This is a genomic window from Curvibacter sp. GW821-FHT09D12, from assembly GCF_059416245.1.
In genome coordinates this window covers 113,707-226,110 of sequence record NZ_JBWKOU010000005.1, presented here as the reverse complement: position 1 = coordinate 226,110, position 112,404 = coordinate 113,707, and the positions used below count along the sequence as shown (strand labels likewise).

The 112,404-nt window shown below is 64.5% G+C and carries 107 protein-coding genes and 2 tRNA genes (2 of these 109 cut by a window edge); 26 read left to right on the top strand and 83 right to left on the bottom strand.

Features of this window, described 5'->3' with window-relative positions; translation table 11 throughout:
• A protein-coding gene (locus AC07PT_RS10495) for a proline--tRNA ligase (protein ID WP_492347253.1) crosses the window boundary here: on the bottom strand, positions 1–882 show its 5' portion. The gene continues 864 nt to the left of window position 1, outside the view; 882 of the gene's 1,746 nt are visible here — the first part of the coding sequence; it begins with the start codon at positions 880–882; its stop codon lies off the left edge, out of view.
• 92 nt (positions 883–974) lie between these two features.
• Here AC07PT_RS10495 and AC07PT_RS10490 point away from each other — a divergent pair, with 92 nt between their 5' ends.
• A complete protein-coding gene (locus AC07PT_RS10490) occupies positions 975–1,640 on the top strand; it encodes an RNA pyrophosphohydrolase (RefSeq protein ID WP_492347442.1) in 666 nt (221 codons plus the stop codon).
• A 57-nt stretch (positions 1,641–1,697) separates the two neighbouring features.
• Here the strand turns inward: AC07PT_RS10490 and proB are convergent, their stop codons facing one another.
• From proB to rplU, 4 genes are all read right to left on the bottom strand, one after another.
• Complete coding sequence (proB, locus tag AC07PT_RS10485; RefSeq protein ID WP_494656630.1) at positions 1,698–2,834, bottom strand: glutamate 5-kinase; 1,137 nt, start codon at positions 2,832–2,834, stop codon at positions 1,698–1,700.
• A gap of 43 nt (positions 2,835–2,877) precedes the next feature.
• Positions 2,878–3,948: an Obg family GTPase CgtA gene (gene cgtA / locus AC07PT_RS10480; RefSeq protein ID WP_492347255.1), complete on the bottom strand. Its 1,071-nt coding sequence runs from the start codon at positions 3,946–3,948 to the stop codon at positions 2,878–2,880.
• 92 nt (positions 3,949–4,040) lie between these two features.
• Complete coding sequence (gene rpmA, locus AC07PT_RS10475; protein ID WP_019576099.1) at positions 4,041–4,301, bottom strand: 50S ribosomal protein L27; 261 nt, start codon at positions 4,299–4,301, stop codon at positions 4,041–4,043.
• Between the two features lie 12 nt (positions 4,302–4,313).
• A complete protein-coding gene (gene rplU / locus AC07PT_RS10470) occupies positions 4,314–4,625 on the bottom strand; it encodes a 50S ribosomal protein L21 (RefSeq protein ID WP_084461703.1) in 312 nt (103 codons plus the stop codon).
• A 217-nt stretch (positions 4,626–4,842) separates the two neighbouring features.
• Here rplU and AC07PT_RS10465 point away from each other — a divergent pair, with 217 nt between their 5' ends.
• From AC07PT_RS10465 to AC07PT_RS10430, 8 genes are all read left to right on the top strand, one after another.
• Positions 4,843–5,772: a polyprenyl synthetase family protein gene (locus tag AC07PT_RS10465; RefSeq protein ID WP_494656715.1), complete on the top strand. Its 930-nt coding sequence runs from the start codon at positions 4,843–4,845 to the stop codon at positions 5,770–5,772.
• A 69-nt stretch (positions 5,773–5,841) separates the two neighbouring features.
• A tRNA-Pro gene (locus AC07PT_RS10460) sits at positions 5,842–5,918 on the top strand.
• 131 nt (positions 5,919–6,049) lie between these two features.
• Positions 6,050–7,780 (top strand): type IV-A pilus assembly ATPase PilB, encoded by a 1,731-nt coding sequence (pilB, locus tag AC07PT_RS10455; RefSeq protein WP_494656629.1) that lies wholly within the window; start codon positions 6,050–6,052, stop codon positions 7,778–7,780.
• 17 nt (positions 7,781–7,797) lie between these two features.
• Positions 7,798–9,012 carry a type II secretion system F family protein gene (locus AC07PT_RS10450; RefSeq protein WP_492347257.1) on the top strand — a complete coding sequence of 405 codons (1,215 nt, stop codon included), beginning with the start codon at positions 7,798–7,800 and terminating at the stop codon, positions 9,010–9,012.
• Positions 9,012–9,869 (top strand): prepilin peptidase, encoded by an 858-nt coding sequence (locus AC07PT_RS10445; protein ID WP_494656628.1) that lies wholly within the window; start codon positions 9,012–9,014, stop codon positions 9,867–9,869. Before AC07PT_RS10450 ends, AC07PT_RS10445 begins: the two co-directional genes overlap by 1 nt.
• Before the next feature lie 5 nt (positions 9,870–9,874).
• Entirely contained in the window at positions 9,875–10,495 is a 621-nt protein-coding gene (gene coaE, locus AC07PT_RS10440; protein ID WP_492347259.1) for a dephospho-CoA kinase, read from the top strand.
• 20 nt (positions 10,496–10,515) lie between these two features.
• Complete coding sequence (gene zapD / locus AC07PT_RS10435) at positions 10,516–11,271, top strand: cell division protein ZapD (protein WP_492347260.1); 756 nt, start codon at positions 10,516–10,518, stop codon at positions 11,269–11,271.
• A 43-nt stretch (positions 11,272–11,314) separates the two neighbouring features.
• A complete protein-coding gene (locus tag AC07PT_RS10430) occupies positions 11,315–11,536 on the top strand; it encodes a DNA gyrase inhibitor YacG (protein ID WP_494656627.1) in 222 nt (73 codons plus the stop codon).
• 19 nt (positions 11,537–11,555) lie between these two features.
• Here AC07PT_RS10430 and AC07PT_RS10425 read toward each other — a convergent pair whose 3' ends face one another.
• The 5 genes from AC07PT_RS10425 to AC07PT_RS10405 form a co-directional block, all read right to left on the bottom strand.
• Positions 11,556–11,993: an NUDIX domain-containing protein gene (locus tag AC07PT_RS10425; RefSeq protein ID WP_494656626.1), complete on the bottom strand. Its 438-nt coding sequence runs from the start codon at positions 11,991–11,993 to the stop codon at positions 11,556–11,558.
• Complete coding sequence (locus tag AC07PT_RS10420; RefSeq protein WP_492347263.1) at positions 11,986–12,861, bottom strand: ATP-binding protein; 876 nt, start codon at positions 12,859–12,861, stop codon at positions 11,986–11,988. The genes AC07PT_RS10425 and AC07PT_RS10420 overlap by 8 nt, the downstream gene beginning before the upstream one ends.
• An 18-nt stretch (positions 12,862–12,879) precedes the next feature.
• Positions 12,880–14,109 (bottom strand): bifunctional glutamate N-acetyltransferase/amino-acid acetyltransferase ArgJ, encoded by a 1,230-nt coding sequence (gene argJ, locus AC07PT_RS10415; RefSeq protein WP_492347264.1) that lies wholly within the window; start codon positions 14,107–14,109, stop codon positions 12,880–12,882.
• Between the two features lie 105 nt (positions 14,110–14,214).
• A complete protein-coding gene (gene secA, locus AC07PT_RS10410; protein ID WP_492347265.1) occupies positions 14,215–16,968 on the bottom strand; it encodes a preprotein translocase subunit SecA in 2,754 nt (917 codons plus the stop codon).
• 163 nt (positions 16,969–17,131) lie between these two features.
• Entirely contained in the window at positions 17,132–18,082 is a 951-nt protein-coding gene (locus AC07PT_RS10405) for a M23 family metallopeptidase (protein ID WP_492347266.1), read from the bottom strand.
• A 32-nt stretch (positions 18,083–18,114) separates the two neighbouring features.
• Between AC07PT_RS10405 and AC07PT_RS10400 the strand changes: the two genes are divergently transcribed.
• Positions 18,115–18,423: a hypothetical protein gene (locus tag AC07PT_RS10400; RefSeq protein WP_492347267.1), complete on the top strand. Its 309-nt coding sequence runs from the start codon at positions 18,115–18,117 to the stop codon at positions 18,421–18,423.
• A 25-nt stretch (positions 18,424–18,448) separates the two neighbouring features.
• On the opposite strand, the gene AC07PT_RS10395 is transcribed toward AC07PT_RS10400, so the two are convergent.
• The 6 genes from AC07PT_RS10395 to petA all read right to left on the bottom strand — a co-directional run bounded on the left by AC07PT_RS10395 (position 18,449) and on the right by petA (position 22,654).
• Positions 18,449–18,524, bottom strand: a tRNA-Thr gene (locus AC07PT_RS10395).
• A gap of 61 nt (positions 18,525–18,585) precedes the next feature.
• Positions 18,586–19,086: a ClpXP protease specificity-enhancing factor gene (locus tag AC07PT_RS10390; RefSeq protein WP_492347268.1), complete on the bottom strand. Its 501-nt coding sequence runs from the start codon at positions 19,084–19,086 to the stop codon at positions 18,586–18,588.
• Between the two features lie 24 nt (positions 19,087–19,110).
• Positions 19,111–19,722 (bottom strand): glutathione S-transferase N-terminal domain-containing protein, encoded by a 612-nt coding sequence (locus AC07PT_RS10385; protein ID WP_019576115.1) that lies wholly within the window; start codon positions 19,720–19,722, stop codon positions 19,111–19,113.
• Between the two features lie 94 nt (positions 19,723–19,816).
• Positions 19,817–20,599, bottom strand: coding sequence for a cytochrome c1 (locus AC07PT_RS10380; protein WP_492347269.1), 783 nt, complete (start codon positions 20,597–20,599; stop codon positions 19,817–19,819).
• Positions 20,600–20,618: 19 nt separating this feature from the next.
• Positions 20,619–22,028 carry a cytochrome b gene (locus AC07PT_RS10375; protein WP_492347270.1) on the bottom strand — a complete coding sequence of 470 codons (1,410 nt, stop codon included), beginning with the start codon at positions 22,026–22,028 and terminating at the stop codon, positions 20,619–20,621.
• An 11-nt stretch (positions 22,029–22,039) separates the two neighbouring features.
• Positions 22,040–22,654: a ubiquinol-cytochrome c reductase iron-sulfur subunit gene (gene petA, locus AC07PT_RS10370; protein ID WP_492347271.1), complete on the bottom strand. Its 615-nt coding sequence runs from the start codon at positions 22,652–22,654 to the stop codon at positions 22,040–22,042.
• Positions 22,655–22,890: 236 nt separating this feature from the next.
• Between petA and mscL the strand changes: the two genes are divergently transcribed.
• Positions 22,891–23,328 (top strand): large conductance mechanosensitive channel protein MscL, encoded by a 438-nt coding sequence (gene mscL / locus AC07PT_RS10365; protein WP_494656625.1) that lies wholly within the window; start codon positions 22,891–22,893, stop codon positions 23,326–23,328.
• Positions 23,329–23,396: 68 nt separating this feature from the next.
• Here mscL and pdxA read toward each other — a convergent pair whose 3' ends face one another.
• Complete coding sequence (gene pdxA, locus AC07PT_RS10360) at positions 23,397–24,470, bottom strand: 4-hydroxythreonine-4-phosphate dehydrogenase PdxA (protein WP_494656624.1); 1,074 nt, start codon at positions 24,468–24,470, stop codon at positions 23,397–23,399.
• 13 nt (positions 24,471–24,483) lie between these two features.
• Positions 24,484–25,236 carry a Nif3-like dinuclear metal center hexameric protein gene (locus AC07PT_RS10355; protein ID WP_494656623.1) on the bottom strand — a complete coding sequence of 251 codons (753 nt, stop codon included), beginning with the start codon at positions 25,234–25,236 and terminating at the stop codon, positions 24,484–24,486.
• A 372-nt stretch (positions 25,237–25,608) separates the two neighbouring features.
• Here AC07PT_RS10355 and AC07PT_RS10350 point away from each other — a divergent pair, with 372 nt between their 5' ends.
• Positions 25,609–26,760, top strand: a complete 1,152-nt coding sequence (locus AC07PT_RS10350) for a trypsin-like peptidase domain-containing protein (protein WP_492347275.1) — start codon at positions 25,609–25,611, stop codon at positions 26,758–26,760.
• A gap of 94 nt (positions 26,761–26,854) precedes the next feature.
• Here AC07PT_RS10350 and tatC read toward each other — a convergent pair whose 3' ends face one another.
• The 39 genes from tatC to AC07PT_RS10155 form a co-directional block, all read right to left on the bottom strand.
• Positions 26,855–27,655 (bottom strand): twin-arginine translocase subunit TatC, encoded by an 801-nt coding sequence (gene tatC / locus AC07PT_RS10345; protein ID WP_492347276.1) that lies wholly within the window; start codon positions 27,653–27,655, stop codon positions 26,855–26,857.
• A gap of 89 nt (positions 27,656–27,744) precedes the next feature.
• Positions 27,745–28,200 carry a Sec-independent protein translocase protein TatB gene (tatB, locus tag AC07PT_RS10340; RefSeq protein WP_492347277.1) on the bottom strand — a complete coding sequence of 152 codons (456 nt, stop codon included), beginning with the start codon at positions 28,198–28,200 and terminating at the stop codon, positions 27,745–27,747.
• Positions 28,201–28,303: 103 nt separating this feature from the next.
• Positions 28,304–28,549 (bottom strand): Sec-independent protein translocase subunit TatA, encoded by a 246-nt coding sequence (gene tatA / locus AC07PT_RS10335; RefSeq protein ID WP_492347278.1) that lies wholly within the window; start codon positions 28,547–28,549, stop codon positions 28,304–28,306.
• 70 nt (positions 28,550–28,619) lie between these two features.
• A complete protein-coding gene (locus AC07PT_RS10330) occupies positions 28,620–28,979 on the bottom strand; it encodes a histidine triad nucleotide-binding protein (protein ID WP_492347279.1) in 360 nt (119 codons plus the stop codon).
• Between the two features lie 158 nt (positions 28,980–29,137).
• Positions 29,138–29,506 (bottom strand): phosphoribosyl-ATP diphosphatase, encoded by a 369-nt coding sequence (locus tag AC07PT_RS10325; RefSeq protein WP_492347280.1) that lies wholly within the window; start codon positions 29,504–29,506, stop codon positions 29,138–29,140.
• An 11-nt stretch (positions 29,507–29,517) separates the two neighbouring features.
• A complete protein-coding gene (hisI, locus tag AC07PT_RS10320; RefSeq protein WP_492347281.1) occupies positions 29,518–29,922 on the bottom strand; it encodes a phosphoribosyl-AMP cyclohydrolase in 405 nt (134 codons plus the stop codon).
• A gap of 70 nt (positions 29,923–29,992) precedes the next feature.
• On the bottom strand, positions 29,993–30,772 hold the full coding sequence (gene hisF, locus AC07PT_RS10315) for an imidazole glycerol phosphate synthase subunit HisF (RefSeq protein ID WP_492347282.1): 780 nt from the start codon (positions 30,770–30,772) through the stop codon (positions 29,993–29,995).
• Positions 30,772–31,518, bottom strand: a complete 747-nt coding sequence (hisA, locus tag AC07PT_RS10310) for a 1-(5-phosphoribosyl)-5-[(5-phosphoribosylamino)methylideneamino]imidazole-4-carboxamide isomerase (protein ID WP_492347283.1) — start codon at positions 31,516–31,518, stop codon at positions 30,772–30,774. The genes hisF and hisA overlap by 1 nt, the downstream gene beginning before the upstream one ends.
• Positions 31,519–31,552: 34 nt before the next feature.
• On the bottom strand, positions 31,553–32,209 hold the full coding sequence (gene hisH, locus AC07PT_RS10305; RefSeq protein ID WP_494656622.1) for an imidazole glycerol phosphate synthase subunit HisH: 657 nt from the start codon (positions 32,207–32,209) through the stop codon (positions 31,553–31,555).
• A 62-nt stretch (positions 32,210–32,271) separates the two neighbouring features.
• Positions 32,272–32,895, bottom strand: a complete 624-nt coding sequence (gene hisB, locus AC07PT_RS10300; RefSeq protein WP_019576132.1) for an imidazoleglycerol-phosphate dehydratase HisB — start codon at positions 32,893–32,895, stop codon at positions 32,272–32,274.
• Positions 32,892–33,998: a histidinol-phosphate transaminase gene (gene hisC, locus AC07PT_RS10295; protein WP_492347285.1), complete on the bottom strand. Its 1,107-nt coding sequence runs from the start codon at positions 33,996–33,998 to the stop codon at positions 32,892–32,894. Before hisC ends, hisB begins: the two co-directional genes overlap by 4 nt.
• A gap of 4 nt (positions 33,999–34,002) precedes the next feature.
• Positions 34,003–35,331 (bottom strand): histidinol dehydrogenase, encoded by a 1,329-nt coding sequence (hisD, locus tag AC07PT_RS10290; RefSeq protein ID WP_494656621.1) that lies wholly within the window; start codon positions 35,329–35,331, stop codon positions 34,003–34,005.
• Between the two features lie 39 nt (positions 35,332–35,370).
• Positions 35,371–36,012, bottom strand: coding sequence for an ATP phosphoribosyltransferase (gene hisG / locus AC07PT_RS10285; protein WP_019576135.1), 642 nt, complete (start codon positions 36,010–36,012; stop codon positions 35,371–35,373).
• A gap of 21 nt (positions 36,013–36,033) precedes the next feature.
• On the bottom strand, positions 36,034–37,311 hold the full coding sequence (gene murA / locus AC07PT_RS10280; protein ID WP_494656620.1) for a UDP-N-acetylglucosamine 1-carboxyvinyltransferase: 1,278 nt from the start codon (positions 37,309–37,311) through the stop codon (positions 36,034–36,036).
• A 65-nt stretch (positions 37,312–37,376) separates the two neighbouring features.
• Positions 37,377–37,619: a BolA family protein gene (locus AC07PT_RS10275; protein ID WP_492347288.1), complete on the bottom strand. Its 243-nt coding sequence runs from the start codon at positions 37,617–37,619 to the stop codon at positions 37,377–37,379.
• Positions 37,620–37,687: 68 nt separating this feature from the next.
• Positions 37,688–38,443 (bottom strand): ABC transporter permease, encoded by a 756-nt coding sequence (locus AC07PT_RS10270; protein WP_494656619.1) that lies wholly within the window; start codon positions 38,441–38,443, stop codon positions 37,688–37,690.
• Positions 38,440–39,369, bottom strand: a complete 930-nt coding sequence (locus AC07PT_RS10265) for an ABC transporter ATP-binding protein (protein WP_492347290.1) — start codon at positions 39,367–39,369, stop codon at positions 38,440–38,442. Before AC07PT_RS10265 ends, AC07PT_RS10270 begins: the two co-directional genes overlap by 4 nt.
• Before the next feature lie 89 nt (positions 39,370–39,458).
• Positions 39,459–39,728 (bottom strand): STAS domain-containing protein, encoded by a 270-nt coding sequence (locus AC07PT_RS10260; RefSeq protein WP_492347444.1) that lies wholly within the window; start codon positions 39,726–39,728, stop codon positions 39,459–39,461.
• 2 nt (positions 39,729–39,730) lie between these two features.
• Positions 39,731–40,372 carry an MlaC/ttg2D family ABC transporter substrate-binding protein gene (locus tag AC07PT_RS10255; RefSeq protein ID WP_492347291.1) on the bottom strand — a complete coding sequence of 214 codons (642 nt, stop codon included), beginning with the start codon at positions 40,370–40,372 and terminating at the stop codon, positions 39,731–39,733.
• Between the two features lie 89 nt (positions 40,373–40,461).
• Complete coding sequence (locus AC07PT_RS10250; protein WP_494656618.1) at positions 40,462–41,208, bottom strand: MlaA family lipoprotein; 747 nt, start codon at positions 41,206–41,208, stop codon at positions 40,462–40,464.
• A 23-nt stretch (positions 41,209–41,231) separates the two neighbouring features.
• Entirely contained in the window at positions 41,232–41,720 is a 489-nt protein-coding gene (gene mlaD, locus AC07PT_RS10245; protein ID WP_492347445.1) for an outer membrane lipid asymmetry maintenance protein MlaD, read from the bottom strand.
• Between the two features lie 54 nt (positions 41,721–41,774).
• A complete protein-coding gene (gene mlaE / locus AC07PT_RS10240; protein ID WP_494656617.1) occupies positions 41,775–42,557 on the bottom strand; it encodes a lipid asymmetry maintenance ABC transporter permease subunit MlaE in 783 nt (260 codons plus the stop codon).
• The gene (locus tag AC07PT_RS10235; protein WP_492347294.1) at positions 42,554–43,378 is read right to left on the bottom strand and encodes an ABC transporter ATP-binding protein; all 825 of its coding nucleotides are present in this window, start codon (positions 43,376–43,378) and stop codon (positions 42,554–42,556) included. Before AC07PT_RS10235 ends, mlaE begins: the two co-directional genes overlap by 4 nt.
• Before the next feature lie 157 nt (positions 43,379–43,535).
• On the bottom strand, positions 43,536–45,002 hold the full coding sequence (locus AC07PT_RS10230) for a glutamate synthase subunit beta (RefSeq protein ID WP_492347295.1): 1,467 nt from the start codon (positions 45,000–45,002) through the stop codon (positions 43,536–43,538).
• 35 nt (positions 45,003–45,037) lie between these two features.
• Entirely contained in the window at positions 45,038–49,813 is a 4,776-nt protein-coding gene (locus AC07PT_RS10225) for a glutamate synthase-related protein (RefSeq protein ID WP_494656616.1), read from the bottom strand.
• A 190-nt stretch (positions 49,814–50,003) separates the two neighbouring features.
• Positions 50,004–50,717 carry a transposase gene (locus tag AC07PT_RS10220; protein WP_494656615.1) on the bottom strand — a complete coding sequence of 238 codons (714 nt, stop codon included), beginning with the start codon at positions 50,715–50,717 and terminating at the stop codon, positions 50,004–50,006.
• A gap of 19 nt (positions 50,718–50,736) precedes the next feature.
• On the bottom strand, positions 50,737–51,639 hold the full coding sequence (locus AC07PT_RS10215; RefSeq protein ID WP_494656614.1) for a class I SAM-dependent methyltransferase: 903 nt from the start codon (positions 51,637–51,639) through the stop codon (positions 50,737–50,739).
• Positions 51,636–52,208, bottom strand: a complete 573-nt coding sequence (locus AC07PT_RS10210) for a DUF1415 domain-containing protein (protein ID WP_494656613.1) — start codon at positions 52,206–52,208, stop codon at positions 51,636–51,638. Before AC07PT_RS10210 ends, AC07PT_RS10215 begins: the two co-directional genes overlap by 4 nt.
• The gene (locus AC07PT_RS10205) at positions 52,205–52,852 is read right to left on the bottom strand and encodes a hypothetical protein (protein WP_492347300.1); all 648 of its coding nucleotides are present in this window, start codon (positions 52,850–52,852) and stop codon (positions 52,205–52,207) included. The genes AC07PT_RS10210 and AC07PT_RS10205 overlap by 4 nt, the downstream gene beginning before the upstream one ends.
• A gap of 70 nt (positions 52,853–52,922) precedes the next feature.
• The gene (locus AC07PT_RS10200; protein WP_492347301.1) at positions 52,923–54,119 is read right to left on the bottom strand and encodes an MFS transporter; all 1,197 of its coding nucleotides are present in this window, start codon (positions 54,117–54,119) and stop codon (positions 52,923–52,925) included.
• A complete protein-coding gene (locus AC07PT_RS10195; RefSeq protein WP_494656612.1) occupies positions 54,116–55,315 on the bottom strand; it encodes a deoxyguanosinetriphosphate triphosphohydrolase in 1,200 nt (399 codons plus the stop codon). Before AC07PT_RS10195 ends, AC07PT_RS10200 begins: the two co-directional genes overlap by 4 nt.
• A 3-nt stretch (positions 55,316–55,318) precedes the next feature.
• Positions 55,319–56,437, bottom strand: coding sequence for a 3-dehydroquinate synthase (aroB, locus tag AC07PT_RS10190; protein WP_494656611.1), 1,119 nt, complete (start codon positions 56,435–56,437; stop codon positions 55,319–55,321).
• A 120-nt stretch (positions 56,438–56,557) separates the two neighbouring features.
• Positions 56,558–57,097: a shikimate kinase gene (locus tag AC07PT_RS10185; protein ID WP_492347304.1), complete on the bottom strand. Its 540-nt coding sequence runs from the start codon at positions 57,095–57,097 to the stop codon at positions 56,558–56,560.
• Positions 57,098–57,211: 114 nt separating this feature from the next.
• Positions 57,212–59,233: an Ig-like domain-containing protein gene (locus tag AC07PT_RS10180; protein ID WP_494656610.1), complete on the bottom strand. Its 2,022-nt coding sequence runs from the start codon at positions 59,231–59,233 to the stop codon at positions 57,212–57,214.
• Positions 59,234–59,248: 15 nt separating this feature from the next.
• Positions 59,249–61,408 carry a type IV pilus secretin PilQ gene (locus tag AC07PT_RS10175; protein WP_492347306.1) on the bottom strand — a complete coding sequence of 720 codons (2,160 nt, stop codon included), beginning with the start codon at positions 61,406–61,408 and terminating at the stop codon, positions 59,249–59,251.
• Positions 61,405–61,950 carry a pilus assembly protein PilP gene (locus tag AC07PT_RS10170; RefSeq protein ID WP_492347307.1) on the bottom strand — a complete coding sequence of 182 codons (546 nt, stop codon included), beginning with the start codon at positions 61,948–61,950 and terminating at the stop codon, positions 61,405–61,407. The genes AC07PT_RS10175 and AC07PT_RS10170 overlap by 4 nt, the downstream gene beginning before the upstream one ends.
• A complete protein-coding gene (locus AC07PT_RS10165) occupies positions 61,947–62,609 on the bottom strand; it encodes a type IV pilus inner membrane component PilO (RefSeq protein WP_492347308.1) in 663 nt (220 codons plus the stop codon). The genes AC07PT_RS10170 and AC07PT_RS10165 overlap by 4 nt, the downstream gene beginning before the upstream one ends.
• Positions 62,610–62,617: 8 nt before the next feature.
• Positions 62,618–63,217, bottom strand: coding sequence for a PilN domain-containing protein (locus AC07PT_RS10160; RefSeq protein WP_492347309.1), 600 nt, complete (start codon positions 63,215–63,217; stop codon positions 62,618–62,620).
• The gene (locus AC07PT_RS10155; protein ID WP_494656609.1) at positions 63,214–64,293 is read right to left on the bottom strand and encodes a pilus assembly protein PilM; all 1,080 of its coding nucleotides are present in this window, start codon (positions 64,291–64,293) and stop codon (positions 63,214–63,216) included. Before AC07PT_RS10155 ends, AC07PT_RS10160 begins: the two co-directional genes overlap by 4 nt.
• A 241-nt stretch (positions 64,294–64,534) precedes the next feature.
• Here AC07PT_RS10155 and AC07PT_RS10150 point away from each other — a divergent pair, with 241 nt between their 5' ends.
• The gene (locus AC07PT_RS10150) at positions 64,535–66,943 is read left to right on the top strand and encodes a penicillin-binding protein 1A (protein WP_494656608.1); all 2,409 of its coding nucleotides are present in this window, start codon (positions 64,535–64,537) and stop codon (positions 66,941–66,943) included.
• A 63-nt stretch (positions 66,944–67,006) separates the two neighbouring features.
• On the opposite strand, the gene cyaY is transcribed toward AC07PT_RS10150, so the two are convergent.
• Positions 67,007–67,339: an iron donor protein CyaY gene (gene cyaY / locus AC07PT_RS10145; RefSeq protein ID WP_492347312.1), complete on the bottom strand. Its 333-nt coding sequence runs from the start codon at positions 67,337–67,339 to the stop codon at positions 67,007–67,009.
• Between the two features lie 12 nt (positions 67,340–67,351).
• On the opposite strand from cyaY, the gene lptM reads away from it, so the two are divergent.
• The 3 genes from lptM (at position 67,352) to AC07PT_RS10130 (ending at position 69,794) form a co-directional block, all read left to right on the top strand.
• Positions 67,352–67,585: an LPS translocon maturation chaperone LptM gene (lptM, locus tag AC07PT_RS10140; RefSeq protein WP_492347313.1), complete on the top strand. Its 234-nt coding sequence runs from the start codon at positions 67,352–67,354 to the stop codon at positions 67,583–67,585.
• Positions 67,582–68,868: a diaminopimelate decarboxylase gene (lysA, locus tag AC07PT_RS10135; RefSeq protein WP_494656607.1), complete on the top strand. Its 1,287-nt coding sequence runs from the start codon at positions 67,582–67,584 to the stop codon at positions 68,866–68,868. Before lptM ends, lysA begins: the two co-directional genes overlap by 4 nt.
• Before the next feature lie 98 nt (positions 68,869–68,966).
• Positions 68,967–69,794 (top strand): oxygen-binding di-iron domain-containing protein, encoded by an 828-nt coding sequence (locus tag AC07PT_RS10130; RefSeq protein WP_027478407.1) that lies wholly within the window; start codon positions 68,967–68,969, stop codon positions 69,792–69,794.
• Here AC07PT_RS10130 and msrQ read toward each other — a convergent pair whose 3' ends face one another.
• The 5 genes from msrQ to AC07PT_RS10105 all read right to left on the bottom strand — a co-directional run bounded on the left by msrQ (position 69,795) and on the right by AC07PT_RS10105 (position 75,887).
• On the bottom strand, positions 69,795–70,421 hold the full coding sequence (gene msrQ, locus AC07PT_RS10125) for a protein-methionine-sulfoxide reductase heme-binding subunit MsrQ (RefSeq protein ID WP_492347446.1): 627 nt from the start codon (positions 70,419–70,421) through the stop codon (positions 69,795–69,797).
• A gap of 86 nt (positions 70,422–70,507) precedes the next feature.
• On the bottom strand, positions 70,508–71,512 hold the full coding sequence (gene msrP, locus AC07PT_RS10120) for a protein-methionine-sulfoxide reductase catalytic subunit MsrP (protein WP_494656606.1): 1,005 nt from the start codon (positions 71,510–71,512) through the stop codon (positions 70,508–70,510).
• Positions 71,513–71,588: 76 nt separating this feature from the next.
• Entirely contained in the window at positions 71,589–72,935 is a 1,347-nt protein-coding gene (gene ccsB, locus AC07PT_RS10115) for a c-type cytochrome biogenesis protein CcsB (protein ID WP_492347316.1), read from the bottom strand.
• Positions 72,936–72,952: 17 nt separating this feature from the next.
• Positions 72,953–75,151 (bottom strand): cytochrome c biogenesis protein ResB, encoded by a 2,199-nt coding sequence (locus AC07PT_RS10110; protein ID WP_494656605.1) that lies wholly within the window; start codon positions 75,149–75,151, stop codon positions 72,953–72,955.
• 106 nt (positions 75,152–75,257) lie between these two features.
• The gene (locus AC07PT_RS10105) at positions 75,258–75,887 is read right to left on the bottom strand and encodes a c-type cytochrome (protein ID WP_492347318.1); all 630 of its coding nucleotides are present in this window, start codon (positions 75,885–75,887) and stop codon (positions 75,258–75,260) included.
• Between the two features lie 74 nt (positions 75,888–75,961).
• Here AC07PT_RS10105 and yihA point away from each other — a divergent pair, with 74 nt between their 5' ends.
• Together yihA and AC07PT_RS10095 are read left to right on the top strand one after the other, a co-directional pair.
• The gene (gene yihA / locus AC07PT_RS10100) at positions 75,962–76,717 is read left to right on the top strand and encodes a ribosome biogenesis GTP-binding protein YihA/YsxC (RefSeq protein ID WP_492347319.1); all 756 of its coding nucleotides are present in this window, start codon (positions 75,962–75,964) and stop codon (positions 76,715–76,717) included.
• Between the two features lie 48 nt (positions 76,718–76,765).
• Positions 76,766–77,683 carry an alpha/beta fold hydrolase gene (locus AC07PT_RS10095; RefSeq protein WP_494656604.1) on the top strand — a complete coding sequence of 306 codons (918 nt, stop codon included), beginning with the start codon at positions 76,766–76,768 and terminating at the stop codon, positions 77,681–77,683.
• On the opposite strand, the gene AC07PT_RS10090 is transcribed toward AC07PT_RS10095, so the two are convergent.
• Together AC07PT_RS10090 and AC07PT_RS10085 are read right to left on the bottom strand one after the other, a co-directional pair.
• Positions 77,674–78,543 (bottom strand): LpxL/LpxP family acyltransferase, encoded by an 870-nt coding sequence (locus AC07PT_RS10090; protein ID WP_492347321.1) that lies wholly within the window; start codon positions 78,541–78,543, stop codon positions 77,674–77,676. The two genes, AC07PT_RS10095 and AC07PT_RS10090, sit on opposite strands and share 10 nt — an antisense overlap.
• 2 nt (positions 78,544–78,545) lie before the next feature.
• Positions 78,546–79,376 (bottom strand): lysophospholipid acyltransferase family protein, encoded by an 831-nt coding sequence (locus AC07PT_RS10085; RefSeq protein ID WP_492347322.1) that lies wholly within the window; start codon positions 79,374–79,376, stop codon positions 78,546–78,548.
• Positions 79,377–79,514: 138 nt separating this feature from the next.
• On the opposite strand from AC07PT_RS10085, the gene metK reads away from it, so the two are divergent.
• Both metK and AC07PT_RS10075 read left to right on the top strand, forming a co-directional pair.
• A complete protein-coding gene (gene metK / locus AC07PT_RS10080; RefSeq protein WP_019576176.1) occupies positions 79,515–80,696 on the top strand; it encodes a methionine adenosyltransferase in 1,182 nt (393 codons plus the stop codon).
• Positions 80,697–81,322: 626 nt separating this feature from the next.
• On the top strand, positions 81,323–82,954 hold the full coding sequence (locus AC07PT_RS10075) for a glycosyltransferase family 39 protein (protein WP_494656603.1): 1,632 nt from the start codon (positions 81,323–81,325) through the stop codon (positions 82,952–82,954).
• Here AC07PT_RS10075 and asd read toward each other — a convergent pair.
• On the bottom strand, positions 82,930–83,841 hold the full coding sequence (asd, locus tag AC07PT_RS10070) for an archaetidylserine decarboxylase (protein WP_494656602.1): 912 nt from the start codon (positions 83,839–83,841) through the stop codon (positions 82,930–82,932). The two genes, AC07PT_RS10075 and asd, sit on opposite strands and share 25 nt — an antisense overlap.
• Positions 83,842–83,913: 72 nt before the next feature.
• Between asd and AC07PT_RS10065 the strand changes: the two genes are divergently transcribed.
• Positions 83,914–85,566: an aminotransferase class III-fold pyridoxal phosphate-dependent enzyme gene (locus AC07PT_RS10065; RefSeq protein ID WP_494656601.1), complete on the top strand. Its 1,653-nt coding sequence runs from the start codon at positions 83,914–83,916 to the stop codon at positions 85,564–85,566.
• A 33-nt stretch (positions 85,567–85,599) separates the two neighbouring features.
• Here AC07PT_RS10065 and AC07PT_RS10060 read toward each other — a convergent pair whose 3' ends face one another.
• Complete coding sequence (locus AC07PT_RS10060; RefSeq protein ID WP_492347326.1) at positions 85,600–86,211, bottom strand: hypothetical protein; 612 nt, start codon at positions 86,209–86,211, stop codon at positions 85,600–85,602.
• Between the two features lie 173 nt (positions 86,212–86,384).
• Here AC07PT_RS10060 and AC07PT_RS10055 point away from each other — a divergent pair, with 173 nt between their 5' ends.
• Positions 86,385–87,638: a glycosyltransferase family 4 protein gene (locus tag AC07PT_RS10055; RefSeq protein WP_492347327.1), complete on the top strand. Its 1,254-nt coding sequence runs from the start codon at positions 86,385–86,387 to the stop codon at positions 87,636–87,638.
• A gap of 29 nt (positions 87,639–87,667) precedes the next feature.
• Here the strand turns inward: AC07PT_RS10055 and lplT are convergent, their stop codons facing one another.
• Positions 87,668–88,918 (bottom strand): lysophospholipid transporter LplT, encoded by a 1,251-nt coding sequence (lplT, locus tag AC07PT_RS10050; RefSeq protein WP_494656600.1) that lies wholly within the window; start codon positions 88,916–88,918, stop codon positions 87,668–87,670.
• 286 nt (positions 88,919–89,204) lie between these two features.
• On the opposite strand from lplT, the gene AC07PT_RS10045 reads away from it, so the two are divergent.
• Positions 89,205–91,517 carry a putative bifunctional diguanylate cyclase/phosphodiesterase gene (locus AC07PT_RS10045; RefSeq protein WP_492347329.1) on the top strand — a complete coding sequence of 771 codons (2,313 nt, stop codon included), beginning with the start codon at positions 89,205–89,207 and terminating at the stop codon, positions 91,515–91,517.
• Between the two features lie 6 nt (positions 91,518–91,523).
• Here the strand turns inward: AC07PT_RS10045 and recD are convergent, their stop codons facing one another.
• The 14 genes from recD to AC07PT_RS09975 all read right to left on the bottom strand — a co-directional run bounded on the left by recD (position 91,524) and on the right by AC07PT_RS09975 (position 109,736).
• Positions 91,524–93,362, bottom strand: coding sequence for an exodeoxyribonuclease V subunit alpha (recD, locus tag AC07PT_RS10040; RefSeq protein ID WP_494656599.1), 1,839 nt, complete (start codon positions 93,360–93,362; stop codon positions 91,524–91,526).
• Complete coding sequence (gene recB / locus AC07PT_RS10035; protein WP_494656598.1) at positions 93,359–96,985, bottom strand: exodeoxyribonuclease V subunit beta; 3,627 nt, start codon at positions 96,983–96,985, stop codon at positions 93,359–93,361. Before recB ends, recD begins: the two co-directional genes overlap by 4 nt.
• Positions 96,982–100,440 carry an exodeoxyribonuclease V subunit gamma gene (gene recC / locus AC07PT_RS10030; RefSeq protein WP_494656597.1) on the bottom strand — a complete coding sequence of 1,153 codons (3,459 nt, stop codon included), beginning with the start codon at positions 100,438–100,440 and terminating at the stop codon, positions 96,982–96,984. The genes recB and recC overlap by 4 nt, the downstream gene beginning before the upstream one ends.
• A gap of 105 nt (positions 100,441–100,545) precedes the next feature.
• The gene (locus AC07PT_RS10025) at positions 100,546–101,457 is read right to left on the bottom strand and encodes an ACP S-malonyltransferase (protein ID WP_494656596.1); all 912 of its coding nucleotides are present in this window, start codon (positions 101,455–101,457) and stop codon (positions 100,546–100,548) included.
• The gene (gene mdcB, locus AC07PT_RS10020) at positions 101,454–102,377 is read right to left on the bottom strand and encodes a triphosphoribosyl-dephospho-CoA synthase MdcB (RefSeq protein WP_494656595.1); all 924 of its coding nucleotides are present in this window, start codon (positions 102,375–102,377) and stop codon (positions 101,454–101,456) included. Before mdcB ends, AC07PT_RS10025 begins: the two co-directional genes overlap by 4 nt.
• A 4-nt stretch (positions 102,378–102,381) precedes the next feature.
• Positions 102,382–103,062 carry a malonate decarboxylase holo-[acyl-carrier-protein] synthase gene (gene mdcG, locus AC07PT_RS10015; protein WP_492347335.1) on the bottom strand — a complete coding sequence of 227 codons (681 nt, stop codon included), beginning with the start codon at positions 103,060–103,062 and terminating at the stop codon, positions 102,382–102,384.
• Between the two features lie 19 nt (positions 103,063–103,081).
• Positions 103,082–103,780: a biotin-independent malonate decarboxylase subunit gamma gene (gene mdcE, locus AC07PT_RS10010; protein WP_494656594.1), complete on the bottom strand. Its 699-nt coding sequence runs from the start codon at positions 103,778–103,780 to the stop codon at positions 103,082–103,084.
• Positions 103,777–104,685: a biotin-independent malonate decarboxylase subunit beta gene (locus tag AC07PT_RS10005; RefSeq protein ID WP_494656593.1), complete on the bottom strand. Its 909-nt coding sequence runs from the start codon at positions 104,683–104,685 to the stop codon at positions 103,777–103,779. The genes mdcE and AC07PT_RS10005 overlap by 4 nt, the downstream gene beginning before the upstream one ends.
• The gene (gene mdcC, locus AC07PT_RS10000) at positions 104,682–105,038 is read right to left on the bottom strand and encodes a malonate decarboxylase acyl carrier protein (RefSeq protein ID WP_494656592.1); all 357 of its coding nucleotides are present in this window, start codon (positions 105,036–105,038) and stop codon (positions 104,682–104,684) included. Before mdcC ends, AC07PT_RS10005 begins: the two co-directional genes overlap by 4 nt.
• Before the next feature lie 31 nt (positions 105,039–105,069).
• On the bottom strand, positions 105,070–106,740 hold the full coding sequence (mdcA, locus tag AC07PT_RS09995) for a malonate decarboxylase subunit alpha (RefSeq protein WP_492347339.1): 1,671 nt from the start codon (positions 106,738–106,740) through the stop codon (positions 105,070–105,072).
• Positions 106,741–106,749: 9 nt separating this feature from the next.
• The gene (madM, locus tag AC07PT_RS09990) at positions 106,750–107,514 is read right to left on the bottom strand and encodes a malonate transporter subunit MadM (protein WP_492347340.1); all 765 of its coding nucleotides are present in this window, start codon (positions 107,512–107,514) and stop codon (positions 106,750–106,752) included.
• A 4-nt stretch (positions 107,515–107,518) separates the two neighbouring features.
• Entirely contained in the window at positions 107,519–107,932 is a 414-nt protein-coding gene (gene madL, locus AC07PT_RS09985) for a malonate transporter subunit MadL (protein WP_494656591.1), read from the bottom strand.
• Between the two features lie 197 nt (positions 107,933–108,129).
• Positions 108,130–109,044 carry a LysR family transcriptional regulator gene (locus AC07PT_RS09980; protein WP_492347342.1) on the bottom strand — a complete coding sequence of 305 codons (915 nt, stop codon included), beginning with the start codon at positions 109,042–109,044 and terminating at the stop codon, positions 108,130–108,132.
• Positions 109,045–109,154: 110 nt separating this feature from the next.
• On the bottom strand, positions 109,155–109,736 hold the full coding sequence (locus AC07PT_RS09975) for a TetR/AcrR family transcriptional regulator (RefSeq protein ID WP_494656590.1): 582 nt from the start codon (positions 109,734–109,736) through the stop codon (positions 109,155–109,157).
• A gap of 75 nt (positions 109,737–109,811) precedes the next feature.
• Between AC07PT_RS09975 and AC07PT_RS09970 the strand changes: the two genes are divergently transcribed.
• Entirely contained in the window at positions 109,812–111,005 is a 1,194-nt protein-coding gene (locus tag AC07PT_RS09970) for an MFS transporter (protein ID WP_492347344.1), read from the top strand.
• A gap of 134 nt (positions 111,006–111,139) precedes the next feature.
• On the opposite strand, the gene AC07PT_RS09965 is transcribed toward AC07PT_RS09970, so the two are convergent.
• On the bottom strand, positions 111,140–111,355 hold the full coding sequence (locus AC07PT_RS09965; protein WP_494656589.1) for an antitoxin MazE family protein: 216 nt from the start codon (positions 111,353–111,355) through the stop codon (positions 111,140–111,142).
• A gap of 280 nt (positions 111,356–111,635) precedes the next feature.
• Here AC07PT_RS09965 and AC07PT_RS09960 point away from each other — a divergent pair, with 280 nt between their 5' ends.
• On the top strand, positions 111,636–111,926 hold the full coding sequence (locus AC07PT_RS09960) for a co-chaperone GroES (RefSeq protein WP_019576489.1): 291 nt from the start codon (positions 111,636–111,638) through the stop codon (positions 111,924–111,926).
• Between the two features lie 50 nt (positions 111,927–111,976).
• Positions 111,977–112,404 carry the 5' end (the start) of a chaperonin GroEL gene (gene groL / locus AC07PT_RS09955; RefSeq protein ID WP_492347346.1) on the top strand. The gene runs 1,213 nt beyond the window's last position, so only the first 428 of its 1,641 coding nucleotides appear in the window; its start codon is at positions 111,977–111,979; its stop codon lies beyond the right edge, outside the window.

Genomic DNA, 112,404 nt, shown 5'->3' with positions numbered 1-112,404 from the left:
GATCTCGCCGTGTTCGTTCAGTGTGTCGGTGGCGAGCACCAGCGATTTGACGGTGGTTGCCAAAGGAACGTTCAACAGCTCGGCCACGTCGGCACAGGTGCTCTTGCCTGGGGTGGCCGTCTTGGCGAGGGCGGCAGCGGCGGCGGGGCGTGGGCCAGCCGGAGACAGGGCCTCGGCCTTTTCGATGTTGGCAGCGTAGTCGCTGTCCGGGCAGTAGACGATGGCGTCTTCGCCCGTTGCGGCAATCACCTGAAACTCTTCACTCAGGTCACCCCCGATGGCACCACTGTCGGCCGCCACGGCACGGTAGGTGAGCCCGAAACGATCGAAGATCCGCCGATAGGCCTGGGCCATGATCTGGTAGCTGGCCTTGGCCGCCGCTTGGTCACGGTCAAAACTGTAGGCATCCTTCATGATGAACTCGCGACCGCGCATCAGGCCGAAGCGTGGGCGGCGCTCGTCACGGAACTTGGTCTGGATCTGATAGAAGTTCTTGGGCAGTTGCTTGTAACTGCGCAATTCCTGGCGAGCAATGTCGGTAACCACTTCTTCGGAAGTGGGCTGGATCACGAAATCGCGGTCATGACGGTCTTTGATGCGCAGCAGTTCGGGGCCCATTTTTTCAAAGCGGCCCGTCTCCTGCCAAAGCTCGGCGGGCTGAACCACCGGCATGGTCACCTCCACGGCGCCGGCCCGGTTCATCTCTTCGCGCACGATCGCCTCGACCTTTCGGATGACACGCAAGCCGATGGGCATGTAGTTGTACACACCGGCCCCCAGCTTCTTGATCATGCCGGCGCGGGTCATCAGTTTGTGGCTGACAACCTCCGCATCGGCAGGCGCTTCCTTGAGGGTGGAAATGAAGAATTGGGAGGCTTTCATCTGGAGGAATGCGGAAAGTTCAAGAGAAGTCCTCTTGTGACACGTGCGGTGCCGTGCATAATGGACTCAGTTTAAAAATTTGGGGTTTGATTATGCTTGACCGGGACGGCTTTAGGCCGAACGTCGGCATCATCCTGCTCAACCATAAAAACCAGGTGTTCTGGGGCAAGCGCATCCGGACTCACAGCTGGCAGTTTCCACAAGGCGGCATTGATCGTGGCGAAAGCCCTGAGCAAGCCATGTTTCGGGAATTGCATGAAGAGGTGGGGCTCCATCCGGAGCATGTGCGAATTGTGGCCCGAACGCGGGAATGGTTGCGCTATGAGGTGCCAGACCGGTACATTCGGCGAGACGCTAGAGGCCATTACAAAGGCCAGAAGCAGATCTGGTACCTGCTGCAACTGCTGGGACATGATTGGGACCTGAACCTCAGGGCCACCAACCACCCGGAATTTGACGCTTGGCGCTGGAACGACTACTGGGTGCCGCTTGACGTGGTGGTGGAGTTCAAGCGTGGTGTCTATGAGATGGCTCTGACCGAACTGGCCCGCTACTTGCCACGGCCGGAACCACGCAACCGTTTTCTGAGGGGTGGCATGCGCACCCGGGACAACGAGGGCGGCTCGGACAACCACATGTCTCGACTGCCACCTTCGGGCAGTTACGAACTGCCCCCTGGGGCCAGCTTTGAACCAGAACCCAGGCCGATGCACCCCAGTCATTCGGGCCTGCACCTTGATCCGATCAACAAGCACTGATGCCCAACCATCCGACCCTGATCAGGTCGGATTTTTTCTGGGGCCATCGAATCCAGATCAACGGTGAAGCACCAGGTTGTCCCGGTGCACCATTTCCGGCTCGGCGACATAACCCAGCAAGCGCTCGAACTCAACAGACGCTTTGCGACACATCAGGCGAGCCTCTGCACTGGCATAGTTCGACAGACCTCGAGCCACTTCGGTCCCCGATGTGTCCTTGATCGCAATCACATCCCCTCGAGAGAACTCCCCCTCGACGGCCGTCATGCCAATGGGCAAGAGGCTCTTGCCCTCATCACGCAACTTGGCCACAGCACCATCATCCACCACCACCGCGCCACGCATCTGCAGATGGTCAGCCATCCACTGCTTGCGGGCCTGGTTCTTGGCCGTCTGAGCCACCAACAGGGTCCCGATGGACTCCCCCTGGGTGAGGCGAACCAGCGCGTCGGGCTCACGCCCCCAGGCGATCACAGTCGAAGCCCCTGAACCGGCTGCACGCTTGGCCGCCAGGATCTTGGTGATCATGCCGCCCTTGCCAATGCTGGAGCCAGCGCCCCCCGCCATGGCCTCGAGAGACAAATCGCCAGCGCGCGCCTCATGGACAAATTGCGCAGCAGGGTCACGCCGCGGATCCGCCGTGTACAAGCCTTTTTGATCCGTCAGGATCACCAGGGCATCCGCCTCCACCAGGTTGGCCACCAGCGCCCCCAAGGTGTCGTTGTCACCAAACTTGATTTCGTCGTTGACCACCGTGTCGTTCTCGTTGATCACAGGAACCACGCGGTGACGCAGCAAGGTCAACAAGGTGGAACGAGCGTTCAGGTACCGCTCGCGATCAGCCAGATCCGCATGGGTCAGCAAGACCTGGGCACTGCCCAGGCCGTTTTCACGCAACTTGGTCTCGTACATCTGCGCCAGGCCCATCTGCCCCACGGCGGCGGCAGCCTGCAACTCATGCACTTCCTTGGGTCGAACAGCCCACCCCAGGCGCTTCATGCCTTCGGCAATGGCACCGCTGGACACCATCACCACCTCGCGCCCAGACAGGACCAGTTGAGCCAACTGACGACACCACTCACTGATGGCCGCCTCATCCAGGCCACGACCCTCATTGGTCACCAGGCTGGAGCCCACCTTGACGACGATGCGGCGGGCATCCGCCAGCACCCGTGATTCATTTTTAGCAGTCATTTCAGCATCGGCCAGCCATGCCAGCCCCAGGGCACAGGAACATTCAGGAATCAGAGGGTTCGGCGAAGCGCGGATCCACCTCGACAGGCGCCTGCTCGGCCACCTGCTGCGCCTTCACATGCTGGTAGATTGCCTTGATCAAGGCCTCGCAACCCTCACGCGTCAACGCCGAGATCTCGAACACCGGGCCCTTGTATTTGTAGCGCTTGACAAAATCCTTGACCAAGGCCGCCCGTTTCTCCTCTGGCACCATGTCCAGCTTGTTCAAAACCAGCCAACGCGGCTTCTCGTAAAGCGCCTGATCGTACTTCTTCAACTCGCCCACGATGGCTTTGGCCTGAGCAACAGGATCGACGGCTTCATCAAACGGCGCCAAGTCCACCACGTGCAGCAAAAGCCGCGTGCGCTGCAGATGACGCAAGAACAAATGGCCCAACCCGGCGCCCTCGGAAGCCCCCTCGATCAAGCCGGGGATGTCGGCGACCACGAAGCTCTGCTCGGGACCGACGCGCACCACCCCCAGATTGGGGTGCAGCGTGGTGAAAGGATAGTCAGCGATCTTGGGGCGGGCATTCGAGATCGCAGCGATCAAGGTCGATTTGCCCGCATTGGGCATGCCGAGCAGGCCCACATCGGCAAGCACCTTGAGCTCAAGTTTCAGGCTTTTCTTCTCACCCGGCCAACCTGGCGTCTTTTGGCGTGGCGCCCGGTTGATCGCACTCTTGAAACGCAGATTGCCAAAGCCGCCATCGCCACCCTTGGCAATCGTGATGGTCTCCCCCGGAGCCAACAACTCGTAAAGCACCTCGCCCGTCTCAGCATCGGAAATGATGGTGCCCACCGGCATCTTCAACGTGATGTCATCACCTGCCGCACCAAACATGTCCGAGCCCATGCCGTGCTCGCCACGCCGGGCTTCATGCCTGCGGGAATAACGAAAGTCAACCAAGGTATTGAGGTTGGGATCTGCGACCGCATAGACGTGGCCACCACGCCCCCCATCCCCGCCATTGGGACCGCCAAACTCCTTGTACTTTTCATGACGAAACGAGACGCAACCGTTCCCGCCATCGCCCGCAGCAATGTCTATATAGGCTTCATCAACAAATTTCATGTCATGTCCAGTCTAGAAAAATGGGGACCCAACGAAAAAAGCCCCGACCAAGCGGGGCTTCGACAGGTCGCTGAGTGACCGCGCCGTCAGACTCAGGCTGCGGGCGTCACGTTGACCGTGTGCTTGTTCAGCGCGCCCTTGGTGGCGAAGGACACATGGCCTTCGACCAGAGCAAACAGAGTGTGATCCTTGCCGATGCCGACATTGGAGCCAGCGTGGAAGCGGGTACCACGTTGACGAACAATGATCGAGCCAGCGCTGATCAGTTCGCCACCGAAGGCCTTCACACCGAGCATCTTGGGCTTGGAATCGCGCCCGTTTCGCGTAGAGCCGCCGCCTTTTTTCTGTGCCATGACCCGTTCTCCTTAGCCTGCAATCGCGCCGATTTGCAGTTCGGTGAACTGCTGACGGTGACCTTGACGCTTTTGATAGTGCTTACGACGACGCATCTTGAAGATGCGAACCTTGTCGTGCTTGCCGTGCGCCACGACAGTTGCCGTGACGGTTGCGCCGGACACCAGGGGCGTGCCAACCTTGAGTTCAGCGCCGTTGCCGACAGCCAGAACTTGGTCAATCACGATTTCCTGGCCTACGTCCGCAGCAATCTGTTCTACTTTGATTTTTTCGCCAGCAGCAACGCGATATTGCTTGCCGCCGGTTTTTATGACCGCGTACATGTAAACCTCTTTGAATTGAAGCTCCGCCGGAGAATTCCGCAGAGCCCGAAACTATAACAAGAAAGTCAGCCACTGACAAGCGGGGCCCTCTGCACGCTCAAGTGCAGGCCAGGTGCGTGGCACGCCTTTCCTATAATTTCGCAACCTGAAAGAGCCCGCCACCTTGACCGCCCCCACCGCATCCGCCTCCCAAGCCCTTGATCTGATCGCTCGCGACATGAGCGAAGTCGACAAGGTCATCGCTGACCGCCTCAATTCAAGCGTCCCATTGGTCGGGCAAATTTCTCAGTACATCATCGCCGCCGGAGGCAAGCGCCTGCGCCCGGCCCTGCTTCTGCTGGTGGCAGGCGCACTGGGCTACAAAGGGACTCAGCACCACAACCTGGCGGCAGTGGTTGAATTCATCCACACCGCCACCCTGCTGCACGACGATGTGGTGGACGAATCCACCCTGCGCCGAGGCCGCGCCACCGCCAACGAAGCCTTCGGCAACCCTGCCAGCGTCCTGGTCGGCGACTTTCTTTACTCGCGCGCCTTCCAGATGATGGTGGATGCCAACGACATGCGGGTGATGGAAGTTCTGGCAGACGCCACCAACGTGATTGCCGAAGGCGAAGTGCTTCAGTTGATGAACATGCACGACGCCTCGCTGGATGAGGCGGGCTATCTGCGCGTCATCCGCTCCAAGACTGCCAAGCTGTTCGAAGCCAGCGCACGCCTGGCCGCCATTCTGATCAAAGCACCAAGCCCTGTCGAAGAGGCTTGCGCAACATACGGCCAAGCCCTGGGTACCGCCTTCCAGGTCATCGACGACGTGCTGGACTACGCCGGCAACACCGCCGAAATGGGCAAGAACATTGGCGACGACCTTCGCGAAGGCAAAGCCACACTCCCCCTGATCATTGGCATGCAGCGCAGCACCCCCGAACAGGCCAGCACCATCCGCCATGCCATCGAGCAAGGCGAGACCGAAAAGCTGCCGCAAATCATCGACATCGTGCGCAGCACCGGCGCTCTCGAAGCCACCCATCAGGCCGCCGCAGCAGAGGCTCAACGTGCAATTTCTGCATTGAGCGCCCTTCCTTCCAATTCTTACACCGAAGGTTTGCTACAATTAGCGGCTCAATTACTTCAGCGTCGAAATTGAAAGATGACGACAAGCCTGAAGGCACATTGAGTTCGATGTGCTTCATCTTTTGAAGCGTCGTTTGACAGTCGGGGTGTAGCTTAGCCTGGTAGAGCGCTACGTTCGGGACGTAGAGGCCGGAGGTTCGAATCCTCTCACCCCGACCATGATCAAACGTTTTGCACATTTGTGGCAACTTTCCGCCACCACTCCCTCACGCCACGTTTCATTTACAGACAGTTGCTCCTGAGCGATGATAGGATGCATTTTTTCATTCTGAGCATCCCTCACCCGCCTCATGGCCGCTGTCGAACCAGCCAATAAATCATCGTCCGTTGCACTGCCCGGATTAGGGCGGGCACTGATCACAGCGGGCAAATTGGCCCAAAAGGCGGCCGAGGACATCTACCAGAAGGCGCTGGCTCAACGCACCAGTTTCATTGTCGAGCTGATGGGCTCGGGGGCTGTCTCGGCGGCCGACCTGGCCCACACGATGTCACAAGCGTTCAGCGCACCGTTGCTGGATCTTGACGCCATCGATCCTCAACGGCTGCCCAAAGACCTGCTGGACCCCAAGATCTGTCAGGCCTATCGGATCCTCGTACTCAGCAAGCGCAGCAATCGACTGATCATCGCGACAGCGGATCCCTCTGACCAGGAGGTGGTCGAAAAGATCAAGTTCTCGACCCAGATGGGCGTTGATTGGATCATTGCCGAGTACGACAAGCTGTCCAAAATGGTCGAGGCCACAACCGTTTCGGCGGCCGAGGCCATGGACACCATCATCGGCGGTGGCGATTTCCAGTTCGAGGATGAGCCCCTCATCACCGAAGATGTGGCCGAAACCAACAGTGCCGAGGTTGAAGACGCCCCCATCGTCAAGTTCTTGCACAAGATGCTGCTGGACGCCTTCAACATGCGCGCGTCAGACTTGCATTTCGAGCCATACGAGCACTATTACCGGGTTCGATTTCGGATCGACGGCGAGTTGCGGGAAATTTCCACGCCTCCGATCGCCATCAAAGACAAACTGGCCTCGCGGATCAAGGTGATTTCTCGCCTGGACATTTCCGAAAAGCGGGTTCCTCAGGACGGACGCATGAAGCTGAAGATCGGAGCCGATCGTGTGATCGACTTCCGGGTCAGCACCTTGCCGACGCTGTTTGGCGAGAAGATCGTGATCCGTATTCTTGACCCCAGCAGCGCCAAGCTGGGCATCGAGGCACTGGGCTACGAACCCGAAGAGAAGGAGCGCCTGATCCACGCGATCGGCCGTCCTTACGGCATGATTCTGGTCACCGGCCCGACAGGCTCAGGCAAGACGGTGTCGCTGTACACCTGCTTGAACATGCTCAACAAGCCCGGCGTGAACATTGCCACCGCCGAAGACCCATCGGAAATCAACCTGCCGGGGGTCAACCAGGTCAACGTGAACGAAAAAGCGGGCCTGACTTTTGCTGCCGCCCTGAAATCCTTCCTGCGGCAGGATCCGGACATCATCATGGTGGGTGAAATCCGCGATCTGGAGACGGCCGATATTTCCATCAAGGCAGCCCAGACGGGCCACTTGGTGTTGTCGACCCTGCACACGAACGATGCCCCCACCACGCTGACCCGGATGCGCAATATGGGCATTGCGCCCTTCAACATTGCCTCCAGTGTCATCCTCATCACCGCCCAGCGTCTGGCCCGTCGCCTCTGCCCCAACTGCAAGGCGCCGGCCGACATCCCGCGCGAAACCCTGCTTGAATCGGGCTTTCGGGAGGATGAGCTGGACGGCAGCTGGGTGACCTACCGCCCCGTGGGCTGCTCGGCCTGCAACAACGGCTACAAGGGCCGGGTCGGCATCTACCAGGTCATGCCGATTTCAGAGGAAATCCAGCGCATCATCCTGCGCGATGGCAGCGCACTGGAAATTGCCGAGCAATCCCGCCGGGAAGGGGTGCGCAGCCTGCGTGAATCCGGACTGTACAAAGTGAAAATGGGCTTGACCTCGCTGGAGGAAGTACTGGCCGTGACAAACGAATAACCAGAATCAACAAGCCAATGGCAAGCACAAAAAAAGACATCAAAGAGTTTGTCTTCGAGTGGGAGGGCAAGGACCGCAACGGCAAACCCGTGCGCGGTGAATTGCGTGCAGCCGGCGAAAACCAGGTACAGGCGTCGCTGCGTCGCCAGGGCGTGTTTCCGACCAAAATCAAGAAGCGCAAGATGCGCTCGGGCAAGAGGATCAAGCCCAAGGACATCGCCCTGTTCACGCGCCAACTGGCCACGATGATGAAGGCCGGCGTTCCACTGCTGCAGACCTTTGACATCGTGGGCCGTGGCAATGCCAATCCCAGCGTCACCAAATTGCTCAATGATGTCCGATCCGATGTGGAGACCGGTACCTCGCTGAGCGGAGCATTTCGCAAGTACCCGATGTACTTCGATGACTTGTACTGCAATCTGATCGAAGCCGGTGAGGCGGCCGGTATCCTGGAATCGCTGCTGGATCGACTGGCGATCTACATGGAAAAGACCGAGGCGATCAAGTCGAAGATCAAATCGGCCTTGATGTACCCGATCTCAGTGATCATCGTCGCCTTTGTCGTGATCGTGGTGATCATGATCTTCGTGATTCCAGCCTTCAAACAGGTGTTCTCATCGTTTGGTGCCGACCTGCCAGCCCCCACCCTTTTTGTGATTGCCATGAGCGAGTTTTTCGTTCAATGGTGGTGGCTGATCTTTGGCCTGATGGGAGGAGGCGGTTACTTCTTCATGCAATCCTGGAAGCGCAATGAAAAGATGCAGATGGCCATGGACCGTCTGATGTTGCGCATTCCCATCTTTGGCGCCCTGATCAACAAATCCTGCATTGCGCGCTGGACCCGCACCCTGTCGACCATGTTCGCCGCGGGTGTGCCGCTGGTCGAGGCACTGGACTCGGTGGGTGGCGCCTCGGGCAACTCGGTCTATGCCATCGCCACCGAGCGCATTCAGCAGGAGGTCTCGACGGGTACCAGCCTGACGGCGGCCATGACCAATGCCAATGTGTTCCCGTCGATGGTGCTGCAGATGTGCGCCATCGGCGAAGAATCCGGCTCGATTGACCACATGCTGGGCAAGGCAGCCGACTTCTATGAGGCCGAAGTGGACGACATGGTGGCAGGGCTTTCCAGCCTGATGGAGCCCATCATCATCGTCGTGCTCGGCACCATCATCGGCGGCATCGTTGTATCGATGTACCTGCCTATCTTCAAATTGGGGCAGGTGGTTTGATGACTTGGTTTGGTGACTGGGACCCCGCCTTGGCGGGGCTGGTGGGCTTGCTGTTCGGCAGCTTTTTGAATGTCGTCATCTACCGACTGCCCAAGATGATGGAAGCCCAGTGGGACCGCGATTGCGCGGAGCACCTGGGGCAAACACCGGCAACACCGGCGGCCACCTTCAATCTGATGGCCCCGCGGTCGCGCTGCCAGTCCTGCGGGCACACCCTGAGCTGGTACGAGAACATCCCCGTTCTGAGCTATGTCGTCTTGCGAGGCCGCTGCAAGGCCTGCAAAGCTGCCATCAGCCCGCGCTACCCACTGGTTGAGCTGACCACAGCCGGCCTGTTTGCCTTGTGCGCTCTGCGCTGGGGCTTCACTTTCAGCACCCTGGCCTGGTGCGGTTTTGCCGCCACATTGCTGACGCTGGCGCTGATTGACTGGGACACCACGCTGCTCCCCGATGACCTGACCCTTCCCTTGTTGTGGGCAGGCCTGATCGCAGCCGCAGCGGGTTGGACCCAGGTGGATCTGCGCACCGCGCTGTGGGGTGCGGTTGCGGGCTATCTGTCGTTGTGGCTGATCTATTGGGGTTTCAAGCTCCTGACCGGCAAGGAAGGCATGGGCTACGGGGATTTCAAACTCTACGCAGCCCTGGGCGCCTGGTTTGGCTGGCCAGCGCTGCTGCCCATCATCCTAATCTCATCGGTGATCGGGGCCGTGATTGGCATCGCCATGAAATTCTCCAGCGGCCTGCGCGAGGGGGGCTACATTCCGTTCGGACCTTTTCTGGCGGGTGCTGGCTTTGCAGCCATGATCTGGGGGCCGGACCGCCTGCAAAGCCTGCTGCTCGGTTGGATCGGCGGTTGAGCACGATGGCATCGGCGCTCCGTCAGGTCAGGCACCTCGGGTTGACCGGAGGGATAGGTTCGGGCAAAAGCACCGTGGCCAAGCTGCTGTCCGAGCATGGCGCGGGACTGATTGATGCCGACGCCGTGGCCCGTCAACTGACGCAGGCCGGGGGAGAGGCCATGCCAGAGATCGAGGCCCGCTTTGGTGCAGGCGTACTCGCCTCGGACGGAGCTCTGGACCGCGATGCCATGCGCGCGCTGGTTTTCAGCCAGCCCGATGCACGCGCCCGGCTCGAAGCCATCATCCACCCACTGGTCGGCAAGAACCTGCAGGCCGAGGCGATCGCGCATGAAGCGGCTGGCGCCCCTTTGGTGGTGTACGACATCCCCTTGCTTGTCGAATCCAAACGCTGGCCCGCAGAACTCGACGGGGTGGTGGTGGTCGACTGCCTGCCCGAGACCCAGATCAGCCGGGTCCAGCAGCGCAGCGGCCTCGGTCGCGAGGCCGTGCAGGCGATCATGGCCGCGCAAGCCAGCCGTGAACAACGCCTGGCCTGCGCAGATGCCGTGATTTTCAATGAGGGTTGCACCCTGGAGGCCCTGGGCCAGCAGGTGGCCGATTTGGCCCATTACTTCGGGCTATGATGCGCGCAACGGAACGAGCAGTGATCCTCTACGAATACCCCTTCAACGAACGCATTCGCACCTACCTGCGCCTGGAGCAACTCTTCCGGCGCCTGGGTGAACTGGTCTTGCGCGATGCCGCACTGGACCACCATTTCGCCCTGGCCACGATCTTCGAAATCATGGACGTTGCGGCACGAGCCGACCTCAAGTCGGACGTGCTCAAAGACCTCGAAAAACAAAAATCCGCGCTCAACGGTTACCGGGGCAACCCCTCCATCTCTGAGCAGATTCTCGATGGGGTGATCGCCCAGATCGATGCCGACTTTGCGGCCCTCAATGGGCAGCCCGGCAAGGCCGGCCAATCGTTGACCGAAAACGAATGGCTGATGAGCATCCGCAGCCGCATCGGCATTCCGGGTGGCACCTGCGGCTTTGATCTGCCAGCCTACTACGCTTGGCAGCATGCGGATCCAGCCCAACGACGCGACGACCTCCAGGGCTGGGCGGGGACCCTCGGGCCGCTGGCCGAGTCCATTTTTCTGCTGCTGAAGATGCTGCGCGACTCAGGCACGCCCCAAAAGGTGGTGGCCGAGCGCGGGCAGTTCCAGCAGACACTGCCCCAAGGGCGTACCTTCCAGTTGATGCGCCTGCGCCTGAACCCAGCTTGGGGATTGATTCCTGAAATCAGCGGCAACCGCCTGCTGGTGTCCGTCAGGTTGATGCGTCAGGAGGCAGATGGACGTCTGCATGCCTGCAGCGAAGACGCCAACTTCGAACTGGCCTTGTGCGCGTGACCTGCCCGAGTGCGGCAGACGCCTGCCCCCTCCGTCGAATCCCATGAGCACCGACAACTCCGCCCCTCAACCTCAAGGCGCTCGCACCGTGCGGTGCCCCGCCTGTGGAGGCCCCAGCCTCTACCACCCCAGCAATGGCTACCGGCCATTCTGCAGTGAACGTTGCAAGAACCTCGACTTTGGCGCCTGGGCCAGCGAAACCTTTCGCATGCCCACCGAGGCGCCACCAGACGACGCGCCTTACGGCGATCCTCGCCTGCAGTGAATTGGGCGGCGCAGCCGCGTCATTCAGACCGGGCGGCCGTGACCACAGGCCCCCCATGACCTCGCTCGGCGGCCAGCCAATCCAGCACCGGAAAAGCGCCCGGCAGAACCGGCGCCACGGTCAAGGGAAACTGTTGCCACGCCATGCTTTGGCCCTCGCGCATTTCAAAGTCACCCTGCCACTCATGCACCTTGCACCAATGCAAGCGGACCAGGGCATGTGGATAATCGTGCTCCGTGACTTTCCAGGCCTGTGCAGCACCAATCACCACGCCCAATTCCTCTTCCAGTTCGCGGCGCAAGGCCTGCTCCACCGTTTCACCGGCTTCGAGCTTGCCCCCCGGAAACTCCCAATACCCCGCATAGGGCTTGCCCTCAGGGCGGGAACTCAACAGCAGCGCGCCGTCAGCTCGGATGAGAATCCCGACAGCCACTTCTGTGTGTTGGCGCTCAGCCATGGGCACGCCCTGCAAAATCACGCGCAAACTGATAGGCCACCCGGCCGCTGCGAGATCCACGCTCCAGAGCCCAAACCAGGGCCTCCGGGCGGGCGGCCTCACGCGCACCCTCCGAGACCCCGAAAGAGCTCAGCCACTGCCCCACGATGGTGAGGTATTCATCCTGCGAGAAAGGGTAGAAGCTGACCCACAGCCCAAAGCGCTCCGACAGCGAGATTTTCTCCTCGACCACTTCACCCGGGTGCACTTCGCCGTCTTCGGTGTGCGTGTAGGTGAGGTTTTCCGTCATGTACTCGGGCAACAGATGGCGCCGGTTGCTGGTGGCATAGATCAGCACATTGGGCGTCGCCGCCGCCACCGAGCCATCCAGGATCGACTTGAGCGCCTTGTAGCCGGCCTCACCCTCTTCAAAGCTCAAGTCATCGCAAAAGATGAGGAACTTCTCGGGGCGGGCAGAGACCACGTCCACGATGTCGGGCAAATCCGTCAAATCCGCCTTGTCAACCTCAATCAGACGCAAGCCCTCGGGGGCGTATTCATTCAAGCAGGCCTTGATCAACGAGGACTTGCCGGTACCCCGGGCCCCTGTCAACAGCACATTGTTGGCCGGCAGGCCACGCACGAACTGCTGGGTATTGCGCTGGATCTTCTCCTTCTGCGGCTCGATCTCCTTCAGGTCTTCGAGCTTCATCACCGCCACGTGACGCACAGGCTCCAGCACGCCATGCCCGGAACCACGCCGACGGTAACGCCAGGCAATCGATGCGTTCCAGTCAGCCGGTGCCGACAGGGGCTGAGGCAACACGGATTCGATGCGCGCGATCAACTGCTCGGCGCGCAGCATCAGGTGTTCAAATTTTTCGTTCATGGGCTTCGCGCCTGAGGCTCAGGACCGGTAGTCAGCGTTGATGCTCACGTAATCGTGGCTCAGATCACAGGTCCAGACGGTGTCCGCTGCGGCACCACGGCCCAGCACCACACGCACGGTGATTTCGCTTTGCTTCATGACGCGTTGGCCGTCTTCCTCACGGTAAGCCGGGTTGCGCCCACCTTGGACGGCCACATGCACATCGTCCAGATACAGGTCGATGCCGGTCTGATCGAGGTCGGCAATGCCTGCATAGCCCACCGCTGCCAGGATGCGGCCCAGGTTGGGGTCACTGGCGTAGAAAGCGGTTTTGACCAAGGGCGAGTGGGCGATGGCATAGGCCACCAGGCGGCACTCTTCCGCCGTCTTGCCACCTTCAACACGCACAGTGATGAATTTGGTGGCACCTTCGCCATCACGCACGATGGCCTGCGCCAACTTTTGCGCCACCTCCAGCAAGGCGGCCTTGAGCAAGGCCCCATCACCCGAATCCAGCGACTGGATGAGCGGATTGCCCGCCTTGTGGGTGGCCATCAACACAAAGGAGTCATTGGTGGAGGTGTCGCCATCGATGGTCACCCGGTTGAACGAGCCTTCGGCCAGGTCACGCACCAACCCCTGCAGCAAGGCCGGATCCAGCGCCGCATCGGTGGCCAGAAAGCCCAGCATGGTGGCCATGTTGGGGCGGATCATGCCCGCGCCCTTGCTGATACCGGAAATCGTCACCGGCACGCCGGACAGGGTGATGCGCCGGCTGAACGCCTTGGGCACGGTGTCGGTGGTCATGATGCCTTCGGCGGCTCGGCCCCAATGGTCTTCGCGGGCATCGGCCAAGGCGGCTGGCAGGCCGGCTTCGATGCGATCCACCGGCAGGGGCTCCATGATCACGCCTGTCGAAAACGGCAGGATCTGATCGGGCGACAGAGTCAGTTGGCGGGCCAGGGCGATGCAGGTGGCGCGAGCACGCACCAGACCATCCTCACCCGTGCCGGCATTGGCATTGCCAGTATTGATCACCATGGCGCGCACACCGGCACCACGGCTCAGATGCTCGCGGCTGATCTGCACAGGCGCAGCGCAAAAGCGGTTCTGGGTGAACACACCGGCCACGCTGGTGCCTTCATCCAGCAAAAAGACGGTCAGGTCCTTGCGGTTGGCCTTGCGTACCCCGGCCTCGGCCACGCCGATGCGCACGCCGGGAACCGGAAAAATCTCATGGGGAAGCGGAGCAGAAAGATGAACAGGCATGGTCGACTTTCAAAACAAGAGCCCTTGCCAGCGGTGGATTGCCATGCGCCAGCGAGGCCCGAATGAACAACACGGGCCGCAGCCCGTGTCAGGAGTGTGCAGGGCTCAGGCCAACTTGCCGTGACACAGCTTGAATTTCTTGCCACTACCGCAGGGGCAAGGATCGTTGCGCCCCACGCGCAACAGCGCATCGGCGGGCAAGGGTGCGCCCGACTGATCGGCCACCGTCTCGACCTCGCCGGTCTCGGTGGGTGCCGTGTAGGTCACGTTGGAGATGTGCTCGGCACGGGCCTCCAGCGCTTGGGCGGCTTCACCGACTTGATCGTCAGATTGCAGACGAACTGTCATCAACAGGCGAGTGACTTCGTTCTTGACTGAATCCAGCATCTGGCCGAACAGTTCAAAGGCCTCGCGCTTGTATTCCTGCTTGGGTTGCTTCTGGGCATAGCCGCGCAGGTGGATGCCTTGGCGCAGGTGGTCCAGCGAGCTGAGGTGTTCGCGCCAGTGGCTGTCAATGGTCTGGAGCAGGACAACGCGCTCGAACTGGGTGAAACTCTCGCCGCCCACCACATCCACCTTGGCCTGGAAGACCTCGCCGGCCGCTTTTTGCACGGCCTCGAGGATGTCATGGTCCATGATGGCACTGGATTTTTCGACCAGCGCCTGCAGATCGACTTCGATCTGCCACTCATCCTTCAGCACCCGCTGCAAACCCGGCAGGTTCCATTGCTCTTCAACCGACTCGGCCGGCACATAGGCGCGGACCAGATCGTCAAAGCAGCCCTCGCGCAAGCTGGCAATCTGGGCCTCCAGGCTGCCCGCATCCAGAATGTCGTTGCGCTGCTGGTAGATCACCTTGCGCTGGTCATTGGAGACATCGTCGTATTCCAGCAATTGCTTGCGGATGTCGAAGTTGCGGGCCTCCACCTTGCGCTGGGCCGACTCGATGCTGCGCGTGACGATGCCGGCTTCGATGGCCTCACCTTCGGGCATCTTCAGACGATCCATGATCGCCTTGACACGATCGCCCGCAAAGATGCGCATCAATTGGTCGTCCAGGCTCAGGTAGAAGCGCGAGGAGCCCGGATCACCCTGGCGGCCCGAACGGCCGCGCAACTGGTTGTCAATGCGGCGGGACTCATGGCGCTCGGTAGCGATGATGCGCAAGCCACCCTGCTGTTTGACAACTTCATGGTCACGCTGCCATGCCTCGCGCAGCTGGGCGACCTTCTGTTCGCGCTGTGCCACGTCCAGCGATTCATCAGCCTCAGCCTCGGCCAGGGCCTTTTCGATGTTGCCACCGAGCACGATGTCGGTCCCGCGGCCTGCCATGTTGGTGGCAATGGTGATCATCTTCGAGCGACCTGCCTGGGCCACGATGTCAGCCTCACGGGCGTGCTGCTTGGCGTTGAGCACCTGATGCGGCAACTTTTCGCGATCCAGCAACTGAGAGATCAGCTCGGAGTTCTCGATCGAGGTGGTGCCGACCAGCACGGGCTGCCCACGCTCATAGCAATCGCGAATGTCCTTGACGGCGGCGTCGTACTTTTCCTTGGTGGTCTTGTAGACGCGGTCGAGTTGGTCGTCACGACGACTGGGCTTGTTCGGCGGGATGACCATGGTCTCAAGACCATAGATCTCCTGGAACTCATAGGCCTCGGTGTCCGCCGTGCCCGTCATGCCGGACAGCTTGCTGTACAGGCGGAAATAGTTCTGGAAGGTGATCGAGGCCAGGGTCTGGTTCTCGGCCTGAATGGCCACGCCTTCCTTGGCTTCAACAGCCTGGTGCAAGCCATCGCTCCAGCGGCGACCCGACATCAGGCGGCCAGTGAACTCGTCAACGATCACGATCTCGCCGTCCTGCACCACATAGTGCTGGTCACGGTGATAAAGGTGGTTGGCCCGCAGCGCTGCATACAGGTGGTGCATCAGCGAGATGTTGGCCGGGTCGTAAAGCGAGGCCCCCTCGGGCAGCAAGCCGGCGCTGTAGAGAATGCGCTCGGCGTTCTCATGGCCCTGCTCGGTGAGCACCACCTGATGGGTCTTCTCGTCGACGGTGAAGTCACCAGGCTTGGTCACACCCTCGCCCGTGCGAGGATCGGCCTCACCCTCCTGGCGAACCAGCAAAGGCACCACGCGGTTGATCGCGATGTACTGGGCCGTGTGGTCATCGGCCTGACCACTGATGATCAAAGGCGTACGCGCCTCGTCGATCAGGATCGAGTCCACCTCGTCCACGATGGCGTAGTTGAGGCCACGCTGCACGCGATCCGTGGTCTCGTAGACCATGTTGTCGCGCAGGTAGTCAAAGCCATATTCGTTGTTGGTCCCGTAGGTGATGTCTGCCCCGTAGGCCGCCTGCTTTTCAGCCCGCGGCATCTGCGGCAGGTTGACGCCGACGGTCATACCCAGGAAGTTGTACAGACGCCCCATGTTGGCCGCGTCTCGCCCCGCCAGGTAGTCGTTGACCGTAACCACATGCACGCCCTTGCCGGACAACGCATTCAGATAGACCGCCAAGGTCGCCGTCAGCGTCTTGCCTTCCCCGGTGCGCATTTCAGCGATCTTGCCGTTGTGCAAGCCCATGCCGCCCAACAACTGCACATCGAAGTGGCGCATGCGCATGACCCGCTTGGAGCCTTCACGAACCACCGCAAAGGCCTCAGGCAGGATCGCGTCGAGACTTTCCCCCTTGCTGACCCGCTCACGGAATTCGTCAGTCTTGGCCCGCAGCGCCTCGTCCGACAATTTTTCGTACTCAGGCTCCATCGCGTTGATGCGATCCACCGTCTTGCGGTACTGACGCAGAAGCCGATCGTTGCGGCTGCCGAAAATTTTGGTGAGGAAATTAGTGGCCATGAAAACAAGACCGCTCTGCCTGCTATGCGCCATGACAGAGCGACCAAAATCCCTAAAACAATGCTGAATTCAGGTGGAGCCGACTTCCTGGATTGCAAGCGTGCGTGCAACAACGCGCCAAGCCAGGATACCGGCACAAGATAGAGATTCTACCTTTTGGCCCCTACTGCGCCGTGACAGCGCCACGCCGGTCTGCCAGCGTGGTGGAGGCACTCGATCCGGCGCGCAAAAAGCGGTTCGGATCCTGCGGGACGCCCTGCACCAACAACTCGAAGTGCAGGTGGGGACCGGTGGAGCGCCCCGTGGTGCCCACTTCGGCAATGCGCTGGCCACGCTTGATCAGATCGCCCTTGTGCACAAACACCCGTGAAGCGTGCGCATATCGGGTGACAAGATCATTGCCATGATCGATCTCGATCATCTGTCCATATTCGGGATGGTAGGCCTGCGTGACCACCACACCCCCCGCGGCGGCCAGAATCGGCGTGCCGACATCCGCCTGGTAGTCCTGCCCGGTGTGCAGCGCAGAGCTGCCCGTGATGGGATCAATGCGCCACCCGAAACCAGAACCCAGCGGGCGTCCCGGAACGGGGGTCTGGGTGGGAACCATCATCTTGCGGATCTTCTGGTCGAACAAGCGGGATTCAATCACCGTCATCAGATCGACACGCTGGTCTGCCACGCGCTCAAGCTCATCCAGTGTGCTTTGCAATTCTTCAAAAGTCATGGGGCGGGCGGCGACCAAGGCCCCACCACGCCCCGGCGTCGACTTCAGATCGGCACTCACCCCCGCAAGACCCGACACGCGCTCCCCAAGAGATTCGAGTTGCATCATCCTGGCCTGCATTTCACCGACCCTTCGGGCCATGACATCCAGGTTCTCGCGCAAGTAGCGATCACGCTGCTCGTTCTCGTCCTTCACAATCAGTTTGACCACCGAGCCGATGACAGGCCAACCTTCACGCGCCCCTTTGAGAAAAACCCAGTGGTAAAGCCCGGCGGCAAACAGCATCAGCCCCAACGAAGCCAGCAGGGTTGCCAGCAGCAAATGCCAGCCACTCAAGTGCAAGGCCCTGCTCTTGGCCAACCAGGCATCCGTGATAATCAGTTGCAATTCAGTACCTCTCCAGAAAACCGGGTCCCCACATGAACCGTCGACATCAAGCTGTGACGCTCGCCCAGGCGTCGATGGAATCGCCCACCCTGGCCAGATTGTCAGAATTGGTGCGGGATTCGTCGTTGCGCCTGAAGGCCATCGAACCCCTGATCCCTCCCTTGCTCAGATCGGCCATCAAGGCCGGGCCCATTGACGGACCAACCTGGTGCCTGCTGGTTGAATCAAACTCGGCTGCAGCCAAGCTGAAACAACTGTTGCCGGCCTTGCAGGCGCATTTGAGAAGTCGGGGGTGGGAGGTTACCGCAATCCGACTCAAGGTTCAAACAGCGAACCGTTGAATGGAGGGGGTGACAAAAGAGAAGATGGTGCCGGTTGTCGGATTCGAACTGACGACCTACCGCTTACAAGGCGGGTGCTCTACCAACTGAGCTAAACCGGCTGACCCCAGAGGGTACGGGCAGGATTCTAACTGCCAGAACCCCGGGGAGAAATGAAAATGCCTACTTAATTCGCTTCAACGCCGGCCTCGCACCCGCGGGCGAAGCAGGCTTGGGAGGCTCGGGCGGTGTCTCCGCAGAGGGTGCAGCGGCCTCGTCCACCGACACCAACTGCACGACACGCTCATCAGATGAGGTTTCGGACAGAACAGGCTTGGCATCGGCCTTCGGTTCGGACGGAGTATCCGCGATCGGAAAAGCCATCCCTTGACCGTTTTCACGGGCGTAGATGGCCATCACACGCTCGATCGGCACCAGGATTTCGCGTGGCACGCCGCCGAAACGCGCCTTGAATGCGAGGAAATCGTTGCCGATGTTGAGGCCGCTCGTGGCGTCATAGCTGACGTTGAGAACGATCTCCCCCTCCTTGACGAACTCACGCGGCACCTGAACCGACTCATCCACAGCAACCGCCACGTAGGGCGTGAACCCGTTGTCAGTGCACCACTCGTACAAAGCGCGGATCAGATAAGGACGGGTCGATGGAGACTCCTGGGCATTCATGGCGTTCTTTCGCAAACAGAGGGCTTACTTGCGCATGACCTTTTCGGACGGCGTGAGCGCTTCGATGTAGGCCGGACGCGAGAAAATACGCTCGGCGTACTTGAGCAGAGGCGCGGCGTTCTTGCTCAGTTCGATGCCGTAGTAATCCAGACGCCACAGCAGCGGGGCAATCGCCACATCCAGCATGGAGAAATTCTCGCCCAGCATGTACTTGTTCTTCAGGAACACCGGAGCAAGCTGGGTGAGGCGGTCGCGGATGTGGGCGCGTGCTTTTTCCAGGGCCTTTTCATTGCCCTTGGTCAGACGCGACTCGAGGGCGCTCACGTGCACAAACAATTCCTTCTCGAAGTTCAGCAGGAACAGGCGGACACGGGCACGATCCACCGGATCGCCGGGCATCAGCTGAGGATGAGGAAAGCGCTCATCGATGTACTCGTTGATGATGTTCGATTCATACAGAATCAGATCCCGTTCGACCAGGATAGGCACCTGACCGTAGGGATTCATCACATTGATGTCTTCTGGCTTGTTGTAGAGATCCACGTCGCGAATCTCGAAGTCCATGCCTTTTTCAAACAAGACAAAGCGGCAGCGGTGGGAAAAGGGACACGTGGTCCCCGAGTACAACACCATCATGGTAACGGCTCCTCAAAATCAAAAAGAGTGGGGCGCCCAAGGCGGACCCACTCTGCGGGCCTGATCGACCGAGTCGATCAGGCAGGTGACGGAATTACTTGACGTCTTTCCAGTAAGCAGCGTTCAGACGCCAGGCGATCAACGTGAAGAAAGCCAGGAAGATCAGAACACCCACGCCCACCCGGACACGTGTATTTTGCGCTGGCTCGCCCATCCACTGCAGATAGGCCACGAGATCCCCTACGGCCTGATCATATTGCAGGGGCGTCATGGTACCCGGAGTCAGCTGCTCCCAGCCCTTGAATACCTCAACCTTGTGGCCATGCTCCTCGGATTCTTCATATACCGGACGGCGCGCGCCTTGCAGTTCCCAGAGCACGTGCGGCATGCCCACGCTCGGGAAGACCAGGTTGTTCCAGCCGGTGGCCTTGGTCTCGTCGCGGTAGAAAGTGCGCATGTAGGTGTAGAGGTAGTCGGCACCCGTGCCACCATGACCCGCACGCGATCGGGCGATCACGGTCAGATCGGGCGGGTTGGCACCAAACCAATCCTTGGCCTGCTTGGGATCGATCGCAGCCTTCATGGTGTCACCGACCTTTTCGGTCGTGAACAGAAGGTTGTCCTTGATCTGCTGCTCGGTCAGGCCGATGTCCCTCAGGCGGTTGAAGCGCATGAAAGCAGCCGAATGGCAGTTGAGGCAGTAGTTGACGAAGATCTTGGCGCCGTTTTGCAGGGCAGCCAGATCATTGGTCTTGTTGGGTGCCTTGTCCCAAGCCACACCACCTTCGTTGGCTTGGACGCCAGCAACCAGACCGACAGCCATGGCCAAACCAACGATCAGGTGACGGGCGAAGCCCAGGTTTGCAAGCTTTTTCATTGTTTTTCTCTCCAGCAAATCAATGGGCAGCAAAAGTCACACGATCAGGAACCGGCTTGGTTTCACCGATCTGACTCCACCACGGCATCAACAGGAAGAAGCCAAAGTAGAACAAGGTACCCACTTGGGACACACGCTCGCCAATCGGAGACGGCGGCTGCACACCAAGGTAGGCCAGCACCACGAACACCACCACGAAGACGGCATAAAGGTATTTATGCCAGCTCGGGCGATAGCGGATGGATTTCACCGGGCTTTGATCCAGCCAAGGCAGGAAGAACAGGATGATCACTGCGCCACCCATGACCACCACACCCCAGAACTTGGCGTCGATGGACAACATCAGGGCGATGACCACCACCGCTGCGCCCACGACACCCGCCTTCAGGAAGGCCGGCAGTTTGGATTTGACGGCACCGAAGAAGGCGCCAGCGGCCACGCAAGCGATCAACGCATACATCATCTCGCCCGTGATGGCACGCAGCATCGAGTAGAACGGCGTGAAGTACCAGACCGGGGCGATGTGGTTCGGCGTCTTGAACGGATCGGCCGGGATGAAGTTGTTGTATTCCAGGAAGTACCCACCCGCTTCAGGGGCGAAGAAGATCACTGCCGTGAACACCATCAGGAACACACTCACGCCCAGGATGTCGTGAACGGTGTAGTACGGATGGAAAGGAATGCCATCCAGAGGGTGACCGTTGGCATCGCGGGGCGCCTTGGGGCCCTTGATTTCGACGCCATCCGGGTTGTTCGAGCCCACTTCATGCAAGGCAATGATGTGAGCGGCCACCAGACCCAGCAGCACCAGCGGAACCGCAATCACGTGGAAGCTGAAGAAACGGTTCAAGGTCGCATCGGACACCACATAGTCGCCGCGGATCAGCAAAGCCAGATCAGGGCCGACAAAGGGGATGGCAGAGAACAGGTTCACGATCACCTGAGCGCCCCAGTACGACATCTGCCCCCAGGGCAGCAGATAGCCCATGAAGGCCTCGGCCATCAGACACAGGAAAATGGCGCAACCGAAGATCCAGACCAGTTCCCGCGGCTTGCGGTACGAGCCGTACAGCAGACCCCGGAACATGTGGAGGTAGACCACGATAAAGAATGCCGAAGCACCGGTGGAGTGCATGTAACGCACCAGCCACCCCCAGGGCACATCACGCATGATGTACTCGACCGAGGCAAATGCCAGCGTGGCATCCGGCTTGTAGTGCATGACCAGGAAGATACCGGTCACGATCTGAATCACCAGCACCAGCATGGCCAGTGAGCCAAAGAAGTACCAGAAGTTGAAGTTCTTGGGTGCGTAGTACTCGGAGAGGTGCTCTTTGTACAGCTTGGACGCCGGGAAGCGGTTGTCCACCCAGTTCAGCAGCTTTTCGCCTGCCGAGGCGTTGGGGGAGATTTCCTTGTATTCAGCCATGATGTGTTCCCTCAAGCCTTCTTGTCTTCGCCGATCAGCAGGCGCGTATCGGACAGGTACATGTGAGGAGGCACCGGCAGGTTGTCCGGTGCCGGCTTGTTCTTGAACACACGCCCGGCCAGGTCAAAGGTCGAACCGTGGCAAGGGCAGAGGAACCCCCCCTCCCAGTTGTCGGGCAGCGAGGGCTGCGGACCCGGGGTGAACTTGTCAGACGGCGAGCAGCCGAGGTGGGTGCAGATGCCCACCACCACCAGCACTTCCGGCTTGATCGAGCGGGTCGTGTTGCGCGCGTACTCGGGCGTGAATTCGTCGGGATGGCGCTCAGACTTCGGGTCTGCCAGTTGGCCGTCGAGCTTGGAAAGCTCAGCCACCATCTCTGGTGTGCGCTTCACGATCCACACGGGTTTGCCCCGCCACTCGGCCGTCATCTTCTCGCCAGGCTTGAGGTTGGAAATATCCACCTCGACAGCGGCACCCGCCGCCTTGGCCTTTTCAGAAGGAGACAAAGTACTCACGAAGGGAACGGCGGTTGCAACGCCGCCCACGGCACCAGCACAGGTTGAGGCGATCAGCCACGTCCTCTTGCTGGAGTCGATCCGCTGGGTGTCGACTGGGGTGTCACTCATGGGGTTGTTCCTCGATGAACATCGCTTATTTGGGTCAACCGCGGATTGTACCGGAGGGCCTCTCGTAAATTCAACGCGCTTTTGCCACGTGTATCGTCCCGGAGAATGTGCATAAATACCGAGAAATCAGGGCAAACCCTTGGATTACCCCCTGCATATCGTAAAGACTGTGCAGAATTGATACTCAGCCGCCCGCGGCAAAAAAATTCATACAAAGCAAACAAAGGAAACTTTCCATGAGCATCGTCAAGGAATTCAAAGAATTCGCCATCAAAGGCAATGTGATTGACCTGGCTGTCGGCGTGATCATCGGCGGCGCCTTCGGGAAGATCGTCGACTCGGTGGTGGCTGATCTGATCATGCCGGTGGTCGGACTGGTGTTTGGCAAGCTCGATTTTTCAAATCTCTATATTGCCTTGGGTCAAATTCCAGCAGGCACGTCCGACACGCTGGAAGGCCTCAAGAAAGCCGGTGTGCCTGTTTTTGCGTATGGGCATTTCATCACCGTGGCGGTGAATTTCCTGATCCTGGCTTTCATCATTTTCATGATGGTCAAACAAATCAACCGCCTGAAGCGTGAAACACCGACCGAAGCGCCGGTCGAAGCCGCGCCGGCCGCCCCTGCTGAAGATATTGTCTTGCTGCGCGAAATTCGCGACAGCCTGCGCAAGTAAGCCCCCCCCACGAAGCCCCGGACAACCAGGCCGCCCAGGTCGCCTGACACCTTGCGGCGCGACCTCGCTCAGGCGTGGATCAGGCGCCGGGCCATGCGCAGCGCCTCGATCAAGCTGGACGGGTCGGCCTGCCCTGTGCCGGCGATGTCGAATGCGGTTCCATGATCAGGACTGGTGCGCACCAGAGGCAAGCCCAAGGTCACGTTGACCCCCTCCTCCACCCCCAGGTATTTGACCGGTATCAGCCCCTGATCGTGGTACATCGCCACCACCACATCGAACTCGCCACGCCGGGCTCGCATGTACACCGTGTCGGGGGCCACTGGTCCCACAACCTGCATCCCCTGTGCACGAGCGGCCTGCACGGCGGGCTCGATGATGTCCAGCTCCTCGCGCCCAAACATTCCACCCTCTCCCGCATGCGGGTTCAGGCCTGCCACCGCGATGCGGGGCGCCCTGCCCAACACGCGCCGCAATGATTCCTGGGTGATTCGCAGGGTGTCCAGCACGTTGTCGTAGGTCACCGCATCGATGGCCTGGCGCAGCGAGACATGGATGCTCACCAGCACGGTTCGCAGTTCCTGATTGGCCAGCATCATGCGAACCGGCATTGCCTCCAGTCCCACCCCAGCATGGGCCGCCGCTTCAGCCTGCAAAAGTTCGGTGTGCCCCGGAAACGACACGCCCGCCGCGTGCAGTGCCTCTTTGTGCAACGGCGCCGTCACCATGGCGGCCACCGCCCCACGCAAAGCCGCCCGGGCCGCCCAAAGGACAGCTTCAGCCGCCTGACGGCCTGCCTGATCACTGACCCGCCCCCATTCAGGCAGGCCGTTCGGCATGGGGGTCCCAGGATCGATCACCGGCAGGCAGCGCGGTGGGCACTGCGCCAGATCGGCCGGCTCGGAAAGCACCACGACCGGCACCGTTGCCTGCCCACCGCCACGAGCCTGCCGCACCACCTGAGCGGCCCGACGCAGCACTTCCGGCTGCCCCACGACCAGAACGCCCATCATGAGCGACGGCTCAAGCTCAAACGCTTTGACGATGGTCTCGGGCCCGATGCCGGCCGGGTCGCCCTGAGTCAAGGCCAACCAGGGCCCATGGGCAGGAACGCTGGCCACTGCGGGGGGTGAATCAGACATGTGCGAGTGCCTTTCAGGCGGGGTTGTCAATGTCGATGAAGTGATGTGGAACACCCAGTTGGCGGGCCACCTCACCCGCCAGCGCGGGGGCTCCATAGCGTTCGGTGGCATGGTGTCCAGCGGCGAGGTACGCCACCCCGGTCTCGCGGGCGTAATGGGCCTGCGGCTCGGAGATCTCTCCGGTGATGAAAGCATCCGCCCCGGCCGCAATGGCCGCTTCAAAATAGCTTTGGGCCCCGCCGGTGCACCAGGCCACCCGCCTCACCGGGCGACCATCCCCCGGCACCCAGGTCACGGGTCGCCCCAGTGCGGTTTCTACCCGCTGCGCCAGGGCCGCGCCTTCCAGGGCACCCAGCGGCGCCATCCAACCCAGGTTCTGCTCACCAAAACAGGGAGCCCCGCCCTCCAAGCCCAGCACCCGCCCCAGTTGGGCGTTGTTACCCCATTCCGGATGCGCATCCAGTGGCAGGTGATAGGCCAGCAGGTTGATGTCGTGGGCCAACAACCTCTGCAGGCGTTGCTTCATCCAGCCGGTGACGCGCCCGTCCTGCCCACGCCAGAACAGACCGTGGTGCACCAGAATGGCGTCAGCTCCGGCAGCAATGGCGGCTTCAATCAGGGCCAGGCTGGCCGTGACGCCGGACACCAGCCGCCGCACCTCTTGACGCCCCTCCACTTGCAGGCCATTGGGGCCATAGTCCTTGAAGCGCTCGGGCTGCAGCAAGGCATCGCAGGTCTGCAGCAAGGTGTGTCGGTCAGTACTCATGCACCGAATTGTCTCAGAGCCTGTTCACGATCTCCCACGGGTCGCGCAGCGGTCTTTTCGGGATGGAATGCAAGGCATGGTGCGCCGTCGATCGCCCTGCTATCGACTGTGCGCCGCAACGCCGCAGACCGCCTGAAAAGACCACGGCCCGAAGGGTTGGAGCGACATCGGGCCCGAACTCGGATTTGTGGCGCCCCGCCCGATTGCGCGCCAACGCGGCCCGTGCGAGATCGTGAGCAGACTCTGATTTGCGCGTCATCCTGCGACCCATGGCTTGAGTGACAATAGCAGTCCAACTTCACCCGCCAGCCCGGATTCCGCCCGCTCCAGCCCCATCTGGGGGGCCCGGTCGACGCCCACCACACCCCATTCATGAAGCGCATCTGGCAGCTCTTTTCTCAAACCGTCACCGTGGTTCTGGCCGCCTATTTCGTGGTCGCCACGCTCCAACCCCAATGGCTGAACCGCGGCCCTCTGCGTGTGGGCACCATGGGTGTCGCGTTGCTGGAGGCACCGCCCTCCCCGGCCGGCAGCACCGCTCCGGGCAGCCTCAGTGGCGCCGCCCGCAAGGCTTCGCCAGCGGTGGTCAGCATCAACACCAGCAAGATCAGCCGCCAGCCTCGCAGCAGTGATCCCTGGTATCAGTTCTTTTTCGGCGACCAGGGCGCAACCCAGCAACAGAGTGGACTGGGCAGCGGCGTGATCGTCAGCACCTCAGGCTACATCCTCACCAACAACCATGTGGTCGAATCAGCCGATGAGATCGAGGTCACCCTCAACGACAGCCGCACCACCCAGGCTCGGGTCATCGGCACCGATCCCGACACCGATCTGGCGGTTCTGAAGATCGACGTCGACAGGTTGCCGACGATTGTGCTGGGCAATTCGGACTCGCTGCAGGTCGGAGACCAGGTATTGGCCATCGGCAATCCCTTCGGCGTCGGGCAAACCGTGACCGGCGGCATCGTGAGTGCGCTAGGACGCAATCAGCTGGGCATCAACACCTTCGAGAACTTCATCCAGACCGACGCGGCCATCAACCCAGGCAATTCGGGTGGCGCGCTCGTCGACGTGTACGGCAATCTGCTGGGCATCAACACCGCCATCTATTCACGCTCAGGCGGCAGCATGGGCATCGGTTTTGCCATCCCGGTGTCCACCGCGCGCCAGGTGCTCGACAGCATCATCAAGGACGGACGGGTCACACGAGGCTGGATTGGGGTCGAGCCGAATGAGCTGTCCGCGGAATTGGCCGAGACCTTCGGCATCCAGCCCGTCCCGGGCGTGATCATCACCGGCGTGCTGCAAAACGGCCCCGCGGCCCAGGCGGGCATCCGGCCCGGCGATGTGATCACGCAGGTGGGGGGCCAGGCCGTGCGCAGCGTGCCCGAACTGTTGTCACGTGTCTCGGGGCTGCCGCCCGGACAATCAACCCCTTTCAGCCTGCTGCGCCAAGGCAAAACACTGCAAGCCGAGGTGGTTCCGGGCGTGCGCCCCAAAGCCCACCCCGCGGCCCGGCGCTGAACAACAGGCGGCCATCAATAGACCCAAAGAAAAGGGGGCCGATACCGGCCCCCTTTTCTTTGACTGGATTCAGCTCTGTCGAGCTGCCTGCACATCACGTCCCTTCAGAGGCCGCCGCTTCGTCCTCGGCAACCGGGGCTTTGGTGGCCTTGACGAAAGCCTGAGCCGCCAGAATCCCGACCTCGTACAGCCCCCCCACCACCGCGAGCAGCATGAGCATCGAGCCAGCATCCGGGGGCGTCACCAAGGCCGTGCCAACCGCCGCAGCCACCCAGAAGTAACCGCGGTACTGGCGCAATTGCGATGTGCTGACCACGCCCATGCGCACCAGCAGAATCACCGCCACGGGCACCTCGAAGGCCAGACCAAAGGCCAGGAACATGCCCAGCACAAAACTCAGGTACTCCTCGATGTCAGGCGCTGCCGTGATCGATTTGGGTGCAAAGCTCTGGATGAAGGAAAACACCTTGCCAAACACGAAGAAGTAGCAAAAAGCCACCCCCACCAGGAACAGCAAGGTGCTGGAGATGACCAGGGGCAACACCAGCTTCTTCTCATGCGAATAAAGGCCGGGCGCCACAAAGGCCCAGACCTGGTAGAGGACGTAAGGCAAGGCGATCAGAAAGGCTGCCATGAACAGGATCTTGATCGGCACCACAAACGGCGACACCACGTTGGTAGCGATCAGGGTAGCGCCCTTGGGCAGGTAAGCCACCAACGGTGCCGCCAGCAGGTCATACAGCTCGCCGGCCCCTGGGTAGAAGGCCAAGGCCAGCGCAACCACGCCGACAGCGATCAACGCGCGCACCAGACGATCGCGCAGCTCCATCAGGTGCTGCACAAAAGGCTGCTCGGTGCCAGCCAGCTCGTCATCTTGTTGGGGGGATTCGGACATGGTGGATGGTGATAGGGAGGAAGACCCCCGGACCGGGACTCGGGCCGAGCAGAAGATTGAATGTACCGGTCGTGCTTGCCGGCACGGGCTCAATTGAACTTGCGCGGCCGATACCGGGCCACCCGGGCCGCCCCAGACAAGGCCTTGGTACGCACGCCGCTGCGCGCCTTGTACCACTGCGGCGTGGCGCCCCGCTTGACGCGCCAGTTCTTGCCGGGATGCCGGTACACCGGGGCTGCCGGCTCCACTGAACTTTCCAGGGCGGCATCGGTGGTTTCACGCCAGCTTTCCTCGAACTCTCGGGTGCTGGTGTGGATCGAATTCTCCACATCGCGCGCAGCACTCTCGACGGTGTCCTTCATCTTGCGAAGCTCGTCGAGCTCCATCGAACGATTGACCTCGGCCTTGACGTCATTCACGTAACGCTGGGCCTTGCCTAGCAGGGTGCCCACGGTGCGCGCCACGCGCGGGAGCTTCTCAGGGCCGATGACGATCAAAGCCACCGCGCCGATCAGCGCCATTTTGGAAATGCCAAGGTCAATCATGAAGGGATCTGTCCATTAAAAAGCGCTAGCGCCCAAGGCCGGCTGGGGCTGCATCACAACCCGCCGGAAAGTCCGGGATCAGCCCCGGGCAAGCACTTGAAACTCAGGACTTGGTCTTGGCTTCAACGTCGATCGTTGTCTTTTCTGCGACACCTTGGGCCACTTGGGCGGCCGGAGCAGCCGCTGCGGGCGGGGTCGCCTCGGAGGTGCCCCCCTCTTTCATGCCGTCCTTGAAGCCTTTCACGGCGCCCCCCAGGTCAGAGCCGATGTTCTTGAGCTTCTTGGTGCCGAACACCATCACCACGATCAACAGCACGATCAACCAGTGCCAAATAGAAAACGAACCCATGGATTTCTCCTGAAGAATTGACTGGATTTTAGACGCCGATGGCGAACCCCTGGGCGCAGGGGCTCAAGTATCACCCCCGCAGCCAAGGCCGCGGACCACCCATGACATGGACGTGGAGATGATGCACCTCCTGCCCCCCCTCGGCACCCGTGTTGGTCACGATGCGGAAACCGCCCTGCGGATAAGGGTTGCATCCCTGCTCCATGGCCAGTTTGGGCGCCAGCGTCATGATCTTGCCAAGCAGAGAAGCATGTTCCGCGCCCACATGGGCCATCGACGGGATGTGCAGCTTCGGAATGATCAGAAAATGGACAGGCGCCCAAGGCGCGATGTCATGAAAAGCAAACAGGTCTTCATCCTCGAAAACCTTGCGCGACGGGATCTGACCCGCAACGATCTTGCAGAAAATGCAATTGGCATCCACCGACATCCGAGCACTCCATGGGTTGCTGGGCGTCACCTGCGCCTGGTTTGACACCAGACGGCGTGGCAAGCGCCCCAAAAATCAGCCCTCCGGCCAGACTGGGCCGAGAGCGAAAACACATTCATTGTCAGGGCCGGACCAGGGGCACGTCCGACCATCCAGCGTCAGGCCTGATCGGCCTCACGGGACTGCACCTTGCGCAAGGCCTTCTCCTCGATGCCGCTGGTGCCTTCACGGCGCTCCAGTTCGGCAATCACATCCAGCGGAGACAGCCCATAGTGCGCCAGCGCGATCATCGAGTGAAACCACAGGTCGGCCACCTCATAGACGATCTTGCTGCGATCGCCACCGTGGTCCGCGTCCTTGGCAGCCATCACGGTCTCGGTCGCCTCTTCACCGATTTTCTTGAGGAAAGCGTCGGGCCCTTTGTGCAGCAGACGAGCGACATAGCTTTTGTCCGGATCGCCGCCCTGCTCAGGCTTGCGGCTCTCGATCACGGCGGCCAGGCGGGCCAGGGAATCATTGGAACTCATGGGTACGCACGTCACTTGTAAATGGATTCAGGGTCTTTCAGGACAGGATCGACCGCCGTCCAGCCGGCCTTGGCGGCATCGTATTGCTGGAAGAAACAGCTGTGCCGCCCGGTGTGGCATGCAATGCCGGGCTCATGACCTTGCTGCGTGACCTTCAGAAGCACCACATCGTTGTCGCAATCCAGCCGGATGTCGTGCACCGTCTGCACATGGCCAGACTCCTCACCCTTGAACCAAAGGCGCTGGCGTGAACGGCTGTAGTAAACCGCTCGACCCAGCTCAGCCGTCTTTTGCAGGGCTTCGCGGTTCATCCAGGCGAACATGAGCACATCGTTGCTGCCTTGCTCCTGGGCGATCACGGGCACCAGGCCCTGGGCATCCCACTTGACTTCATCTAACCAGTTCATGGGGTCCATTGTCGATGATTTGGAAAAGCCCACCCCCGGGTTGCGGGCGGTGGGCAGGCGTCAGAGGCCGTGGACGACCTCAGAGACGCACCGGAATGCCACGTTCTGCCATGCGCGCCTTGGCCTGGGCCACCGTGAACTCACCGTAGTGGAAGATGCTGGCCGCGAGCACCGCATCGGCCCCGCCCTGCTGCACACCGTCAGCCAGGTGGTCGAGATTGCCCACACCACCCGAGGCGATGACGGGTACGCTGACCGCATCGGCCACGGCACGGGTGAGGGCCAGATCAAAGCCCGCCTTGGTACCGTCGCGGTCCATGCTGGTCAGCAGGATTTCGCCGGCACCGCGGCGAGCCATCTCGCTGGCCCATGCCACCGCATCCAGACCGGTGTTCTTGCGCCCGCCGTGGCTGTAGACATCCCAACCTTCGCCGCGCGCCAGCAGGTCTTCGCCATGACGGCGCTTGGCATCGATGGCCACCACGATGCACTGCGCGCCATAGCGTGCCGAGGCGTCACTGATGACTTGCGGGTTGGCGATGGCGGCCGAGTTGAAGCTGGTCTTGTCGGCACCCGCGTTGAGCAGGCGACGCACATCCTCGACCGTGCGCACCCCACCGCCGACGGTCAGTGGAATGAACACCTGGGAGGCCACTGCCTCGATGATGTGAAGAATCAGGTCGCGCCCATCACTGGTGGCGGTGATGTCCAGAAAGGTCAGTTCGTCGGCGCCCTGCTCGTTGTAGCGGGCCGCGATTTCAACCGGATCGCCTGCATCACGCAGTTCGACGAAATTGACACCTTTGACGACCCGACCACCGGTCACGTCCAGACAGGGGATGATGCGCTTGGCCAGCATCAGTTGCGCCCGTTCAGTTCGTCGGCGCGAGCCTGGGCAGCCGCAAAGTCGAGATCGCCCGAATAAATCGCACGACCACAGATCACACCTTCAACGCCTTCGCCCTCGACGGCACACAACTGTTCAATGTCAGCCATGTTCGACAGGCCGCCCGAGGCAATGACGGGAATGGTCAGGGCCTGGGCCAGCTTGACGGTCGCGTCGATGTTGATGCCCGAGAGCATGCCGTCACGCCCGATGTCGGTGTAGATGATGGATTCCACACCCCAATCTTCGAATTTCTTGGCCAGATCAACCACTTCATGACCCGTGAGCTTGCTCCAGCCATCGGTGGCCACTTTGCCATCCTTGGCGTCCAGCCCCACGATGATGTGACCGCCAAATGCGGTGCAGGCATCTTTCAGAAAGCCCGGATTCTTGACGGCTGCCGTGCCGATGATCACGTAACGGAGACCGCCGTCGATGTACTTCTCGATGGTGTCCAGATCGCGGATGCCCCCCCCCAATTGAACCGGAATGTCATCGCCCACCGCCTTGAGGATGGACTTGATGGCCGAATAGTTCTGGGGCTTGCCGGCAAAGGCGCCATTGAGGTCGACCAGGTGGAGGCGGCGGGCGCCCTGGTTGACCCAGTTCAGGGCCATGGCAGCAGGGTCTTCACCAAAGGTGGTGGCCTGGTCCATGTCACCTTGCTTGAGGCGCACGCAGTGGCCGTCTTTGAGATCGATCGCGGGAATGAGTTGCATGGTGCTGTGAGCAGCGTAGGGTGCAGCGGAAAAGTCAGGGATTCCAGTGAAGGAAGTTGTGGTAGAGCGTCAGGCCGTGGCTTGCACTCTTTTCGGGGTGGAACTGGGTCGCAAAAATATTATCGCGGGCAATGGCTGCGGTAAAGCGCCCGCCGTAGTCCGCTTCGCCCACACTGTGGCGCCCGTCGGACGGACGCGCATAGAAACTGTGCACGAAATAGAAATAACTGTTGTCAGGCACGTCGGCCCACAAAACGTGCGGCTGGGTCTGGGCGACCTGATTCCAGCCCATCTGCGGGACCTTGAAGCGACTGCCATCAGGCTGCAAACGACCGGCGAGGTCGAATTTGACCACCTCACCGTGGATCAGTCCCAGGCCAGGCGTGTCCCCCTCGGCGCTGTGGTCCAGCAGCATCTGCATGCCCACACACACGCCGAACATCGGCTTGGTGGCGGCGGCCTCCAGCACAGCCTCGAGCAGGCCCGATTCGCGCAGTTCGCGCATGCAGTCGGGCATGGCCCCCTGGCCAGGCAGCACCACGCGGGTGGCGGCACGCACCTCTTCGGGGCGCGAGGTGATGATCACCTTCACACCCGAGCGGTCGGCTGCAGCCTGGACGGCCTGTGACACCGAGCGCAGATTGCCCATGCCGTAGTCGACCACGGCCACGGTATTAGCGACTGGATTCATGACTCAATTTCTTTGACAAGGAGAGGGTGGCAGCATTTCAGTGCCGCAACCGGGTCATCACATCAGAGCGAACCCTTGGTGGACGGGATCACGCCAGCCGAGCGGGGATCCAGCTCGAGTGCCGACCGCACAGCCCGGGCAAACGCCTTGAAGATCGTTTCACACTGATGATGGGCATTGACACCCTTGAGATTATCAATGTGCAGGGTCACGCCAGCATGGTTGACAAAACCCTGGAAAAACTCAAATGCCAGTTGCGTATCGAAAGCACCGATCATGCCACTGGTGAACTTCACGTCCATGTGCAGGCCAGGCCGCCCCGAAAAATCAACCACCACCCGCGACAAGGCTTCGTCCAGGGGGACGTAGGCATGGCCGTAGCGGCGAATGCCTTTTTTATCACCCACCGCACGGGCGAAGGCCTGGCCCAGGGTGATGCCCACATCCTCCACGGTGTGGTGGCCGTCGATGTGCAGATCGCCACCACAATCGATGTCAAGGTCGATCAGGCCGTGTCGGGCGATCTGGTCGAGCATGTGATCAAAAAAGCCGATGCCGGTGTTGAGCTTGGACAGACCCGACCCGTCCAGGTTGACGCGCGCACGGATGCGCGTCTCGGCGGTGTTGCGGGTGACTTCGGCGGTGCGCTCGCAAGAAGCGGCAGGGACAAGTGCGGAGGAGGTCATAGAGAGGCCTGGAAAGCCGCCAGCATGCGTGCGTTGTCGTCGGCAGAGCCGACCGTCAGGCGCAGGCAGTTGGCCAGCAAAGGATGCATTTTAGAAACGTTCTTGATCAGCACGCCGAGGGAGCGCATGCCTTCGAAGGTCTTGAGCGCATCGGGCACGCGCACCAGGATCATGTTGGCATCGCTGTCCCAAGCCTTGACCCCGGGCCATGCGCGCAAGGCCGACAGCAACAGGCCGCGCTCGCGGCGCAGTGTGGCGGCCTGCTCGGCAAAGACCTCGGCATGTTCAAGAGCGAACAGCGCGCACTCGCAGTTGAGCACGCTGATGTTGTAGGGCGGGCGCACTTTGTCGATTTCAGCGATCAGCTCGGCCCGCCCCATCATGTAGCCCAAACGGATACCGGCCAGGCCAAACTTGCTCAGGGTGCGCATCAACAGCACATGGTCATTGGCCTCAGGGTGCGCCGTGATCTCACTGAGCCAGCTGTGGCTGGCAAAGGGTTGGTAGGCCTCGTCCATGACCACCAGACCGCCCTGCGCGCCCACCGCCGCGATCAGCCGGCGCATGGTTTCGACGTCCCAGAGGTTGGCCGTGGGGTTGTTGGGGTAGGCCAGGTAGGTGATGGCCGGCCGGTGCTCCGCAATGGCCGCCAGCATGGCGGCCTCGTCGAGTTCGAAATCGGCCGTCAGCGGCACACCGACAAAACGCAATCCCTGCAACTGGGCGCTCATGGCGTACATCACAAAGCCGGGCAGGGGCGCCAGGATGGTCGCGCCGGGCACGTCGCAGGCCAGGGCCAGCAAAGAGATCAGCTCATCCGAGCCATTGCCCAACATCAGGGCATGGCCCTCGGGCAGGCCGGCGTGGCGGCCCAAGGCCGCCTTCAGATCATTGACGCGATCACCCGGGTAGCGATTGACGGCCAGGCTGCCCAGCCGCTGCCCCAGCGCGGCCTGCAGTGGTTCGGGCAGGCTGAACGGGTTCTCCATGGCATCCAGCTTGAGCTGGCCGCGTGCGTCCTGCACTGCATAGGCGTGCATGGACTGCACATCCTGACGGATGTTGGCCAGAGCGCGAACGAGGTGGGGGGTATTTGAGGTCATGGGGTCAGGCGCGGGGCGTTTTGAGCCGCATCTCAGCAGCCTGGGCGTGGGCCTGCAGCCCTTCGCCGTAGGCCAGTTCGGCCGCGATCAGGCCCAGGGTCTGGGCACCGGCTTCACTCACTTCGATCAGGCTGCTGCGCTTCTGGAAGTCGTACACGCCCAGGGGTGAGCTGAAGCGGGCCGTGCCACTGGTCGGCAGCACATGGTTTGGCCCGGCGCAATAGTCGCCCAGCGACTCACTGGTGTAGGCCCCCAGGAAGATGGCACCGGCGTGCTTGAGCATGGGCTCCCAACGGTGCGGTTCTCGGCTGGACACTTCCAGGTGCTCGGGCGCGATTCGGTTGCTGATGGCACAGGCCTCTTCCATGCTGCGGGTGTGGATCAGTGCACCGCGATCGCTCAGCGACTTGGCGATGATCGCCGCGCGTGGCATGGTGGGCAGCAGGCGATCGATCTCGCGCTGGACGGCCTCGATGTAGGCCGCATCGGGGCACAACAGGATGCTTTGGGCCAATTCGTCGTGTTCGGCCTGACTGAACAGGTCCATGGCCACCCAGTCGGCGGGCGTGCTGCCATCGGCCAGCACCAGGATTTCACTGGGGCCGGCGATCATGTCGATGCCCACGGTGCCGAACACCCGCTTCTTGGCACTGGCCACATAGGCATTGCCCGGGCCCGTGATCTTGTCGACCTTCGGCACCGTGGCCGTGCCATACGCCAGCGCAGCCACGGCCTGGGCTCCCCCGAGGGTGAAAGCCCGGGTGACGCCTGCCACATAGGCGGCTGCCAGCACCAGCGGGTTCTTTTCGCCCTTGGGCGTGGGCACCACCATGATGATCTCGCCCACGCCAGCCACATGGGCCGGGATGGCGTTCATCAGCACGCTGGAGGGGTAGGCCGCCTTGCCACCGGGCACATAGATGCCCACACGGTCCAGCGGAGTGACCTTCTGGCCCAGCAGAGTGCCTTCTTCATCACGGTAGCTCCAGCTTTCGCCTGAGGCCTTTTTCTGCGCCTCGTGGTAGCTGCGCACACGACGGGCCGCCTGCTTCAGCGCCTGGCGCTGGACTTCGGGCAGGCCATCAAAAGCGGCCTTCAGTTCAGCCTGGGTCAACTCCAGGGCCGCCATGTCGGTCACGCTCAGGCCGTCGAAACGCTGGGTGTACTCGATCACGGCGGCGTCACCACGCTGCTGCACGTCGGCCAGGATGTCGGCCACGCGCTGTTCGATGGCCGCATCGGTGTCGGCAGACCAGTGCAAGCGGGCCTTGAAGTCAGCCTCGAAAGAGGCCGATTCGGTCGACAGGCGAAGGGGGGCGGCTTGCAGGGTCATGGCGAGGGGCTCCGGGGCGAGGGGTTCTTCTTCAAAGGATCAGTCGGCTTTCACGGCACCGGCAAAGGCGTCGATGATGCGGCGGATGGGGGCTTGCTTGAGCTTGAGTGCCGCCTGGTTGACCACCAGACGCGAGCTGATGTCCATGATGCGCTCCACCTCCACCAGGTGGTTGGCCTTCAGGGTGCTGCCGGTGGACACCAGATCGACGATGGCGTCAGCCAGGCCCGTGAGCGGCGCCAGTTCCATGCTGCCATAGAGCTTGATCAGATCGACGTGAACGCCCTTGGTGGCAAAGAAGTCACGGGCAATCGAGGTGTACTTGGTGGCCACACGCAGGCGCGAGCCCTGCTTGACGACGCCCGCGTAATCGAAATCGGCCCGCACGGCCACACTCATGCGGCAGCGCGCGATGCGCAGGTCCAGCGGCTGGTACAGGCCCTGGCCGCCGTGCTCGATGAGGGTGTCCTTGCCGGTCACGCCGAGGTCGGCGCCGCCGTACTCGACATAGGTGGGCACATCGGTGGCGCGCACCAGCACCACGCGAACATCAGGCTGGTTGGTGGGCAGGATCAGCTTGCGGGATTTTTCAGGGTCTTCGGTGACCTCGATGCCGGCGGCTGCGAGCAGCGGCAGCGTTTCGTCAAAGATGCGGCCTTTGGAGAGGGCGAGCGTAATCATGTGTCTGGTCTTTCCCCGGGGTCAGCGGATTCGTTCGATGTCGGCACCCAGGCCGCGCAGTTTTTCTTCCATGCGATCGTAGCCACGGTCGAGGTGGTAGATGCGGTCCACCACGGTCTCGCCCTCGGCCACCAGACCGGCAATCACCAGGCTGGCCGAAGCACGCAGATCCGTGGCCATGACCTGGGCCCCCGACAGGCGCGGTACGCCCTCGATGATCGCCACCTTGCCATCGGTCTGGATGTGGGCGCCCAGTCGGACCAGTTCGTCCACGTGCATGAAGCGGTTCTCAAAAATCGTCTCGGTCACCCGCGACACACCGCCCGAGACGCAGTTCAGCGCCATGAACTGCGCCTGCATGTCGGTCGGGAAGCCCGGGTACTCGGTGGTGCGAAAGCTCTGGGCCTTGCAGTAGCTGGCCGCAGGCCCTGGGGCCTGGACGCGGATGCCGCCCTCATGGGCCGTGACCGAGGCACCCGCCTGGATCAGCTTCTCGATCACCGCGTCAAGGTGCTCGGCACGGCCATGGCGCAGGAACACATCGCCGCCCGTGGCCGCCACGGCACACAAAAAGGTACCGGCCTCAATGCGGTCGGCCACCACCGCGTGACGCGCACCGTGCAGACGCGGAACGCCCTGAATGCTGATGCGGCTGCTGCCCTGGCCTTCGATGCGGGCACCCATGGCGATCAGCATCTCGGCCAGGTCCTGGATCTCGGGCTCCTGGGCGGCGTTTTCAAGCACCGTCTCGCCCTCGGCCAAGGTGGCGGCCATGAGGAAATTCTCAGTGCCGGTGACGGTCACCATGTCGGTGGTGATGCGGGCGCCCTTCAACCGGGTCTGACCTGCGGGCAGGCGGGCCACCATGTAGCCATGCTCGACCTGGATGTCGGCCCCCATGGCCTGCAGGCCCTTGATGTGCTGATCCACCGGACGCGACCCGATCGCACACCCGCCAGGCAAGGACACCCGGGCACGACCGAAGCGGGCCAGCAAAGGGCCCAGCGCGAGCACCGAGGCCCGCATGGTCTTGACCAGTTCGTAAGGTGCCTCAGGCTGGGTGAGCGCGGAGGCGTCCAGACGCACCGTGCCCTGCTCGCTCTGCTCGGCCAGCACGCCCATGTGGCGAATGAGCTTGAGCATGGTCGCCACGTCCTGCAGGCGGGGCACGTTGTCCAGGGTGACAGGCTCCTCGGTCAGCAAGGCGGCGCACAGTTCGGGCAAGGCCGCGTTCTTGGCACCGGATACAAGGGCTTCACCATTCAGGGAACGGCCGCCGCGGATGAGGAGTTTGTCCATCAGGGGTTGAAAGGGTCAGAGGGCGTGAGCTTGGCTCCAGAGCACCGGCGGTGGTGTCCAGGCGCTCAGCGCGGCTGGGCAGCCCACTCCGCGGGCGTGAAGGTCTTCATGGACAAGGCGTGGACCTCGTCGGTGCGTATTTTCTCACCGAGCGTGGCATAGACCCGCTGATGGCGCTGGATTGCGCGCTTGCCTTCGAATTCGGCCGACACGATGGTGGCGTACCAATGGCGGCCGTCGCCCTCGACCACGAGGTGGTCGCAATTCAGGCCGGCGGCAATGATTGTTTGAAGATCGTCAGAAGTCATGGTGGGAGGCAAATGGGTTGGAGACAACGCCCCGGACAACCCGTGGGCGCGGGCCGTCAGGATGCGGCTCAGCTGCGAATCTTGTAACCAGTGCGCAGCAGGTGCAGTGCAATGCCACAGATGACCAGCCAGGCACTGCCGACGAGGGCCAGACTGAGCCAGGGCGACACATCACTGACCCCGAAGAATCCGTAACGGAAGCCGTCGATCATGTAGAAAAACGGGTTCAGATGGCTGACCTGCTGCCAGAACGGAGGCAGCGAATGGATCGAATAGAACACGCCTGACAGAAAGGTCATGGGCATGATCACGAAGTTCTGGAATGCGGCCATCTGATCGAACTTCTCGGCCCACAGTCCGGCGATCAGACCCAGCGCGCCGAGCATCGAGGCGCCCAGCGCCGCAAACACGACGATCCAAAGCGGCGCCACGAAACCCGGCAAGGCAAACACCGAGGTGACGATCAAAACCCCCAGGCCCACCACCAGGCCGCGCACCATCGAGGAGCCGACATAGGCCACAAACCAGGCACGGTGCGACAGCGGGGTCAGCAGCAAAAACACCAGATTGCCCATGATCTTGCTCTGGATCAGCGAGGAAGAGCTGTTGGCAAAGGCGTTCTGCAGCACGCTCATCATCACCAGCCCCGGGATCAGAAAGGCGGTGTACGACACCCCCTCATGCACCTGGACGCGCTCATCAAGGACATGGCCGAAAACCATCAGGTACAGCACCGCCGTGAGCACCGGCGCGGCCACCGTCTGAAAGCTGACCTTCCAGAAGCGCAGCACCTCCTTGTAGAGCAGGGTTTGCCAGCCGTTCATGCTGCCACCTCCTGCGCGGTCTGGCGGCTGCCCGCCATGACGCTGATGAAGACATCCTCCAGGTCGGCCTTGCGCACCTCGATATCCTCGACCACCAGACCCGACTCCCGCACCAGGGCCAGGCTGCGCTCGATGTCAGCGGCATCGTGCACCGCCAACTGGACGATGCGCCCGGTGACCCGGGCCTGCGCCTGCAAAGAGGCCGGCAATTCGCCATCCACCTTGAAACGCAGCACATTGCCCGAGGCCCGGCTCAGCAGCTCGGAGGTGCGCTCCAGGGCCACCACCCGGCCTTGCTTGAGCATGGCCAGGCGCCCGCACAGGGCTTCGGCTTCGTCGAGGTAGTGGGTGGTCAGCAAAACGGTGTGGCCCTGCTTGTTGAGGCGGGCAATGAACTGCCACAGGGTCTGACGCAATTCCACGTCGACGCCGGCAGTGGGCTCATCGAGCACGATGATGGGGGGCCGATGCACCAGGGCCTGGGCCACCAGCACACGGCGTTTCATGCCACCCGATAGCTGGCGCATGTTCGACTTGGCCTTGTCGGCCAGGCCCAGACTCTCCAGCAGCTCATCGATCCAGGCATCGTTGTTCTTCACACCGAAATAGCCCGATTGGATTTTCAGTGACTCACGCACCGAGAAGAACGGATCGAACACCAGTTCCTGGGGCACGATGCCCAGGCGACGCCGGGCTTCAGCGTAGTCGACCTGAACATCTGCCCCCTGCACCAGCACTCGCCCCGAACTGGCACGAGCGAGCCCCGCAAGAATGCTGATCAAGGTGGTCTTGCCCGCGCCGTTGGGGCCGAGCAGGCCGAAGAATTCCCCTTCTTCGATGTCAAAGCTGACATCGTTCAAGGCCTGGAAAGGCCCGCGGGGGGTGGAGAAGGTCTTGGAGACCGATTGGAATGAGACTGCAGGCATGGAGACTTGGGATTTTAAGCCCAGGGCTCGCAACGCTGTTCCCTGAGACCTGCGGCCCCGACAAGGCGCAGGGTCATGCCATGCTGAATTCAGGCGGCCGGCAGCAGTTCGCCGACGCCGTAAAGCTGGGCCAGCGTGGCCAGCCGAGGGTGCAGCCCCTGCACCGCAAAGGTCTTGCCCAGGGCCAGCGCCTCGCGCCGGCAACCCAGCAGCACCGCCAAGGCTGAAGAATCAAACACGGTGGTGGCCGAGGCATCAGCCACCACCTGCGGTTCGGCATGCCGCCGCAGGGTTTGCACCAGCATGCCCAGGCAAGCCCCGGCCTGGGCGTGAGTCAATTCGGCAGGCAGGACCAGCACCATCAGCCCTTCTTGGCGTTGTTGGCCTTGTTGCGCTCAGTCAGGGTGGCGATCAGGCCGTCGATGCCCTTGGCATTGATTTCCTGGGCAAACTGACTGCGGTAGGTCTCAACCAGCCACACCCCCATCACATTGAGGTTGTAGATCTTCCAGCCAGCGCCCACGCCAGGGGTCTTCTCGAGGCGGTAATCGAGCTGGATCGGGTCCCCCTTACCACGCACCTCGCTGCGCACCACGACATCGGTATCGTCAGCTGCCGCACGCAGGGGCTTGATGGAAATGGACTGGTCAGACACTTGCGCCAGCGCGCCCGAATAGGTGCGCACCAGCAAGGTCTTGAACTCTTCCTGCAGACGGGCCTTCTGCTCGGCCGAGGCCTGGCGCCAGGCTGGGCCCACCGCAGCAGCCGTCATGCGCGGGAAGTTCACATTCGGCATGATCTTGGTGTCGACCAGCGCCACCAGCTTGGCCGTGTCGCCGCCTTGAATGGCCTTGTCGGTCTTGATGGTGTCGAGCACGTCAGTGGACAGCTGCTTGATCAGCGCATCCGGAGCTTCGTCGGCAGCCAGGGCGGTCAGAGGAAGTGCCAGGGACAGGGCACCGGCCGCGGCCACCAGCCATGCGCCAAGAGTACGTCGTTGCATAGAAATCCTTTCAAAGCGGCATCAGCCACGGAGTGATAACGGTTCAGACCCGGCGGCGGACGACAAACGGTCCGCGCACCCGGTCAACCTCACGGAAGCGGTTCGGGTGGCAGCGCGCCATCGTCCTCATCGGGACGGCCCCGGCCATGCAGGCGTTCGTTGTCGCGCAGTTGCAGGTAGACGTCACGGGTGAAGGAGTATTTGTCCAGGGCCGCCTCGTCGAGCACACGGCTGGCCCCCAGCAGATTGGAGCGGATCGACACCACACGCAGGGCATAAAGCGAGTTGCGAGTGGGCACGTGGTCGATGTGCGTCACGACGTCACCCTTCCAGATGATCGGTAGGGCCACGGTGTCGCGCAAGGTGGACGGGCCCAGGATGGGCAGCACGATGTACGGCCCGGTGGGCACGCCATAGCGCGCCAGGGTTTGCCCGAAATCCTGCTTGTGCTGTTCGATCTGCATCTCGCTGGCGATGTCCAGCGTGCCCCCCAGCCCAAAGATCGTGTTGAAGCCAAAGCGCAAAGCCGTGTCGGCCGAACCCTTCAAATCGAGCTGCAACACGTTGTTGACGAAGGACCAGACTTCACCGAGGTTGGAGAAGAAGTTGTTCACCCCCGTGCGCACCAGCGAAGGGGTGACCTCCCGGTAGGCGGTGGCCACCGGCTTGAACACCGCACTGTCCACGGCATCGTTGAAGCGCGACATGTCGCGGTTGAAGGGCTCCAGCGGGTCACGCGGGTTTTTGCCCGGGCCGGTGGCACAGCCAGCCAGCACGGCCAAGATCACCGCAGCCATGGCCATGCGCAGCCATCCTCCAGCGCGGTTCAAATTCATATTTTTAGGATCGTCACTCATTTTTACTTTTTAGCTCCGTTGGCCGGCGTTGAAGGGCCGTCTGCAGCCTTGCTGTACAAGAACTGGCTGATCAGGTTCTCCAGGACCACGGCCGATTGCGTCGTTCCGATCTTGTCGCCCGGTGCCAGGTTCTTCTCGTCAGCGCCCGCCTCGATTCCGATGTACTGCTCGCCCAACAGGCCAGCCGTCAAAATCTTCAACGAGCTGTCCTTGGGGAAGGCATAGCGATTTTCCAGGGCCAAGGCCACCTGGGCCTGGAAGGACTTGTCGTCGAAAACAATCGACTCCACGCGACCGACCACCACCCCTGCGCTCTTGACAGCGGCTTTGGGCTTGAGCCCGCCAATATTGTCGAACTTCGCAGTGACCCTGTAGGTGGACTGGAAATTCAGGCTCAGCAGATTGGCCGACTGCAGTGCCAGAAACACCACCGCACCCAGACCCAGCAGAACGAACAGACCTACCCAGATATCATTTTTGGAGCGTTGCACAACACTCTCCTTTGCTACGTCGAGGGTCGGCCAGACAGCCAACCCGGTTGAATCTCAAACACTGAACATCAGTGCGGTCAGAATGAAGTCCAGGCCCAACACGGCCAGCGATGCCACGACCACGGTACGGGTGGTGGCACGCGACACCCCTTCGGGCGTGGGCATGGCCTCAAAGCCCTGCAGCAGGGCCGTGAAGGTCACGGTGAAACCAAACACCACGCTCTTGATCACGCCATTGCCCACATCGGACCACACATCGACCCCGCCCTGCATCTGACTCCAGAACGAGCCCGAATCGACCCCGATCAGAGGCACTGCAATCACCCAGCCACCGATCACGCCCACGGCACTGAACACCGCGGTGAGCAAGGGCAAGGTGATGACGCCCGCCCAGAAACGCGGCGCCAGAATGCGGCGCACCGGATCGACTGCCATCATTTCCATGGCACTGAGTTGCTCGCCGGCCTTCATCAGGCCGATCTCTGCCGTGAGCGAGGTGCCGGCGCGCCCGGCAAACAGCAAGGCCGTGACCACGGGGCCCAGTTCGCGCACCAGAGACAGCGTGACCAACTGCCCCAGGGCTTCGGACGACCCGTAGCGCTGCAAGATGTTGAAGCCCTGCAGACCCAGCACAAAGCCGATGAACAGGCCGGACACCGCAATGATGGCCAGGGAATAGTTGCCCAGGAAATGGATCTGATCGCGCACCAGGCTGAAACGACGCATGCAGGCGCCAAAGTCCAGTACCAGGCGGGCAAACAGACGGGCGCCGTGGCCGATCGCAGCCAGTTGCCGGCGCGTGGCCAGCCCGACATCGGCAGGGTTGAACCAACTCATGCCCTGCCCCCCTGGCCTGGGCCAAAGTCATCGGCCACGCTGGGGCCCGGGTAATGGAAACGCACCGGCCCTTCAGGCAGGGCATTGACGAACTGGTGCACCAGCGGATCGTCGCTGTGTCGCACCTCATCAGGTGTGCCCTGGGCCACGATGCGGCCATTGGCCAGCACGATGACCTTGTCGGCAATGTGGAAGGTCTCGTCAAGATCGTGCGAAACAATGATGCTGGTCAGGCCCATGGCGTCATTGAGCTCGCGGATCAGGCGCGCGGCCGTGCCCAGCGAGATCGGGTCCAGTCCTGCAAAAGGCTCGTCATACATGACCAACTCCGGGTCAAGCACGATGGCGCGCGCCAGAGCGACGCGCCGAGCCATGCCGCCCGAGACTTCGCTCGGCATCAGATCACGGGCGCCGCGCAAGCCCACGGCATTGAGCTTCATCAGCACGATGTCGCGAATCAGGGCTTCAGGCATGTCGGTGTGTTCACGCAGGGGGAAGGCCACGTTGTCGAACACGCTGGAGTCGGTGAACAGCGCCCCGAACTGGAACAACATGCCCATGCGGCGACGCACCTTGTACAGCCCCGCCAGATCGAGCTGCGCCACGTTCTGGCCATCAAAGCTCACCTCGCCGGCCTGGGGCCGAACCTGGCCACCGATCAGGCGCAGCACGGTAGTCTTGCCGCCGCCCGAGGCGCCCATCAAGGCCGTGACTTTGCCACGTGGAATGGTCAGCGAAACGCCGTCCAGAATGACACGCTCCCCATACCCGAAGGTCAGGTCGCGCAATTCGACTAAAGAAGGGGTAGGTGTGGAGGACATGAAGCAAAAACGCCGGACGGGGCCCGGCGGTTCTGAATCATAAAGGATCCGGGTGAACACTTGGTCAAGCCCGGATTGACCCTCAGATACAACAACGCTCCCACCAGGGGAGCGTTGTTGATTCACCTCTTGTGAATGAGGCTGGTCAGCCTGACGATCAGCGTGGCAGGTCGCTGAAGCCCATCAAGAACTCATCCACGGCGCGAGCGGCCTGGCGCCCTTCGCGGATGGCCCAGACCACCAGCGACTGGCCGCGGCGAATGTCGCCTGCAGCGAAAACCTTGGCCACGTTGGTGGCGTAACCGCCGGTGAACTCGGTGCTGGCCTTGGCGTTGCCACGGGCGTCCTTGTCGACACCGAAACCGTCCAGGATGGTGGCCACCGGGTTCACGAAGCCCATGGCGAGCAGGACCAGGTCAGCCTTGTATTCTTTCTCGGTGCCCGGAATCTCGACCAGCTTGCCGTCCTTGAACTCGACATGCACCGTCTTCAGGCCGGTGACCTTGCCCTTGTCGCCGATGAACTCCTTGGTGGAGATGGCGAACTCACGGGTGCAGCCTTCGTCGTGGCTGGAGCTGGTGCGCAGCTTCAGCGGCCAGTAAGGCCAGGTCAGCGGACGGTTTTCCACTTCGGGCGGCTGGGGCATGACCTCGAACTGGGTCACGCTGGCCGCGCCGTGGCGGTTGCTGGTGCCCACGCAGTCGCTGCCGGTGTCACCGCCACCGATCACGATGACATGCTTGCCCTCGGCGCGCAGTTGGCCCTTGAGTTTGTCGCCCGCATTGACCTTGTTCTGCTGGGGCAGGAATTCCATCGCGAAATGGATGCCGTCCAGGTCACGCCCCGGCACGGGCAGATCGCGAGACTGCTCAGAGCCGCCGGTCAGCAGCACAGCATCAAAATCCTTCTTGAGCTGCTCGGGGCTGATGGTTTCCTTGGCCCAGTTGGTCACCTTGGAACCTTCGGGCATCTTGCCCACCAGCACGCTGGTGCGGAGGGTCACGCCTTCGGCCTCCAACTGCTTGGCGCGGCGGTCGATGTGCGACTTTTCCATCTTGAAGTCAGGAATGCCATAGCGCAGCAAGCCGCCGATGCGGTCGTTCTTTTCGAACAGGGTCACATCGTGGCCGGCGCGTGCCAGTTGCTGGGCGGCGGCCATGCCGGCGGGGCCAGAGCCCACGACAGCCACTTTCTTGCCCGTCTTGTGCTTGGCCGGACGGGGCTGCACCCATCCCTCGGCCCAGGCGCGGTCGATGATCGCGTGCTCGATCGACTTGATGCCCACGGCGTCGTCGTTCACATTCAGCGTGCAAGCAGCTTCGCAAGGCGCCGGGCAGATGCGGCCCGTGAACTCAGGGAAGTTGTTGGTGCTGTGCAGCACTTCGATGGCGTTCTGCCAATCGCCGCGGTACACGAGGTCGTTGAAGTCCGGAATGATGTTGTTGACCGGACAGCCGTTGTTGCAGAACGGCGTGCCGCAATCCATGCAGCGTGCACCCTGCACCTTGGCTTGCGACTCGTCCAGGCCGACGACGAATTCCTTGTAATGCTTCAGGCGCTCGGCAACGGGCTTGTAGCCCTCTTCGATGCGCTCAAATTCCATGAAGCCAGTGACTTTTCCCATGATGTCTGAGTCCTTGATTCGTGTGGTCGGTCGGATTACTTGGCTGCGGCGGCTTCTTTGGCCGATGCCTTGGCCTTGGCCGTGGTGGCAACCGCCTGTTTCTTGGCGTTGATTTCGCCCAGGGCACGCTTGTATTCGGTCGGGAACACCTTCACGAACTTGGCGCGCGCCTCAGCCCAGTTGTCCAGCAGTTCGCGGGCGCGCTTGCTGCCGGTCCAACGGTGGTGGTCTTCCAGCAGCTTTTTGAGCTGGGCTTCGTCGGTCTGTTCGCGGTGCCAGATGGCACGGTCGATGCTGGCCTCTTGCTCGGCCGCCGGCAGCACCTTCTCGAGGGTCACCATGGCGGTGTTGCAACGGCTGGCAAAGCTGCCGTCGTCGTCATAGACGTAGGCAATGCCACCGCTCATGCCGGCAGCAAAGTTGCGGCCCGTCTTGCCCAACACAGCCACGGTGCCACCGGTCATGTACTCGCAACCGTGGTCACCCGTGCCTTCGACCACGGCCGTGGCACCCGACAGACGCACGGCGAAACGCTCGCCGCCCACGCCGCTGAAGAAAGCCTCACCGCTGGTCGCACCGTACATGACGGTGTTGCCGACGATGATGTTGCGCGACGATTCACCGCGGAAGTCGATGCTCGGACGCACCACCACGCGGCCGCCCGACAAGCCCTTGCCGGTGTAGTCGTTGGCGTCACCGATCAAATACATGGTGATGCCGCGGGCCAGGAAGGCACCGAACGACTGACCACCCGTGCCTTCGAGCTGGATGCGAATCGTGTCGTCCGGCAGACCTTCCGGGTGCACCTTGGTCAGGGCACCCGACAGCATGGCGCCGACCGAGCGGTTCACGTTGCGGGCCACTTCGATGAATTGGACCTTCTCACCCTTGTCGATGGCTGCGCGCGACTTGGCGATCAGCACATTGTCGAGGGCCTTGTCGAGGCCGTGGTCCTGGTTTTCGATGTGGAAGCGCGACACTTCCGGGCCCACCTGGGGCATGGCGAACAGGCGGCTGAAATCCAGGCCCTGGGCCTTCCAGTGCTCAACGCCCTTCTTCATGTCGAGCAGGTCCACGCGGCCGATCATGTCGTCGAACTTGCGGATGCCCAGTTGGGCCATGATCTGGCGCACTTCTTCGGCGATGAAGAAGAAGTAGTTCACCACGTGCTCGGGCTTGCCCGAGAACTTGGCGCGCAGCACCGGGTCTTGCGTGGCCACGCCCACCGGGCAGGTGTTCAGATGGCACTTGCGCATCATGATGCAGCCTTCGACCACCAGCGGGGCGGTGGCGAAGCCGAACTCATCAGCGCCCAGCAGTGCGCCGATGGCCACGTCGCGGCCCGTCTTCATCTGGCCGTCGGCCTGCACACGGATGCGGCTGCGCAGGCGGTTCAGCACCAGGGTCTGCTGGGTTTCGGCCAGGCCGATTTCCCACGGGCCGCCGGCGTGCTTGATCGAGGACCAGGGGGAGGCACCAGTGCCGCCGTCATGGCCGGCGATCACCACGTGATCGCTCTTGCACTTGGCCACGCCTGCCGCGATGGTGCCCACACCCACTTCAGACACCAGCTTGACGCTGATGCTGGAGTGCGGTGCCACGTTCTTCAGATCGTGGATCAGCTGGGCCAGATCTTCGATCGAGTAGATGTCGTGGTGCGGCGGGGGCGAAATCAGGCCCACACCGGGCACCGAGTAACGCAGTTTGCCGATGTACTCGGACACCTTGCCACCAGGCAGCTGGCCGCCTTCACCGGGCTTGGCACCCTGGGCCATCTTGATCTGGATCTGGTCGGCCGACGACAGGTATTCGGCGGTGACACCGAAGCGGCCCGAGGCCACTTGCTTGATCTTGGAGCGCAGCGAGTCGCCCGGCTGCAGCGGCAGATCGACCTCGACCTGCGATTCGCCGATCACGCTCTTGAGCGTGGCACCCTGGGCAATCGGGATGCCCTTGAGTTCCTGGCGGTAACGGGCCGGATCCTCACCGCCTTCACCGGTGTTGCTCTTGCCGCCAATGCGGTTCATGGCCACGGCAAGGGTCGCGTGGGCTTCGGTGGAGATCGAACCCAGCGACATCGCGCCGGTGGCGAAACGCTTGACGATTTCCTTGGCCGACTCGACCTCTTCCAGCGGAATGGCCTTGCTTGGATCGACCTTGAACTCGAACAGGCCGCGCAGGGTCATGTGACGACGCGACTGGTCGTTGACGAGCTGGGCGTATTCCTTGTAGGTGTTCCAGTTGTTGGCGCGGGTGCTGTGCTGCAGCTTGGCAATCGCGTCAGGCGTCCACATGTGCTCTTCGCCGCGGGCGCGCCAGGCGTACTCGCCGCCCGCATCCAGCATGGTGGCCAGTACCGGGTCGTCACCGAAGGCCGCCTTGTGCATGCGGATGGCTTCTTCGGCGATTTCAAACACGCCGATGCCCTCGACACGGCTGGCGGTGCCGGTGAAGTACTTGTTGACGGTCTCGGTGTTCAGGCCGATGGCCTCGAACAGCTGGGCACCGCAGTAGCTCATGTACGTGCTCACGCCCATCTTGGACATGATCTTGGACAGGCCCTTGCCGATCGCCTTGATGTAGTTGTAGATCGCCTTGTCGGCCGACAGGTCGCCCGGCAGGTCCTTGTGGATGACCTGCAGGGTTTCCATGGCGAGGTAGGGGTGCACGGCTTCAGCGCCGTAGCCTGCCAGCACGGCAAAGTGATGCACCTCGCGGGCGGTGCCGGTCTCGACCACCAGGCCGGCGGTGGTGCGCAGGCCCTCGCGCACCAGGTGCTGATGGATGGCCGAGAGGGCCAGCAGCGCGGGGATCGCCACCTGGGTGGCGCTGATGGCGCGGTCGCTGATGATCAGAATGTTGTGGCCGCTCTTGATGGCGTCCACGGCTTCCGCACACAGCGAGGCCAGCTTGGCTTCCACGCCTTCACGGCCCCACACCACGGGGTAAGTGATGTCGAGGGTGTAGCTGCGGAATTTGCCCTGGGTGGTCTTTTCGATGCTGCGCAGCTTGGCCATGTCGGCGAAGTCGAGCACCGGCTGGCTCACCTCAAGGCGCATCGGCGGGTTGACCTGGTTGATGTCCAGCAGGTTGGGCTTGGGGCCGATGAAGGACACCAGCGACATCACGATGGCTTCGCGAATCGGGTCGATCGGCGGGTTGGTCACCTGGGCAAACAACTGCTTGAAGTAGTTGTACAGCGGCTTGTTCTTGCTCGACAGCACGGCCAGCGGGCTGTCGTTGCCCATCGAGCCGATGCCCTCTTCACCGTTGGTGGCCATCGGGCTCATCAGGAACTTGATGTCTTCCTGGGTGGTGCCGAAGGCCTGTTGGCGGTCCAGCAGATCGGCGCTGAAGGATTCAACGCCGGCCGCCTGCGGCTCGGTCGATTCGACAGAGCCCTGGGTAGCCGACTCGCCAGCCACCGGTGCCGCCACGTCGTCGAGGCGGATGCGCAGGTTCTCGATCCACTGCTTGTAGGGCTTGCTGTTGGCCAGACCGGCCTTGAGCTCTTCGTCGTCGATCATGCGGCCTTGCTCCAGATCGATCAGGAACATCTTGCCGGGTTGCAGACGCCACTTGCGCACGATCTTGTTCTCAGGCACGGGCAGGACGCCCGATTCGGAACCCATGATCACGAAATCGTCGTCGGTGATGCAGTAGCGCGAAGGGCGCAGGCCGTTGCGGTCCAGGGTGGCGCCGATCTGGCGGCCATCGGTGAACACGATCGAGGCCGGGCCGTCCCAGGGTTCGAGCATGGCTGCGTGGTACTCATAGAAGGCCTTGCGGCGCTCGTCCATGGTGGTGTGTTGCTCCCAGGGCTCGGGGATCATCATCATCACGGCCTGGCTGATCGGGTAACCCGCCATGGTCAGCAGTTCCAGGCAGTTGTCGAAGGTGGCGGTGTCGGACTGGCTGGCAAAGCTGATCGGGTACAGCTTTTGCAGGTCAGCCCCCAGCACCGGCGAGGACATCACGCCTTCGCGGGCCTTCATCCAGTTGTAGTTGCCCTTGACGGTGTTGATTTCACCGTTGTGCGCCACATAGCGATACGGGTGGGCCAGCGGCCATTCAGGGAAGGTGTTGGTCGAGAAGCGCTGGTGCACCAGGCCCAGGGCCGAGACGCAACGCTCGTCCTGCAGATCCATGTAGTAGGTGCCCACCTGGTCGGCCAGCAGCAGGCCCTTGTAGACCACGGTGCGGCTGGACATGCTGGGAACGTAGTATTCCTTGCTGTGCTTCAGGCCCAGGGCCTGGATGTTGGCACTGGCGGTCTTGCGGATCACGTACAGCTTGCGCTCCAGGGCGTCCTGCACGATCACGTCGTTGCCGCGGCCGATGAAGACTTGGCGCAGCACCGGCTCTTTTTCACGCACGGCGGGCGACATCGGCATGTCGCGGTTCACCGGCACATCGCGCCAGCCCAGCAGCACCTGGCCTTCGGCCTTGATGGCGCGCTCCATCTCCTGCTCGCAGGCCAGGCGGGAAGCGTGCTCCTTGGGCAGGAAGATCATGCCCACGCCGTACTCGCCGGGCGGAGGCAAGGCCACGCCCTGCTTGGCCATTTCTTCGCGGTACAGCGCGTCGGGCAGCTGGATCAGGATGCCGGCGCCGTCGCCCATCAGCTTGTCGGCCCCCACGGCGCCGCGGTGGTCGAGGTTCTCGAGGATCTTCAGACCTTGCTGAACGATGGCGTGGCTCTTGACGCCTTTGATGTGGGCCACGAAACCGACGCCACAAGCGTCATGCTCGTTGGTCGCCGAATAGAGACCGTGTTGTTGGAGATGCTGAATCTCTGCAGCCTTCGTCATGGCATGTCCTGATCTGTGGGGCCAGTCGCTGGTCTGCCTGCAAAGGCAGCGCCGGCGCGACCCGGGTTACACGATATTTCGCGGGGAAGCGAAGGATAGTGCAGTGCAATAAAAATGCCAAGAAAATTAAATTGGGGTCAGATACCAATTTAAAAATCAGACAGTTTCAGCGGAATAAATTAGGGACAGATCAAACAGCCTCGTTGGGCGCCGCTTTGCGTGAGCCGGGTGGGCGCCCTGCAGGCACCCGCGTAAGGCGCCTTTCCATCTGGGCTTGCAGCTTCTGCACAAAGGCCGCATCGCCCAGCACCCAACCATGCTGGGTGGCCTGCCCCAAGGCCTGCAGATCGGCTGCGGACACCCCCTCGGCGACCTTGGCGGCGTAGGCCGCTTCTCGCGCGAAGGGCGTGTTGCCCAATTGCCAGTAAACCGGGTGGGCCACCAGGCGGCGATCGGACTGCCGCCCAATGTGGTGCGGGTGGCTGGACCATTCGTAGGCCTGGGGCTCAGCCACCAGCCCTTCGCGCACCGGCATGGTGTCCATGCCCACCATGCAGGGGATCAGGTAGCGCTCGGGCTGCAGCACGGTGGACCGGTAGCGCCCCTCCCAAAGGGTGCCGCTGCGGCCGTGGCGCAGGTTGAACTGACGGGTGTATTTGCGCCCCACCGCCTGCATGAAGCGCGACAGGCTGTCGGCCGTGGTCGGGGTGAGCAGCAACTGCACGCTCTGCGGCAACAGCACCCAGGCATGCAAAGCCACCCCACACTCGGCGGCATAGGCGCTGAGGGCCTCCAGCCACTCCCGCCGATCCACATCGTCGACAAACACCGCCTGTCCGTTGTTGCCGCGCAGCAGCACGTGATGGGGCAGGCCCGGGATGGACAGGCGAGGCAGACGGGCCATGGAGGGACGCTTGCGACCCTCAGGCCGGCAAGGGGTAGCGGCTGTCTTGCAAGGACTGCAGGCCGAACTCGGCCAGCAAGGCCTGCAGGCGCTCGGCGGCGCTGCGCTTCTTCTGGCCGGTGTAGCGGGCCAGGATCAGCTCGTTCTTCATGCTGTGCTCCCAGCCCACCAGTTCGGTGACCGTGACTTGATAGCCACAGGCTTCCAGGTACAGGCAGCGCAACACATTGGTGATCTGGCTGCCCATTTCTCGGGTGTGCAGGGGATGGCGCCACAGTTCAGCCAGCGGGGTGCGCGACAGCGTCAAGGCCTTGCTCTCGCGCAGGCAGCTGGCCACCTCGGCCTGGCAACAGGGCACCAGAACCATGAAACGGGCCTTCTTTTGCAAGCCGAAGGCAATGGCATCGTCGGTGGCCGTGTCGCAGGCATGCAGGGCCGTGACCACGTCGATCTGCTCAGGCAGGCGCTGGTCGGTGGTGGCCTCGGCCACCGTGGCATTGACGAAAGCCATGCGATCAAAACCCAGGCGCTGCGCCAGGGCCTGCGAACGCTGCACCAGCTCGGCACGGGTTTCCACACCATAGATGTGCCCTCGCCCCAGCGCCTTGAAGTACAGGTCGTAGATGATGAAGCCCAGGTAGGACTTTCCGGCACCGTGGTCGGCCAGCGAAGGGCCCTGCTCGGATGGCGGCAACTCCTGGAGCAGCTTCTCGATGAATTGGAACAGGTGGTAGACCTGCTTGAGCTTGCGGCGCGAATCCTGGTTGAGGCGCCCCTCGCGGGTGAGGATGTGCAGCTCCTTGAGCAACTCGATTGACTGCCCTGGCTTGAGTTCGGCCGCCAAGGCGGCATCGGCGTCCACCGCTTGTTTGCCGCCCTTTTTCGGGCGGGAGGTGTGAGCGCTTGCGGTTTTCTGGGTCATGGGGTGTTCGGGCTCGCGCCCACATTCAGGGCGGCCCAGCCGTCATGGCCGAGTTTTTCCAGGGTTTCAATGTTGCGTTCGTAAATCATCTCTGCCTCGGGGAAAACAGCCACTGCCCGATCAATGCTGGATTCACGCAGCAGGTGCAGCGTGGGGTAAGGGCCGCGATTGGTGCAGTTGCTGATGTCATCGACCTGGGTGCCCGCAAACTGGAATTGCGGATGGAAGCTGGCCACCTGCAAGATGCCATCCAGTTCCAGTGACACCAGCACGTCGTCGGCCTGGGCGCAAAAATCATTGAAATCCAAGAAATCAGCCAGGGCATCGGGCATGACCAGCAAGGTGGTGTCGCGCTGCTCGGGATCAGACTCGGCCAAAGCCTGCAACTCCGTGGCCAGCGTGGCCAGCAAGGCCTGCGCATCGGCATTGAAGTCGACCACGTAGTGCACCTGGTTTTTCACGTGCACCGACTTGGCAAAAGGGCACAGGTTCAGGCCGATGACGGCCTGCTCCAGCCAGCGCCGGGTGTCCGCCACCACCTGGTCATGGCGGGTTTCAAGGGAATTCATAAAAAGGCTCCAGCCTGGCCGACGATGAGGCGGGCCAGTTCGTCCAGGAGGACACTGTTGATGCGCTGCACCGGGTGGCGCACCTGCGCCACCTCGAAGCCGCGCAGGTTGGCGGCGCGGAAATGGATCTCGCCCGCCTCGTGATCGGCCGTGGCGCGCACGCTGCCAAAGGCCTGGGTCTGGTAGTCAAAACGAAGCGCCAACAGGCTGCTCTTCTCGGGATGGCGCACCTCATGACGCTCGTGCCGCACCTGCCCCACCGACAGTCGACTCGTGACGCGCTCCAGATCCGGCGGAAAGTTGACGCTGACCGAGGTGGCCAGGGGCTTGCCCTCGCGCGGGTTGATGACCCAGCCCAGGGCCACGTGGTCATAGACCTCGCGGTTCATCCAGAACTTCTTGCGCGCATCAGAGCGAAAATCCACCAGACACATCTCAGGCCAGGCCTGGCGGTTGTCCAGCGACAGCGTGGGGCCCGGCGGCACGATCACATTGAGTTGCCGCGCCAATTCGTTGAAATAGCGCCAGACGGTCTCGCAGGCCTGCTCGGTCTGCGCAATGCGGCCGGCCAGGTCCTGCTGCTGGGTGCTGCGCTGGCTTTGCAGGGCATGGGCCTGGGATTTGAGCTGATCGAGGAAACTCACCGGTTCACCGTGATGGGGCAGAGCCGCCCATTTTAGGGGGCCCGCCCGCCCGCAGGTGGCAAACCCGAGTTCAGCGCCGTGGCTGCAGACGGCTCAGCCCGTGGGCGAGTGCGATGCCCGCCAAGGAACACAGCCCGGTGATCACCCAGGTCCATTGCCAGCCGCCCACCCGGGCGGCCAACAGCCCCACCAGCGGGGGCGAAAGGAACTGCCCCAGCGAAGAGCATTGCTGCATCCAGCCCACGGTGGTGGAGATCGTGTCTTCATCGGGTGCATGGCGCACCGCTTGCGCAAACAAGGTGCCGGGAATGAGGCCACCCACCATGGAAAAGAACAGCACGGCCCCCATGCGCACCGGCAGCCCCACCGGCCAGACATCCTGAAACGCCAGCCAGGCGCCCAACCCCATCACCGCGTAACCACCGCTGAGCAGACGCGACGGCGCTACGCCCCGGGCCTGCAAGGGCCCTGACGCCAGGTTACCGAGCATGTTGACCGCCGCCAGACCTGCTGTGACCCAGGCCACCGCCGCCAGCGACCACCCGGCCTGCTGCACGATGGAAGGCAGAAAACCGATCACAGCCAGCCATTGGCCCGAATACACCGCGAAAGCCCCCGCCACCAGCCAGGGGCCGGTGCCCGTCCAGGTGCGGCGAAGGCGCGCGGCCAGCGCCGCCCCTTGCAGACCGGCGCCCCCCGCCGGGTCTGGCGGGACCACCGCCGCCACCCACAAGGCCATCGCACCGGTGCAGGCGGCGGCGAGCCACCACCAGGATGCCCAGCCCCAGGCGGGGATCAGCGCCGGCCCCAGCAGCAGGGCCACGCTGGTGGCCAGGGGCATGTAAGTCCCCCACACCCCCAGCATCAGCGGCATGCGTGATGGCAGCACCAGCCGCCGCACCAAGGCAGCAGCCGGCATGGTCGCCATCAGAAAACCCAGACCCTCCAGGGCGCGCAAGGCCAGCAAGGCCTCAAAGCCCGAGCCCGCCGGCCCTCCAGCGCTGGCCAGCGTGAGCAGCCACAGGCCGGTGAGCATGCAGCGCCGCAAACCCCAGCCGTCAGCCAGAACGCCCATCACGGCCCCCAGCAGCATGCCCGCCCCCTGGACGGTGGACAGCAACCAGCCCGCCTGGGCCAGGGAAAGGCTGAGCGATTCACGCAGCGTCGGCAATGCAGGGGCCAACTTGGCGACGTGCAGGGCCGCCGCCACCCCAGCCAAGATGACCACCCCCGCAGGCCCGGGCAAGCGAGGCCAGGGCGCTTTCATGAAAGCAGGCGCTGGCCGGTCAGCCGTTCGTGCTCGCGCAGGGCAAATCGGTCGGTCATGCCGGCAATGAAATCCGCCACGGCCCGCGGCACATCAGGGCGGCGGGCAAAGCGTTCGCGCATCTCAGCCGGGCGGGCCAGGTAGAGATCGAAAAGTTCATGGACCACCTGGCGGGCGCGGCCCGTGGTCTCCATCACATTGGGATGGCGGTACAGGTTCTTGAACAGAAACTGTTTGAGCTGGGTGGATTCGGCCCGCATGCCGGGCGTGAAGCCCAACAAGGGTGGGAGGTGCCGGACCTCGTCAACACTGCTTGGTCCGCTTTGGGCCAAGGCCGCGCGGGTGGCGTCAATCACGTCATACACCTGCTGGCTCAACATGCGTCGGATCGACTCATAGAGCAGGCGCCGGCCCGCCCCCGGTTCAGCCAGGGCCGGAAACTCGTCCAACGTTTGCAGCCGAAAGCGCTCAAACAAGGGCACCGCCTGCAATTGATCCAGCGTGATCAGGCCCGAGCGCACGCCGTCGTCGATGTCGTGGGCGTTGTAAGCGATTTCATCGGCGAGATTGCACAACTGCGCCTCCAGACTGGGCTGGGTTCGCTCCAGAAAGCGCCGCCCCACCCCACCGGGTTCGCGTTGTTCGAGCTTGCGCGCATGGGCGGCAGAACAGTGCTTGAGAATGCCCTCACGGGTTTCAAAGCTCAGGTTCAGGCCGTTGTAGCGTGGGTACCGCTCCTCCAGCTCATCCACCACGCGCAGGCTCTGCAGGTTGTGCTCAAAGCCTGCATCGGCGTCCGGCTGCCCGTGGGCGCGCACACACTCGTCCAGCGCATCCTGGCCGGCGTGGCCAAAGGGGGTGTGCCCCAGGTCATGGGCCAGGGCAATGGCCTCCACCAGGTCTTCGTTCAGGCCCAGCGAACGCGCCACCGAGCGGCCCAACTGTGCCACCTCCAGCGAGTGCGTCATGCGGGTGCGAAACAGGTCGCCTTCATGATTCAGAAACACCTGGGTCTTGTAGACCAGGCGGCGAAACGCCGTGGAGTGGACGATGCGGTCGCGGTCGCGCTGAAACTCGGAGCGCGTGGGGGCCGGCACCTCGGGGTGCAGGCGCCCCCGGCTCTGGCTGGGGTGGCAGGCAAACGGTGCCAGGGCCTGCTCCCCAGGCGCTGGCAGGCTCAGGGGCAGCGCCGACATGGCTCAGGCCACCACGCAACTGGCGTCAATCACCTCACGCACCAGCGTGTCGGGCGCGCCGCGCACCGTGGCCCGCCCAGGGCCGTCGATCAGCACGAACTTGATCTCGCCGGCTTCGGCCTTCTTGTCGACGCGCATCAGGGACAGGTAACGGCCGGCGTTGTCGGCGGCATCGAGCACCGGGGCCACCACCGGCAGACCGGCCGCGGCAATCAGGGCGGTCAGGCGGGCCACCCAGGCCTCATCCACCAGGCCCAGGCGCTGCGACAGCCGCGCAGCCATGACCATGCCGCAGCCCACGGCCTCGCCATGCAGCCATTCACCATAGCCCAGACCGGCCTCGATGGCATGGCCAAAGGTGTGACCGAAGTTGAGGATGGCGCGCAGGCCCGACTCGCGCTCGTCGACGCCCACGACATGGGCCTTGATCTCACAGCTGCGACGCACGCCATGGGCCAGCAAATCGACCTCGCGGCGGCGCAGGCCTGGCATGTGGGTTTCGATCCAGTCCAGGAACGCGGGGTCGGCAATCGGGCCGTATTTGATGATCTCAGCCAGACCGGCGCTGAGCTCCCGCTCGGGCAGGGTGGCCAGGGTGCCAAGGTCGCAAATCACCCGCTGCGGCTGGTAGAACGCCCCGATCATGTTCTTGCCCTGCGGGTGGTTGATGGCGGTCTTGCCACCCACCGATGAATCGACCTGCGCAAGCAAGGTGGTCGGCACCTGAACAAAGGGCACACCGCGCATGTAGGCGGCAGCAGCAAAGCCGGTCATGTCGCCCACCACGCCGCCGCCCAAGGCATAGACCACGGTTTTGCGGTCACAGCCGTGGCCCAGCAGGGCGTCGAAGATCAGGTTCAGGGTTTCCCAGGTCTTGAAGGCCTCGCCATCGGGCAACACCACCTCGTGCAGATGGGCATGGCGCCCCGCCAGGGCCTGCTTCAAGGGGGCCAGGTACAGCGGTGCCACGGTGGTGTTGGTGACAATCAGTGCCGCGCTGCTGGCCGGCAAGCCTTCATAGGCAGCGGACTGGCCCAGCAAGCCGGAGCCGATCAGGATGTCGTAGCTGCGATCGCCCAGTTCAATCGAAATGCGGGCGGCAGGTGCGGGCTGAGACGTCATCGGAATCCATCCAGAAATAATCGGTGAGAAAGCAACAATCAAGCGTTGGGGAAGGCGCGTCCAGCCTGCAAGCTGCAGCTTCAGCGCCCGCGCAGGCGCTGGGTCCAGCGCCGCCGACCCTCAGAGTTTAGGCGCTGAGGCCGAAACCCCGGGGGTCGCGAGGTCGAGCTGCATCGAAATCATGTTGACCAAGGCCGCCACGCTGGGTCGGCCGGTCTCGACCACAAAGCCGGCGGCTTCGCGGTAAAGCGGGTCGCGCTCGGCATACAACTCCTTGAGCTTGCGCAAGGGATCAGCCACCTGCAGCAGCGGCCGGGTGGTGTCGTGGCGCAGGCGGCGGTAGATGTCTTCCGGGCTGGCCCGCAGGTAGATCACACAAGGGGCGGCGCGCAGCAACTCGCGATTGGCCGGGCGCAGCACGATGCCGCCACCGGTGGACACCACGCCATGTTCATGCGCAATGCATTCAGCCAGCGCCTGCTGCTCGCGCTCACGAAAGGCCGCCTCGCCCTGGGCTTCAAAGTATTCGCGGATCGAACAACCCAGCCGAGCCTCCAGCAAATGATCCGTGTCGAAAAAGGACACCCCCAGCCGCCGCGCCAGTTGGCGCCCGACAGTTGATTTGCCGGAGCCCGGCATGCCGATCAGGACACAAAGCATGAGTTTCGAGGTGGACCTGGGCCTGCATCAGGGCAAGCCGCAAAAATGAAAACGCCTGGCAACCGAGGTTGCCAGGCGGTTGGATGCGCTGAGTTTAGTGGTTTGCAGTGTCCATCAGAACTTGTAAGTCCCAGTTGTGACCGACCCGGCGGGCGTGGTCACAGTGAAAGACAAGGTGCAAGAGGCAGCGGAGTCAGAAAAAGACACCACCACGGTCACCGGGGAAATCGAATCGGGCGTCTTGTTTCTGGACAAGGTGACCTTCGGTGTCGTGGTCACCGTCGCAGGGCAGGACATGGTGCCGGCTAGAGTGCTGTTGCTCGGCATGGCATTGCCCAAGTCATCCGCCACCAGGATCGTGATGCCCGATGTGGAGGCATTGGAGGACGTCAGGGTTGCGTAGGAGGTGGACCAGTTCATGGTCACCCCAAGGCGGACTCGAATGGAGCTTGTCCAGGCGTTGTCGCAGGTGTTGGGAATCATGTAGGGAATGACAGTCGAATTGGTCACCGCACAGGCCACCGTACCAATGGTGCCTCCTGCAATGGGTTGATCTGTCGCAGCGCTGTAGGCCGAGGCCTTGGCATCTTTGGGCAGGTAGGCCTGACCTTCATCGTAGAACGGTTCGCCAAGGTCGTATTGGTTGTTGCCATTCACATCGACAAAGTCTTCTTCGCCATCGAGGTAGGCCAGAACCGTGAACCAGCCATTGGCGGGCCGGGCCGCCACTGACGTCCATACGGCTGTGCACTGCGAAGCACTGTTGACAATCGCCACAGTACAGGCCCCCGAAATTTGACCATGCGAGGCAATCAGATTAACCACCGTGCCAGCAGGAATTGGATTGCCCATGCGATCAGACAACAGCACCGTGAGGGTGGACTGAACCCCCTGGATGATCGACGCCCCCCCGGACGAGGCCTCCACACTGAGAGGCGCCGACGCAATGGAGGAACGCAACTGGGTTGGCCGACCATTGGTCACAGCCAGCCCCACCGATGTGGCCGTGAGGCTGCTGTTGGAGGCCGCGGTCGCAGTGACCAACACGGGCGTCGGCAAAGTGCCAGAGGCGACGTTGATGGAAACCAGGCCATTCTGATCCGTGACCAAGGTCTGCACGCCGGTGCTGCTCGTCCCATTGACGACAAAGGCCACGCCAGCACTGATCGATTGAGCGTTCAGGCTCAAATTGACCGATTGCCCTGAAACGCCAACACCCTGGCCGTTCGCCAGCTTGAAGACCACGGTCGACAATTTGGTACCCGTGCTCGCGTTGGTGACCACGATCGATGTGGGTGTTGCCGACACGAACGACAGCGTAGCCGCCACGCTGGCAGAGGTGACTTGATAGGACACCGCAGACGAGGAGTAGGAGGTGCCGTTCACCGATGCTGCGGCCTGAACACTGCCCGCCCCAGTGAGGGTCAGCGGAACGATCTGCACGGTCGCCACGCCATTGGCATCAGTCAGCGCACTGGTCGGCGAAATGGTGGCAAGCGTGTTGTCCGTGGTAAACGTGACCACCAGATTGGTGATGGGCGCACTGGTTGCATCCAGCACCGTCACCTTGGCCTTGTAGTTGGACCCGGTCAAGAATGTGCGCGGCGTGGACAGCACCACTCCGGAAGAGTCCGTCAACGCCAGAGACAGCGTCGGCGTCCCTGTCGCCGCCGAAGGGGTGACCTGGTAGGACGCGGCCGTACCAGTGATCGTGGTCGCAGTGGTGGCGCCTGCCGCGGTGTAGGACATCGAGGCCCCGACCGACCCGGCCCCAGCAACAGACAGGGGCGTCATCTTCACACTGGCCACACCTGTCGAATCCGTCAACGCGGTAGGCGCAGCCAGGGTCACCAGGGTGCTGTCAGTGGTGAAGGTGATCACCTGATTGGCAATCGGGTTGCCCGAAGCGTCGAGTGCCTTGGCCTGAGCCAGGTAGAACAGCCCGGCCTTGAGTGTGTGCGGTGTGGCCAGTGCAGCCCCCGACGAATCGGTGAGCGTGACCACCAGAGTAGCCTTGGTCGTTGAACCCGACGAACCACTGCTTGAGGTGCCCGCACTGCCGCCACCACCACCACAAGCCGCCAGCAAGGAGGCCATCAGCAGCACAAAAAGAAATTTCAAATATTTCACAAACATACCTCCATCCCCGAATCAACGGTTGGTCGCACGATCCGACACCATCTTCGGGGTGATGAACACCAGCATTTCCTGCTTGTTGACCGACTTGGTCTTGGTCTTGAAAAGATTGCCCATCACCGGGATGTCCCCGAGGACGGGCACCTTGGCCTCACTGTCTGACTCCGTCAGTTCAAAAATCCCGCCAATGACCACGGTGCCGCCATTCTCGACCAGCACCTGGGTCTTGATGTGCTTGGTGTTGATGGCAATACCCTGAGCCGTCGTTTCGCCCTTGCTGTCCTTGTTGATGTCCAGCTCGAGGATGATGTTGCCTTCGGGCGTGATCTGAGGGGTCACTTCGAGCTTCAGGTTGGCCTTGCGGAAGGCCACCGAAGTAGCACCGCTGGACGTGGCCTGTTGATAGGGGAATTCCGTACCTTGCTCGATCAGCGCCTTGGTCTGGTCCGCCGTGATGACGCGCGGGCTGGACACCACCTTGCCCTTGCCGTCCGCCTCCAGGGCCGAGATTTCCAGGTTCAGGAAGCGGTTGGCGGCCGAGTTGAAGATCGACAAGGCAAACGAAGAGGCCGTGTAGCCGCCCTGCCCGGTGGCCGGCAAGTTCACAAAACTGGTGTTGGTCGTGGTCATGACGTTTGAACTTTCCGTGGTGGTGGACGACACCGCGTCATAGGACCCCCCGACGGCCACCCGATTGCCGTTGCCGATCGAATACCCCGCATCGCCACCGCGCACGCCGCGCAAGTCACTGCCGCCCAGGCGCACGCCCAGGGAGCGACCGAAGGTATCCGACGCCTCGACGATGCGTGCCTCAATCAGGACCTGCCGCACCGGGATGTCGAGCTTGGTCAGCAACTCCTGCACCTCATTGAGCTTCTTGGCGGTGTCGGTCACAAACAGTTGGTTGGTACGAGGCTCGGCAATCACACTGCCGCGCTCGGACAGGAAACGAGTCACCCCCCCCACAGCGCCGCTTCCCACCCCCACCCCGACAGCCGCACCCCGCAATTGCAAGACCATGTCGGTGGCTCGGGCGTAGTTGAGCTGGAACGACTGTGTGCGAAGCGGCTCCAGCCGTTCGATGGCCTGCAAGGCCTCCAGGTCTTTCTTGGTGCGGGCATCCAGCTCATCGCGCGGGGCGATCCACAGCACGTTGCCAGCCTTGCGCATGCCCAGGCCCTTGGAGTCCATGATGATCTGCAAGGCTTGGTCCCAGGGCACATCCTTGAGACGCAGGGTGAGGTTGCCCGAGACGGTGTCGGAAGTGACGATGTTGAAGTTGGTGAAGTCCGCAATCACCTGCAGCAGCGACCGGACATCGATGCTCTGGAAGTTCAGAGACAGCTTCTCGCCCGAATAGGTCGGCCCCTGCAGCAGCTTGCTGGTGTCGACCTTCTTGAGACGCACCTCGACCACGAACTGATCGTCGCTCTGATAGGCCGAATGCTCCCAGTCACCCTTGGGCTCGATCAGCACACGCACACGGTCACCCACCTGGGTGGAGGTGATCAACTGGACTGGCGTGCCGAAGTCTGACACGTCAATGCGCCGACGCAGGCCTTCCGGCAGCGAGGACTTCTGGAACTCGACCACCAGGCTCTGGCCTTGCACCTTGAGGTCCACACCCGTCTGGTTGTTCGGCAGACTGACGACCACGCGACCGGCACTGTCGTTGCCACGGCGGAAGTCAATGTCCTTGAGTGGCAACACATCGTCGTTGTGCGACTCGGCAAAGGACGACGAGACCGTGGTGCCGGTGTTGGCACTGGCCACCACCGGCTCGAAGGTCACCAAAACCGACTTGCCCACCACCTGGGTGCTGTAGGCCTGGTAGCGCTTCAGATTCAGGACCATGCGGGTGCGATCAGAGGCCTGGATCACATTGACGGACTTGACGTTGCCCTGCGTGAACTCGACCACGTTTTTCTGCAATGCACTCCCGACCACGGGCAGGTCGAGTGCGACGCGGGCCGGCGACTGGATGCCAAACCCGTTCAGCCGGAAATTCACGGCTTCAGAGAAATCGAAGCGGACCACTTCGGCACCAGAATGGGACGAGACCGAGATGGCTTTCAGTGTCTGAGTCTCCTGGGCCCTCAGACCGCTGACCGAAACCATCAGGCCCAGCGAGAAAATCAGCCGCAGCGCCAACTTTATAAAGTGATTCATTTTCATTTTCCCCGCTCCTGCAATTGCAGAGAGGCCGGTCGCTCGATCCAATCACCCGAGGAGTCCTGGACCACCTCGCGCAATTGGACTTCGGTCTCGGTGATTTTCATGATTCGGCCAAAATTCTGCCCCAGATAATTGCCGACCTTGACCTGGTACAAGAGGTTGTCGATGCGCAGCAGCGCCACGGGAACACCCCCTTTTTGCATGCTGCCCACCATGGCCATCGAATCCAGCGGCATCATTTCCAGCGCCTCTTTGCGCCTGGCCATTTCCGGCGCAATGATGGCCATATTGCCCGGCGAAGCGGACTCACGCTTCAACGCCTGGGTGAGTTTCTGGACATTGAAGGGGTCCATGGCATCTGCCCCCTGGTATTCCTGGGGAATGAACTTCTTCGGCTCGGAAATCGGCACCACCCTGGGCCGACTCTGGGCCCTCTGCTCAGCCATCCAGGTGCTGATCTCCGACTCGTTGGAGCTGCACGCCGCCAAGGTCGCCGTGGCCACCACAAGCAAAGGCCAGAGGGATTGCAGTGACCTGTTCATTTGCCCCCCTTGGCTTGGCGCTGGCTCGCCACTTCATCCGGATCAAGGTATCGGAAGGTCCGGGCCGTGGCATCCATCACCAGCGCCCCATCCTTGCCCGGGCTCAGTGTCAGATTGTTCAGGGTCACGATGCGGGACAGATGGGCCACATCGGAAGCGAAAAACCCGATGTCGTGGTATTTGCCGGTGACACGGATCGAGATCGGCAACTCGGCGTAATACTCTTTCACCGCCATCTGACCGGGGCGAAACAGTTCGAACTGCAGACTGCGCCCCAAACCAGCCTGATTGATGTCCGACAGCAAGGCCGACATTTCCGCCTTGCCTGGCAATTGCTTTTCCAATTGATTCACATATTGCAGAACCTGCTCGCGCTGCTTTTTCAGTGCGTCCAAATTCACCGCCTTGGTCAGCTTGGCACTGAAATCCGTCTTGAGCTTCTCTTCGGTCAGCACTTCCTGTTCCAGCTCAGCCTGGAAATCGGTGAGCCAGGCGAACCAGGCCACGATGACCACCGCAGCAGCGGCGCACACAAAGGTCAGGTAGCGCGGAAACGCCGGCCAGGCCGAGGGGTCTTTGGGATCGAGATCGGAAAACTGGGATTTGGCCTGCTCGAACAGAGCCGGCAAGTCAATTGAGAATTTGGTGTTGATCGCCATCGTGAGACTCACTTCTTCGCAGCTGCTTCAGCAGCCTTCTCGACTTCCGAGGCGCGCAGCAATTGGAATCTCATGCCGAAATTGGCCACCCGACGTTGATCCCGAGCGCTCAGGTTCACGGTACCAGCCTGAATTTCAAGCAATTCAGGGCGGGCAAACCATGGCGAGCCCGAAGAAAAATTCTTCAGCACTTCAGACACGCGCTGATTGGACTGGGCCACCCCTTGAATCAGAATGGTCTGCCCCTCTTGCCGCATGCTGGTCACATACACCCCGTCAGGCAATTGTTTGACCAACTCATTCATGAGGTAGGTCTGCGCATTGCGATCGGACTGCAGGTCTTCCACCGCTTTCTGACGCGCCTTCAGTGCAGCAATCTCGGCCTCGATGTTCGAGATCTCCTTGATCTGCACTTCAAGGGACTTGATCTCGGCCTTCAGGGTCTCGTTGCGCTCGCGCTGGTCGGTCAAGCTGGACTGATACACCAAGTACACCAAAGCCACAACCAGGGCCCCGAGCATCATGGACCCCACCACGGCCACTTTGAAGGCCTCTTTGCGCTTGAGGCGAGCCTCTTCGCGATGGGGTAGCAGGTTGATCAGGATCATGTCAGAAACCTCCGCATGGCCAAGCCACACGCGGTGAGGTAGGCGGGCGCCTCACGAGCCATCTTTTTCATCCGCACCGAGTCCTGAACCTGCATGCCTTCGAAGGGATTCACCACACTGCAGGCAAACGAGGTCTGTTGCGTGACCGCCTCAGCCAGGCCCGGCAGGGCCGCGGAACCGCCGGCCAGCATGATGTGATCCACGCGGTTGAACGGTGTGCTCGTGAAGAAGAACTGAAGCGCCCGACCGATTTCCTGTGCCACGCTCTCGACAAATGGCCGCAGCACCGAAGAGGCGTAATCGTCAGGCAACTCACCAGAGCGCTTCTTCGATTCCGCCTCCTCAGGGGAAAAACCATATTGGCGCACGATCAACTGGGTCAATTGGGCACCGCCAAAGGCCTGATCACGCTCGTAGAGAACCTCGCCATCCTTGAGCACCTGCAGGCTGGTGGTCATCGAGCCCACCTCGAACAGGGCCACCATGAGCCCGGCGCCCTGCCCGGGCAACTGCTCGATCAAGCGCCCTGCAGCAAGGCGGGAGGCAAAAGACTCGACATCCAGCACCATCGGCTTGAGTCCAGCGGCCTCGGCCAGGCCCTGGCGATCCTGCACCTTTTCCTTGCGCGAAGCCGCAATCAAGACGTCCACGTCGCCCTGCGAGCTGAGGCTGGGGCCGATGACACAGAAATCGAGGCTGACCTCCTCAAGCGAGAAAGGGATGTATTGATTGGCTTCGGATTCGACCTGGACTTCCAGCTCCTGATCCGAAAGGCCGCCTGGAAGAACAATGCGCTTGGTGATGACGGCCGAAGCGGGCAGCGCCATGGCCACATTTTTGGTGCGACTGCCGCAACGCTTGATCAGGCGTTTGACGGCATCAGCCACTTCATCGAACTTCTCGATGTTGCCGTCGATGATCCAGCCTTTCTCCAGCGGCTCCATCATGCAGCGCTCGAGAACATACCCTCCGGACTTTTCGCGACCCAGCTCGACCAGCTTGACGCTGGACGAACTGATATCAATGCCGAGCAGGGGCGCCACCTGCCGGCCAAACAATGATCCTAAAGAGATCAAGATGGTCCCCCGTAACACGCCCGGACGGACGCTTCTACTTCACACTTTGCTTGAATGCTATCAGCAAGGGTGTTGTCAGACCAAGGAATTCCACCCGGCAGCGTTCACCTCTCGTTGTCAAAAGCAGACGATTTGTGACTATTTTGCAATAAGTTACGGAACTCGCCGAGGTGGCAAGTCAAGGCAAGCCCTCCTGCGGATGCCCAATTTCTATAATTCGCAATTCACTTTGCATTCGACCATGGCACGCTCCACCCCCAAGAACCCTCAGGAGTCCCCTCGCACCAGCTCGCCAGGGAGAACTCACTGGGCGGTGCGGGCGCTGCTGTGGCTGGCCGGGCTGGCCCTGGCCGGTTTGTTGAGCGTGCTGATGCTGGTGGCCGTGGCACTGGCAGTGGCCTACCCCAACTTGCCCGACATCACCGACCTGTCCGACTACCAGCCCAAGCTCCCCTTGCGGGTCTACTCGGCTGACGGCGCGCTGCTTGGCGAGTTTGGCGAGGAACGCCGCAACCTGACGCCTATCAAGGACATCCCCAAGGTCATGAAAGACGCCGTGCTGGCGGTTGAAGACGCCCGTTTCTACCAGCACGGTGGCGTCGACTACATCGGCATGTTCCGAGCCGGACTGGCCAACCTGGGGCGCGTCAAAAGCCAGGGGGCCTCGACCATCACGATGCAAGTGGCGCGCAACGTCTACCTGTCCTCCGAGAAGACCTTCACCCGCAAGATCTACGAGATTCTGCTGACCTTCAAGCTTGAGCACATGCTGAGCAAGGACCAGATCCTCGAGATCTACATGAACCAGATCTTTCTGGGCAACCGTGCCTACGGCTTCTCGGCGGCGGCCGACACCTATTTCGGCAAGCCCCTGAAGGACATTTCAGTGGCCGAGGCCGCCATGCTGGCCGGACTGCCCAAGGCCCCTTCGGCCTACAACCCGATCAGCAACCCCAAGCGGGCCCGCATCCGCCAGCAATACATCATTGATCGCATGGAGGAAAACGGCTTCATCACCAAAGCCCAGGCCGATGAGGCCCGCAACGAGTCCTTGCGCATCAAATTCGGCCCCGACAGCTCACGCATCCATGCCGAATACGTGGCCGAAACGGTGCGCCAGCTGGTGCTCACCCAATACGGATCCGAGGCCTACACCCGGGGCCTGAACGTCTACACCTCGATCAATGCCGCAGACCAGGACACGGCCTACCGCGCGCTGCGCAAGGGCATCATGGACTACGAACGCCGCCAAGTGTACCGAGGCCCCGAGCGTTTCATCAACTTGCCCACCAACCCCAGGGAGCAGGACGAGGCCATCGATGACGCCTTCTCCGACCACCCCGACAATGGCGACGTGATGGCCGCAGTGGTGCTGGAAGCCAACCCCAAGAAGATCATCGCCGTGCGCCCCAATGGCGACAGCGTCGAGATCACCGGCGACGGCCTGAAACCAGCCCAATCCGGCCTTTCCGACAAGGCGCCGCCCAATATCCGACTGCGTCGCGGCGCGGTGATCCGCGTCGTGAAAACCCCCAAAGACAGCTGGGAGATCACCCAGTTGCCCGAGGTGGAGGGCGCTTTTGTCGCGGTGGACCCCCGCAGCGGAGCCATCAAGGCCCTGGTCGGCGGCTTCGACTTCGACAAGAACAAGTTCAACCACGTGACCCAGGCCTGGCGCCAGCCCGGCTCCAGCTTCAAGCCCTTCATCTACTCGGCCGCACTCGAAAAAGGCTTCGGCCCGGCCACCGTGGTCAACGATGCGCCCCTGTTCTTTGATGCCGGCACCACCGGTGGGCAACCTTGGGAGCCGAAGAATTACGACGGCACCTTCGAAGGCCCCATGACCTTGCGTCGCGGCCTGGCCAAGTCCAAGAACATGATTTCGATCCGGGTGCTGCAATCGATCGGCGCGCGCTACGCCCAGGACTGGATCACCCACTTCGGCTTCGAAGCCGAAAAGCACCCCCCCTACCTGACCATGGCGCTCGGCGCAGGCTCGGTCACACCCATGCAGATGGTGATGGCTTACTCGGTGTTCGCCAATGGTGGCTACCGGCTCAACCCCTGGGTGATCGATCACATCACCGACCAGAAAGGCAAGCTGCTGGTCCAGAGCAAGGCCCCCGCTCTGGACGAAAACCCCCGCGCCATCTCGCCGCGCAATGCCTTCATGATGGACAGCCTGCTGCAGGAAGTGGCCCGCTCAGGCACGGCCGCCAAGGCCCAGGCCGCGCTCAAGCGGCCTGATATTTATGGCAAGACCGGCACCACCAACGACTCCATGGACGCCTGGTTTGCGGGGTTTCAACCCACGCTGGCGGCCGTGACCTGGATTGGCTATGACACCCCGCGCAAGCTGGGTGACCGCGAAACCGGGGGGGGCCTGAGTCTGCCCGTGTGGATCACCTTCATGGAGCGCGCACTCAAGGGCGTGCCGGTGTCCGAGCCCAGTGCCCCGGAGGGCGTGGTCAATGTCGGCGGTGAATGGTATTTTGAGGAATTTGCCCGCGGCAACAGCGTGAGCACCCTGGGACTGGACGACAAGGGCGGCAGCGCCGGGGTGGCCCCCCCTGCAGCGGCCACCAGCGGAGCCCATGCGCCCGCCCCCGCAGACGAACGCTCGCGCATCCTGGATCTTTTCCGGAACTGAGGCCCTCTTCCGCGGAGCTGGAACCGCCCCTTTCTGGGCGTTCCGGGCGGTTCCCGAGCGACGTCAGGGCGCAGCAAACAGCAGGCTCAAGCCCGACTGGACGGTGGCGTCCTGGGTCAGTTGCTCAAAGAATGAGCTCGCGCCCTTGGTGTCGCGCCACTGTCCATCCAGCCAACGGTAGTGATAGCCCCCGCTGCGCGTGGCCAGCCACACCTCGTGCAAGGGCTTTTGCAGGTTGATCACGATCTGGCTCCGGTTGGGGAAGGCCAGGGTGATCATGCCGCCGCTGCGCTGGGCGTCGATATCGGCATCGGTGTCGTCATTGAGGGCGTCACAGCGCAGTTCCACCGCCTTGAGCAGGGTTTCGGCACGGTCCATGAATTCAAGGTCGGTCATTACAATTCGCTGATGTTGAGTCGAATCCAAATTCTAGTCAGGCTGATTGCCCTTGTCGCTGCGGGTGCCTTGTTCGGCTGCGGCCAACGCGGGCCGCTGTACCTGCCGCAAGACCCGGCCGCAGCCCAGCGTGCCACCTTGCCTCAGGTGCTGACCCCCGACTCGTTGCGGTCCCAGACGGATCGCAAGCCGTCCGACGACGCCCCTCCGGCCACCCCCCTCACGCCTACCACCACCACACCATGACCCAAGCCCCGTTGCCCGGCCAGCCCCATATCTCTTATCGCGACCAGGTCCTGACCATCGAAGGCGTGGCCAGCCCCGAGCTCGCTCAACGCTTCGGCACCCCGCTGTTCGTCTACTCCAAGGCCTCCATGCTGGCCGCACTGGCCGCCTACCAGCGCGGTTTTGCCGGCCGCAAGGCCCAGATCTGCTACGCCATGAAGGCCAACTCTTCACTGGCCATCCTGCAGGTCTTCGCCCAGGCCGGGTGCGGCTTCGACATCGTCTCCGGCGGCGAACTGGCCCGCGTGCAGGCCGCCGGCGCCGATGTGTCCAAGGTGATCTTCTCGGGCGTCGGCAAAACCCGCGCCGAGATGCGCCAGGCCCTGCAGGCCGGCATCGGCTGCTTCAACGTCGAAAGCGAAGCCGAACTCGAGGTGCTGAATGCGGTGGCACTCGAACTCGGTACCACGGCCCCGGTCAGCATCCGCGTCAACCCCAACGTCGATGCCAAGACCCACCCCTACATCTCCACCGGCCTGAAGGGCAACAAGTTCGGCGTGGCACACGACGGGGCCCTGGCCACCTACCAGCGTGCTGCCAGCCTGCCCGGCCTGAAGGTGGTCGGCATCGACTGCCACATAGGCTCGCAAATCACCCAGGTCGACCCCTATCTGGATGCCATGGACCGCGTGCTCGATCTGGTCGAAGCGATCGAACAGGCTGGCATCCCCATCCACCACATCGACTTCGGTGGCGGCCTGGGCATCAACTACAACGGTGACACGCCCCCCGAAGCCGACGCCTTGTGGGCGCAGTTGCTGGCCAAGCTCGATGCACGTGGCTTTGGCCAGCGCCAGCTGATGATCGAGCCCGGCCGATCGCTGGTGGGCAATGCCGGCCTGTGCCTGACCGAAGTGCTCTACCTGAAGCCCGGCGAGCAGAAGAACTTCTGCATCGTTGACGCAGCCATGAACGATCTGCCCCGTCCGGCCATGTATGAGGCCTACCACGCCATCGTGCCAGTGCAGGCCGACAGCAGCCGCCCCACCACCCCCTACGACGTGGTCGGCCCGGTGTGCGAAAGCGGCGACTGGCTGGGCCGGGACCGCGCATTGGCAGTCGACCAGGGCGACCTGCTGGCCGTGCTGTCAACCGGGGCTTACTGCATGAGCATGTCGAGCAACTACAACAGCCGCGGCCGCCTGGCCGAAGTGCTGGTGAACGGCCAGCAGGCCCATCTGATCCGCCGCCGCGAGACCGCAGCAGACACGTTTGCCCTGGAAAACCTGCTCCCCAACGGCTGATTGGTGCGGATCAACGGCATTGATGTGCATCAAGTCACAGAAATGCCATTTCCGTACAGTGCAGGCTCCGGCCGTGTCGATGGCCGCAGGGAGTAAGCATGCCTTTGGAACTTTACCGCGACGCTGATCACGCCTGCCTGATGTTCACCGACCTCATCGAGGAAGGCGGCCAGGCCGTGCAGGCGAACCAGTTCCTGATCGTGGACGACGGCACGGGCGCCATCATCGACCCGGGTGGCAACCTCGCCTTCAATGAGCTGTTCCTGGGCATGTCCAAGCATTTTCCGCCCAGCAAGCTCAGCTACCTGCTGGCCTCGCACGCTGACCCTGACATCATCGCCTCGCTGGACCGCTGGATGACCTCCACCCGCGCCAAGCTGGTGATCTCACGCATCTGGGAGCGTTTCGCCCCCCACTTTGCCAAGGTCGGCAAGACCGAAGACCGCGTGATCGGCGTGCCCGATGGCGGCGGCAAGCTGCGCATCGGGCGTCATGAGATGTGGCTGCTGCCCGCGCACTTCATGCATTCCGAGGGCAATTTCCAGTTCTACGATCCGGTCAGCCGCATCCTGTTCACTGGCGATCTGGGCGTGTCACTGACCACCGGCCAGCAGGCCCAGAAGTTCGTCACCGACCTGACGGACCACATCCCGCTGATGGAGGGGTTTCACCGCCGCTACATGGTCTCCAACAAGATCCTGCGACTGTGGGTTCGCATGGCGCGCCAACTCGACATCAGCATGCTGGTGCCCCAGCATGGCGCCCCCATCGTGGGCCAGGTGGCCATCAACCAGTTCTTTGACTGGCTGGAAAACCTGATGTGCGGCATCGACCTGTTTGACGACCGCGCCTACCAGTTGCCCACGCTGCAGATCGACCCGCTGCGGGGCGCCCAGCCTGCCCTGCGCGCGGTCGGTGGCCATTGATCAGGCGCGGGACTCGCCAGCGCCTCGGCGCCTCTTGCGCCAGGCCTGCTGCAGGCGCCAGCCCAGCAGTACCGAGATCACCGCCGCGTAGACCGCCACCTCGGCAAAGTTGTGCTTGCCGGCCCGCATCCAGAAGAAATGCAGCAGGCCCAGCAGCACCACGGCGTACACCGCTCGGTGCAGCGCCTGCCAACGCCGCCCCCCCATCGCCTTGATGGCTGCATTGAACGAACTCAAAGCCAGGGGCAACATCAGCACGCAAGCCGTGAAACCCACCAGAATGAAGGGTCGCTTGAGGATGTCTCGCCCGATGTCACCCCACTCCAGCCCCATGTCGAACAGGCTGTAGCAAGCCAGGTGCACCAAGGCATAAGAAAAGGCGAACAGGCCCAGCAAACGCCTAAAACGGGCCAAGGCCGGCAGCCGCCCGATCACCCGCAGGGGTGTCACCGCCAACACCCCGCACAACAGGCGAAGGGTCCAGTCACCCGTGGCACGGATCAGGGCCTCAGCCGGATTGGCCCCCAGGCCCTCGGTGACCGTCAGCCCCACCAGCCAGGCCAGGGGAAGCAACAGCAACACCCAGGCCACGGGCTTGGCCCAGGGTGAGAGCAAGGCCGCCGACAGGCGTGATCGCACACCGACTGGCCCGGCCGTGCGGCCAATGGAAGGCGAAGAAGCAGAAGAAGCAGAACGCATTGGGGGGCTGGCGCTCAGTAGAACTTCTTCAGGTCCAAGCCGGCATACAGGGATGCCACCTGGGCCTCGTAGCCATTGAACTTCAGGGTTTTGCGCTTTTTGGCGAACAAGCCGTCCTCGCCGATGCGGCGCTCGGTGGCCTGACTCCAGCGCGGGTGATCCACCTCGGGGTTCACATTGGAATAAAAGCCGTACTCGTTGGCCGCCGCCTTGTTCCAGGCGGTGCCCGGCTCCTTGTCGGTGAAGCGGATGCGCACCAGGCTCTTGGCGCTTTTGAAGCCATATTTCCAGGGCACCACCAGGCGCACCGGGGCTCCGTTCTGCTTGGGCAGCACCTCACCATACATGCCGAACGACAGCAGGGTCAGCGGGTGCATGGCCTCGTCCATGCGCAAGCCCTCGACATAGGGCCAGTCGAGGATGCGCGAGCCCACGAAAGGCATGGTCTTGGGGTCGGCCAAGGTGTGGAATTCCACGTACTTGGCACTGCCCAGGGGCTCCACGCGGCGAATCAACTCGGCCAGCGAATAGCCCACCCACGGAATCACCATCGACCAGCCTTCCACGCAGCGCAGGCGGTAGATGCGCTCTTCCTGGGCGCTGAGCTTGATCAGGTCTTCCAGGTTGATCGGCCCGGGCTTCTTCACCAGACCGTCGATCTCGACCCGCCAGGGCGAGGTCACCAGGGTGTGCGCGTTGCGCGCCGGGTCGGCCTTGTCGGTGCCGAACTCGTAGTAGTTGTTGTAGCCGCTGGCGTCCTTGTAATCGGTCACCTTGTCCATCGTCAGGGCACCTGCCACAGCCGACTTGCCGGCCGCCAGCGCCGGCAGCTTGCCCGGACGGGCATAGGGTGCCGCCTGGGCCAAGGCGTCACGGGCGGCCCAACTGCCCAACGCCGTGCCGGCCCCGGTCAGGGCCAACTGCCGCAGCCACTGGCGGCGACCGGCATACACGGAAGCGGGGGTGATTTCGCTGGCGACCGGGTGTTGGAAACCGTCGTCGCGCGTCTGAATCAGCATGGAAGCTCCTTGAAGTTATGCGTTGGTCGGAGTACGACCCGCATTCTTTCAAGGATTCGCGAAATTCACCGAAAGTTCACAATGTCCCGTAACTGTGTAGGCCACTGAGGAACATGTTGACACCCAGGAAGGCGAAGGTGGTCACCACCAGCCCGCCCAAGGCCCACCAGGCGGACAGCGTGCCGCGCAGCCCCTTCATGAGCCGCATGTGCAGCCAGGCCGCATAGTTCAGCCAGACGATCAAGGCCCAGGTCTCCTTGGGGTCCCAGCTCCAGTACCCGCCCCAGGCTTCGGCCGCCCACAAGGCCCCCAGCACGGTGGCGATGGTGAAGAACGCGAAACCCACGGCAATCGCCTTGTACATCACGTCATCCAGCACTTCCAGCGGCGGCAGGCGGCGCGCAATTCGCTCGCGGGCCAGCAATATGCCCGCCACCACCAGGGCCGAGATCGCAAAGTACACCACCCAATAGCTGCCCCCAGCCTCGTTGGTGCTGCGACGGAACACCATGGGCTCGAAGCACAGCACGATCCCCAGCAACCACAGCGGGGTGAGCTTGTACCAGCGCTTTTCGCCCGCCTGCTGCTTGATCAGGTAGGCGAAAGCCACCATGGCCGAGAGCGCAAACGTGCCATAGCCAATGAAGTTGGCCGGTACATGGAGCTTCATCCACCAGCTTTTCAGGGCCGGCACCAGGGGTTGGATCTCGTGCGCCTCGCGCACCACCGTGTACCACAGCAGAAAACCCACGGCCGCGCTCACCACCAGCATCACGAAAGCGCCCAGGGCACGGGTCTTGTACTGCGCCTCGAAATAGAGGTAGAACACCGTGGTGATCCAGCAAAACAGCACGAACACCTCGTACAGGTTGCTGACCGGGATGTGCCCGATGTCGGCCCCCAGCAGGTAGCTCTCAAACCAGCGCACCATGGTGCCCGTCAGGGCCATCACCACCGAGGCCCAGGCCAGGCGCGAGCCCGTCAGCTCCATGGTGGCCCCGTGCTGGCCACCGATCAGCCCCAGCCAATAGAAGATGGTGCTCATGAACACCAGCATGCTCATCCACAGGATGGCCGACTGGCTGGACAGGAAATACTTGAGCCAGAACACCGTGTCCGCCCGCGCCAGCGTGGGCGCCTCACCCGAAGCGTGGTAGGACGAGATGGCCAGCAGGCTGAGGCCTGCCACGCCCACCATCAAAACCGCCAGCGGGCGCCAGAACCAGCCCAGCCAGATCGCAGCCGGCACGGCGGCGATCAGGATGCCGGTTTCATAGACGTCCATGGCCTGCCCATACAGGGACAGGGTGGCGCCCCCGGCGGCCAGCACCAAGGCGGCAAACAGCCAATCCAGCCAGGACCGGCGTGAAAAAAACCCTTCGCTGAGGGTGATGCTCGTCGTCGGACGGGTCGCGGTGTTCATGGGGTCGACTCCGGTGTTCAGTTCGGGGCCACAGGGCCGTCGGCCGCGTCGGGGGACGCGGGCGCCAGGCTCAGCAGCTTGATTTTCAGGTGCTCGAATTCGCGGTCGCCATCCATGGTCTTGCGATTGCTGGACAGGGCCATCGTGGCTCGGGTGCCGGTGGACTCGGGGCGGACCCAGATCCAGACACGGCGTTCGCGCACGTACAGCATGGCAAAGACACCCAGGATCAGCAAGGCACACCCCAGATAGACCACCGTCTTGCCAGGGGCACGCGCCACCTGGAACACGCTGGCCTGCACCTGGGTGAAGTCCTTCAGCACAAAGGTCAGCGGCACTGGATAGGCCTGCACATCGCTGAGCGACAACACGGCCTGAGTCATGAAGGCCTGGGTCTTGGCTTCATTGGGCCAGGGCTTCAGCCCGGCCTGCTCGCGGCTCAGTTGCTCCAGTTGGAACAGCACCCCGTTCAGGATCCGGATCAGCACCTCGCCCGCACGCGGGCGCTCGGCCTCAGGCACATTGGCCTCGATGAAATCGGCCACCGCCTGCAATCCACCGGTGGGGCGATCCGAGCCTTTGGCCGCCGCCGGGTTGCCGGCGAACAGGTCCAGCGCCCGGCCGGCCGAGGCCTGCAACTGGCGCGCCAACTCCGGTTTGCTGGAATCAATGGCCAAGGCCACGTAGCGGGCCACAGCCTGTTCGCGCAGCTTGGGCTGGCCAAGGGCCTTGCGAAGGCGCAGAAAACTGTCCATGCCGCCCTGATCGTCCACAGGCACCCGCAGGTAGCGGAACGGTTCGGCCGGTGTTTCACGCATGCCCAGCAACATCACCGGCGCCCCGCCGTCCTCCATGTCCACCGGCAGCATGTAGTTGTGGAACTCTCGGGCCTGGCCGGCCGCATCGCGCAGCTTGTAGGTGATGCTGGGGCCCACGTTGCGCAGCTCCTTCTTGGTCATCACCTTGTTGGCCGCCCCCAGACGGGCCTCGACCGAGTCGCGCAGATCGACCTTGCGCACATCCACGCCCGACCCCGAGGGTCCGCCCTGGCCGGCGAAATTTTCCACGTTGATCACACGCAGCGCACTGAACTCCAGGTTGAACTTTTCTCCGGTGTGGCTGCGGGTCAGACCGGTGCTGCCACCGATCACCCCGTCGACCTCGAAACGGGCACCATCCGAATCGAGCGGCAAGGCTTGCAAGCGCACCTTGGAGCCGCCATCGTCAAAGCTGGACTGGTAGATCTCGACACCGTGGTAGTTGACGGGGTGGTTCACCTCCACCCGCGCTTCGGTCAGCGCGCCGGTGGCCTTGTCGTGGATCACGATCTCGCTGGCAAACAGCTTGGGCATGCCGGTGGAGTAGTGCTCGACAACGAACTTCTTGAGCTCCACCGCAAACGGCAACTCCTGCAGCAACACACCGTCGGACTGATTGAGGATGGCCGTGCTCGACTGCGTGCCCTCGGCCACCATCAGGTTGCCGCGGAAGGTGGGGTTGTTCTCGCTCAGCCGGTGGCGGGCCGGCACATCGGCAATCAAGCCGGCACCAGCGTAAGGCACCTTGCCGTTGAACCACATCTGTGCACGCACCATCAGGTCGCCGTCCAGCAAACCGCCCAGGCAGATCAGCACGATGGCCGAATGGGCGGCGATGTAACCCAGCTTGTTGGCGGCCCCCGCCTTGGCCGCCACCATCCAGCCCGTACCCGGGCCGGCAGCGGTGTCACGTTGCTGAAGCCGAACTTTCCAGCCGCCCTGCACCAAGCCCTCGCCCAGGCGCCGGGCCACCCCCTCGGGGGCGTCGGAGAAGTCAGCCTCGGCATGCTGCCCGAAGGCGCGCAGGCTCTGTTCGCGGATGTTTTCCTTGAAAGTCTTCAGGTCGACCAGGATCTTGGGCGTGTTGCGGGCAATGCACAGCGAGGTGCTGACCACCAGGAAGCCCAGGATCAACAAAAACCACCAGGCGCTGTAAACCGAATAAAGGTGCAGTTCACCAAACAATTGGGCCCAGAAGGGGCCGAACTGGTTCACATAGTTGACCGCCGGCTGGTTCTGTTGCAACACGGTGCCAATCACCGACGCGATGCAGATGACGGTCAGCAGCGAGATGGCAAAGCGCATCGACGACAGCAGGTCCACCAGCACCTTGAGGCGCTCGGGGCTGCCGCGCGAAGGCTGCGCCTGCGGGCCGGGTTCAGCAAGGGGAAGAGACATGGTGTCGCCAGGGCCTGATACAAACAAAAAGGGCGGGCCGCAGATGAGGCCCGCCCTGCTGAGGGAGAGAAAACGGCCTGAAGTTCAAAGAACTTCGGGCCAAAGATCAGTGCAGGCCAGCAATGTAGTCGGCCACGGCCTTGATTTCACGGTCGTTGAGCTTGGCAGCCACACCCGTCATCTGCATGCTGTTCTTGCGCACACCGTCGCGGAAGGCGGTCAACTGGGCCGCGGTGTACTCGGCCTGCTGGCCTGCCAGTCGCGGGTACTGGGCCGGGATGCCGGCACCGTTCGGGCTGTGGCAGCCTGCGCAGGCAGCGATCTGACGATCGGCAATGCCACCGCGGTAGATGCGCTCACCCAGGGTGACCAGGTCTTTTTCCTTGGCGAAGCCCGGCTTGGCCTTGTTCTTGGCAACCCAGGCGGCGATGTTCTTCATGTCGTCTTCGCTGAGCGCGGCGGCCATGCCGCTCATGACGGCGTTGGCACGCTGACCCGACTTGAATTCACGCAGCTGCTTGACCAGGTAGTCAGGGTGCTGCTGTGCCAGCTTGGGGTAGGCCGGGGTGCCCGAATTGCCGTCAGCTCCGTGGCAGGCGGCGCAGGTGGCGAAGCTCGCCTCGCCTTTGACCAGGTCAGGCTTGGCCGCCGCAGCGGGTTTTTCTTCAGCAGCAAAGGCCGAAAAAGCGGAGGCGGCCAGCACGGCGGCGCTGAGCAAGGTAGCGATCAACTTCATATCGTGGCTCAATGATGTTAGGGGCGCAAAACCACTCGATTCTACAATGAGGCTTCAGGAATACTTCCACATTGATGACAAACCGCTCCACATCCGCCCCGGCCAGCGCCGTCCGTCGCCCTGCGCCGCCCCCCTCCACCGAGGCCAAGGCGGCCCTGGGCTGGATGCACACGGCTCGCTTTCTGACCACCGCTGCCCAACTGCACCACCTGCCCCCCCTGCAGGTGCCTGAAATCGCTTTCGTGGGCCGCTCCAATGCGGGCAAGTCCACCTGCATCAACACCTTGACGCAGCAAAAGCAACTGGCCTTCGCCTCCAAGAAGCCCGGACGCACCCAGCACATCAACCTGTTCTCGCTGGGCCGCCAGGGTGAAACCGATGCCGTGCTGGCCGACTTGCCGGGCTACGGCTACGCCGCGGTGCCCAAGGACGACAAGATCCGCTGGCAGCGTGTGATGGCCAATTACCTGGTCAGCCGTGAGAACCTCGCCGGCATCGTGATGATGTGCGACCCCCGCCTGGGCCTGACCGAGCTGGACGAAACCCTGCTTGAAGTCATCCGCCCGCGCGTCGAAGAAGGCCTCAAATTTCTGGTGCTGCTGACCAAGGCCGACAAGCTGACCCGCGCCGAGGGCGCCAAGGCGCTGTCGATTGCGCGACTGAACGCTGGCGGCGGCGATGTGAAACTCTTCTCTGCGCTGAAGCGCATCGGCATCGAAGACACCGCGCACCTGCTGTGGCAGTGGACCCATCCACCCGTGGCAGCCGCCGACCTTCCGGATGCCACACCCCCTGCCGAGACCGCGCCCGCCGAGCCCGAAGTCGACTGAGCGCCGGGCCAGGTCTGGGGGCCCTCACTGCCCCAGGAGCCCTTGCCCATGATCGACACTTTTGAACATGTCCTGCCGCACGGCATCACCCTGAGCTGCCGGGCCGCCGGCCCAGCCGGGGCACCCGTGCTGCTGTTCCTGCACGGTTTCCCCGAAGCCGCTTTTGTCTGGGACCCGCTGCTGCTGCATTTCTCACGCCCCGAAAACGGAGGCTGGCGCTGCGTGGCCCCCAACCTGCGTGGCTACGAACAGTCCAGCCGTCCACCCGAGATCGAGGCCTACAAGGCCCGGCTGCTGGTGCAGGACCTGAAGGCGCTGATCGCCCTGGAATCCCCGCAGGCGCCGCTCGGCGCCCTGGTTGCCCACGACTGGGGCGGCGCCGTGGCCTGGAGCCTGGCCAACCAGCACCCTGAGCTGATGCAGCGCCTGGTGATCATCAACTCGCCCCATCCCGGCGCGTTTGTGCGCGAGCTTCGCCACAACCCGGCCCAGCTGGCAGCCAGCGCCTACATGAACTTTCTGATCCAACCGGACGCCGAGACGTACCTGGCCGAGGACGACTTCGCGCGCCTGTGGGGCTTCTTCCAGCGCTTCGGCGGCCAGGGAGAGCCCGCTTGGTTGAGTGAAAGCGTCAAAAATCAGTACCGTGCGGTGTGGCGCACCAGCCTGCGCGGGGGCTGCAACTATTACCGGGCCTCGCCGCTGCGCCCCGGTGACGCCACACACCCCGGGGCGGCCACGCTGGACCTGCCCGACAGCATGCTGCAGGTGAATTGCCCCACCCAGGTGCTGTGGGGTCTGGGCGACCATGCCCTGCTGCCCGGCCTGCTCGATGGCCTGGAGCAGTGGGTGCCTCGGCTGCAGGTGTGCCGGCATGACGGCGCCAGTCACTGGATCGTGCACGAAGACCCGATCTGGGTCATGCAGCAGATCCAGGATTTTCTGGGCCAGGCGGTTCAGCGGTAGACCGGGGGCTCACCCGGCGGGCGGGTCTTGAAGCGCTTGTGAACCCAGTAATACTGGTCGGGCATGGTGTCGATCCAGCCCTGCAGGCGCTGGTTCATCAGCGCCGTGTCGGCCTCGACATCGTCGGTCGGAAAGTTCTGCCAGGCCGGCATCACCTCCACCTCGTAGCCCGTGGCGGTGATGCGTGACACCACCGGCACCACCTTGGCCCGCCCCAGCCGGGCAAAGCGCGACAGGCTGGGCACCGTGGCCGCCAGGTGCCCGTAGAAGGGCACGAAGATCGACTCCTCGGGGCCGAAATTCATGTCGGGCAGCAGGTACAGGGCGCCCCCCTTGCGCAGCGTGTTGATGATGGGCTTGACGCCGTCAAAGCGGCTCAGCATGGTCACCTCGCCAAAGCGCGAACGCCCAGCCTTCATCCAGGCGTCCACCGCCGGGCTGGGCTGGGGCGTGAAGATCGAGGTGAACACCCGGTCCACGTTCATGGACAGCGCCATGCCACCGGCCTCCAGACCAAAGAAGTGGGGCGAAAAAATGATCGTCGGCGTATCGCCCTCGAACTCCTGCCAAGGGCCCACCAAGCGGATGCGGCGCGCCAGCACCTCTCGCGGGGCATGCCAAAGCCAGCCCCGGTCCAGCCAGGACTGGGCAAAGTGGATGAAAGCCCGCCGCGTCCAGGCCTTGCGCTGGGGCACCGACGCGTCCGGGAAACACAATTTGAGGTTCACCGCCACCACATGGCGCCGCGGCACGGCCAGCACATAAAGCACCCAGCCCAAACCCACCCCCAGGCCACGCACCCAGGACAGGGGCAGGTAGGCCATCAGCCGCATGAACGCAATTCCGAACCGACTCCACATGCTCAAAACTCTCCGCGCGGCTGCTTGTAGCGCGCATAACCCCAAAGGTACTGGGCCGGGCAAGCCCGGATCATCTGCTCCATCTCGGCGTTGATCTGGGTGACGGCCTGAGTCATGTCCTCGGCCAGGGGCGACGTCATCTCACGCACATGGATGCGCACCCCCCGCCCCCACGACAGGCGCTCGCTCCAGGCCAGCAGCACGGTGGCCCCGGTCTGCTGAACCAGGCGCACGGCCAGCGTCATCGTGTAGGCCGGTTGACCGAAAAACGGTGCCCACACCCCCATGCCCTCGGGTGGCACCTGGTCGGGCAGCAGCCCCACCGCACGCCCCTGGCGCAGCGCCTTGATCAACTGGCGCACCCCGGCCAGGGTCGTCGGCACGGCCTGCAGGCCCGGACGCTCGCGCACCGAGGCCATGGTGCGTGCCAGCCAGGCCTGGCGGGCGGGGCGGTACAGGATGGTCATCGGCCCAAAGCGCCCGGCATAGTCGCGTGCCAGGGCCTGGGGCGACAACTCGAAGCAACCCATGTGAGGGGTGAGGAACACCACCCCGCGCCCCGCAGCCAGCGCCCGCTCGATGCAGCCGTGGTCCGCCCACACCGAAGGCAGAGGCCGCCCCAGCCAGAGCCGCGGCAGCTCGGCCACCATGCGCCCGCCATGGCCCACAGCAGCGATCAGATCGCGCAGGCTCACGCCCGCCAGGTCGGCGTTGGCCAGAAAACGGCGGCGGTAGGACGGCGAGGCCAGAAAGGCCAGCCAACCCAGCAGCCAACCCATGACCTGGAGCAACCCCAGGGGAAACAGGGCAAAGACCCTGAACAACGAGAGCATGAGGTGGGTAGAATAAACGGGTCGCTGAGTTAAATGAGCAACTTGCAGGGCGACGTTAAACACAACTGCTAAAGCGTTCGCCAAAGCTCCCGAGTCCGAGGCAACGCCCCCAGAACTTGAAACGTGGAGTTTATTCAAATGGCGAACGATTTTCTTTTTACTTCCGAGTCCGTCTCTGAAGGCCACCCCGACAAGGTGGCTGACCAGATCTCCGACGCGATCCTCGATGCCATCTTCAAGCAAGACCCGCGCAGCCGCGTGGCGGCCGAAACCCTGACCAACACCGGTCTGGTCGTGCTGGCGGGCGAAATCACCACCAACGCGCACGTCGACTACATCCAGGTGGCCCGCGACACCATCAAGCGCATCGGCTACGACAACACCGAGTACGGCATCGACTACAAAGGCTGCGCCGTGCTGGTGGCCTACGACAAGCAGAGCAACGACATCGCCCAGGGCGTGGACCAGGCCAGCGACGACCACCTGAACACCGGTGCCGGCGACCAGGGCCTGATGTTCGGCTACGCCTGCGATGAAACGCCCGAGCTGATGCCCGCGCCGATCTACTACGCCCACCGTCTGGTCGAGCGCCAGGCCCAACTTCGCAAGGACGGCCGCCTGCCTTTCCTGCGCCCCGACGCCAAGAGCCAGGTCACGATGCGCTACGTGGACGGCAAGCCGCACAGCATCGACACCGTGGTGCTGTCGACCCAGCACAGCCCCGACCAGAGCGAAACCGCCAAGAAGATGAAGGCCAGCTTCACCGAAGCCATCATCGAAGAAATCATCAAGCCCGTGCTGCCCAAGGAATGGCTGCAGGACACCAAGTACCTGATCAACCCCACTGGCCGCTTTGTGATTGGCGGCCCGCAAGGTGACTGCGGCCTGACTGGCCGCAAGATCATCGTCGACACCTACGGCGGCGCCTGCCCGCACGGCGGTGGCGCCTTCTCGGGCAAGGACCCGACCAAGGTCGACCGCTCGGCTGCCTACGCCGCCCGCTATGTGGCCAAGAACATCGTCGCCGCCGGCCTGGCCCGCCAGTGCCAGATCCAGGTCGCCTACGCCATCGGCGTGGCCCGCCCCATGAACGTGACCGTGTACACCGAAGGCACCGGCGTCATCCCCGACGACCAGATCGCCCGCCTGGTGCAAGAGCACTTCGACCTGCGCCCCAAGGGCATCATCCAGATGCTCGACCTGCTGCGCCCCATCTACGAAAAAACCGCCGCCTACGGCCACTTCGGCCGAGAAGAACCCGAGTTCACCTGGGAGCGAACCGACAAGGCTGCAGCGCTGCGTGCAGCGGCTGGCCTGTAAGGCCAGCATTCGCCGCAGGCGAATCTGCAGCCTTGCGGCGAAGGCTCATGTCGGCTCTGCCGACGTGAAGGCGCGAAGCGCCGGGCCGAAGCCATAAAGCTGCAGCCGGGCTGTAAGCCCGCCGCGCTCAGGCGCGGTATCGGTTCTTGGGCGAAGTTCATATCGCGCCAGCGATGTGAACGCAGACCAAAAGCACTGGCTGCAGCGCTGCGTGCAGCCTTGCGGCGAAGGCTTATGTCAGCTCTGCTGACGTGAAGGCGCGAAGCGCCGGGCCGAAGCCATAAAGCTGCCGCCCTGCGGGCGGCAGCCGGGCTATCAACCCGCCGCGCGCCTGCGCGGCATCGGTTTTGGGGCACAGCCCCCACAGCGCCCAGCCGCTGTGAAGACCCTGAGCACCACAACAGCCCAATCCGGGGCCGCCCTTCATTCGTAACCCTACGTATCCCGCGGCAAGCCAACCGTGAGACAATTCCGGCCGCTTTGGCGCAGCTGCCGGCTGTTGCCGACCTGGCCAGAGCCGCGGGCCAGCTCCGGCTGGCCCCGAGCCCAACGCGCCCTCTGACCCGGCCTGCCGCAGCCGACGGTGCCAGCCCCCCAGACCGCCCCATCCAACCTGTTTTCCAGCCGTGCCAGCCGCCCCACTTTCAGCCCAGCCCAACGGCCAGCACAGCACGCGCCTGCTCATCGTCGCCTATTGCCTGGTGTGGGCCCTGGTGCATTGGTTCGCCTACCCGAACCTGGACCCCTACAACGACATGCTGGAGAACTTTGCCTGGGGGCAAACCTTCGAATGGGGCACGTTCAAGCACCCGCCTTTCTTTGTCTGGGCAGTTGAACTCTGGTTTGCGGCCATGCCGCGCAGCGCGCTGTCGTACAAGCTGCTGTCCTATGTGAACGTGGCCATCGGCCTGTGGGGGGTGGCGCAGTTGGCGCGCCTGCTGGGCTTGCGCCGCTTCGCACCCAGCGCCGTGCTGCTGCTGATGTGGACTCTGCCCTACACCACGCTGGCGGCCAAGTTCAACGCCAATGCCATTCTGCTGTCGGTCTGGCCCTGGACCGCCGTGGCCTGGCTGGCCAGCCTGCGCCAAAGTGGCCGCCCAGGCCTGACCGCCTCGGTGTGGCTGGGTTTTCTGGGCGCGGTGTGCATGCTCAGCAAGTACTACAGCGGCGTGTTCCTGTTCTCGCTGTTCGTCACCGCCCTGCTGCGGCGCGACATGCGCCGCTGGTTCTGCAGCCCGCGGCCCTACGTGGCCCTGCTCAGCCTGGCGGTGTTCCTGCTGCCCCATGCCTGGTGGCTCTGGCACCACGACTACCCCACCCTGCGCTACGCCGCCGACCAGGGTGGCGGCCACGTGGAGTGGCACTTCCTGCTGCATTTCGCCTTCACCCCGCTGCTGTTCGTGCTGCTGGCCTGGGTGCCCTGTGTGCTGGTGTTTGCCTGGCAGGCCAGCCCGGCGGGCCCCGGGCGCTGGCGCCGCCTGCTGGGCCTGATCCCGCGCCTGGCCTGGCGCAGCTGGCTGCCCCTGCACTGGCAGGACACCGTCTTCTGGCTGGCCGCCCTGCCCGGTGCCGTGACCCTGCTGGCCGGTATGGCCGGCATGGCCGAGCTCTCCAGCCCCTGGGCCATCCCCATCATCTATGCCTTCCCGCTGCTGTGGCTGCGCAACCTGGAGCAGGCCACCCCTGGCCCCACCTCGGGACAGGCCCTGGACAACAGCCCCCCCAATACCCCCACCGCGCGCAGCCTGCAGGCCCTGCAGGGTTCGGCCTGGCCGGTGCTGATCGGTGTGGTGCTGGTCGGCGTGGTGCTGGCCGTGTCCCAGGCCCGCCAGGGCAAGCGCAGCTATTACGAAGCCAACGAGATCGCAGCCGAAGTCATGATGCAAGGCTGGCAGCAGCGCCACCCCGACCTGCCCCTGGGCTGGACCGGGGGCGAATGGGCCGAGAACGCCATGGTGGCCTTCTTTGTGTCCGATCAGGTGCGCGCCCTGCCCGGCATGCCCGATGAGTGGCCCACCACCCTGGCCCCCCACCCAGGCTGGGAGCATCAGGGCGGCCTGATGATCTGCCCGCGCGGCCCCCTCAAAAAGGCCCAGGTCTACGAGGCCAGCAATTGCGAGGTCGAAGTCCAGGAATGGCTGGAAAAGACCGGTCGCCCCATCCGCCCCCTGTGGGTGACGGCCGCCCGCTCAGGCTGGCGGTTCCCGCACCCGATGGCGTTTGCCTGGGTGGTCTACGACGTGCTGCCCACCCCCTGAGCCGCAGCAGGCAGCAGACTTTCAGGCAGCTGCATCAAGGGCTGTCCGGCCCGCACCCGCAGGCCCGTGGCCACCCCGTCGACCAGGCGAAAGCCCTTGGGGGCGAACACGATGATGGTCGAGCCATGCTGGAACCAGCCCAGCTCCTGCCCCTTGCCCACCGCCACATCGCAGGGCAGCTCATGCGGGCCGGGGTAGCGGCCATGCAGGAGCAGATCGAGCGCGTGCAGGCGCAGGCTGGCCACCAGGATGGCCGCCACCGGCACCAGGGCCAGCGGGTGGCCGCCGCGCTCCAGCCGCAAATGCAGGGCGGCGCGCTCATTGCGGCAGAACAGGCGCTCCACCCGTTGGAGTGCGATCGGGTTCACGTTCCAGGTATCGCCCGTCAGGTGGGTCACATGCTGCAGGCGGGCATCATGAGGGGCATGAAAGCGGTGGTACATGGCCGAGGTCAGGCGCAAAGTCACGTAGCAACCATCGCGAAAGACCTCGGCGCGCGCGGGGTCGCCGAACAAATCCTCCAGCCGGTACGGAAAGCCCTTGGCCTGCCACACCTGCAGCCCCGCCACCTCACCGCAGGCCCCCACGATGCCGTCACAAGGGCTGGCCAGCACCTCGGGGTCCGGGTCAAAAGGCCGGGCGCCCGACTTGAGTTCGCGGGTGAAGCAGTCGTGCAGGCTGTCAAAGTGCTGCTTGCGCGCCTCGCTCAGATCCAACTCGGTGAACAGGCGCCACACCGCGATCGAGGCATCGCGCACCACCGGCTGACGGATCTGGCTGAACCAGCCCATGAAGCGTGTCAACGCAATGCGCGGCACCCGGTTGGTGAGCAGGAAATTCAAATCCTCCTGCTGCAGCAGGCGGTCTCTCAAGGCTTTCAGTTTCATCAAGGTGTCAATCAGTCAAGTTACAGATGAGGCATCGCGCTTTCGCGATTGGAAAAATCCGGACCTCTTCAAATGGACGAAACACTGGCTTTCTGGGCATTGGGCGGTGCGGCCTTCGCCGCCACCCTGCCCCGGCTGATCCGCCGACTGGAACTGTCGCGGGCGAAACACCCCTCGCTCACCGGGCATTCGCGCATGGCCAAACGCGTGGCCTCGTGGCTGCCCGGCTACGCCTACGGCGAAGAGCGCTTTTTCAACTCTGATGGCGCACCGGCCGAGGTGGCCGCGCAACGGCGCCAGGCCTTGCAGCAGCTGGGCCACACACTGGTGGCGCGCTGCCCCCGCACGCTGGCCCTCACGGCCAGCGCCCGCGACGGCTTGCCCGATCTGCAGTTCACCGGTGCCTACCGGGTGCCCTTCCAGTACAGCCCGCTGCTGCGCCAGCACGTGCAGGTGGGCGCCTTCATGGAGGCTTCCGAAGGCGTGACCCTGACCGACCTGGATGGCAACAGCTACTACGACCTGACCGGCTCGTACGGCGTGAACGTGTTCGGTGTGGATGCCTACCGGCAGTGCATTGCCGAGGGCAGTCGCCGGTCCCAGGCCCTGGGCCCGGTGCTGGGCAGCCTGCACCCCGTGGTCGCCTCGAACGTGGCCCGCCTGCAACGCCTCTCGGGCCTGGACCAGGTGTCCTTCCACATGTCGGGCACCGAAGCCGTGATGCAAGCTGTGCGGCTGGCCCGCTACCACACGGGGCGCCGCCACCTGGTGCGCTTTTGCGGCGCCTACCACGGCTGGTGGGAAGATGTTCAACCGGGCCCCGGCAACCCCCTGCCCCCGCGCGAGACCTACACCCTGCGCGACATGCACGAGAACAGCCTGCAGGTGCTGCGCAAGCGGCGCGACATTGCCTGCGTGCTGGTCAACCCGCTGCAGGCCTTGCACCCCAACAAGGCCGCGCCGGGCGACTCTTCGCTGGTGGACAGCTCGCGCAGCGCGGCGTACGACCGTGCGGCCTACACCGAATGGCTGAAACAACTGCGCGAGGTCTGTACCGAGCGCGGCATCGTGCTGATCTTTGACGAGGTGTTCCTGGGCTTCCGTCTGGCCCCGGGCGGTGCCCAGGCGTACTTCGGCGTCAAGGCCGACATGGTCACCTACGGCAAGACCCTGGGCGGTGGCCTGCCCGTGGGGGTGGTCTGCGGCAAGCGCGAGCTGATGAAGCGCTACCGCGAAGACCGGCCGGCCGACCTGTGCTTTGCCCGCGGCACCTTCAACTCGCACCCCTATGTGATGGGCGCCATGGCGGCCTTCCTGGATTACCTGGAAACCCCGGAGGCCCAGCTCATGTATGTGGACCTGGACGCCACCCAGAACCGCCGCGCCACGCAGCTCAACCAACGCCTGCAGGCCATCGGGGCCCCGGTGCAGGTGGCCAACATGTCTTCGGTCTGGACCGTGAGCTACACCCGGCCCTCGCGCTACAACTGGATGCTGCAGTTCTACCTGCGTGAACAGGGGCTGGCCCTGAGCTGGGTCGGCACCGGGCGGCTGATCTTCAGCCTGAACTACACCGACGCCGATTTCGAAGAGGTGTGCCGCCGCTTTGTCGCCGCCTGCCAGGCCATGGAGGCCGGCGGCTGGTGGTGGCAGGATGCCGCGCAGACCAACAAGTCGATCAAGCGCAGCATCTTCAGGGAGATGCTGGCGCATCGTCGCGGCTGAGGCAAAACGGCAGATCACACTGAGGCGGCGGCCTCAGTGCTGCTTGCGGGCGTGGGCCATCGGGTCCAGCAGCTCGCCGCGCAGCAGGTACAGGGGCGCCTTGTGGTACAGGAACACGTCATGGAAGGGGTCGGTGATGATCTTGGTCATCCACACCAGGCCGGTCTGCACATCCTTCAGGAAAAACAGGTGCACGGTGCGGAAAACCAGGCCACCCACCCCCACCACCAGCCAGGCCCAGCCCACCTGATGCCAGAAGGCCGAAAACGAATCGGCCGGCGCGATCAGCCCGCCCAGGCCAGGGCTCAGCCACAGCACCAGGGGGGCCGCCACCCACAAGGCCATCAGCACCACCTTGCGGCGCAGGTTGTAGCCCACCTTGATCTCTTCCTTGTGCTCGTGCGTGGCCTGGTTCACTTCGTCATAGCCGCGCGGCTCGAAAAAGAAATGGCCCGACTGACGCGACACCATCGAAACGCCCCAGGCCAGCAAGGCGGCCAGGGCGGGGTCGCTGAACAGCAAGGCATAGGCCACCAGGAAACTCAGCGCGCTGATCAGGTGCAGGGTCTGGTTGATGCGGCTGTGGTGGTAGTAGCGGTGGTCGTCCCAGCGCTGTGTTTTCAAGGCACTCAGAAAATCTTTCACCTTCGATCCTTTGACGTGTGAGCAGGCCCGTTGGGCCGGTGGGTGGGTTCTTGTGACGGCCCGCAGACGGGCGCGTGACCGGATGGTGACCAGCGAATATGAAAGTCCGGTGACGCGCCTCCACAGCCCAGGGCTGTCACACAACGGTTGCAATCGGGGCCCACCATCAGCGCATGAACGCCCCGGCTGAACACCCCATCGTGGTGGACGAATTCCCTGCCCTGCGGCGCTCGCTGCGGGTGTCGATCGTCACCGAAACCTATCCGCCCGAAGTCAATGGGGTGGCCCGTACCCTGGCCTGCGTGGTCGAGGGGCTGCGCGAGCGCAACCACGAGATCCAGCTGATCCGCCCCAACCAGTCCAAGGCCGAGACCCGGGGCGAACAGGCCAGCGACGACGTGCTGTTTCACGAGGTGCTGATGCGCGGCCTGCCCATCCCGCGCTACCCGCACCTGCGCATGGGCCTGACCTCCAAGAAGACGCTGGTCAGCCTGTGGGCGCGCCGCCGGCCCGACGTGGTGCACATTGCCACCGAGGGCCCCATGGGCTGGTCGGCCCTGCAGGCGGCGGTGCAGCTCAAGCTGCCGGTGTGCTCCGACTTTCGCACCAACTTCCATGCCTACAGCAAGCACTACGGCATGGGCTGGCTGCACAAGCCCATCATGGCCTACCTGCGCAAGTTCCATAACCTCACGGCCTGCACCATGACCCCCGATGAGGGGCTGCGCCAGGAGCTGACCGACTATGGCTTTCGCAACGTCGAAGTGGTGTCGCGCGGCGTGGACACCCGCCTGTTCGACCCGGCACGGCGCAGCCCTGCCCTGCGCCAGAGCTGGGGCGTCGGACCCGACGATCTGGTGGTGCTGCACGTGGGGCGCCTGGCGCCTGAAAAGAACCTGGGCACCCTGACCATGGCCTTCGAGGCCCTTCGCCGGGTGCAGCCCCGTGCCCGCCTGGTGCTGGTGGGCGACGGCCCCTCGCGCAAGGAACTGCAGGCCCGCTGCCCCGATGCCGTGTTCGCCGGCATGCGGCATGGCGACGACCTGGCCGCCCATTACGCCAGCGGCGACCTGTTTGTGTTCCCCAGCGTCACCGAAACCTTTGGCAACGTCACCCTCGAAGCGCTGGCCAGCGGCCTGCCGGTGCTGGCCTACGACTACGCCGCCGCCAGCCAACTGGTGCAGACCGGGCGCCACGGCGCACTGGCCCCTTTTGGCAACATGAGCGAATTCGTGCGCCTGGCCGCCCAGCTGGCCGCCGATCCGGCGGCCCTGCGCGAGATGGGGCTGCTGGCCCGCGAGGCCGCCTGCCAGGCCAGTTGGGAACGCATCATCAGCCGCATCGAAGGCCTCTACCACGCCTTGACCGAGGGGCGGCCCCTGGCCCAGCCGGGCACGGCCTCAGCGACCCCGCGCCTGGCGCTCTGAACACCTGACCGGACTGGCCCGGCCCGGCTTCAGCCAGCAGGCTGCGCCAAAGGGCGGCGTCGGCAGCGCCACCACAGCACCGCCATGCAAGCCGCGATCAGCAGACCGAACACCCCCATCAAGGGCACCACGGGCAACTCCAGCGCCAGCAGGCCGGCATAGCCCGCCAGCAACACCAGGATGCTGAGGTTCTCGTTGTAGCCCTGCACGGCAATCGAGCGCCCGGCCGTCAGCAACTGATGCCCGCGGTGCTGCAGCAGTGCGTTCATGGGCACCACCAGCACCCCCCCCACCAGCCCCACCAACGCCAGCAGGGGCAGGGCTACGGAAAAACGTTGCGTCAGCGAAACCGCCGCGATCAGCAGCCCCAGCAGCACCCCGGCTGGCAGCACCCGCACCGCCTGGTGCAAAGCCACCCGGTGACCCGCCACACCGGCGCCCAGCACCACCCCCACGGCCACCATGGCCTGCAGGTAGGCGGCCTGGTCCAGCGGCAGGCGCAGTGACTCCTGGGCCCAGCGCAGCACCGCAAACTGCAGCGTGGCGCCCACGCCCCAGAACAGGGTCGTCACCCCCAGCGACAGGCCGCCCTCGGCGTCGCGCCACAGCAGGCGGTTGCTGGCGGCAAAGTCGCGCAACAAGGCCAGGGGGTGAATCTCGCGCCGCGCATAGCGGGCGCCACTGTCGGGCACGCCCAGTTGCAGCGCGGCAGCCAGGCCATACACACAAAGCAGCAGCCCCAGCGAACCGGCCAGGGCCGAATCCAGCGGCAGGCCCAGCGCCAGCAAGGCCTCTCGGGCCTGCGTGGCCACCGCCGATGTGGCGACCAGGGCACTCACCAGAAAGCCCCCGGTGACCGCCCCCAGCAGCGCGGCGCAAACGATGGAGATCTCGATCCAGCTGTTGGCCACCACCAACTGTCGTGCGGGCACCATCTCGGTCACCAGCCCATACTTGGCCGGGGCGTACCCTGCGGCCCCCAGGCCGACCACGGCATAGGCCAGCACCGGGTGAACCCCCACCAACAGGCCCAACACCCCCAGCACCTTGATGGCGTTCATCCAGGCCATCAGGCGGCCCTTGGGCATGGCGTCTGCCAGCGGGCCCGCCACCGGCGCCAGCACCACATACGACAGCGTGAAAGCGAACTTCAGCAAGGGGGCCCACCAGCCTGGCACGCCCTGCTCCTGCAGCAGGGCCATGGTGACGATCAGCAAGGCGTTGTCGGCCAGGGCGGAGCTGAACTGGGCCGCGATCAACAAAGAGAATCCGGTGGGCATGCGCGTGGGCCTGGACGGCCGTCCGGACGGCCTGATGGGATGAAGACGCCATTGGGACCGGAGGCGATGACGGCGCCATGACGCAGTCATGACGCCCGCATGAATCCGCCGTGACGCGGCGCCATGGCGCACCAATCTGGTTCCAAAAAATTCATTTGCACCAATCATGGGCAACCCAGCCCCAAAACGCACCACCTGAAGGCGCACCGATGCCCACACCTGGGGCGGTCGAACTGCGTCACGGCACGGATCCTGCTGTGCCCTGCCCTGCAGCAGTTCCATCCCCATGTCAGACCCGATCCAAAAGAGCGGCCGCCTTGCCCACCCGGTGATGCCGCCCCCCACCCTCTCGCGCCCCCTGGTTCGCCCCTCGGCGCGCGCCTTCGTGCGAATCCCGGCGACGCTGGAAGCCACCGCGGGCTTCGGGCAATGGGCCCATGCGGAAGGCTGGCTGAGCCTGTCGCCGCAGGCCGCCGAATTTCTCGACGCCAAGGGCTGTCTTGAGGGCCCACTCGATGACGGCCTGACCCATGTGGTGGTGGACGATCTGGTGCGCCTGCTGCCCCACCTCGTGGCGGGTGCCGCCCGCCCCTGGGTGCTGGACCTGCGCGTGATCAGCCGCACCCAGGGCCTGCGCTGGCTGCGCATGACGGCCCTGCCCCCCGACCCCGCCCAGCCCAACCTGCAGCAAGGCATCGTGCAGGACGTGACCGAACTCAAACATGCCCAGATGCGCGAGCGCCTGGGCTTTGAGTTGACCGAGTTCCTGGTCGGCTCGCATTCGCTGGGCAGCGCCATCCTCAACGTGATCCAGGGGGTGTGCAACAGCCTGGGCTGGGACTGGGGCGCCTACTGGGCCCTGGAGACCGACCCGGCCGGCCAGCCCCAGCTGGCCTGCCACCAGTTCTGGCACCCCAGCGAGCACGACATGAGCGACTTCAGCCAGGCCAGCCAGCGGCTGCGGCTGCGCCCGGGCGAAGGGCTGGTCGGCCGGGTGTGGCAAAGCGGCGAGCCCACCTGGATCGAGAACATGGGCACCAACCCCGACTTCGTGCGGCGCGCCAGTGCCCGCGCCAGCCACCTGCGTTCGGGCTACATCTTTCCGGTTACCTTTCAAAGTGGCGATGGGTCGGACCATCGCCCCGGGGTGCTGGAGTTCTACAGCAGCCTGGCGCGCCAGCCCGATGCCCAATTGCCCCAGCTCTCGGGCACCATCGGCGCCCTGCTCGCCCAGACCGCCCAGAAGCTGGAGCAACAGGCCACGGTACTGCACCTGTCCCAGGTCGATGGCCTGACCGGGCTGGCCAATCGGCGCCACTTCTACGAGGTGCTGGGTGCCACCTGCCGCCAGGCCGAGGCCCTGGGCCAGCATTTCGGCCTGATGTTCATCGACCTGGACCGCTTCAAACCCATCAACGACGCCTTCGGACACGATGCCGGCAACACCGTCTTGCGCGAATTCGCGCAGCGCCTGCAGGCGCTGGCGCCGGTTGGGGCCACGGCCGGCCGCCTGGGCGGCGATGAATTTGCCCTGCTGCTGCCCGGCGCCGACCTGCAGGCCTTTGCCGAGGCGGCAGAGCGGGTGCGCCAGGCCGCCCGGCGCCCCATGTTGCACGAGGGCGTGGAGCTGAGCCTGAGCGCCAGCGTAGGCATCAGCTTGTTCCCGGAGAACGGGCGCACGCCCCCCGAGCTGCTGCGCAGCGCCGACGCGGCCATGTACCGCATCAAGCAAAACGGGCGCGATGGCAGCGACTTTTTCTCGCAGACCAACCCGCATGCCCTGGCCGAACAGCAAAGCACGCTCATGCAACGCCTGAAGATGGCGCAGGACCTGCACCTGGCCCTGCAGCAGCAGGAGCTCTTCCTGCACCACCAGCCCATCTTCGACCAGGACAGCGGGCGCTTGCACGGCATCGAAGCCCTGGTGCGCTGGCGCCGCGCCGATGGGCAGTTGGTGCCGCCCGATGTGTTCATCCCTTTGGCCGAAGAGGCGCACCTGATCGTGCAGATCGGCCAATGGGTGGCCGCCCAGGCCTGCGCCGACCTGGCCACCCTCGAGGCCGCCGGGCTGAAAGGCCTGCGGGTGCACGTGAACATGGCCTCACCCGAGTTCCACCGCAATGCCCTGCCCGAAGAGCTGCTGGCCCTCACGCGCCGCCATGGCCTGGCGCCCGCCCAGCTCTCGCTGGAGCTGACCGAGACCCTGGTGATGGAGCAACCGGCCCAGGTCACGGCCGTGATGGAGCGCTTGCGCGCCGCCGGCTTCGAGATCAGCCTGGACGACTTCGGCCAAGGCCATTCGGCGCTATCGCTGCTCAAGCAACTGCCGCTGAGCACCCTGAAGGTCGACCGCAGCTTTGTGCGCGGCCTGGGCGAGCCCCCGAACGGACCGAGTGGCCAAGGCAGCGACGAAGCCATCGTGCGGACCATCCTGGACCTGGGCCGGCACCTGGGCCTGAGGGTGATCGTGGAGGGCGTGGAAACCGCCACCCAGCTCAAGCGGGTGCGTGCCTGTGGTGGCCAGTATGTGCAGGGTTACCTGCTGGCGCGGCCCATGCCGCTGGCTGAGCTGCTGCAGCGCTTCACCCCCCCTGCTTGAAAAGCACTACATCGCCAAGCCGCCGCTGCGCACGATCTGGCGCTCCACCGCCCGCATCAGCACCGGCACGGCCGGCACCGCCAGGGTCAGCCGGGTCTTGGCTCGGGTGATGCCGGTGTAGAGCAGCTCGCGTGTCAGCACGGCCACGGGCTGTTCGGGCAGCACCAGGCAGACATGCTCGAACTCCGAGCCCTGCGACTTGTGCACCGTCATGGCGAACACGCTCTCCACCGCGTCCAGGCGCGAGGGCTGCACCCAGTGCACCCCCCCTGCCCCGTCGGGGAAAGCCACCCGCAAACCCTTGGCATGGGGCAGGCACAGGCCGATGTCGCCGTTCATGAGCTTGAGTGCGTAATCGTTGCGGGTGGCCATCACCGGGCGGCCCGGGTACCAGCCCTCGGGTGGAAAGCCCAGCGCCAGCGCAATGCGCCGGTTCAGCGCCTGCACGCCCCAGGCCCCTTCGCGCACCGCACACAGCACCTGGAAGCGGGCCAGCGCCGTCAGCGCCTGCAAGGCCTGGGCATCGCTGCTGCCGCCCGGGCCGATGGGCGCCAGGGCGTCCAGCCAGGGCTGCCAGCCCTGGCGCCACAGCGGGGCCAAGGCCGGGTCGCCCCCCGGTCGCGGCTGCAGGCGCTGCACCGAGTCGCTGCTGCGCCCCGCCACCGGGGCCTGCTGCCAGAGCTGACGCACCGTGACGACATCGCCCGCATTCACGGCCCGCGCCCACTGCCCGATGGGGCTGTCGCCGGCAAAGCGGCGGCTGTGGCGCAGCATCACTGTCTGCTGGGCCAGCACGCCGCCATCGCCCTGCCAGGGCCCCAGGTCCACGCCCGCCACCTCGGCCAGCCAGGCCACGGTGGCCGCGCTGTAGCGGCCCGCCTGGGCGCCGTGGCACAGCTGTCCCATCACCGCGCCGGCCTCGACCGAGGCCAACTGGTCCTTGTCACCCAACAGGATCACGCTGGCGTGCAGGGGCACGGCGCGCAGCAGGCGGGCCATCATCTCCAGGTCGATCATCGAGGCCTCGTCCACCACCACCAGGTCCAGCGCCAGCGCGGGCACCGGCGCCGCCGTGCCGCCGCCCGGGCGCACCTGCAGCAGCTTGTGCAATGTGGCGGCCTGGGCGGGGATGTCGGCGCGCAGCGCCTCGGGCAGCGAAGCGATGGCCGAGGCGATCGACTCGCCCAGGCGCGCCGCCGCCTTCCCCGTGGGCGCGGCCAGGGCCACACGCAAGGGCCGGCCATGCTGGGCCCGCGCATGCGACTGCAGCAAGGCCAGCAGGCGCACCACAGTGGTGGTCTTGCCGGTGCCGGGCCCGCCGGTGACCAGGGTCAGGCGCTGGCGCGCGGCCAGGGCGCAAGCCACCTTCTGCCAATCGGGCCCGGGCACCGCCGCATCGGGCGGGAACAGCTGGGCCAAGGCCTGGGCCAGGCCAACCGGGGCCTTGGGCGGCAGGGCCAGGCGCGCCTCGATGCTCTGGCGGATGGCCTGCTCGGCCTCCCAGTTGCGCCGCAGGTACAGGCGTTGTCCCTCACGCACCAGGGGGCTGCAAGGGCCGTGCACCCAGGGCAGGCTGTCGGCGGCCGCAACCCAGTCGGTCAGCTCGGCGGGCAGCGCCTGCAGGGCCTGCGCCTCCCAGCCCAGGGTGGGGCCAGGCTCGCGCTGCAAGGCGGCCAGGTCCAGGCAGGCATGGCCGCGGCCGTATTGGTGGCTGACCAACGCGGCCAGCCAGGAATGGCGCGGGTCTTCGCTGGGCTGGGCCTGCTGCAAGAAGGCGGCCAGGGCCAGATCCAGCCGGTTCAAGGGGGTGGCCTGGGCCAGGCTGGCGAGGGGTGAGGTCGTCATGCAGGCAGCTCCGGCTGGCGGGGGCCGGGCGCGGGCGCCGCGAAGGCCTGGTCCAGCGATTCGATGAGTTCGTGCGGCGGGCGCTCGAAGAACACGCCCTGACCGGGCTGGTCGATGCCCCGCGCAAACAGGTAGATCGCCCCGCCCAGGTGGCGCTGCGGGCTGTAGCCGGGCAGGCGCCACTTGAGCAGGCGGTGCAGCGCCAGCAGGTACAGGCTGTACTGCATGTCATAGCGGTGCGCGAGCACCGCCTGGGCCAGGGTGTGCGGGGCGTAGTCAGGCAGGCGGTTCGATTTGTAGTCGAGCACGTGGTAGCGGCCCTGGTGTTCGACCACCAGGTCCATGAAGCCGGTGAGCATGCCCTCGAGCTGGCGCGGCTGCAGGGCAGGCCGGGGCTGGCCCGGCAGCACGCGCTGGCGGATCAGGGCATCAAGCGCCTGCGCCGACAGCGAGCGCACCGGCAGGCTGAAGGCCATTTCGGCCCAGTACTGTGCTGGCGCCAGGGCCCCCAGCACCAGGGGCTGGGCGTTGCCGGGCCAATGCAGCTCGGCGCGGACCAGTTGCTGCACCCAGGGCGCCAGCGCGGCGGCCTGGGTCTCGTCGAGTTTGAGGGCCAGGGCCTGGCGGGCCAGCAGGGCAGCCCACTCACGCTCAAGTTCAGCCCCATCGCCCCCATCTTCTGCAGACCTGGCGATCGGCCAGCCGCGCTGGGCCTGCCACTCCAGCAGGTCATGCAGCAAAGTGCCGTAGCGGCTGCCGGCCGGAAACTCATCCCAGGCGCCGGGCAGGCTGACCTGCCCGGTGTCGGTGGCCGCCAGTTCGGGGCTGAGCAGCGGCAGGCTGTCGGCCTGGGCGTCTTCCAGGCGGGTCTCTCGCTCCGACGGGGGCAGCGCCGACTCAGCGCCGAAGGGGATCAGCTCGCGGGTCAGGGCACTGAAGCTGGCCGTCCACCAGCCGCTGCGCAGGGCCCGACGGGCCTGAAGGGCGGGCTGGTGGGCAGGCTCGGCGGCCGCCGGTGTGTAGGCCTGATCGTCGGGCGCCGGGGCCGGCTGCACAGCAATGTCGGGGCACTGGGCCCAGGCCTGCAGGGCGGCGTCCAGGTCACCCGGGCCCTGGCGCCCCAACAGGCGCGACAGGGCACTGCGCAGCCGCGGGCTCTTGCCGTCCAGGTCGCCCTTCACCGGGGTCACCCCCAGCCACAGGGCCTGCTCGGCACGGGTCAGGGCCACATAGAGCAGGCGCACGTCCTCGGCCAGGCGCAGGGCATCGGCCGTTTCGTCGCCACTGCTGTCCTCGCGAAAGCCCGCCGCAAAGGGCAGGAACACCAGCGGGTACTGCAGGCCCTTGGACTTGTGCAGGGTGACCACCTGCACCAGATGGGCATCGCTTTCGAGCCGGGTCTGGGCGGCCTCACCGCTGGCACGCGGATCGCGCAGTTGGGCCTCCAGGTGGCGGATCAGGGCGCCCTCGCCCTGCAGGCCCTGGCTGGCCTGCTGCAGCAGGTCGCCCAGGTGCAGCAGGTTGGTGAGGCGACGCTCGCCCTGCGGGCCTTCCGGTGAGGCCGCGGCCAAGCTGGGGTCCATGAGGCGGCGCGGCACCTGCAGCTCATGCAGGCAGCGGTGCAGCAGCGGCAGCACGCCCTGCTGCTGCCACACCTTCTGCCAGGCGTGCAGTTGGTCGATCAAGGCATCCCAGGCGTCTTCGTCACGCAGCAAGGCCTCCAGGGCGGGCCAGGACAGGCCCCACAGCCGGGTCAGCAAGGCGGCCTTGACCGCGCTGACGGAGCGCGGCTGGGCCACGGCGCGCAGGATGCGCCACAGCTCGTGGGCCTCGGGGGTGGCATAGACGCTGTCGCGGTCAGACAGGTAGACGCTGCGCACCCCGCGGCGCGCCAGCTCGGCGCGGATGGCCTGGGCCTCGTGGCCATTGCGCACCAGCACCGCCATGTCGCCCGGCTGGGCCACGCCCTGCTGCAACAGGCGCACCATCTGGCTGGCAAACAGGGCGGCCATGTCGTTCAACAGGGCCGACTTGGTGGCCGGCTCGGCCCGCGACTGCCACCACACGGTGAGGGCCGGCTGGGCCTGCCCGGCGCACTGCAGCGGCTGCACCTTGGGGTTGCGGGCTTCCACGCGGTCGAAGGGCACCGCGCCAAAAGGGGCTTCCAGGCGCGAGAAGATGTGGTTGACCGCGGCCACCACGCCCCGGGTGGAGCGGAAATTGCCCGACAGGGTGTGGATGGCCTGGGCCTGGGCCCGGGCCTGCAGGTAGGTGGCCAGATCCGCCCCGCGGAAGCTGTAGATGGCCTGCTTGGGGTCGCCGATCATGACCAGGCCGGTGCCCAGGGTCTGGGCCTCGGGGCCCTGGTAGATGCGGGCCAGCGCGCCGTACTGCCAGGGGTCGGTGTCCTGGAACTCGTCCACCAGGGCCACCGGGAACTGCTGCCGGATGGCGGCCGCCAGGCGGCCATCGGGGGCCTGCAGCGCGTGGTAAAGGCGCTGCAGCAGGTCGGAGAAATCGAACTGCGCCTGCCGGGCCTTGGCCGCCTGGTAGGCGGCGCCGATCTCACGTGCCGCGTGGGCCAGCCAGTCGGGGCCGATGTCGGGCTCGGCCTGCAAGTGCAGGCACAAGGCCTCGATGTCGGCCAAGGCCGCGTGCGCCTCGGCCTGGGCCCAGCCTTTTTCGACCAGGCGGGGCAGCGCAAAGCGCTCCAGCACCTCGAGCTTGATACCCTCGCCCTGCACCCAGGCCGCCATCTGGGCCAGCCAGCCGGCCAGCCAGTCGGGGCGGTAATTCTTGAGCTGCTTGGCCGCCGCCGCATCGCCCACCGCCTGCACCAGCTCGGGCGTCCAGCCCGCGCGGGCCCGGGCCTCCAGGGGTTCGCGCCGGGCCTGCCACTGCGCCCAGCGGGCCACCAGGGCATCGGGCTCGGGGCCGGCATAGGGGGCCCCGCCGGGGGTGCGTTCGGCCAGGGCCCACAGCGGCTGCAGGCGCTCCAGCAGGGCCTGGGGCGTGCCCCCCAGCGGGGTGATGGCACCGATCTGCGCCAGCGCCAGCGGGTAGCACCAGCGCCGCCAATAGTCTTGTGCGGCCGCCAGGCGCAGGGCATCGCCGTCTTCCACCCGCTCCTGCTCGAACAGGCTGGCGCTGTCAAAGGCGTGCTGGCGCAGCATGCGGCTGCTCCAACCGTGGATGGTGAAGATGGCGGCGTCGTCCATCCACTGGGCCGCGATGTCGAGCCGGGCGGCACAGGCCGGCCACTCCGCCTCGGGCACCTGCTCGCGCAGGCTGAGCAGAAAGTCGTCGGCCTGGGCCCGCCCGGCTTCGGTGTCGGCAAAGCAGCGCGCGGCCTGGGCCAGGCGCTCGCGCACCCGGCCCCGCAGCTCGGCGGTGGCGGCGTCGGTGAAGGTCATCACCAGGATTTGCGGCGGGAACAGCGCCCGCTCGGCGCTCAGCCCGGCCTCGGTGTGGCCCAGCACCAGGCGCACGTACAGGGCGGCCACGGTCCAGGTCTTGCCGGTGCCGGCCGAGGCCTCGATCACCTGCAGGCCTTGCAGCGGCATGCTCAAGGGGTCCAGGCGCTGCAGCGCGGGGCCTGGGTTCAGATCGATGGGCGTGCTCATGCGGGGTCTCCCAGCGGGCCCAGGTGCAGGTGCCGGGCCAGTTCGCCGTACAAGGCCTCGGCCCAGTGCGGCAGTTCGGCCTGCAGCTCGGCATAGCCCTGGAAGCAGCGTTGCAGGTAGGGCGAGCGTGCGGCTTCGCCCTCGCGCTGGTAGTCGCCTTCGTAGGCGGCGCGGGCCAGCTCATGGGCCTGGGCCTCGTCCTTGCCCCGGCGCAGGGCCTGGTCATAGGCCCAGGCGCTGAGGCAGGCCACCGGCAGGGGCCGGGCCCAGGCGGCCCGGTAGACCTGCACCAGGCCGCTCAGGATGGCCAGCGCCTGCGCGGGCGCCAGCGGACGCAGCACGATCTGCCCGTCCAGGCCCAGCACGGTGCTGGTGAGCGCCAGGCCCTGGGCGCAGCCGGCCAGGTGGTTGACCCAGACCGCCGCCAACACCTCGACCCGGGCGCCCTGCTCCTTGCCTTTGCCTTGCAGCACCGCGCCTGGGCGCTGCACCCGCTGCAGACAAGGGCCGGGCCAGAGGCCTTCGGCGGGCGCTGATGCGTCATCGGGGCCGAACAGGCCGCTGAGCTGGTCCTGCAGCCGCAGGCCGTCCACCAGCAGGTCGATGGCCTGCGCGGGCACGGGCTGGGGGTAGCGCTCGGCCCAGGGGGCCAGGCGCTCCTGCACCACGGCGACGCGGCCGTGCAATTCAAGCAGGTCGCGCTGCCCGAAGGCGGCCAGGGGCAGCAGGCCGCGCAGGGGCAGCTCGGCCAGCGCCTGCTCGGGGTCGACGGCCTCCAGCACCGACTGGCCGGCCAGGTATTTGTCCAGGCCATCGAGGGCAAAGGGCTCGGTGTCTTCGCCGGCCTCGTCGAGTTCGGCCAGCACCACGCCCAGGCGGGCCTTGAAAAACACCTCGACCGGCTGACGCAGCAACTGGCGCAGCGCGTGCAGGCTCAAGGGGTCAGGCAAGGGCACAGCGCAGGCTTCAGGCGGCAACGCGTGCTCGGCCACCGGCACGCCCGCATTCACCTGGTGGGCCTGGGCCCAGTCACTGTCATAGGTGCGAAAGCCCGAGCCGGCCCGGAAGTACGCCTCGGAAAACGGCTGCAAGGGCTGCTGCCGGGGCTCGCGCGCGGGCTGCCAGCCGCTGTGCAGGTGCTCGATCAACTGCGCCACCAGCACCGAAGGCGGTCGCTCGGCGTTGTCGGTGGCGCGGTGGCCCTGCCAGCTCAGGTAGAGGCGGTCGCGGGCCGACAGCAAGGCTTCCAGAAACAGGTAACGGTCGTCTTCACGCCGCGAGCGATCCCCGGCGCGCCAACTGCTGGCCATCAGGTCGAAGTCGCGCGGCGCCGTCTGGCGCGGGTAGTCGCCATCGTTCATGCCCAGCAGGCACACCACCCGGAAAGGGATCGAGCGCATGGGCATCAGGGTGCCGAACTGCACCCCACCGCCCAGAAAGCGCTGCTGCAGGCCCCCCTCCTGCAATTGCGACAACCAATGCTCGCGCGCCACCTCCAGCGGCAGCGGGCTGTCCAGGCCGGCCTGTTCGCAGGCCTGCAGCCAGGCCTCCAGCGGGGCCAGCAGGGCGTCGATCTGGCGGGATTCGGCCTCGTCAGCAGCCTCGAAGAAACGCTCGACCACGCCGCGGAACACCTGCCCCCATTCGGCGGCGGGCCGCTCATGCGCCAGGGCCTCCAGGGTCTCGGTGATGGCGTCCACCCCATCGAGCAAGGCATCGGCCACCGCCGCGTCCAGCCCGCTGAGCGCGGGCTGGGCCAGGGTCTCGGCCCACACCTGCCCGCCGTCACCGCGGCCCTCGCCCAGCGCATAGCCCAGCAGAAGCCGGCGCAGGCCAAAGGCCCAGGTGTTGTGCCCGGCGCCCGCCACCCCGGGCGGCAGGCCAAAGCGGCGGCGATGCGGCTCGTCCAGGCCCCAGCGCACACCGGCCTGCTGCAGCCAGGTGTGCAGTTCGTCCACCTCGACCTCGCCCAGGCCAAAGCGCTGGCGCAAGGCCCGCACCTCGAACAGGCCCAGCCAGTCCGACAGGGTGACGCGCGACTGCGGCAGTGACAGCAGCGCCTGCAACGCCTGCACGATGGGCGACTGGCGCGGCGAGCGGTCGGCCACCGAGTACGGGATGTGGCGCGGCTGGCCGGGCGCAAAGCGGCCGAACACGGCCTGGATGTGGGGCGCGAACACGGCGATGTCGGGCACCATGACCATCACGTCGCGCGGGCGCAAGGCCGGGTCGGCCTCGAACCAGGCCAGCAACTGGTCGTGCAGGACCTCGACCTCGCGCTGTGCCGAATGGCAGGTGACCAGGGTGATCGAGTGGTCGTCTGGCCGCAGCGCCCAGGGCTCGATCGGGGTCTGCAAGTTCAACATGCCCGACTGCAGCTGGGCCAGCTGGGTGGGCTGGGCCAGGTCGTCGAGCGGATCGACAAAGGCCTCGACGCGCACCAGGCGGTGGCGATAGCCCTCGACGTTGTCGAACTCGTCGAGCATGTGCAGGTAGTCGCGCCCCTGCTTGCCCCACGAGGCCAGCAGCGGGTGCCCCGGACGGGCGGCCTGGGCCGCCTCCAGTTGGGCCGGCTTGACGCGCTGGCGCCGCCGCAGTTGCTGGCGCAGCTGGGCATGTCCCTCGACCAGATCGCCCCAGTAATACTGGCTGGGGTTGTGCACCAGCATCAGCACCTGGCTCAGTTGGCCCAGCGCGGCCAGGGCTTCGACCGCCTGGTGCGGCAGCGACGAGATGCCGAACACCACGATGCGCTCGGGCAGGCCGGCCGGGCGCTCGCCGCCGCGGCTCAGTTGCTGCAGGCGCGCCATGAAACGCGCGTGCACCGCCGCGCGCGAGGCCTCGGCCAGCGCTTCGCCCACGTCGCGGCGCAGGTCGCGCCACAGCGCCGGCTGCCAGGCCTGGGCCGGGTCCAGCGGCAGATCGGGGCCCTGCGGCTGGGTCAGCACGTCGCGGCCCTGGGCCCAGGCGGCCAGCCAGTCGGCACGGTAGCTCTGGTAGCCGTCCAGCACATCGGCCAGTTGCAGGGCCAGTTGGTAAAGCTTGCGCCCGTCCGGGGCCTCGCTGAGGTAACGCTGCAGCGGCTGGTACACCGGGCGCTGCTCGATCAGCGCCGGCAGCAGGCGCATCAGGCGCCACACCAGGCTGGACTTGTCGAAGGGCATGTGGGTGGGCACCTGGTCGGCGCCCAGCACCTGGCGGTAAACCTGCCAAAGAAAGCCGCTGGGCAGCTCCATGCGGGTGGCGGCAAAAATGCCCAGGGCCGCGTCGTCGGCCAGCGACACCTCCAGCCAGTGCTTCATGCCGGCGCTCTGCACCAGCAGCACCTCGGGCGCCAGAGGCGCCAGCGGCTGGGTGCGCAGAAACTGCACCAGCAGATCGCGCAGGTCTTCCAGGCGGTTGCCGTGCAGCACCATGAAGCCAGGGGGGTGCGAAGGCCGGGTAGGGGTCGACATGAACAAAGACGGCGCAATGAAGAGAAAACCAGGGGCCGCCAGGGCACAAGGCCGCGGCGCCGGCAGTATGACACGCTGGGGCGGGCCGCCGTGCCAGCAGCGGCGTCAGGCACCCAACCACGCGGCAGCGCTTTGCGGCGAGCGGAAATCCTCCAGCGCCCGCACGGGTACGTCGGGGTGCTGGCGCGACCACATGGCGCTCAAGGCCCGGCCGGGGCCGATCTCGATCACGCGCTCGACCCGGCGCTCGGCGATGGCTTCCAGGCAGGCGGACCACAGCACCGGGTGGTCGATCTGCTGGCTCAAGGCGGGCCGCATCTGCTCGACCCGGCGCAAGGCCGTGCCCGTGGCATTGGCCGCGACCGGGCAGCGCAGGGCTTGCCAGGCGGTGCCGCCCAGGGTCTGGGCAAAAGCCCCGGCAGCGGCCCGCATGGCCGACGAATGCGAGGCGATGCGGATGGGCAGCGGCTTGCAGTGCCCGCCCGCCGCCGTCAGCAGCCCCTCGGCCTGCTGCAGCCGCGCCGTCTCGCCCGCCAGGATGAGGTGGTCCGGCGCGATGCGGATGGCCACCTCCAGGCCCTGCCCCGCCAGCTGCAGGGCGATGCGGTCCTGGTGCAGGCCCGACACCGACAACAGCCCACCCGACACGCTGCCAGCAGCAGCATCCATGGCCCGGGCCCGCTGAGCAGCCAGGTCGATCGCGGTGCCCGGATCGAAAGCCCCGGCACAGGCCACGGCCGCCAGCTCACCCACGCTGTAGCCGGCCACGATGGCCGGCCCCTCGGCCAGGTGAGTGGCCACGGCCGACCAGGCGGCCAGCGACACCCCGGTGACCAGCACCTGCGCAAAGCGGTTGCGCGACAGTTCTTCGGGCTGGCCCAGCCGGGCGCGCCAATCGGGGCCCAGGTGCTGCGCCAGGGCCCGCAAGGGCTCGGCGGCAGCGGGCTCAGCCTCCAGCCAGGGCAGCATGTCGGGGTGCTGGCTGCCCTGACCGGGGAACAGCACGGCGTAGCTCATACCAAGCCCGCCAGGCCCGCCAGCACGGCCCGGGGCACCGGCGCGGGCACCGGGCAGGAGGTGGTCACGGCCTGCAGCCAGCAGGCGGCGCCCAACAGGTCGGCGGCGCCGCCGGGCGAGAGGCGGCGCGCCACGAACTCGGCATGGAGGGCCCGCGCCCGCTCAGGCCAGGCGGCCCCCTGCGCCCCCCCTTGCGCCAGAAAGCGACGGGCCTGCTGGCGCGCAAAGTGCAAGCCCTCGAGGCCGCCGCGGTGGACCAGGTTGGTGTCGTCCAGCACCGCCAGGGTGGTGAACAAGGCCTGCACCCGGGCCCGGCGATCTGGCCAGCCCAGGCTCAACGCCTGGCGCAGCGCCGGCAGGCTGTGCTCGAACAACACCGGAAAGCCCAGCGCGGCCTCGTCGCCCGCGCTGCGCAGGCCGTGCTCGCGGGCGGCACGCTGGCCATTTGAGGCCGGGGGGCGCTGGCGCGCCTGGGCCGCGCGCTCACGCAAGGCTGTGCCCCAAGCCTGGCGCAGGGTGCTTCGCAGGCCTTCGCTGCTGAGGGGCAGGCCCCGGGCCACGCGCCAGCCCGCACTGGCACACAGCAGGCCCAGGCAGAACACCGCCCCACGGTGGGTGTTGACGCCGCCTGTGGCGCGCAGCATGCGGGCCTCGGCCTGCAGGCCCAGGGCTTGCAGTTCATCGAAGGCCGCGTGGCGGGCGCCGGCGCGCACCATGTGGGCAAAGTAGTGGCGCAAAGCAAACAGGCTGCGCACAAAATGACTGGCATCCATGTCATGGTGGCTGCCGTTGTCGCGCAGCGAGACCAGGCCGGGCTTGGGCTCAAGCACCAGTTCGGCGTAAAGGGCGCGCACGGCCTCGCGGGCCAGCCGGGCGGCGGCAGCGTCCAGCGATGGGTTTGAAGAATCGAGCAAGGACATGGCGTCAGGCCGGCAGGGCCTCGGCCCGCAGCTGCAGTGGGTCGAGCCCGATCAACGCAATGCCATCGAGCCGCTTGGCCAGCACCTGGGGTACCTGGCCATCGAGCAACTGGCCCAGCTCACGCCAGGCCACTGCCCAGCCGCTGGGAAACACCAGCTCGCCATCGATGCGGCAGGGCAGGCGCTCCGTGGCCAGCAGGCGGACCACCGCCTCGGCGGCCGAGAGATCGGGCACCGCCAGGCGCAGGTCGAGGTCGGACGATTCGCGCAGGTAGCGCAGGCCCGTGAGGCTCTGCCAGCCAAAGGAGCCATAGACCTGCACCGCGCCCGCCGCGTGATCCAGGCAGCGGCCCAGCGCCTGATCCAGGGCCTGCGCCCGGCGTCGCCAGCGTTGCCGCAAGGTGGCCTCCGACAGGCTCGGAAAGCGGCCGCTGTAGGCCAGTTGACGGACCGGCAAGGTGAAGGTGAGCCGGCGCCGCTCCCATTCGGCGGGCGCCGGCAGGCCCAGGGTGACCCCGTCCTGGGACAGCGGGCCGGTCTGCCGCCCCACCACCAGGGGCAGGCGCTGCGCATGCCAGTGTTGGACGACCGCCTGGGCGACCGGGTCGGGGCAGGCCTGGGCCTGCAGTGTGGACCAGCCCTCGGGCGTGGGCCAGACCAGGCTGTTGCGTTCGATTTGCAGCATGACCGACTCCTGCGTGGGGTCAGGCCTGCGCCACGCGGCGGGCGACCTCGGCGGCCAGCCGCCGGCCGCCGCGCTGTGCCCCATCGCGGGCGCGCTCATCCGTGGTCGGGGCCTGGACCAGCGCAGCGCGCAGCTGCGCCGCCAGATCACCGCGCCACAAGGCCTGCACGCCGCCCATGGCCACGTAGTTTTCGACCCCGGGGGCAAACACGGGGTTGGACTCGGCCAGCGCCGCCAGGCGCGACTCGTCGATCTTGGTCACCCGCGCCATGGCCGGCAGGCGCATGACGCGGATCTCGGCCTCGGGCAGGGCATAGCAGGCGTCGGCGATCAGGCCCGAGGTGATGAAGCCGCCCGACAGCGCCTGGTCGTACACCAGCCCGATCACGCGGTGACCGCGCTGGCGGGCCAGCTCGATGCACAGGCCCAGGTGGGCCATGTAGCGATTGATGCCCAGCAACTCGTCACGCCGGCGCAGGCGCTGGCCCTGGGTGTCGACCAACAGCAGGATGGGGCGGCCAGGGTGGTCGCGCACGGTGTCGAGCACCGCACGGGCCTGGGCCAGGGCCAGCTCGACGCCGATGGCAGCATGGTCGGTGGTTCCGACCACGGCCAGGGTCTGGCCGTCGAGCTCGGCGGTGCCGCGCAACAGCTCGCCTTCGCGGCGCACCTGGTGCTGCGCCCCGAACAGGCTTTGAAGCAGATCGGTCCAGATCATGGCTGGGCTCCTTCTTGGGCAAGGTGTTTGAGGGCGCGCAGCTCGGCCGCATCGAGGTTGACCACCGATGGCGCATCGGTGATGCCCAGGCGGCGCCAGATGTCCACCGCATCGGCGCAGTCACCGTGCTCGGCCAGGCGGGCGGCCAGCAAGGCGTGTTCTTGTTCCAGCGCCTCCAGCGTCACGGGGCGGGACTGGCCCAGCCGGTGCAGCGCAGCTTCGCGGAAGGCACCGATGTTGTCGTCCACCAGCTCATCGCAATCGCCGGTCAGGTAGCGGTGCTTGCCGCCGGTGGTGCGCCACACCCCGGCTCGGTCCTTGGCGTCGAACTCTTCCACGCCATGCGACGACTCGATGACCTCGGGGCCTGACATGGACAGGCGGGCGGCGTCGCTCATCAGCACGTGGTCGGCGCAGCGGGCCACCAGGCCCATGCCGCCAAAGCAACCATTGGCGCCCCCGATCAACATCAGCGTGGGGATGCCGGCTGAGCGCGTGGCCAGCAGGGCACGCATGACTTCGGACACGGCAATCAGGCCGGCATTGGCTTCGTGCAGGCGCACCCCGCCCGACTCGGCCAGCACCAGCACGGCAGCGGGTCGCTGGCGCAGCGCGCGCTGGAACAGGCCCACGAGCTTGGCGCCATGCACCTCGCCCACGCCGCCGCCCATGAACTCGCCCTCCTGGGCGGCCACCAGCACGGGCTGGCCGCCCAGCCGGCCTTCGCCCACGATCACGCCATCGTCAAACGACGAGGGCACGCCCAACTGACCCAGGTGGGGGCTCATGACGCGGGCCGAGGGGCCGAGGATCTCGGTGAAGCTGCCCGCATCCAGCAATTGCAGCACGCGCTCGCGGGCGGTGGATTCGGCGAAGCTCGCCTGCAGGGGGTTGGCAAGGCTCATGGCTGGGCGCTCCGCATCTGGGCCACGGCCTGGTCCAGCCGCAGGTTGACCACGGCAGGCGTGGCCCCCATGTCGTTGATGGAAATGCGCACGCCGCCCAGGGGGTGGCGGGCATGGAAGTCTTCGGCTACGGCACGCCAGATCGGGGCGAAGCCGCGAGCCGAGGTGCTGACCTCGAGGCGGCATTCGCCGGCAGCGCCGGGGGCCGCGCCGTCGCCGGCAGCCAGGGGCTCGATCAGCACTTCGAGGTTGCCCGAGCCGACCACGCCGACCAGCACGGGCGCAAAGCGGCCCGCGGGCTGCGTGCCGGTGAACGAAAAATGGAGGGCTTCAAGCCCGTGGGGAATGCTCATGGTGTTGACCTTGTTGGCAGTGGGATTCGCATTACCAGTTGCGGAAGCGCTTGGGTGGCTGGTAGAGGCCGCCCGAGGCCCGCACCAGGTCGCGCATGGAGCGCGCCGCCAGCAGGTTGCGCGTGGCATCGCGCTGGTCGATGCCCAGGTCCTGGGCGCGCCGGATCACGCCGCGGTCGCGCAGGTTCTCGACCATGCGGCGGTCCCGCCCCAGGCCGATGGGGGTGTAGCCCGCCACGCCGCGGATGGCCTGCTCGCGCTCCTCGTCGCTGCGGCACAGCAGCAGGTTGGCAATGCCCTCTTCGGTGAGGATGTGGGTCACATCGTCGCCATAGATCATCACGGGCGGGATCTCCATGCCGGCCTGCTCGGCCAGTTGCCAGGCGTCGAGCCGATCCACAAAGGCCGGCTGCATGTGTTCGCGAAAGGTTTCGACAATCTGCACCACCAGCTTCTGGCCGCGCGGCATGGCGGCCACGCCGCCCCGCCCCTGCCGGGCCTGGGCACCCGCCTTGAGCCAGGCCGGCGACACATGGCGTCGGCCCCGCGCATCGGCGCCCATGTTGGGGGCGCCGCCAAAGCCCGAGATGCGGCCCAGGGTGGCGGTGGAGCTGTGGCCGTTGAGGTCGATCTGCAGCGTGCTGCCGATGAACATGTCGCAGGCATAGTGGCCGGCCGCCTGGCTGAAGGCCCGGTTGCTGCGCATGCTGCCATCCGGCCCGGTGAAGAACACATCGGAGCGGGCGCGGATGTAGTCTTCCATGCCCAGTTCGGAACCAAACGAGTGCACGCTCTGGACCCAGCCGGCTTCGATGGCCGGGATCAGGGCCGGGTGGGGGTTGAGCGCCCAGTGGCTGCAGATCTTGCCCTTGAGGCCCAACGACTCGCCATAGGTGGGCAGCAGCAGCTCGATGGCCGCGGTGTCAAAACCGATGCCGTGGTTGAGGCGCTGCACGCCGTACTCGGCGTACAGGCCCTTGATGGCCATCATGGCCATCAGCACCTGGATCTCGCTGATCTGAGCCGGGTCGCGGGTGAACAGGGGCTCGATGAAATTGGGCTTGGGCGCCAGCACCACGTAGTCGACCCAGTCGCCCGGGATGTCCACCCGGGGCACGGCGTCCACCAGCTCATTGACCTGGGCGATGACGATGCCACGGCGAAAGGCGGTGGCTTCGACGATGGCGGGCGTGTCTTCGGTGTTGGGGCCGGTGTAGAGGTTGCCCTGGGCATCGGCCGACTGGGCGCAGACCAGCGAGACCCGTGGCGTGAGGTCGACAAAGTAGCGCGCAAACAGCTCCAGGTAGGTGTGGATGGCCCCGATGCGCAACTGGCCCGCCGACACCATCTTGGCCAGTCGCCCGGCCTGCTGCCCCGAAAAGGAGAAATCGAGCCGCGAAGCGATGCCGTTCTCGAACAGGTCCAGGTGCTCGGGCAGGGCCAGCACCGATTGCACCATGTGCAGGTCGTGCACCCGGGCCGGGTCGAGCTGGGTCAGCGCCCGGGCCAGAAAGTCGGCCTGCTTCTGGTTGTTGCCTTCCAGGCAGACCCGGTCACCGGGTTCGATGACCGCATGCAGCAGGGTGCCGATGGCGGGGGCCGCCACGGTCTTGCCCTGCAGTTGCGGGCCCAGCGCCTCGGCCGCTCGGGTCTGCCGCAACCGACGGTTGCTTTGTTGGGTGTTCCAGTGTTTGTGTTCCATGGCAAGGGCTCAGCCCACGAGGGCTTTGGTGGCAAAAAACAGCAGCGAGGGGCCGAGCAGACAGCCCAGGCCGGTGTGGAAGGTGGCCACCAGTGCGCCATAGGGCACCAGCTTGCGGTCGGTGGCGGCCAGCCCGGCGGACACGCCGCTGACCGTGCCGGCCAGGCCACCGAAGACCATGGCGGATCGCGGTGTCTTGAGGCGCAGAAAGCGCGCCGCCATGGGCGTGCCGACCATCACGAGGATGGCCTTCACCAGGCCGGTGGCAATGCTGAGGGCCATCACATCGGGACTGGCGCCGATGGCGGCCCCGGTGACCGGCCCCACGATGTAGGTGACGGCACCCGCACCGATGGTGGTCATGCTCACGGCATCCGAGTACCCGAAGCCCCAGGCAATGGCGGCCCCCACGATGAAGGGCAGCACGGTACCCAGCAGCAGGGCCACGACCCCGATCAGGCCGGCCTTGCGCGCCTCCAGCGGCTGCACCTCAAAGGCCGTGGCCACGATGGCGAAGTCGCGCAGCATGGCGCCGCCCATGAGGCCGATGCCGCCGAACAAGGACAGGTCGGCCAGCCCCTTGTGCCCACCGGTCTGGGTGCCGCCCCAGTAGGCCAGGCCCAGGCCGATGACGATGGCGATGGCCGAGCCGTGCACGCGGCCGAAAGTCAGGTGTTTGGAGATCTGCCCGGCCAGCAGAACGATCAGACCCACCACCGCAAAGGCGGTGACCAGGCCATTGTGAAGCGCGGCTTTTTCGAGAATGTCGAGCATGGTGTCACTCCTGGTCGGCCACAAGCGGGTTGTGCAGCTGCGCCGCATCGGGCGCCTCCGGGTCAAGCACCTCGGCCCGGTTGATCAGGGCGATCACCACCGCGCACACGGCCACCGCCGCGATCGCCGACAACACCGCCACGGGGCCTCCGCGCAAGGCCGAGACCATGTCCTGCTGCGCCGCCATGGCCACCACCACCGGGATGTACATGGCACCCCAGTACTCCACGCCCAGTTCGGTCAGCTTGGGCAGCTTGTTGTGCTTGAGCATGTAAAGCCGGGCCGCCATCAGCAGCAGCATGGCGATGCCCACCCCGCCGACATTGGTCTTGACCCCGAGCAGTTGCCCGAGCAGGTCACCGATGAAAATGCCGAGCAGGTGGCAGGCCGCCAACAGGGCGGTTCCGAAAATGATCATGTCTGTCTCCGTTGTTGTGATGTGCCGGGGTGATCCCCTGGACTGGCATCGTAGGAAGGCAGACGTGTGGGATCAATTAACCTCGGCCACGAACGTTTTCACGGCGTGCAACGGTTATGACGAACGGCGCAGCCCCTCGCACAGGGAGGCCGCGCAGGGCCGATGAGGGGCGATGAGGTGCGCCTGGGCCGTCGCGCTCAGCGCAGGGCGGCCTTGGCCCCGCGACAGACGGCCAAGAGGGCGAGCAGGTTGGGATCGCGCTCACGCGTGCGCAGGAAGTTGAGCGCGATGGTCTGGCGCATCAGGTACCGGGGCTGCAGCGGAATGAAGCGCACCTTGTCAGGAAACACATCGCGCACCCGGCCGGGCAGCAGCGTGCACCCCAGGCCGCCGCAGACCAGGTTCATGAGCGAGAAGATGTCGCCGGTCTGCATCACCACATGGGGCGTGAAGCCAGCGACGCTGAACGACTGCAGAAAGCCGTTGTAGGTGGCAAAGCCCTCTCCCAGGCTGACAAAGCGTTCGTCGGCACACTGGCTCAGGTCCACCTCGGCAAGGGATTCGTAGCGTGAACCCACCGGCGCTGCGAAATAGATGTCATCTTCAAACAAAGGCTCGGACTCGATATCGGGCGCGGCCTGAGGCAGGGCCATCAAGGCGGCATCGATGGCGCCGTCGCGCAGCTTCTGCAGCAGGTCGTCATTGGAGCCCAGCACCAGTTCCGCCATCAGCTCGGCCTTGCGCACCTTGAGCGCGATGATCACCTCGGGCACGGTCTTGACGGTGAGCGAGTAAAGCGAGCCGATGCGGATGCGGCTGGCCGAGTAGCCGGCCACGTTGCGGGTGGTGTTGATGCCCTCGCTCATGCGCCGCAGCACATCGCGCGCCACCTCGGCCAGGGCGTAGGCCGCCTCGGTGGGGTGCAGGTTGCGGCCCTCCAGCCGGAACAGGCTGCAGCGCAACCCCTCCTCCAGCGAATGCAGCGCGCGGTGCACACTGACCGTGCTGACGTCCAGCAACTCGGCCGCACGCGTGAGGTTGCCGGTCTCCATGAAGGCCAACAGCACCTCGAGCTTGCGAAAGGTGATTTCCTCATCGACATGGAGACGCATGGTGCTCGGGCGGTTCGTGGTGAATGGGCGCAATGGTAGTGCCTGGGCCAGGGGCAGCCGCCCCTGCTGCTGCCGGACCAGCCCGGAGGCAACGACGGATGACGCCGTGCTCATCGCTGGGCGTGGTCCAGGCAGGCCTGCACCCAGGCCCTCAACTGCGCAGCGGTGGGTGGCTCGGGGCCGAACAAGACCCGAAAGATGATGGGCGCCACCACGCCGTCCATCAGGGCTTGCGCGGTGGGCAGCACCTGGCCTGGTGATGGCCACCGCTGAAGAATCAAGTCCAGCTGGCTTTGCAGGTAAGCCGCGCATTGACTGGAGGGGGTGGAAGAGACAGGGGTCGCGCGCGAGGGGCCTGCCAGTACGTCCCTCATCATGACCCGACCGGGCTCGGAACTCATCTCTTCGAGGTACTGCTCGGCCCAGGCCAGCAGGTCACCCAGCAGGCTGCCGGTTTCGGCGGGCTCGGTCTCGGCGCGCCAACGGTCCAGCGCGACATCCGCCAGCAGGTCACCCAACTCGCCCCAGCGGCGATAGAGGGTGGAGGGGGTGACGCCGGCGCGCGCTGCGATCAGGGGCACGGTCAGGGCCGATCGCCCTTGCTCGACGATCAGATCGCGCACGGCCTGGTGCACGGCCGCCTGCACGCGGGCACTGCGACCGCCAGGGCGGAGACCAGCTTTGGGGTTCATGTCACGATGCTAAAGCAAAAAATATGCGTTAGTGATCTAATGCACTAACGCAAATAATTTGCTTTAAAGAGCACCATGGCCATTCGCCCCGCCCCTCCCCCCCGCGCCCCAGCTCGCCACTGGCGCCCGCAGACAGCCCTGGGCCTGCTGGCCTCCATCGTCGTGAGCTTTCTGGCGGCCTCCAGCGCCCCGTCCCCGCTGTATGCGCTGTACCGCGAGGCCTGGGGGTTTTCGGCCCTGACCCTGACACTGGTCTTTGCCAGCTACGCTGTGGCCCTGCTGGGCGCCCTGCTGGTGCTGGGCAGTTGGTCGGACTACCGCGGCCGGCGCGCCGTGCTGATCGGGGCCCTGGTGCTTGAAATGGGGGCCACCGCGCTGTTCTGGTGCGCCGACTCGGTCGCCTGGCTGCTGGCCGCCCGTGTCCTGCAAGGGCTGGCCACGGGCATCGCCACCAGCACGCTGAGTGCCGCCTTGATCGACCTGGACCGCGACCGCGGCGCCCTGCTCAACAGCGTGGCGCCCATGGTCGGCATGGCCCTGGGTTCACTGGGCAGCAGCGTGCTGGTGCAGTTTGCGCCGGCCCCCACGAAGCTGGTGTTTGAGTGCCTGATGGGCCTGTTTGCGCTGCAAACCCTGGCCGCGCTGGGCCTGCCCGAGACGGTGGCGCGCCGCCGCATGCCCTGGCGCACGCTGTGGCCCCGCATCGCCCTGCCCGCCGCCGCGCGCCCGACCCTGCTGCGCATCCTGCCGGTCAATACCGCCCAATGGGCCCTGGGAGGCTTCTACCTGTCGCTGGGCCCCAGCCTGGCCCGCCTGGTGACCGGTAGCCCTCAACCCCTTGTGGGGGGTGCGCTGATCACCTGCCTGGTGCTGACCGGCGCCGTGGCCATCTTGGGGGTGCGCCAAAAACCGGCCCACACCGCCCTGCTGGGCGGGACGGTGGCCTTGGGCCTGGGGCTGGCAATCACACTGATCGGCATGGTGCTGCCCAGCGGCGCGGCCCTGTTTGGCGGCACCGTGGTGGCCGGCCTGGGTTTTGGCGCGGCCTTCAATGGCTCGGTGCGCAGCCTGGTGAGCCTGGCGCAGCCCGAGGAGCGCGGCGCCCTGATGGCTGGCTTTTTCTCGCTGAGCTACCTGGCCTTCAGCGTGCCGGCCGTGCTGGCCGGCCTGGCCGTGGGCCTGTTCGGACTGGCCACCGCTGCGCTGGGCTTTGGCCTGTCGCTGCTGGCCTTGTGTGTGATCGCGGGGGCGCTCATGGCCAGGTCGTAGGGACCGTTCAAACCCAGGGCGATTCAGCACGATGCTGTCCAGGTCCATGAGCAGGTCTGATTGAGTGACCCAGGCCGGCCGGGGTTTGTCGAAGTCGCCCTGCAATGAAACCGTCACGAGGTCGCCCCGATGTATCACTCCCAGCCCTCAACATGCGTTGCAGCCGCTTCCGTGAAGTGCAAAAACTCCTTTTCTGTCGGGTCGCCATTCAGGCTCTTGCACTGCTTGCTCACTTGCTCCGCGAACCCAGGTGAGCGCGTGTCGGGCACCCAGAACTGGACGGGCCGCAGCCCCGCCGCACGCATCCGCTCACGATGCCGTGCGACCTTGGATTCTTGAATCGACGGCATGGTGCCTCCGTTGCTTGCATGAACGGTTACATGTTGCCCAGCATGAAACCATGCCGCATTCTGGTGAATTCAGAATTGAATGAGAAAAGTACCGAACCCGCGGAATCCCGACATCTGCCCCTCTTGAAAGCCAAGCAAAAGCCCTTATGATTAGCACTCGAAGCGGTTGAGTGCTAACAGCCGAGTGTTGACAGCACTGGCCGCTCGCTGAGTTGATGGTGCCCGCCGTGGGCGGTGCACCGGTCGATTGTGAAACCCCTTTTTGCTCTCAGGAGATGCAATGAACCTTCGTCCTCTGCACGATCGCGTGATCGTCAAGCGCCTGGAAAACGAAACCAAGACTGCCTCCGGCATCGTGATCCCCGACAACGCCGCTGAAAAGCCTGATCAAGGCGAAGTGCTGGCCGTCGGCCCCGGCAAGAAGAACGACAAGGGTGAACTGGGCGCCATGGCCGTCAAGGTTGGCGATCGCGTTCTGTTCGGCAAGTACAGCGGCCAGACCGTCAAGGTCGGCGGCGATGAGTTGCTGGTCATGAAGGAAGAAGATCTTTTCGCCGTCGTCGAAAAGTAATTTCTACCTGATCCCCGCTCAATCCATTTACTGAATTCGGAGAAAACAACATGGCAGCAAAAGACGTCGTCTTCGGCGGTGAAGCCCGCGCTCGCATGGTCGAGGGTGTGAACATCCTGGCCAACGCAGTCAAAGTGACCCTGGGCCCCAAGGGCCGCAACGTGGTGCTGGAACGCTCGTTCGGCGCCCCGACCGTGACCAAGGACGGTGTGTCCGTGGCCAAGGAAATCGAACTCAAGGACAAGCTGCAGAACATGGGCGCCCAGCTCGTGAAGGAAGTGGCCTCCAAGACCAGCGACAACGCTGGTGACGGCACCACCACCGCCACCGTGCTGGCCCAAGCCATCGTGCGCGAAGGCTCCAAGTACGTGGCCGCCGGCCTGAACCCGATGGACCTGAAGCGCGGTATCGACAAGGCTGTTGCAGCCCTGGTCGAAGAGCTGAAGAAGGCCACCAAGGCCACCACCACCTCCAAGGA

Bases quoted from the DNA above. Each gene is read 5' to 3' on its own strand.
- AC07PT_RS10450 (WP_492347257.1), top strand. From the start codon at position 7,798: ATGGCAAGCACAAAAAAAGACATCAAAGAGTTTGTCTTCGAGTGGGAG.
- lysA (WP_494656607.1), top strand. From the start codon at position 67,582: ATGACCCAAGCCCCGTTGCCCGGCCAGCCCCATATCTCTTATCGCGAC.
- AC07PT_RS10390 (WP_492347268.1), bottom strand. From the start codon at position 19,086: ATGAATGCCCAGGAGTCTCCATCGACCCGTCCTTATCTGATCCGCGCT.
- AC07PT_RS10005 (WP_494656593.1), bottom strand. From the start codon at position 104,685: ATGAGCCTTGCCAACCCCCTGCAGGCGAGCTTCGCCGAATCCACCGCC.
- hisA (WP_492347283.1), bottom strand. From the start codon at position 31,518: ATGCAACTCATTCCCGCGATCGATCTCAAAGACGGCCACTGCGTGCGC.
- AC07PT_RS10230 (WP_492347295.1), bottom strand. From the start codon at position 45,002: ATGGGAAAAGTCACTGGCTTCATGGAATTTGAGCGCATCGAAGAGGGC.
- mdcE (WP_494656594.1), bottom strand. From the start codon at position 103,780: ATGATCTGGACCGATCTGCTTCAAAGCCTGTTCGGGGCGCAGCACCAG.
- yihA (WP_492347319.1), top strand. From the start codon at position 75,962: ATGACAAACCGCTCCACATCCGCCCCGGCCAGCGCCGTCCGTCGCCCT.
- lplT (WP_494656600.1), bottom strand. From the start codon at position 88,918: ATGCCCACCGGATTCTCTTTGTTGATCGCGGCCCAGTTCAGCTCCGCC.
- recC (WP_494656597.1), bottom strand. From the start codon at position 100,440: ATGTCGACCCCTACCCGGCCTTCGCACCCCCCTGGCTTCATGGTGCTG.
- AC07PT_RS10385 (WP_019576115.1), bottom strand. From the start codon at position 19,722: ATGATGGTGTTGTACTCGGGGACCACGTGTCCCTTTTCCCACCGCTGC.
- rplU (WP_084461703.1), bottom strand. From the start codon at position 4,625: ATGTACGCGGTCATAAAAACCGGCGGCAAGCAATATCGCGTTGCTGCT.
- recB (WP_494656598.1), bottom strand. From the start codon at position 96,985: ATGAGCACGCCCATCGATCTGAACCCAGGCCCCGCGCTGCAGCGCCTG.
- AC07PT_RS10270 (WP_494656619.1), bottom strand. From the start codon at position 38,443: ATGAACGGCTGGCAAACCCTGCTCTACAAGGAGGTGCTGCGCTTCTGG.
- coaE (WP_492347259.1), top strand. From the start codon at position 9,875: ATGGCATCGGCGCTCCGTCAGGTCAGGCACCTCGGGTTGACCGGAGGG.
- AC07PT_RS10025 (WP_494656596.1), bottom strand. From the start codon at position 101,457: ATGAGCTACGCCGTGCTGTTCCCCGGTCAGGGCAGCCAGCACCCCGAC.
- AC07PT_RS10235 (WP_492347294.1), bottom strand. From the start codon at position 43,378: ATGTCCTCCACACCTACCCCTTCTTTAGTCGAATTGCGCGACCTGACC.
- AC07PT_RS10160 (WP_492347309.1), bottom strand. From the start codon at position 63,217: ATGATCCTGATCAACCTGCTACCCCATCGCGAAGAGGCTCGCCTCAAG.
- AC07PT_RS10465 (WP_494656715.1), top strand. From the start codon at position 4,843: ATGAGCGAAGTCGACAAGGTCATCGCTGACCGCCTCAATTCAAGCGTC.
- AC07PT_RS10330 (WP_492347279.1), bottom strand. From the start codon at position 28,979: ATGTCGGTGGATGCCAATTGCATTTTCTGCAAGATCGTTGCGGGTCAG.
- cyaY (WP_492347312.1), bottom strand. From the start codon at position 67,339: ATGACCGACCTTGAATTCATGGACCGTGCCGAAACCCTGCTCAAGGCG.
- AC07PT_RS10180 (WP_494656610.1), bottom strand. From the start codon at position 59,233: ATGTTTGTGAAATATTTGAAATTTCTTTTTGTGCTGCTGATGGCCTCC.
- AC07PT_RS10170 (WP_492347307.1), bottom strand. From the start codon at position 61,950: ATGAACAGGTCACTGCAATCCCTCTGGCCTTTGCTTGTGGTGGCCACG.
- hisF (WP_492347282.1), bottom strand. From the start codon at position 30,772: ATGCTGGCCAAGCGCATCATCCCCTGTCTGGACGTGACCGGTGGTCGG.
- AC07PT_RS10105 (WP_492347318.1), bottom strand. From the start codon at position 75,887: ATGAAGTTGATCGCTACCTTGCTCAGCGCCGCCGTGCTGGCCGCCTCC.
- secA (WP_492347265.1), bottom strand. From the start codon at position 16,968: ATGGCCACTAATTTCCTCACCAAAATTTTCGGCAGCCGCAACGATCGG.
- hisI (WP_492347281.1), bottom strand. From the start codon at position 29,922: ATGGACCCCATGAACTGGTTAGATGAAGTCAAGTGGGATGCCCAGGGC.
- AC07PT_RS10355 (WP_494656623.1), bottom strand. From the start codon at position 25,236: ATGAGTACTGACCGACACACCTTGCTGCAGACCTGCGATGCCTTGCTG.
- AC07PT_RS10420 (WP_492347263.1), bottom strand. From the start codon at position 12,861: ATGAACGAAAAATTTGAACACCTGATGCTGCGCGCCGAGCAGTTGATC.
- AC07PT_RS10085 (WP_492347322.1), bottom strand. From the start codon at position 79,376: ATGCTCTCGTTGTTCAGGGTCTTTGCCCTGTTTCCCCTGGGGTTGCTC.
- AC07PT_RS09970 (WP_492347344.1), top strand. From the start codon at position 109,812: ATGGCCATTCGCCCCGCCCCTCCCCCCCGCGCCCCAGCTCGCCACTGG.
- mdcC (WP_494656592.1), bottom strand. From the start codon at position 105,038: ATGAGCATTCCCCACGGGCTTGAAGCCCTCCATTTTTCGTTCACCGGC.
- AC07PT_RS10490 (WP_492347442.1), top strand. From the start codon at position 975: ATGCTTGACCGGGACGGCTTTAGGCCGAACGTCGGCATCATCCTGCTC.
- AC07PT_RS10325 (WP_492347280.1), bottom strand. From the start codon at position 29,506: ATGAGTTCCAATGATTCCCTGGCCCGCCTGGCCGCCGTGATCGAGAGC.
- rpmA (WP_019576099.1), bottom strand. From the start codon at position 4,301: ATGGCACAGAAAAAAGGCGGCGGCTCTACGCGAAACGGGCGCGATTCC.
- pilB (WP_494656629.1), top strand. From the start codon at position 6,050: ATGGCCGCTGTCGAACCAGCCAATAAATCATCGTCCGTTGCACTGCCC.
- AC07PT_RS10185 (WP_492347304.1), bottom strand. From the start codon at position 57,097: ATGCTTTGTGTCCTGATCGGCATGCCGGGCTCCGGCAAATCAACTGTC.
- tatC (WP_492347276.1), bottom strand. From the start codon at position 27,655: ATGTCCGAATCCCCCCAACAAGATGACGAGCTGGCTGGCACCGAGCAG.
- aroB (WP_494656611.1), bottom strand. From the start codon at position 56,437: ATGACGTCTCAGCCCGCACCTGCCGCCCGCATTTCGATTGAACTGGGC.
- AC07PT_RS10055 (WP_492347327.1), top strand. From the start codon at position 86,385: ATGAACGCCCCGGCTGAACACCCCATCGTGGTGGACGAATTCCCTGCC.
- tatB (WP_492347277.1), bottom strand. From the start codon at position 28,200: ATGATTGACCTTGGCATTTCCAAAATGGCGCTGATCGGCGCGGTGGCT.
- hisH (WP_494656622.1), bottom strand. From the start codon at position 32,209: ATGAATCCAGTCGCTAATACCGTGGCCGTGGTCGACTACGGCATGGGC.
- mdcG (WP_492347335.1), bottom strand. From the start codon at position 103,062: ATGCTGCAAATCGAACGCAACAGCCTGGTCTGGCCCACGCCCGAGGGC.
- AC07PT_RS09965 (WP_494656589.1), bottom strand. From the start codon at position 111,355: ATGCCGTCGATTCAAGAATCCAAGGTCGCACGGCATCGTGAGCGGATG.
- AC07PT_RS10250 (WP_494656618.1), bottom strand. From the start codon at position 41,208: ATGAATTTGAACCGCGCTGGAGGATGGCTGCGCATGGCCATGGCTGCG.
- mlaE (WP_494656617.1), bottom strand. From the start codon at position 42,557: ATGAGTTGGTTCAACCCTGCCGATGTCGGGCTGGCCACGCGCCGGCAA.
- AC07PT_RS10220 (WP_494656615.1), bottom strand. From the start codon at position 50,717: ATGGCCCGTCTGCCTCGCCTGTCCATCCCGGGCCTGCCCCATCACGTG.
- AC07PT_RS10165 (WP_492347308.1), bottom strand. From the start codon at position 62,609: ATGGCGATCAACACCAAATTCTCAATTGACTTGCCGGCTCTGTTCGAG.
- AC07PT_RS09975 (WP_494656590.1), bottom strand. From the start codon at position 109,736: ATGAACCCCAAAGCTGGTCTCCGCCCTGGCGGTCGCAGTGCCCGCGTG.
- AC07PT_RS10065 (WP_494656601.1), top strand. From the start codon at position 83,914: ATGGACGAAACACTGGCTTTCTGGGCATTGGGCGGTGCGGCCTTCGCC.
- pdxA (WP_494656624.1), bottom strand. From the start codon at position 24,470: ATGTCTGATTCACCCCCCGCAGTGGCCAGCGTTCCTGCCCATGGGCCC.
- AC07PT_RS10375 (WP_492347270.1), bottom strand. From the start codon at position 22,028: ATGGCTGAATACAAGGAAATCTCCCCCAACGCCTCGGCAGGCGAAAAG.
- madM (WP_492347340.1), bottom strand. From the start codon at position 107,514: ATGCTCGACATTCTCGAAAAAGCCGCGCTTCACAATGGCCTGGTCACC.
- AC07PT_RS10445 (WP_494656628.1), top strand. From the start codon at position 9,012: ATGACTTGGTTTGGTGACTGGGACCCCGCCTTGGCGGGGCTGGTGGGC.
- msrP (WP_494656606.1), bottom strand. From the start codon at position 71,512: ATGCTGATTCAGACGCGCGACGACGGTTTCCAACACCCGGTCGCCAGC.
- AC07PT_RS10210 (WP_494656613.1), bottom strand. From the start codon at position 52,208: ATGAATTCCCTTGAAACCCGCCATGACCAGGTGGTGGCGGACACCCGG.
- recD (WP_494656599.1), bottom strand. From the start codon at position 93,362: ATGACGACCTCACCCCTCGCCAGCCTGGCCCAGGCCACCCCCTTGAAC.
- murA (WP_494656620.1), bottom strand. From the start codon at position 37,311: ATGGACAAACTCCTCATCCGCGGCGGCCGTTCCCTGAATGGTGAAGCC.
- proB (WP_494656630.1), bottom strand. From the start codon at position 2,834: ATGACTGCTAAAAATGAATCACGGGTGCTGGCGGATGCCCGCCGCATC.
- AC07PT_RS10095 (WP_494656604.1), top strand. From the start codon at position 76,766: ATGATCGACACTTTTGAACATGTCCTGCCGCACGGCATCACCCTGAGC.
- AC07PT_RS10215 (WP_494656614.1), bottom strand. From the start codon at position 51,639: ATGACCCAGAAAACCGCAAGCGCTCACACCTCCCGCCCGAAAAAGGGC.
- metK (WP_019576176.1), top strand. From the start codon at position 79,515: ATGGCGAACGATTTTCTTTTTACTTCCGAGTCCGTCTCTGAAGGCCAC.
- mscL (WP_494656625.1), top strand. From the start codon at position 22,891: ATGAGCATCGTCAAGGAATTCAAAGAATTCGCCATCAAAGGCAATGTG.
- petA (WP_492347271.1), bottom strand. From the start codon at position 22,654: ATGAGTGACACCCCAGTCGACACCCAGCGGATCGACTCCAGCAAGAGG.
- AC07PT_RS10195 (WP_494656612.1), bottom strand. From the start codon at position 55,315: ATGTCGGCGCTGCCCCTGAGCCTGCCAGCGCCTGGGGAGCAGGCCCTG.
- AC07PT_RS10255 (WP_492347291.1), bottom strand. From the start codon at position 40,372: ATGCAACGACGTACTCTTGGCGCATGGCTGGTGGCCGCGGCCGGTGCC.
- AC07PT_RS10380 (WP_492347269.1), bottom strand. From the start codon at position 20,599: ATGAAAAAGCTTGCAAACCTGGGCTTCGCCCGTCACCTGATCGTTGGT.
- mdcA (WP_492347339.1), bottom strand. From the start codon at position 106,740: ATGGAACACAAACACTGGAACACCCAACAAAGCAACCGTCGGTTGCGG.
- AC07PT_RS10265 (WP_492347290.1), bottom strand. From the start codon at position 39,369: ATGCCTGCAGTCTCATTCCAATCGGTCTCCAAGACCTTCTCCACCCCC.
- lptM (WP_492347313.1), top strand. From the start codon at position 67,352: ATGTTGAGTCGAATCCAAATTCTAGTCAGGCTGATTGCCCTTGTCGCT.
- AC07PT_RS10200 (WP_492347301.1), bottom strand. From the start codon at position 54,119: ATGAAAGCGCCCTGGCCTCGCTTGCCCGGGCCTGCGGGGGTGGTCATC.
- AC07PT_RS10425 (WP_494656626.1), bottom strand. From the start codon at position 11,993: ATGGCTGAGCGCCAACACACAGAAGTGGCTGTCGGGATTCTCATCCGA.
- AC07PT_RS10150 (WP_494656608.1), top strand. From the start codon at position 64,535: ATGGCACGCTCCACCCCCAAGAACCCTCAGGAGTCCCCTCGCACCAGC.
- AC07PT_RS10090 (WP_492347321.1), bottom strand. From the start codon at position 78,543: ATGTGGAGTCGGTTCGGAATTGCGTTCATGCGGCTGATGGCCTACCTG.
- AC07PT_RS09960 (WP_019576489.1), top strand. From the start codon at position 111,636: ATGAACCTTCGTCCTCTGCACGATCGCGTGATCGTCAAGCGCCTGGAA.
- mdcB (WP_494656595.1), bottom strand. From the start codon at position 102,377: ATGTCCTTGCTCGATTCTTCAAACCCATCGCTGGACGCTGCCGCCGCC.
- asd (WP_494656602.1), bottom strand. From the start codon at position 83,841: ATGAAACTGAAAGCCTTGAGAGACCGCCTGCTGCAGCAGGAGGATTTG.
- AC07PT_RS10225 (WP_494656616.1), bottom strand. From the start codon at position 49,813: ATGACGAAGGCTGCAGAGATTCAGCATCTCCAACAACACGGTCTCTAT.
- ccsB (WP_492347316.1), bottom strand. From the start codon at position 72,935: ATGAACACCGCGACCCGTCCGACGACGAGCATCACCCTCAGCGAAGGG.
- AC07PT_RS10130 (WP_027478407.1), top strand. From the start codon at position 68,967: ATGCCTTTGGAACTTTACCGCGACGCTGATCACGCCTGCCTGATGTTC.
- AC07PT_RS09980 (WP_492347342.1), bottom strand. From the start codon at position 109,044: ATGCGTCTCCATGTCGATGAGGAAATCACCTTTCGCAAGCTCGAGGTG.
- AC07PT_RS10275 (WP_492347288.1), bottom strand. From the start codon at position 37,619: ATGACTTCTGACGATCTTCAAACAATCATTGCCGCCGGCCTGAATTGC.
- argJ (WP_492347264.1), bottom strand. From the start codon at position 14,109: ATGCCTGTTCATCTTTCTGCTCCGCTTCCCCATGAGATTTTTCCGGTT.
- AC07PT_RS10430 (WP_494656627.1), top strand. From the start codon at position 11,315: ATGAGCACCGACAACTCCGCCCCTCAACCTCAAGGCGCTCGCACCGTG.
- AC07PT_RS10350 (WP_492347275.1), top strand. From the start codon at position 25,609: ATGAAGCGCATCTGGCAGCTCTTTTCTCAAACCGTCACCGTGGTTCTG.
- cgtA (WP_492347255.1), bottom strand. From the start codon at position 3,948: ATGAAATTTGTTGATGAAGCCTATATAGACATTGCTGCGGGCGATGGC.
- hisD (WP_494656621.1), bottom strand. From the start codon at position 35,331: ATGACCCTGCAAGCCGCCCCCCTTCGCCTGTCGACCGAATCGGCCTCT.
- hisG (WP_019576135.1), bottom strand. From the start codon at position 36,012: ATGATTACGCTCGCCCTCTCCAAAGGCCGCATCTTTGACGAAACGCTG.
- AC07PT_RS10175 (WP_492347306.1), bottom strand. From the start codon at position 61,408: ATGAAAATGAATCACTTTATAAAGTTGGCGCTGCGGCTGATTTTCTCG.
- madL (WP_494656591.1), bottom strand. From the start codon at position 107,932: ATGATCATTTTCGGAACCGCCCTGTTGGCGGCCTGCCACCTGCTCGGC.
- hisB (WP_019576132.1), bottom strand. From the start codon at position 32,895: ATGACCTCCTCCGCACTTGTCCCTGCCGCTTCTTGCGAGCGCACCGCC.
- tatA (WP_492347278.1), bottom strand. From the start codon at position 28,549: ATGGGTTCGTTTTCTATTTGGCACTGGTTGATCGTGCTGTTGATCGTG.
- AC07PT_RS10400 (WP_492347267.1), top strand. From the start codon at position 18,115: ATGAACCGTCGACATCAAGCTGTGACGCTCGCCCAGGCGTCGATGGAA.
- hisC (WP_492347285.1), bottom strand. From the start codon at position 33,998: ATGACCTCAAATACCCCCCACCTCGTTCGCGCTCTGGCCAACATCCGT.
- AC07PT_RS10045 (WP_492347329.1), top strand. From the start codon at position 89,205: ATGTCAGACCCGATCCAAAAGAGCGGCCGCCTTGCCCACCCGGTGATG.
- AC07PT_RS10110 (WP_494656605.1), bottom strand. From the start codon at position 75,151: ATGTCTCTTCCCCTTGCTGAACCCGGCCCGCAGGCGCAGCCTTCGCGC.